This window comes from Acetobacter persici, assembly GCF_018256955.1.
Lineage (GTDB): Bacteria > Pseudomonadota > Alphaproteobacteria > Acetobacterales > Acetobacteraceae > Acetobacter > Acetobacter persici.
This window is the reverse complement of record NZ_JAERKU010000003.1, coordinates 1-115,343: the sequence shown is the minus strand read 5'-3', so window position 1 is coordinate 115,343 and position 115,343 is coordinate 1. Positions and strand designations below refer to the sequence as shown.

Below are 115,343 nucleotides of genomic sequence, written 5' to 3'. Positions count from 1 at the left end.
GGCCATTGAACTTGAGAAAATCGCGATCAACGATGAGTATTTTGTGCAGCGGAAACTCTACCCGAACGTCGATTTCTATTCAGGCATCATCCTGAAAGCCATGGGCATTCCTACCAGCATGTTCACCGTGCTGTTTGCCGTGGCCCGCACTACCGGCTGGGTCAGCCAGTGGAAGGAAATGATTGAGGAACCGGGCCAGCGTATCTGCCGCCCCCGCCAGCTCTATACTGGCTCCCCGCAGAGAGACTTTACAGGGTTTGACAAACGCTGAGGCTCTTCTGAACCTCCTCGTTTCAAAACACCCGACAGATTTTGCGCCCGCACTGCAATAGCATGCGGGCGTAAAACATTTCTACGCCGGGCTCTGCGTCACCGCACCGCACGATTTCACCGCATACGACTGAGAGTTGAGCGCATCATACGTCAGCAGACCTGTACAGAGGCAATGGCCCGACTGACAGATTTTGAAGCACGGCCTTCTACCTTGCCCCAAATAACAAAAAAGCCAGACCGGACTTGCCGATCTGACCTCTTTCAGACACCCACGTGCAGCCTTTCCGGCTGAGGGATTTAGTCGCAGTCACACCCTTTTGTCGGCGCTTTTGATTCACGCACAACATGATGGTCAATCCATTCTGACACCAGACGACGCGCTTCATTCAAAGACGCTTCAGGATGATGAATGCGATACAGGGTTGTGCAGGCATGGAACGCAGTCACATCCTCAGTGCCAACGTCCCGTAGCTCCTGATACGCCGTGACGACAGCTCGCTCGCATTTACGCGCGATCCGACTTAGTTCAACAGCCACAGCATTATCCTCAATTAATAATCACTCTCAACAACGAAGATTAAACGCCAATTCTTACTGATATGCAAGGTTGAATCCGTCTTTAGCGCCGTTCTTCTGATCACAAGTTTTTACATACCCGGCCAAAGGGGTTTTTACGCCCCTACAAGGCCCAGCGGCTTTTCAAAATGCCCGCCACGCGCCCGGCCTCATCCAGCACCTCACGCGGCCAGGGGGAAAGTGTATCGGTTAGGACGCGCACATGTCCGTCCTGTATCAGCCTCCGCGCCAGACGCCCGCGCACGCCCCGCAAATCCTGTTCCCGCTCCATCAGAAAAACCGGCAGATCGGCCACACAGGCCTCCACCAGCATGGCGCTTTCTCCCCCGCCAACCACCACACAATCCGAGCAGGCCATAAAACCCAGTAGCGGTTCTTCGTCCGGCTCTCCCTGCCGCCAGACGAGCAGAAACGTCTCGGAAAGCCCCATCATAAAGGCCTCTGTCAGGCCCGGCTTGCTGTCATCCCGCACCACGAGCAGTGCTGAGCCGCCCTGCCGGTTGATCAGCCCGGCCAGTTTTTTCCCCTGCAATAATGCCTCTTCCTGCGTGCGGAAGGCGTTTTCTCCCACCAGCACAGTCACACGCGGAAAAGGCAGATGCTCCAGCCGCTCCTGCCACGCCCTGCGCGCCCGGGCCAGCAAGGCGGGAGAAACAATGCTCATCGGCCCAAGTGTGGGACAGAATCTGGCCGTGGAGTCTGCCGGAGAAGGGGCCACCACAAGATCAAACGGCATGGAGCGCAGCATCGGCGCCGAGCGCCCTTCATGCCGCACACACCACACAACCGGGCACCCTGCCCTGCGGCCTGCCTTGAGTGCGGCATAACCGGACCGCCAGCCGGACGCGAGAATCAGCCCAGGCTCCCGCCGCTCTTCCAGAAACGAATCCAGTGCCAGCATTTCCATCCGCACCCGCCGGAACAGGCACCCAAGGCGGGACGCCAGCACGTAGGCAGGTCCGGGGTCTGGCCCCAAGGCGCTCTCCACCACCCAGACAGGCGCCAACTTTGTTACAGAGAAGGTCATTTTCTCATTCCGGCACGCAAGACTGAGATGAAGCATAGATTTTCACGCCGCCGGGGGCTATGCCAAAGCAAATTCCAACCGCCATAGCTAAGGAAGCGCTTCATGACGTCACCCGCCAACCTGGTCGCCCCCCACTCTGGCGAGACCAGCGACTGGGACCGCGATGCGGCCCTGTGCACGGCACGTCTGCTGCTGGAAATCAAAGCCATCAATTTTCGTCCGGAAGAGCCTTATACGCTGACCTCCGGCTGGAAGTCCCCGGTCTATATCGATTGCCGCCGCATCATCTTCTTCCCCCGCGCCCGCGCCAAAATCATGGAACTGGGCGTGGAGAAAATCGGCCGTCATGTGGGTTATGAAAGCATTGATGCCGTTGTCGGCGGGGAAACGGCAGGCATCCCCTTCGCCGCATGGATGGCGGACCGCATGATGCTGCCCATGGCGTATGTCCGCAAAAAGCCCAAAGGCTTTGGCCGCAACGCCCAGATTGAAGGCGATGTGCCGGAAAACATGCGCACCCTGCTGGTGGAAGATCTCACCACGGATGGGGCCTCCAAGGTCGCGTTTGCCAATGCCCTGCGCAATGCCGGTGCGCTGATCAATCATGCCTTTGTCATCTTCTATTACGGGGTCTTTCCGGGGGCGCACCAGTCTCTGACAAACATGAACATCTCCCTGCACGCGCTGTGCACCTGGTGGGATGTGCTGGAAGCCTGCTCAACCCGTCCTTACTTCTCGGAAGAGGCTGCGGCAGAAGTGCGGCGTTTTCTTGAAAATCCGGCTGCATGGTCCGCCCGCCACGGCGGCGTCGGCAGTCTGGAAGAAGCCGCTGCGTTCAAAGCGAACAAAGACAAGCCTGCCTGAGTTTAGCGTGTCATGACCCGTCCTGCTTTCTCCTCGCCCCGTCATATTCTGGCATTTGATTCCGGAATTGGGGGACTGGGGATTGTCAGGGCGATTCGAACGCTCTGCCCCGCCGTTTCTGTCAGCTATCTGGCGGATACGGCGGTTTTTCCTTACGGCGAGCAGGATGATGCCTTCCTGACAGACAGGATTGTCTCCCTGCTTTCCGCCGCTATTCGCAGGTTGCGTCCGCAGGCTGTGGTGGTCGCGTGTAACACCGCCAGCACGCTGGCGCTGGATGCCTTGCGCGCTTCCTGCCCGGAGATGCCGTTTATCGGCTGCGTACCCCCCATCCGCTGGGCCGCCCGCACCACCAGAACCCATGTCATCGGCCTGCTGGCCACCCGTGCCACCAGCACACGCCCTTATCTGAGCAGGCTACAGGCGCTGTATGCACCTGACTGCACTCTGATCGCCCATGCGGCGCCGGGCCTTGCCGCCTGTGCTGAGCAGGTGTTCCGGGGGCACCCCGTACCGGATGAAGTGATCCGCGCTGAAATCGATGGCTTGTTTACCCGAGACTGTTCCGCACAGCTTGATACGGTGGGTCTGGGCTGCACGCACTATACCTTCCTGCTGGACCAGCTCCGGGCGGTCTCACCCCCCGGCATGACATGGCTGGACCCGGCAGAGGCCGTCGCCCGCCATACGGCGACAGTTCTTGAAAGTCTGCCAGACAATGCCCCGGCTCCTGAACCGGCCCGTGCATGGTTTACCGCAGAGCCCCCTGAGAGTTCTGCGCTGGTCAGAGCTTTGCCTGCCTATGGCTTTGATACTATTGCTTTATGGGATGCAGAAAACGCCCCACATCCTGCCTGAAACCCGTCTTAAAAACAGACGACAATATTTCAGTGAAAGGATCAGAAGGCTTTTGGCCCGGCTTGTCCTACCGGACGGCGCATGACCACAAAAAAAGGCGGCCCGTAAGCCGCCTTTTTTACACAAACCGCTTAAATCGCTCTCAGCGTTCGCGGCTTGCCGAATAACTGGCTGTCTCAATCAGCAGAGACCGAATTTCACACTCCGGGAACAGCGCCAGTGCTTCGCGCGCTTTGGCAGCATATTCTTCCGCCTTGCGCAGCGTGACACCAATGGCATCTGTCCGGGCAATCCGGTCCAGAGCAGCCTCCAGATCTTCCGGCTGCTGCTCGGACTCTTCAATCACACGACGCCAGAAAACGCGGTCTTCCTCGCTTCCGGCTTCATAAGCCGCCAGAACCGGCAGAGTGACTTTCCCTTCCCGGAAGTCATCTCCCACTTCCTTGCCCAGCACAGCCTGATCCGCCGCGTAATCCAGCGCATCATCCACAAGCTGGAACGCCATGCCCAGATTAGCGCCATAGACCCGCAGAGCCTCACGCCATTCCGGTGAGGACTCACCAATCACGGCCCCGGCCTCACACGCGGCCGCAAACAGTGCCGCGGTTTTGCCATAGATCACCTGCAAATACTGATCGACCGAAGTGGAAAGATCATTCTGCGTGGTCATCTGCATGACCTCACCTTCCGCCAGCGTGGCAGACGCGGCAGACAGAATCGCCATCACATCAAGCGAGGCATCGGCCGTGAGAATCTGGAACGCCCGGGCAAACAGAAAATCGCCCACCAGCACGGACGCCTTGTTGCCAAAAATAGCATTGGCACTGGCAAGCCCACGGCGGAGCTGGCTTTCATCCACCACATCATCATGCAGCAATGTCGCGGTATGGATGAACTCAACACAGGCGGCAATTTCAACATGCCGCTGCTTGCCGTCCTGATTATCATATCCGCAGAGCCGCGCCGCAGCCAGCGTCAGCAACGGCCGCAGGCGCTTGCCCCCGGCGGCAACAAGATGCGCGGCCAGTTGCGGGATAAGCGCAACCGGGCTCTGCATCCGTGCAACAATCACCTGATTACAGACGCGCATATCCTGCGCGAGGTAATCGGCCAGGGCTTTTAAGCCCGCTTCTCCTGGCTTACTCACAGAAACACTAGATCCATCCTGGCTTGTGGCCCTGCCAGATTCTGGCAGGCTAACTGCAACACCCAAACGCTATATCCCCCAGCCATGGGATGAGTTGACGCCCAACCATATGCGGGGCACCAGAAAAACGGTCAAGCTTGAACCGCTTCAAGACTGCCAGACACTTTTTGTTAAGACGCGCTTATGGCCCATTCTTCAGACCTTTCTCATGACACTTTGCTGGGGGGGCGCATTGCCTATTCCCAGTTCCGCATTGGGTACAGAACCGGCCTGGAACCTGTGCTTATGGCCGCGGCCATCCCTGCCCGCGCCCCGCAGCGCGTGGCGGAAATCGGCTGCGGCGCGGGGGCAGGCCTCCTCTGCCTGAGCCAGCGCATAGCAGGGCTGAACGGTACCGGCGTGGAGCAGAACCCCGAGACAGCCGACCTCGCGCGCCAGAACCTGAGCGCCAACGCACGAGACGGTTTTACCATTCTCAACGCCCGCTTTCCGGATACGCTGCCGGACGGTCTGTTTGACCATTGTTTTGCGAATCCGCCCTGGCATGCGCCAGATGGTACTGCCTCCCCTACGGAGCGGCGGGATCTCGCCCGCCGGGCGGAACCCGATACCCTGAAACTGTGGATACGCGGCGCGACACGCCTGCTCCGCCACAAAGGCAGCCTGACGCTGGCGCTCCCCGTCAGCCTGATGGCTGCGGCCATTGCACAGTTGACAGAGAGCGGCTTTGGCGGCGTGACGACCTATCCCTTCTGGCCCAAAGCCGGACGGGAGGTGCGTATTCTGCTGCTTCAGGCCCGCTACGGCGTGCGCAGCCCTGCGCGCATGCTGCCCGGCATGATTTTACATGAAGAAGATGGGGGCTTTACCCCACAGGCACGCACCGTGCTGGAAGGCGGAGCCGCCCTGCCGGGCCTGTAAGACTTATTTACGCACAGGAGGATTTGCGTACAGGCTTAATGCCCCACAAAGGCTTCCCTGCTGGCCCTGCGGCTTCCTGCTTCTCTGTGCAGGCATAACGCCTCTCGCACCCTTCTACGGGCTACAATCAGCTTTCAGGAGCCGAGACCTCACAGCCCCGGCTCCCGTCGGGTGACTTACTCGAAAACAGACGCCTCAAAGGCTTCTTCCCACGTCCCCGTGGTGGACGCGCGGCTGTATTCCGTAGCCCGGTTTTCGAAGAAGTTGGTGTGTTCCACCGCGTTCAGCATGTCGTCCAGCCAGGGCAGCGGGTTGGTTGTGGTGTTGTAGAGCGGGTCCAGACCCAACTGGATCAGACGTCGGTCCGCAATGAAGTGGATGTAGGTTTTCACCTGCTCCGCATTCAGCCCTTCAACCGCACCCATTTCAAACGCGAGGTCAATAAAGGCCTCTTCATGCTCAACAATAGTCGCGCAGATTTCACGCAGTTCCTGCTGGAACGCATCCGTCCAGATTTCCGGGTTCTCATGCACAAACTCACGGAACAGACGGATAACAGACAGGCAGTGCAGCGTTTCATCCCGCACGGACCATGAGACAATCTGCCCCATCCCCTTCAGCTTGTTGAAGCGCGGGAAGTTCAGCAGGATAGCGAAGGACGCAAAGAGCTGAAGCCCTTCCGTAAACGCGCCGAAGGCTGCGAGCGTCTTGGCGATTTCATGCTTGCTGTCCACAGAGAACGCCTGCATGTAATCATATTTATCCTTCATTTCCTTATACTTAAGGAATGCAGAATATTCCGTTTCCGGCATGCCCAGCGTATCCAGCAGATAGCTGTAGGCCGCGATATGGATGGTCTCGATGTTGGAGAACGCTGAGAGCATCATCAGCACTTCAGTCGGTTTGAACACCCGGCTGTAATGCTTCATGTAGCAGTTGTTCACCTCAACGTCAGACTGGGTGAAAAACCGGAAAATCTGCGTCACAAGGTTCCGCTCGCTGTCATTCAGCACGCGGTGCCAGTCTTTCACGTCATCAGCCAGCGGCACTTCTTCCGGCAGCCAGTGCACGCGCTGCTGCGTCAGCCAGGCATCATAAGCCCAAGGGTAGCGAAAGGGCTTATACACGGGATTAGCGGTCAGCAGGTCAAAGTGCTGTTCCTGTTCGCCCGGTACGGCGGGTGTTTCGCTCATGAGACCATCCTTACAACGGAAAGTTTTAAAATCATCGGGTTACGAGAGGTTATGCCGCCTTACTGGCAGGCCAGACACTCATCATAATTGCTCCCGTTCGTCGCCGGTTCCTCTGCCGTCACACCGGCCCGCTGCGCGGCCTCGGCGGCCAGAACCCCTTCCTTCGTCAGCACATTACTCACCGTATCCGCACGCTGGATGGACAGGGAGCGGCAGTAATAGAGGGACTTCAGCCCCTTCTTCCATGCCATGTAATGGATCTGGTGCAGGTCACGCTTATGCACATTGGCCGGCAGGAACAGGTTGACCGACTGCGCCTGACACACATACGGCTGGCGGTCCGCTGCATGTTCCACAATCCAGCGCTGGTCCAGTTCAAAGGCTGTCTTGAAGACATCTTTTTCCTGCTGCGTCAGGAAGTCGAGGTCCTGCACGCTGCCTTTGTTCAGAGTGATGAAGGACCAGATTTCTTCCGTATCTTTCCCCTTCTCCCTCAGCAAAGTCTGGAGGTGGCGGTTACGCACGGTGAAGGAACCGGAAAGCGTTTTCTGCAGGAACACGTTCGCCGCAATGGGCTCAATCCCGGGGCTGGCATTGCCTGCAATAATGGAAATGGACGCCGTGGGCGCAATCGCCATTTTGTTGGAAAAGCGTTCCTGAATGCCGTATTCGGCTGCATCCGGGCAGGCTCCACGCACTTCGGCCAGCTTGCGGGAGGCTGCATCCGCCTGCTCCCGAATATGCTTGAACACCTTGCGGTTCCAGACTTTGGCCACAACGCCTTCAAACGGCACATTTCTGGCCTGCAGGAAGGAGTGGAAACCCATGACGCCAAGCCCAACTGAACGCTCACGGGAAGCCGCATAAGCCGCCTTCTTCATTTCCGGCGGTGCGCGGTCAATAAAGTCCTGCAACACGTTGTCCAGAAAGAGCATGACGTCTTCAATAAACTGCGGCTTGTCGTGCCACTGGTCCCACGTCTCAAGGTTGAGGGAGGACAGGCAGCACACAGCCGTCCGCTGCTTGCCGTGATGGTCGATTCCGGTCGGCAGCGTAATTTCCGAGCAAAGGTTTGAGGTCTTCACCTCAAGCCCGGCCAGCTTATGGTGCTCCGGTCGCGCATTGTTCACATGGTCGGAATAAACAATGTAGGGCTCACCCTGCTCCATCCGGGCCGTAAGGATACGAATCCACAGCGCACGGGCCGAGACTTTGCGGACAACGGAATTGTCACGCGGGGAAAGCAGACCCCATTCTTCATCCGCTTCCACAGCGCGCATAAACGCATCGGACACCAGCACACCGTGATGCAGGTTGAGCGCCTTACGGTTAGGGTCCCCGCCGGTCGGGCGGCGGATTTCCACAAACTCTTCAATTTCCGGATGCCAGACAGGCAGATACACCGCAGCGGACCCACGGCGCAGCGAACCCTGACTGATTGCCAGAGTCAGGCTATCCATCACGCGGATGAAGGGGATCACGCCGGACGTCTTGCCGTTACGGCCAACGTTTTCGCCAATGGAACGCAGATTGCCCCAGTAGGAGCCGATGCCGCCGCCCTTGCTGGCCAGCCAGACATTTTCGTTCCAGAGGCCGACAATGCCTTCCAGACTGTCATTCGCTTCATTCAGGAAGCAGGAAATCGGCAGGCCGCGCGTCGTGCCGCCATTGGACAGAACTGGCGTTGCGGGCATGAACCAGTGCTGGCTCATATAATCATAAATCCGCTGCGCATGTCCCGCATCCGCCCCGTAATAGGACGCCACGCGGCCAAAGAGATCCTGATAGCTCTCATCAGGCAGCAGATAGCGGTTATCCAGCGTCGCCTTACCAAACGGCGTCAGCAGAGCATCCCGCGTGCGGTCCACACGCACCTGATGGTGGCCCGGCAACTGCACCATGTCTTCCAGCTTGCCGGGTTCAAACAGGTCGGCTTCTTCCCCGGAGTCGGACATGGAACGACGGTTTTCATTTTCCTCAACGTCGATCAGACTCATGTGGCGTGCTCCGGTTTTTTGCATTTACGTGATCTGGGTCTGGAGACACAGCAGAGACGCAGGGCTTTGATCCGCGCTCTCGTGTCTCACCATATGTCGCGTTCATGCGACATATACGCCCCTATATCTAGTGATTTTTTTGCACTCAAACCGTCAAAAAAGTCTTGTGTTTGAAAAGATGAAGTTTTTGGCTGATCATAAATTGTTTCAGCCCTCAAAAGTTTTTTGGCCCGCTCGAATCAGGCCGGACATCTCCATCCGGCGGCGTGACTCCTCAATCCCGTCCGCCACCGCCAGAGCGGCCGCCAGCGCCCGCCGTCCGGCGCGCGCATCGACCTTGACGGCAGCTCCGTCCAGACAGGAGGCCACAAAGGCCTCATGCTCCGCAAACAGAGAATCATGATCTTTCCATGAAATGGCCTCCCGTCGGAATCCGCCTGTGCCGGGCAGCGGCAGACCTTTCTCCCGGCCAATCATGGTCAGTTCCCGCTTACCGAAGTCGGCTGACAGATAACCTTCTTCAGAAAACAGGCGCATCCGCCGCTCTGTCTTCAGGGAAATACGGCTGGCCGTGATGGTCGCCACACAACCGTTCTCAAAGCGGACGCGGGCATTGGCAATATCTTCATACTCCGAGCTGACTGCCGCCCCCAGCGCATCCACCTGCGCAATAGGGCTGTCCACAATGGCCAGCACCAGATCCAGATCATGAATCATCAGATCCAGAATCACGGACACATCCGTCCCACGCGGTTTGAAGGGCGCGATACGGGTGGCCTCAATATAAAGTGGCCGGGTGATTCGTTTTGTAATGGCCTCATGCTCTGCGGAGTAGCGCAGCAGATGCCCGACCTGACACACCAGCCCGCTCTGCTCCGCCAGCGTAATCAGGAGGTCCGCCTGCTCCAGCGTTGCGGCAACCGGCTTTTCCACCAGCACATGCTTTCCGGCCCGGAGCGCTTCTGTCGCCAGTTCAAAGTGATACTCGGCAGGTGCAGCCACCACCACGGCATCACACGCCGCCAGCAGTTCCTCTACTGACTCCATAACCGGGCAACCGGCCTCTTTCGCGACCTCAGCGGCCCGCTTTGTGTCGGGATCAAACAGGCCGATCAGTGTCTCTCGCCGGACGTCCTTAATTTTCAGAGCATGATAGCGTCCGAAATGCCCGGCCCCGATCACCCCAACCCGCAAAGTTTTGTCCATCTTTTCTGACCTTCCCGACCCTGTGCCACACAGCTTTCCGGTCAGCGGTAGCAGCCTCCTGCCGAAACCCCAAAATCAAGATAGTCCGGCAGAAAACAGACCTCCCGCCTGTTCTTATTACGTTCTTTTTTACAAATCGCTCTGAGCCAGCGCTGGCACACATCCCCGACGCAAAATGAACCATGCCTCCGTAATGAGAGCAGTCTGACGCCCGCAAAAAACCATAAATTTTTTCTTGCGCGCCGACTCCGCCCGTTCTGCACAGAACAGCGTCCAGCCGCGCCGCCAGCCGCGGTTCAGGCCTGTTTATCCGCGCGGAATGTGATGCAACCCCGCCACTCCCCCCTGCCGAATCCCCTGTGCAGGGCCAGCAAATGTCTGTGGAGTGTTGCATCACACGCAAGGGAGCGGCATGTTCCGGGCGACAAAAATCGATTGATCAGGTGAGAATGTATTACAGCCGCCTCAAACTGGCCTCGGTACTGGGTGTGTGCCTTTTAGGGCTGCTGCTCTGCCTGCCCAATGGTCTGCGCAACCCCTTCCCCTCCATGCCCTGGCGCCAGATTCATCTGGGGCTGGATCTGCGCGGCGGGTCTTATCTGCTGATGCAGGTGGACCTGAAAAGCCTGACGCATGACAGGTTGCAGACCCTTGCGGACAGCACGCGTGACACGCTGCTGAAATCCCAGCTTGGCTACCGCAACATCACCACCAATGCGGATACCAGCACGGTCTCCTTCATGCCGCGTGATGCGTCTGAAACAGAAGCCGACCTCGCGGCTCTCAGCAAGCTGCCCCGCGTGGTGCCGAACGAATTTACGGTCGCAAAGCAGGAGAATGGCAGCATTGTTCTCACCCTCTCGCCGGAAGCCCTGAAGGCCCGCGCGCGTGAGGCTGTGACGCAGTCCATCGAAATTGTTCGCCGCCGTATTGACGCCACCGGTGCGGTTGACCCGGAAATCACCCGTCAGGGTGATGACCGTATTGTGGTCGAACTGCCCGGCGTGAGCGACCCGGAACGCATCAAGACCCTGCTGGGCACCACGGCAAAAATGACGTTCCGTCTGGTGGACCCCAACCCCATGCACGCAACGGCAGCGCCTCCCGGCGTCAGCCTGCTGCCGATGGCAACCGCAGGGGATGGCCCGCCGCTGCCGGTGTATGACCATGTGGATGTGGACGGCACGGACCTGACCAACGCAGGCGCCGTCATTGATTCCCAGAGCGGCGAATGGGCGGTGACCTTCACCTTCGATTCCGTCGGCACCCATGCGTTCTCAACCGTCACGCAGGCCAATGTCGGCCGTCGCTTTGCGATCGTGCTGGATAACAAGGTGATTGAAGCCCCGGTTATCCGTTCCCCCATTACGGGCGGCAACGGTCAGATTACCGGCGGGTTTGATGCCCAGAAAGCGACAGACCTCGCCCTGATGCTGCGCGCGGGCGCCCTCCCGGCCCCGCTGAGCGTGATGGAACAGCGCACTATTGGCCCGTCTCTCGGGGCCGATTCCATCCGGGCAGGTATGCTCAGTCTGGCCGCAGGTTTTGTGTTTGTTATCCTGTTCATGGCGCTGTTCTATGGCCGCTTTGGCTGGTATGCGAACGTCGCCCTGCTGGCCAACCTTGTACTGATGGTCGCCATTCTCTCCCTGTTTGAAGCAACCCTAACACTGCCGGGTATGGCCGGGATGCTGCTCACGCTGGGCATGGCGGTGGACGCCAACATCCTGATCAATGAACGCATCCGGGAAGAAGTGGCCCGCGGGCGTACGCCTCTGGCCGCCATGCAGGCCGGGTTTGAACGCGCTACCTCCACTATTGTGGACAGTAACGCGACAGCGCTGCTGGCCCACGTCATGCTGTTTGTGTTCGGCACCGGGCCTGTGCGTGGCTTTGCGCTCACCATCACCATCGGGATCGTGACCACCCTGTTCACGACCCTCCTGCTTTCCCGACTGCTTATGGTCCGCTGGTATGCGCTTACGCGCCCGACCAGCCTGCCGGTCTGAGACGAGGCGCTTATGTTTGGACGTCCTCTCCTGCGTTTTGTGCGCAAGGATACCCACATCAACTTCATGCGCGGGCGCTATGCGGGGCTGATTGTCTCGGCTGCGCTGTCTCTGCTTTCCGTCGTGCTGTTCCTGCATCCGGGCCTGACACTGGGGCTGGACTTCCGGGGCGGCATTGTGGTGGAGGCCAAAACCTCCGGCCCGGCTGACTTCACCAAACTGCGGAATGCTCTGGCCGCCCACAATGTGACCCACGCCTCCATTCAGGCCTTTGGCGCACCGGATGATGTGCTGATCCGTCTTGATGCCGGGGATGAACAGCAGACCAATGCGATTGTGGACACCGTGCGTCATGCTGTTGCGGAAGCACAGCCGGGCACCACAGTCCTGCGGGCGGATGCTGTCGGGGCTTCAGTTTCTTCCGAACTATTCCGCAACGGGATGCTGGCCCTCGGGCTGAGCCTTGCAATGATCCTGGGCTATATCTGGTTCCGGTTTGAGTGGGAGTTCGCCCTCAGCGCCGTTATCACACTGGTGCTGGATCTGACCAAAACCATGGGTTTTCTGGTCATCACCGGTTTTGAGTTCGATCTGGTGATGGTTGCCGCCATTCTCACTATCCTCGGCTACTCCACAAACGACAAGGTGGTGGTGTATGACCGCGTGCGTGAAAATCTGCGCAAATACCGCACCATGCCGCTGCGGGAACTGATTGACCTGTCAATCAACGAGACCCTGAACCGCACACTGGGCACCTCCTGCACGGTCTTTCTAGCATCCCTGCCGCTGGCCCTGTTTGGCGGGTCCACCCTGTCCGGCTTTGCATGGACCATGCTGTTCGGGATTGTGGTGGGCACATCCTCTTCCATCTTCATCGCCGCCCCCCTCCTGCTCTTTATGGGCGAGGGTCGCCTGAAGCGGGATGCCAAACCCCCGGCCTCACACAAGAGCGCCTAAACGCAAAAAAGCGTTCCACACCGCAAGGTGGGAACGCTTTTTTATAGGGACTGTGTGAAACAAACCGCCGCAGGGTTTATCCCCGCGCCATGCTTCAGCGGCTACTATCCTGACAACACACCAGACAATACTGCCACCGTCTCTGCCCCGCTGCCTTGCCCGGCAGGTTTTTAACGGCGGACGACAGAAGGCGGCGTGGGGTCTGTCGGCTCAATCACCGCCAGAAAATTCTCCATTGCCTGCCCGGCATTTTTCAGCCCGGCTCCGGAGGGATTATATTCCGCATTAAGAATGGCGGTCAGGGCGGCGCGATCCGCATTGACAATCTGGACAAGCCGCTCACGCGAGACCTGACCGGACATGACCTGCCCGCGCGCCATGCCGCTGGCAATCACATAGCTGTAAATCAATGTGCGGGGGGTTGGTGTTATCTTCACCATACCGGTGGAAGACTGGCAGCCAGCCAGCACCGTAAGGCCAGCCACCCCGGCCAGCAGGCGAAAAAAAACCGGAAATCCAGAAATGGAGCGCGTCATGCGACGAGCCTACTCCATATCTGCCTTTCCGGTAAATCTCATCAGCGCCCCGCAGGGCGCTTCAGATCAGGCTGAAAAAGCCCTCAGACCTTGCGGGCTGCCAGTTCATCACGGATCTGCTCAAGCAGAACTTCCGTTTTGGTCGGAGCCGGGGGCTCAGCCGGTGCAGCAGCTTCCTGCCCGTGCAGGCGGGTCAGCACTTTAACAAACCAGAAAATGACCAGAGCCATAATCAGGAACTGGATCACGGCATTGGCAAACAGGCCGATATTCAGGGTGACCGCACCGGCTTTCTGGGCTTCCGCCAGCGTTGCAAGATGCGGGCCTTTCAGCGTGATGAAGAGGTTGGAGAAATCAATCCCGCCAATCACCAGACCCAGAAGCGGGTTGAAAATGTCTTTCACAAGGCTGTTCACAATCGCTGTGAACGCGGCACCGATGATGACACCAACGGCCAGATCAACAACATTGCCACGCATGATAAATGCGCGGAATTCGCCCACCCAGCCGGGGGTGTGCAGATGGGATTTCACATCAGCCATAAATTTCTTTGTCCTTAAAGAGCGTACTATACTGATGTCTGTATCCAGCATGACACCTTTTTAACAAGCCTAAACCGCTTCGATTCGCTGACTTTTCTTGTCAGACGTGGCTTTTACAGCAACACCGCGCTGTTTTCCGGCGCACAGCCCGCAAAAACCGGACAATAAGCGCGCATGAGTTGTTGATCCCACCTGCACAGACGGCTATACGCACTCGCACGCATAGCCCGGTCGGTATCGGGACAGCCTTTTGAACGGAAAGACGCAACACATGAAACCCGGCATTCACCCTGACTACCACGAAATCACCGTCATCATGACCGATGGCACCGAATACAAAACCCGCTCCTGCGCAGGCAAGGCTGGTGACACGCTCCGTCTGGACGTGGACACAAAGTCCCATCCGGCATGGACCGGCGTGCAGCGCATGATGGACACCGGGGGCCAGGTTGCGAAGTTCAACAAGCGCTTTGCTGGTATCGGTACGCGCTCCAAATCCTGATCTGCGCCGTCTTACGCAGACTGGTTGAAAAATCGGAAACCCCGCCTCTTGAATCAGGAGGCGGGGTTTTCCACGTTTAGCCCTGAGGACAATGCCCGAAAACGGGGTTCTCCTCTTGTTATCCCTGCCGCATTACGCCCGCCAGACAGGGGGCGCCCCTGCGGCAAGACCTTGCTGAACGAGGAGGTTTTTTAACCATGAGTTACGATTTTGCACCGCTTTTCCGCACTGCTATCGGGTTTGACCGCCTGGCACAGGTGATGGACACCGCAGCCCGTAGCGCTGCAACCCCCAGCTACCCCCCTTATGACATCGCCAAAACCGGGAATGACAGTTACGCGCTGACCATGGCCATTGCCGGGTTTGGCCCGGATGATATTGAGCTGGTTGTGCAGGACAACACCCTGATTGTCTCCGGTCGCGTGAGCGACCCGCAGAATGAAGGGGAAATTCTGCATCGCGGCATTGCCCGCCGCGCTTTTGAACGCCGCTTTGCACTGGCAGACCATGTGGAAGTCACCGGAGCAGACATGAATAATGGCCTACTGCGTATTTCCGTGCGCCAGATTGTGCCGGAAGCCCTCAAGCCGCGCCGTATTCCCGTGCAGTCCGGCGTGGCGTCTGAACTCGCGCCAAAAGCTGAGACATCCGCACCGGAGCAGCCCGGCCTGCACAGGCCGGTCACTGCGCCTCCGGCGGCTGCCGCAGCGTAATCACACCCGGTCAACACCGTAAAAAAGGGGGAACACTGGTTCCTCCTTTTTTATAAGAGCGCATTTGTCGCTTGACCTGTGAGGGACGCTCCCCCCATATCGTCGCCACAGATGCGCGCCGGCAGGCACGCGGGCCTTCGGAATGGTTTCCGGACCGTCAGTTTCTCCGGTGCCTGCGCAAGCGCCGCCCGACGACAGGATGGAAGCAATGACGACCTTACCGCTGATGCCCAAGGCCACCGCCGTGTGGCTGATTGAAAAAACCGCCCTGAGCTTTACTCAGATTGCTGAGTTCTGCGGGATGCACCCGCTTGAAGTGCAGGCTATTGCCGATGGTGAGGTTGCTCAGGGGATTGTCGGGTATGACCCCGTTGCCAACCACCAGCTTAAGCAGGAAGAAATCAGCCGCTGCGAGGCTGACCCTGACGCCCGGCTGAAAATTCTGCCCACCAATAATCCAGTCAAGCGCCGCTCAAAAGGCGCACGCTATACGCCGGTCGCCAAACGCCATGACCGTCCGGACGGGATTGCCTTCCTGCTGCGTAACTTCCCGCAGCTGAACGACCTGCAGATTGTCAAGCTGCTGGGCACCACGAAGGACACCATTGCCAAAGTGCGTGACAAGCAGCACTGGAACACGCCCAACATCAAGCCGCGTGACCCTGTGACCATCGGCCTGTGCAGCCAGATGGACCTGAATGCTGCTGTGAACGCCGCCACCACGCGCCTTGAGCGTGAAGGGCTGGAAATTCCGCAGCCGCCGCCAATGGATGTGATGGAACAGGAGAAGAGCGGAGAGTAATCTCTCCACGGCACTGGCGCACGCTGCGTCCGCCAGTGCCTTATTTTTTGCCAGTTTCTGGCAGGTTTCAGTCAGTCTCTCTGATTAAAAAGAGACGATTTAGTCCCAGCTGCCCGCCCATAGGGCCGGGAGACAGGGGGACTGGGCTCTGTCAGGCAGACAGGCGCTCAATTTCTTCCTTGAGCCGCAACTTCTGCAATTTGAGACACATCAAAACACGTTCATCCGGTCTGGGCCGCCCGCCTTCCGAGGAGATCTGTTTATCGATCCGTGAGTGGCGGGATTTAAGACTCTCAATCCTAGACTGGTAGGTCATTGACTGCCTCCATTCGGTTGATGACACCTCACGGTAACGCACTCTCCGCGTGTTTTTTCATGTTTTTTTCACACTTCAGGCATTTTCGGTATGCGATAATCGCATATCTAAATTTTCTTCTTTTGCCGCTGGTCTCCGCCTCGCGCATGCGCAAAACTAGACTTAGAAAACTCTGGCAGACTCTGAAAAACCCCGTTCACACAGAGTCCTCATGCCACGCAGGAGAGAGACTAAAATGCTGAAAGACCGCGATTCACTCCTCGGCCAGCTCCATGAACTCCGCAGTGAACATCGTGATCTTGATACCATCATCACCCGGCTGACCGACGGCACGATCCTGACAGACCAGTTGCATCTCCAGAGGCTGAAAAAACGCAAATTACTGCTCCGCGACCGGATAACATGGCTTGAAAGCGAACTGATCCCCGACGATATTGCGTGACCATTTTTTCCACAGACCGGATCGTGCATCATCGTGAGCGAAACTGCCCCCCTGCCAACCGCCCCATCTCAGGACGCCAGCCTTACCCCTAAGGTTGGCATTATCATGGGCAGTCAGTCGGACTGGGAGACCATGCGCCATGCGGATGCCATCCTGACAGAGATGGGTATCCCCCATGAAACTCTGATTGTCTCCGCCCACCGCACGCCGGACCGTCTGTCGGATTATGCCAAAACCGCCGCAGACCGTGGCCTGTCCGTTATTATTGCCGGTGCGGGGGGGGCTGCCCATCTGCCGGGCATGTGCGCCGCATGGACCCGCCTGCCCGTGCTGGGCGTGCCCGTAGAATCCCGTGCCCTGAAAGGCATGGACAGCCTGCTCTCCATTGTACAGATGCCCGGCGGCGTACCCGTTGGCACACTGGCTATCGGCGCGTCCGGCGCCAAAAATGCAGCACTTCTCGCCACCTCCATCCTCGCCCTGCAGGACCCGGAACTGGCTGCAAAACTGGATACATGGCGCGCTCTGCAAACCGCGTCCGTTGCCAATACCCCGATTTCTGAAAACGACTGATGCCTGCTTCTTCTTCCCGTTCGCCTTCCGCCGCCCCTCTTGCGCCCAACGCCGTGATCGGCATTGTTGGGGGGGGGCAACTGGGCCGCATGTCGGCTGTTGCTGCCGCCAAACTTGGCTTCCGCGCACATATTCTCACGCAGGACCCGCATGGCCCGGCAGCGCAGGTTGCGCATCAGGTCACACTCGGCGCGTATGATGATCACAAGGCGCTGGACGCCTTCGCCCGCGCGGTCGATGTGATCACGTTCGAGTTTGAAAATATCAGTGCCGATGCGCTGGACTGCCTCGCACAGCACTGCCCGGTTCGCCCCTCCGGTGCCATTCTGCGCACCAGTCAGGACCGTCTGGCAGAAAAAACCTTTTTGTCAGACGCGGATATCCCGCTAGCCCCGTGGATGGCTGTCACGGACCACGCCTCTCTGCATGCCGCAGCGGAAACGCTTGGCTTCCCGTTCATCCTGAAAACCACCCGCAACGGGTATGACGGGAAAGGGCAGGCCCGCGTGTATGAGGCCCCCCAGCTGGAAGCGGCCTTTGCTTCCCTCGCCCCGCATCCGCTGGTGGCGGAAGGTATGGTGGATTTCGCGTGTGAAATCAGCGTGATGGTTGTGCGCGGCACGGACGGCACAACACGCTGCTTTGCACCGGGCCTCAATTATCACCGGGATGGTATTCTGGACCTCACACTTGCCCCTGCCCCCGTGCAGGAAGAAACCGCACAGCGGGCTCAGGCCCTTGCCACTGCCATTGCCGAAAAACTGGACCTGATCGGTATTCTCGGCGTTGAGATGTTTATTGACCGGACAGGCACTCTGCTGGTGAATGAAATTGCCCCGCGCCCGCATAATTCCGGCCACTGGACCATGGATGCCTGCCCGGCGGACCAGTTTGACATGCATATCCGCGCCGTGGCTGGCCTGCCCCTGCCTCCGGCCCTGCGCCATTCTGACGCCGTGATGAAAAATCTTGTCGGCCCGGATGATATGGCGCTCTGGCCGGATATTCTCGCGACCCCCGGCCATATCCCGCATCTGTACGGCAAGGCGGAAGCCCGCGCGGGCCGCAAGATGGGGCATGTGAATATCCTGTTCCCCTATGGCAGCCTGCCCGGAGCTCTGGGAGTTCAGGACGCCCTTGGCCCTCTGGCAGACAAGCCGGAAACGGAAGACAACGACCACTAAGGCGCAAAGCCGCCGCCTCAAAACGGCGGCTTTAGAAAAATCCGTCTTCTTTCAGGCTGCACAGGCGACCACTGCCGATAATAATATGGTCCCAGACCGTCACGCCCAGAAGGCTGGCCGCCTGCGTAATCCGCTGCGTCATGAGGATATCATCCTGCGAGGGTGAAGGGTCCCCGCTGGGATGGTTATGGACCAGCACCAGAAGACGCGCTTCAAGTTCCAGCGCCCGCCGCATGACTTCTCTTGGGTAAATGGGGGTGTGGTCTACCGTGCCGCGCCCCAGCATTTCATCCGCCAGCAGGCGGTGCGCGGCATCCAGAAATAACACCCGCACCTGCTCAACACGCTCATGCGCCAGCACCGCACTCAGATACGCCCTGAGCTGCGCCCTGTCCGCCAGCACTCCGGCACGGCTAAGGCGCGCTTTGTGCAACCGCACCGCGGCTTCCTGCACAAGACGCAGCGTAACCCGGAGCGCCGGGGTCTGCCCAACGGCTGCAAGCATCGCCTGATCCGGCGCAGACAGGAGCGCCGCCAGAGACCCGAACTGACCCAGCAGAGACGTCGCCCACATGTCCGCAGACGGGTGTTTGGGCGCAGTCAGCGTAATAAGCTGCGTCAGAACTGTGTGATCATCCGGCAGAGCAGCCGAAACCTGTGAGTCCGAAAGCCCCGGAAAAAACGGCAGGTCAGGCAACGGTGGCCGCTCCGGCACCGTCTCGGCCTGAAGCCTGAACCCGGCAATATCCGCCAGTTCCGACCGGGACTGCCGCCCTTTGCTTTTAGGAAGCCGACTCACCATGCCTGCTGTTCCAGATGCCGGAAACTGCGCCACCGGCGGCCTTTCAGCACCACATGGTCATGCATGGTGACAGCCAGCAAAGGCGCTGCCTGCAACAAAGCCTGCACAAGGGCCCCATCATGCAAAAGCTGGCGGTCCGGCTGCACGTCGGCCCCGGCCAGCCTGACAGTAATCAGGGAACAGGCATGCAACGCCAGCGCGCGCTGCATAATGGCTGAGACAACCTGCGGTACCGGGAAGGTCTCACCCCCTTCCCCACGCATCGCCGGGCTCTCAGTCGGCAGTACTTCGTCGGCCAGCAAATGGTTCCGGCTATCCAGAAACAGAAGATGCAGAGACCCTGCCTCAGCCGTTGCCAGATGCGCGGCACAATAGGCCAGAAGCTTATCCCAGCTTCCAAGGTCAGAGCGCACCGGCTCCTCTGGCGCGCCAAGCCTGTCTGCCGCCAGCGGCACCAGCCCCAGCAGAGCAGCATTGTTGCGCGTTGCCCCGGCGGCTTTCAGAGCCTCGGCCGGGGCTTCCAGCACCGCCGCCAGAGACCCAAACTGATTGATCAGCGCCTTGGCCAAAGGTTTGGTATCCCGCCGGGGCACCCCCGGAAACAGAAGCATTTCCAGCAGTTCATAATCAGCCAGAGAGGCCGCACCGGCACTCAGCACCCGTACGCGCATCCGCTGCCGGTGCCCCGCAGGCCCGGTGGACGAAAAAGGGACACCCCCTTCCCCGCTTTCAAAACTGCTCGGTTTTTCTCCTCTTTCAGAGGATACCATGCCACTGCTCCGATTGGCCTCAGGCTTTCAAGACGATATAAGGGCAAAGTGAATATGTCCGAAAACCCTTCCTCCGCGCTTTTTTCATCATCATCAGGCCAAGGCGAGTCCTATCTCGCGCGCCTGAACCCCGAACAACGCGCGGCGATTGAGACCACTGACGGCCCACTGCTGGTTCTGGCCGGTGCAGGCACAGGCAAAACACGGGTGCTGACAACACGTTTTGCCCATATCCTGCTGACAGACCGGGCCAAACCCTGGCAGATTCTGGCCGTCACCTTCACCAATAAGGCCGCCAAGGAGATGCGGGAACGTGTCTCTCTCCTGCTCGGCAGCCCGGCGGAAGGGTTATGGCTGGGCACCTTTCATGCTCTGTGCGCACGCATGCTGCGCCGCCATGCGGATTATGTGGGGCTGACAAGCAGCTTCACCATTCTGGATACGGATGATCAGCTTCGCCTGCTCAAGCAGCTTATCGCGCCCTTCCAGATTGATACCAAACGCTGGCCCGCCCCCGGTATTCTGGGCGTTATCCAGCGCTGGAAAGACCGGGGACTGACACCGGAGCGCGTGACGGATTCCGAGGATTCCGATTTTGCGGACGGCCATTGCCGCGCCATTTACCGCGCCTATCAGGAGCGGCTGATCCAGCTGAACGCCTGTGACTTTGGGGACCTCATGCTCCATGTTACGGAAATCCTGCGCACGCGGCCTGATGTGCAGGCGCAGTACCAGCGCCTGTTCCGCTATATTCTCGTGGATGAATATCAGGACACCAACACGGTCCAGTATCTCTGGCTGCGTCTGCTCGCCCTGCGCCCCGGTGAGCCCGCCAATATCTGCTGCGTAGGGGATGATGACCAGTCCATCTATTCCTGGCGCGGGGCGCAGGTCGGCAACATTCTGCGGTTTGAAAAGGATTTCCCCGGCGCAGAGATTGTCCGGCTGGAACGCAATTACCGCTCTACCCGCCATATTCTGGGCGCAGCCGCCGGGCTGATTGCGCATAATGATGAACGGCTGGGCAAAACCCTGCGCTCAGGCCGGGAAGATTCTGACGGCGAAAAAGTCCTCGTCGTCGGGGTCGGCGATTCTGACCATGAAGCGCGGGATGTCTGCGCCATGGCCGAGAAAATGCAGCGTGACGGCCACTCTCTGGCGGAAATGGCCATTCTGGTCCGCGCCGGGTTCCAGACCCGCGCGTTTGAAGAAAAGCTGGTGCAGAGTGGCGTGCCCTACCGCATTGTCGGCGGTGTGCGCTTTTATGAACGCGCTGAAATCCGCGATGCACTGGCCTATATGCGCGTGCTGAACCAGCCTGCGGATGATCTGGCGTTTGAACGCATTCTCAACACCCCCAAACGCGGCATGGGGCCCGCCGGGGTGCAAAAGCTGCATGCCGCAGCCCGCAGCCGTCAGGTTCCTCTGACGGGAGCAACCAAAATCCTGCTGGCGGAAAAAGTGCTGAAGGGGAAAGTGGGCGATCAGGTTCAGGCTCTCATGACCGCACTGGACACCACGCGCGATATTCTGGCGCGGGAAGGCCATGTGGTGGCCATCGAGCACCTGCTGGAAGAAAGCGGTTATCTGGCCATGTGGCAGGCCGATACCTCGCCCGAAGCTCCCGGACGGCTGGAAAACCTGAAGGAACTGGTCCGTGCTCTGGCCGATTTCGGCACGCTGGGCGAGTTTCTGGAACATGTCGCGCTGGTCATGGAGCATGATGAAAACGCTGGAGATGCCCGCATCTCGCTCATGACCCTGCACGGCGCCAAAGGGCTGGAGTTTGATGTCGTTTTCCTGCCGGGCTGGGAAGAAGGGGTTTTCCCCTCCCAGCGCACGCTGGATGAAGGCGGCAATTCCGGGCTGGAGGAAGAACGGCGGCTTGCCTATGTGGGCATTACCCGCGCACGCAAACACGCCATGATTTTCCACGCGGCCCGGCGACGCATTTACGCCAACTGGCAGGATTCTATGCCCAGCCGCTTTCTGGATGAACTGCCGGACGACCATATTATCCGGCAGGAAGAGCGCGATGCCTCCCTCCGCGGGCTGCGGGCCACGGAGTCCGTCTTTGCAGGCGGCGCCCCTCTGGTAACCCGCAGACGCCGGGACCCGCTGGCCGGAAACACCCCTACGTTCCAGCTCGGTGAGCATGTGCGCCACCCCCGCTTTGGGGAGGGCATTATTGTCTCAGCCGATCACCATCATGTTGATGTCGCGTTTGAAGGCGTCGGTATCAAACACCTCCTCTCCTCCTTTTTAGAGAAACTTTAATGGCCGTTGCTCCCCGTCGTCACGCCACCGCTCTGGAAACGGTTGCGGTCACCGTTCCGGAACCTGCCGTAGAAGCGTTTGAAAACGCGATTGGCAGTGTCTGCACCACGGTTGGTATTTTTGAAGCCAACCCGGAAGGCACGCTGTGGCGTGTGGAAGGTGTGAAAGACGCCGGGCACCGTGAGGATGAACTGGCCGCCGCCCTCGTGCTGGCGCAACTGACCACCGGCGTGAACGCTGCGCTGGAGCGGGATGCGACAGAGGCCGAAGGCTGGCTGGCCCGCACCTATGAATCCTTCCCCGAGCAGGATGTCGGGCAGCGGTTTGTTATCCGCGGCACCCACCTGCCGGATGTTAAACACCCCACCCGCATCGCCCTGACGCTGGATGCCGGTGTGGCTTTTGGCTCTGGCGAACATGGGTCCACCCGTGGCTGCCTGCGCGCGCTGGAACGGATTGCCTACCGCAAACCCCGTAACATTCTGGACCTTGGCTGTGGCTCCGGCATTCTGGCCATGGCCGCCGCAGCCCTGCTGCACAAAAAGGTTCTGGCGGTTGATATTGAACCCTGGTCCGTGCGCGTGGCCGCGCAGAATGCGGAGCGCAACGGGCTGGGGCGTGCGCTCACCTGCCGTCTGGGCAACGGCTGGAAAACCCCGGAAATCCGCCACAATGCTCCGTATGATCTGGTGTTTGCCAACATTCTGGCCCGCCCGCTCTGCCTGATGGCCAAAGATCTGGCCCACAATCTGGCTCCCGGCGGTACGGTCATTCTGGCAGGGCTGCTCCGCACCCAAATCCGGATGGTGCTGGCCGCACACCGCAGGCTCGGACTGATACTGGAACACACCTTTACAGAGGGTGACTGGGCCACACTGGTCCTGCGTCGCCCTTATACCCCCAAGCCCTGAAAACCCGGCCTGCATGTCCTCATGCAGGCTTTTTTAGTCCGCATATTTTTTCCAAGATCGTCTTTAAAGGTCCGCCATGCCGTCCGCTTCCGCCTCCCGCCTCGCCGCTCTGCGCACCCTCCTGCAACAGCACGGGCTGGATGGGCTGATTATTCCCCATAGTGATGAATTTCTGGGAGAATATACCCCGCCCTGCGCTGAACGTCTGGAATGGCTGACGGGCTTCAGCGGCAGCGCAGGCATGGCCGTTGTTCTGGCGGACTCCGCAGCCGTATTCTCGGATGGCCGCTACATCACCCAGATGGATCAGCAGGTAGATGGCTCCTGCTGGGAACGCCAGCATATCTATCAGACACCGCCCAGCGCGTGGCTTGCCAGCAAGGCCCCGAAAGCCGCCCGTATCGGCTATGATGCGCGGATCATGAGCAGCGCGGAACTGCGGCCTTTCACGACGCTGGATGGCATCACCCTGGTCCCTACCGACGGCAATCTGACGGATGTCCTCTGGACAGATCGCCCCGCCTTCCCGGCAGACCCCGCCACCATTCACCCGCTGGTTTATGCGGGCGAATCCTCACAGGATAAACGGACCCGTCTGGGGCAGGCTCTGGCAGAATCCGGGCAGGCCGCCGCTGTGCTGAGCGATTCGGCCTCTGTCGCGTGGCTGCTGAACATCCGGGGAACGGACATCCCCTGCACTCCCGTTGTTCTGGCATTCGCCGTGCTGCATGCCGATGCCTCTGTGGACCTGTTCCTTCAGGCCAGTAAACTTCCGGCAGACGTAAAGGACTGGCTGGGGCCAGACGTACGCGTGCATGAACCCGAGACGCTGGACAGCGTACTGGCGACACTCAGCGGCAAGACCGTTGGCGTGGACCCGGCAAGCAATGCCGTCTGGTTCACCCAGACCCTGACCCGCCACGGCGCCACGGTGCAGGACAGCCCGGACCCGTGCCTGCTGCCCAAAGCCCGCAAAAACGCCACCGAACAGGCAGGCACCCGCAAGGCGCACCTGAAAGACGGCATTGCCCTGTGCCGCTTCCTGCACTGGCTGGATACGGAAGAGGCCCGCGGCACGACCGAGCTTCAGGCCGCCACCCGGCTGGATGCCTTCCGGGCAGAAGGCGCTGACTATCGCGGCGAATCCTTCCCCGCCATTTCCGGCGCGGGGCCGAATGGCGCGGTGATCCATTATCGCGTTACCCCGGAGAGTGACCGGGTTCTGAACGCCAATGAAGTCTATCTGATTGATAGCGGCGGCCAGTATCCGGAAGGCACGACGGATGTAACCCGCACCGTCTGGACCGGCCCGGATGCCGCCCCTGCCCGCCTGAAGGAAACCTTTACCCGCGTCCTGCGCGGCAATCTGCGCCTTGGCCGCGCCCGCTTCCCCGCTGGCACCACGGGCCATGCGCTGGATGCGCTGGCCCGGTATGATCTGTGGCAGGCCGGTCTGGATTATGACCACGGGACAGGCCACGGCGTAGGCAGCTTTCTCTCGGTGCATGAAGGTCCGGCGCGGATTTCCAAAAACCCGTCCGCCATCACGCTGCAGGACGGCATGATTCTGTCCAACGAGCCCGGCTATTATGAACCCGGCGCTTATGGCATCCGGCTGGAAACACTCGTGCTGGTGCATGAAAAGGACGGTGAGAACCGCCCCGGTTATGCGTTTGAGACGCTGACTCTGGCCCCGTTTGACCGCAGGCTGATCGATACGGCGGTTCTGGGCGAGGAAGACTGTCAGATTCTGGATGCCTACCATGCGCAAATCATGGAGCAGATCGGCCCTCACCTGCCGGAAGAGGCCAGAAACTGGCTGAAAACCGCCTGCGCGCCCCTCAAGAGGGCGTGAGAGGCAGGTTTTTTCGCAACTGGTCACGCAATTGGGAATCGCCTGCCGGACGGAAGAAGAGCAGAAAAGTTGCGAAGTGAAGGGAGCTTCCAGAATGACGACAGACAGCAAAACCATCCCCACTACTCTTATCGCCGGTGATGGGATCGGCCCTGAGATTGTTGACTCGGTTACCGAAATTCTTGATGCCGTTGGCGCCCCGTTCGAATGGGACCGCCAGCTTGCCGGCATGGCCGGTGTCGATGCGGTGAATGACCCGCTGCCCAAACAGACCATTGAGAGCATCCGCCGCACCGGCCTTGCTCTGAAAGGCCCGCTGACCACACCGGTTGGTGGCGGCTTCAAATCCATCAACGTCACGCTGCGTCAGGAATTCGGGCTGTTTGCCAACCTGCGCCCCACCAAGACGATTGTCCCCGGTGGCAAGTTCGACAAGATTGATCTGGTCCTGTTCCGTGAAAATCTTGAAGGCTACTACGCCGCCATGGAACACTACATTCCGGTTGGTGATGACCCGAAGGGCATTGCCCTGAGCAGCGGCTTCAACTCCCGCACGGAATGCCGCCGCATTGTAAAGTTTGCTTTTGAGTATGCGCTCAAAAACAACCGCAAGACGGTGACGATTGTCCACAAAGCCAACATCCTCAAACTGCTGACCGGCCTGTTCCTTGAAGAAGGGCGCAAGGTTGCTGAGGAATATAAAGGCCGCATTGCCTTTAATGAGCGGATTGTCGATGCCTGCGCCATGCAGCTTGTCATCAATCCCTGGCAGTTTGACGTGATTGTCACCACCAACCTGTTTGGTGATATCCTGTCTGACCTTACGGCTGGCCTTGTTGGCGGTCTGGGCATGGCTCCGGGCGCAAACATTGGTGAAAAAGCCGCTGTGTTTGAAGCCGTTCACGGCTCCGCACCGGATATCGCCGGACAGGGCATCGCCAACCCGCTGGCCCTGCTGCTGGCTGCCGTCATGATGCTCCAGCATGTGGGTCGTCAGGATCTGGCAGACCGGATTGACCTTGCGATCAAAAAGGTCATCACGGATGGCGGCCTCCGCACCAAGGATCTGGGCGGCAACGCAACGACGAAAGATCTCACCGCCGCTCTCAAACAGCAGCTGGTCTGAGTTCTTTCAGAAAACGGGAGTGCGGTTTGCGCCGCCTCCCGCTTTTTTGAGACATTTCTGCGTTTTCTCTCGTCGTTTCTTTACACAGGTCCCGCTGCGGCGCGTATCATAACGCTATGATACCAAGCTTTTCCGGCCAGTGGCCCCTGCTCCGGCTTTCTCCGTCCTGCATCATCTCGGTCACAGACCATGCGCCGCGTTACACGGCAGACGCAGAGGTTGAGATCACCCGCATCTGGGCAGCCGCCTGCCTGAAAACCCCGGCTCTTTTCAACGGCTGCGTTTTTTCCGCAGACCGCGTGACCCGTACAGAAATTTCCGGCCACTGGACAGAATACCGCGCTGTTCTGGCCCAGATGAAAAATCCGGCCTTATTCCCGCACCTGCGCCTGCAACCGCTTGCCGTGATCGGCCTGCTGGAAACACCGGAAGGCTTTGTGCTGGGCCGCCGCCATCCCTCCTCCTTATATCAGGGCAATTTCTGGCAGAGCCCGCCTGCTGGCAGTATTGAACGCCGGGGCGACAGCACAGACGTGCATCTGGGTGAGCAACTTCTGGCAGAAGCCGAGGAAGAACTCGGCCTGCCCACCGAGAGCCTGAGCGTTGGACCACCCTGCCTCATTGCCCGCCATCCCGGCACACGCATTCTGGATATTGGCATCCCCATGCGCACGGCTCTGTCGTTCAGCGCGGTCGAGGCGCGCTGGAAACAATCCGCCAATCAGGAATATGACCAGCTGGCGCTCGTACCGCGCCAGACTGTCAGAGAATGGCTTGACCGCCCCGACCTGCTACCGACCTCACGCGCCCTGCTGGCGGCAACCTGCTCATGACTTCCCGCCAGACCTCTTCACGCTCTCAAAGCTCAGACAGCCCTGAGCATATTGCTGGCCCCAGCCCTGCTCTGGTCCGGGTCATTGCCGCGGCCTGCGGGCTGATTGTTGCAAATCTTTATTACGCACAGCCTCTGGCCGGGCCGATCAGTGCCGCACTTGCCATGCCGGAAAGCCAGTCGGGCCTGATTGTCACCATCACCCAGATTGGCTACTGCCTCGGCCTGCTGCTGATTGTCCCTCTGGCCGACCTGCTGGAAAACCGCAGCCTGATTGTGTGGATGACGCGCCTTGTCATGCTGGCTCTTCTGGCGTTGCCTTTTTCACACCACCCGCTCCCCTTCCTGTTTGCCATTGGTCTGGTAGGCGTTCTGTCCGTCGCGGTGCAGATTCTGGTGCCTCTTGCCGCCAGTCTCGCCCCGGAGGCCATAAGAGGCCGCGTGGTTGGCAATGTCATGAGCGGGCTGATGCTCGGCATCATGCTGGCCCGGCCGGTTTCCAGTTTCGTGACGGAATTTTCCTCATGGCACACCATTTTCCTGATCTCCGCCGGGATCATGCTGGTGCTGTCCGTCCTGCTCCAGCGTGTGCTGCCTGAGCGCAAACCCGCCACACAGAGCCATTACGGCGCGTTGCTCAGTTCCATGCTTGCGCTGCTGCTCACCACAAAAGCCCTGCAACGCCGCGCCTTTTATCATGCCTGTCTGTTTGGGTCCTTCAGCCTTTTCTGGACAGTTACTCCTCTGCTGCTGGCCAGCCCGCCTTTCCAGTTTTCTCAGGGTCAGATTGCGCTATTTGCGTTTGTCGGTGTTGCGGGCGCTGTTGCCGCCCCCATCGCGGGGCGCATTGCCGATAAAGGCTGGACATGGCCCGCAAGCCTTGCCGCCATGGCGCTGGTGTCGGTCGCCTTTCTGGCAAGCCTTGCGGTGCCGCATGGTCTTTTTATCGGCGTGCTGACACTGGCCGGGATTCTGATCGACTTTGGGGCCACTGCCAATCTGGTGCTGGGGCAGCGCGTGCTGTTTGTGCTCCCCGCAGAAAACCGCGCCCGCCTCAACGGGCTTTATATGGCGATTTTCTTTATGGGCGGTGCCGCAGGTTCAGCCCTTGGAAGCTGGGCTTATGCGCACGGGGGCTGGCCACTGGCGGCAGCACTGGGAGCCGCTTTTCCCGCACTCGCTTTTATCGTCTGCCTGACGGAAAAGCGCTGAGAAGACCCGGCACCGGTCGCCCGGTGCCGTTATTCAACCCGGTTATTTAATCTCAAGCCCGATCTGCTTGATATCATGGAAGGTGATATCCGGGTTCTGCTCCTGCGTGCGGCGCATCATGAAGGCCGATGTTGCAAGGAACACCGGATCATCATCCAGATCGTCCGCCATGGCTGAGCGGTTTGCCATAGCAAAGGCCTCAATCTTCTCACGCGGGCCTGTCACCCAGCGCGCCAGAGAAAACTGTACGGCATCAAACCCGATTTCCACGCCATATTCCGCCTTCAGGCGCGCCTGAAGCACGTCAAGCTGGAGCGTACCCACCACACCGACAATCGGCTGTGCGCCATCCTGCGGTTTGAAGAGCTGCACGACCCCTTCCTCCGCAAGCTGCGTCAGCGCCTGTTTCAGCTTCTTGGCCTTCATGGCGTCATTCAGCCGAACGCGCCGCAGAATTTCCGGCGCAAAATGCGGCACGCCGGTAAATTTAAGATCTTCGTTTTCGGTCAGCGTGTCACCAATACGCAGCGTGCCGTGGTTCGGGATACCCACAACATCACCCGCAAAGGCTTCTTCCGCCAACTGACGGTCCCGCGCAAAAAAGAACTGCGGCGTATGCACGGCAAAATTCTTGCCCGTGCGGCTGTGGCGCAGACGCATCCCGCGCGTCAGCTTGCCCGAACAGATACGGGCAAAAGCAATACGATCCCGGTGGTTGGGGTCCATATTGGCCTGAATTTTGAAGACAAGCGCCGTCATTTCTTCTTCATCAGCCTTGACGGCGCGGCTTTCCGCCACCTGATCCCGCGGAGACGGCCCAAAGGCCACCAACGCGTTCAGAAGGTCGGTCACGCCAATTTCCTTCATCGCACTCCCGAAGAAAACCGGCGTCAGATGCCCGGCGTCAAAAGAGGCCCGGTCAAACGGCGGCAGGGCGGCTTCCGCCAGTTCCAGCTCTTCCGCAAGCTGCACCATACGCGGGTCGGACTGCGCCAGCTTTTCCTGCGTATGGACTTCCTGTGTCCGCAGGTCATACGTGCCCACAAATCCGGCGGCACGACCAATCGGCCATGTCGCGGGGGATGTATCCAGAGCAAGGGCAGACGCAATTTCATCCAGCAGGGCAAACGGGTCCTGCGCTTCACGGTCCATCTTGTTGATGAAGGTGACAATGGGGATATCGCGCAGACGGCAGATTTCAAACAGCTTGCGCGTCCGGTCTTCAATGCCTTTTGCGGCGTCAATCACCATTACGGCAGAGTCGACCGCCGTCAGGGTCCGGTAAGTATCTTCCGAGAAGTCTTCATGGCCCGGCGTATCCAGCAGATTGAAGATGCACCCGCCATATTCAAAGGTCATGACCGAGCTGACCACGGAAATACCGCGGTCCCGCTCGATGGACATCCAGTCAGACCGGGTGCGCCGCCGCTCACCCTTGGCCCGCACATTTCCGGCAAGCTGGATGGCCCCGCCTGCCCGCAGAATACGTTCCGTCAGCGTGGTTTTACCAGCATCCGGATGCGAGATGATCGCAAACGTACGGCGGCGGGTAATTTCCGTGCTGAGGTCAGTCGCGAGCGTTTCAGACATAACAGGCAATCCGGCTGGAAAAGAGACAGGTTAAAACGGCAAACGCCGGATGGAGAGGGGAACCCTCCACCCGGCGCTGCACAAATCGGGCCGAAGCGCCGATTAACGAGAGTAGTATTCGACCACCAGGTTCGGTTCCATCTGCACCGGATACGGCACATCAGCGAACTTCGGACCACGGACAAACGTGCCCTTCATCTGGCGGTGATCAACGTCCATGTATTCCGGAACGTCGCGTTCACCCGTCTGGGTGGAGTCCAGAACGATGGCAAGCTGCTTGGACTTTTCACGCACTTCAATCACGTCACCGTCCCGCACCAGGAATGAGGGGATGTTGACTTTACGGCCGTTGACCAGAATGTGGCCGTGGCTGATGAACTGACGCGCTGCGAACGGCGTAATGGCGAATTTCATGCGGTAGATCACCGCATCCAGACGACGCTCAAGCAGGTTGATCAGGTTTTCAGACGTATCGCCCTTACGACGCACGGCTTCCTGATAGTAGCGACGGAACTGCTTTTCGCTGATGTTACCGTAGTAACCCTTCAGCTTCTGCTTTGCCATCAGCTGAATGGAATAGTCAGAGGGCTTGCCTTTACGGCGCTGACCATGCTGACCCGGGCCGTATTCACGACGGTTAACCGGAGACTTCGCACGGCCCCACAGGTTAACGCCAAGGCGGCGGTTAATCTTGTATTTGCTCTCGAGGCGCTTGCTCATAAGGCGCTCTTCTCTTCTCTGTCTGCATGCAGCACAGTCAGCCTGTGCCGCATCATGGCGCCGGTAGTCTCCGTCCCTCGTGGATCAGAGCGGGCGCAGTCCGTATCACCGGCAGGCGGGAGCATCTGTCCACCTGCATCGGCCGTCCTGTCCACATTCCCGGCAATGGGTGCAGCCATTACGGAAAGAGCCGCCCTCTGTCAACTCAGTCCGGACGCCTGCTAGGGCAGAAAGCAGCAGACAGCCTCTCCCATGCAGGAAAAGAGCGCCTTTACCGATAGTATTTAGGCCCTCTCTGCCTTAGATTATTCCATGATTTTCAGAAACATGGTCAGGAGCAAGGAATAACCACCATGCCATCTTCTAAAAAATGGGCGCTTTTTATCGCTCTGGGCGCTGTGCTGATTGCGCTGGGCTTTATTGCCTGCGTGGATGCCATTTCCGTCACGCTGGCCAGCACAATTTTTATCGGAATCCTTCTGGTTATTGCAGGCGCCCTTCAGGTGGCCCACGCCTTTGCCGTGCGGGACTGGGGTGGCGTGCTGTTTTCCGTGCTGTTCGGCCTGCTTTATATTGTGGCGGGCGGTATGATTATTGAAGAACCGGCAACCGGCTCCGTCATGATCACCCTGTTTGCCGCAGCCTGCTTTATAGTCGTGGGCGTGATGCGCAGCATTATGGCCATCCAGTACCGCAGCCTGCCGGGCTGGGGCATTGTGCTGGCGGGCGGGCTGATCAGCCTGCTGGTGGGGCTGTGCCTGTATTTCACCCTGCCCTGGTCCGGCCTGTGGCTGATTGGTACCTTTGTCGGTGTGGAACTGATTACCAGCGGCATCGGCTGGCTCCAGTTTGGTCTGGCCCTGCGCCAGAACACGGTCCTGCCGCCTGCCAGCCGGCTATAAGCCCGGCAGGCCTTTCAAAGGCTGAAAAAGGCGTTCTGTCTGACGGCAGAGCGCCTTTTTATTGCCCTGTTAATTCAGCGCCCAGCAGCGTGACGTCGGAACATTCTGGTCAGACTGCGTGAAGGGGGCTGTCAGCACACACAGAATGGTTTTCCGGTCTTTTCTGAGGGTAAAAATCTCGCCTTTTGCAACATGGCTGGCCGTCGTGATGGCATATCCGTCCGTCAGAAGGTCGGATAAGGAGCGGCTTTCCGGCGCCAGCTTTGTCGGCACATCCAGAGGGCTATACGGGTTTTTAGAACCGGTTTCCGGCAATCCATCATCCGCAGCCTGCGCATGGGCAACAGCCGGAGCCATCAAAAGTGCCGAGATCGCAGCAAGCCTGCACAGTAGGGTCATCCGTTTACGCTCCCTTCAGTTGGTTGAACTCTGCGCCAGAGTCTGTCCGGCCAGACGGGCTATCCCGGCAAACGCCGCCCGAAACTGGTCTTCCGCCGGATGCCCGCCTCGTGTGTACACGCAAACAATGAGCGGCGTCCGGGATGAAGGCCACGCAACAGCACAGTCGCCTGCGGCGTCCTGACCATTAGTCCCGGTTTTATCACCCACCTCCCAACCAGCAGGAAAACCGGCGCGCAGGCGGTTCCTCCCGGTCTGGCACCCTTTCAGCCATTCCGTCAGTAACAGGCGGGAGGACGCCGACAACACCTCCCCGAACAGTAGATGCTCAAGAACGCCCGCCATAGCGGCAGGCGTTGTGGTATTGCGCACACTCCCCGGCGGAACCCTGTTGAGATCCGGCTCCCAGTCATCCAGCCGTGTGGCCTGATCCCCCAGAGACCGCCAGAAACGTGTCAGATTTTCCGGCCCACCCACGCGGGCCAGAAGCAGATTGGCGCACGCATTATCACTCTGCTCAATCGCAGCCTGACAAAGCGCGCGGACGGACATTTTACCGGCTTCAAGGCTGGCCTGCGCCACGGGGGCGTAAACCGCCCGCTCAATGTCGGCCCTGGTATAAGACACCGCCTCATCCAGCCTGTCTTTTCCCTGCTCCACGCGCTGAAGAACCAGCGCCACGAGGGAGACCTTGAACGTGCTGCACAGAGCAAACCGTTCATTTTCCCGCCATGTCAGGCGCTGCCGGGTTGCCAGATTGCAGGCATACACGCCGATACGCCCTCCGGTTGCCTTCTCATAGGCCGCAATAACCGACGGGGCTCCAGACGCGGCAAAGGCCGGGAACGCCGTAAACGCAGGCGCACATGCCAGAAATTTCCGCCTGAACATCATAAAAAACCGTCCTGCTCCCCAAAGGCTCTACACCCTAGCCAGCTCAGGTCAGCCCGGCAGAGTGTATGCCAGCTCTGTCATTGCCCCTTGCCCGCCGTGAACCTCGTGTTCAGGCAACGCCTAGCCTGAGGAAGAGGGCTGTTCCTGATCCACCGGCTTTTCATTTTCCTGAGGCTCAGCCGCAATGCTCTTTGGCATCTTACTTTCAAGCTTCAGTAACGCGGAGGCCGCCACACCGGGGCGCTCGCTTTCTTTTTCAGACGGGGTTGCGCCGGGCACCAGCTTGATGGCCCGTTCACCCGCTTCACGCTTGCGGCGCAGCTTCTCAATATTTTCCAGCACCAGCGGATATTCTTCCACCAGCCGCCGGAAGCGGGAGGCGCTGATCACCATGAAGTGCCCGAACTGCACGGCGCGGATATTGGCCGGGCACCGTTCATCATTGATCGCGGACAATGCGCCGATCAGGTCCCCGGCTCCATAGAGAATATCCCGCTCCGCCACATGCGATTCCGCCAGCCCCGCACTGATGAAGTAGATATTGCGGATCTTGCGCCCACGGCGGCAGATCAGTTCCTGCGGGGCCACAAACCGCAGGGACGTTGTTGTGGCCAGATCATGCAATTCCGCATTCGGCAGCCCCCGGAAGACAGCCGCATTTTTCAGGCGACTTTCAATCCCGCTGCGCAGGTCAAAGCTCAGGGGCTTATCCAGCCGATGGCGGCGGCGTTCCAGTTCTTTCAGAAGCTCGCGGTTCAGTTCATCACTGATCAGGGATTCCGCCAGCAGAGAGTCATATTCCTCCCCCTCCAGCCGCAGTACAATCTGACGGAAAATCCGGTTTTCCAATGCTTCCGAATAGCCATGATAATGCAGGCGCAGGGTTTCCAGCGCTTCATCCAGCAGTTTGCGCTGGCGCTGCAACACCTCGGCCACCACGTCTCCAATACGGCTGCCCAGCGTCGGCTCCAGCCGCTCACTCATAAAGCGTGTGAGCGAAATCGAGACAAAATGCGCCACCATGAGCATTTCAAACCGCTCCGCCATACAGAGCATCAGCGGGCGGTCGATGCGCAGGTTCTTATGAATCCATTGTGCAATTTTGAAGCGCAGGGACGGGCTCAGCCGCCGGCGCAGGGCACGCACATACCCCAGACGCCCTTCCAGCCGTGCACCGTCAATCGCGGCCTCGGAGGACCGCAGCAGCGTTTCCATCACACGTCGGGACAGACCCTGAATACGGAACAGGTCCAGCAGGACAGAGCGTTCCTGGCTCGCGATGGTAATCAGAGCAAGGTTCACACGCTGCGTATCCCCAAGGGCTGTATCAAAGGTATTGGCCCCCTGCTCCTCATGCGCGCGGCGGTCGACCTGCTCAATCACGGTGCCCGTCGCATCCGTGGAAAAGCCGAGTTCATCCGCCAGCTTCTCCGAGCGTTCCTTGACGTTTTCCAGCCCGATGCTCAGCACCTGATGCCGCATGGCTTCATCAATGGGTGAGAGCTTGTCCAGCTTGAGGAACAGCACCAGAGACCGCAGCGTCGTACCGTTCAGCAGCAGCGTAATCAGCACGAAGCCGGTGGCCAGAATACCAATAAAATGCGCAACGGGCGTGGAGACCCGCTCGTTTTCCGTTACCGCCAGCGCCAGAGCCAGTGTAATCGCGCCGCGCAGACCGCCCCAGACCATTGTGACCTTGAACGGTGTCGGCACAGGGGGCGCCAGCTTTGTCATGGCGAGGAAAGGCAGAAGACCAAACACCACCGCCCCGCGCGCCGCCAGACCCGCGACGCTGGCAATCAGGATCAGCACGCAGTCCCACCGGGTCATGCCCACCAGCAGATGCGGCACCAGCATGGAAGCGAGCACGAACACCAGAGACCCGGCCCAGAACACAAGCTGCTGCCACAACTGGTTAAGGAAGAGCCATGTCTGCGGTCGTACGGTTGACGGCCCGTAGACGGACAAAGTCAGCCCCGCCGCCGCCGTGGCCACCACCCCGGAGACCCCCAGAAATTCATCCGAGACAATATAGGCCACGTAAGGAAGGGCGACGGTCAGGGTAATTTCCGCAGCGGCGGACCCGCTGAGAGCCGTGATCATCATCAGCGTTAACTGGCCAAAAACCACGCCAACAATCAGCGCCCCGACAAAGGAAATCACGAACGAGATCACGGCCTCGCCCGGATGAATGGCATGATGGAGGGTGACTGAGGGCAGCAGGATGGAGAAGATGGAAATTGCCGCCGCGTCATTCAGCAGGGCTTCCCCTTCCACCAGACGCGTCAGGCGTGTTGCCGCCCCGATATCCCGGAAAATCCCGGCCACGGCGGACGGGTCCGTCGTCGCCACAATGGAACCCAGCAGCAGGCAGACAACCAGTGGCATCTGCGCAAAAGGCAGCAACGCCAGCCCGATGGCACCCGTGGACACCACCACCGCCACCACGGCGAGCAGCAGCACTGTTGCGGCCTCATGCGCCAGACGCCGCACATCAATGGCCAGCGCGCCCTGAAAAACCAGAACAGGGAGGAAGATCAGCAGGAACGCTTCACTGTTGATCGGGAAATCCAGCAGCGTTTCCGCAATGCCATTCAGGGCGGACGTATGCGTGGTCCGCAAGGCAAAGTCTGCCAAACTACCGATAATAATGCCGACAATAGCCAGAAGAACGGTTTCAGACAGTTCCAGCCTGCGGGCAATGGGCTGAACCGTGCTGACAATGACCAGAAGAAGCGCAATGGCAAGCAGTACCGCAGCCAGACCCGTTACCGCCATACCCTCTTTGCTCCTCCAGCCAGATTATTCCGCACTCAGATTCTTCTGTTGCATGACGATAAGGCACCAGAAAGGCAGACGTTCCGGAAAGTGAGCGTCTTTTAACACACTCCCGGCGCGAACAACCACCTCGTCAGTGCGTTTCCTGCTTTGCAGCGGGGCGCTTTGCCGGGGCCATGCCTCGCCTGAATGTGACTTTATTCTGACATGCGGCAGCAATGCCACACCCCATATTGAAAAAAGACCATCAGAGCGCCTCAGGCACCGGCACGAGGCGAGCATGACATCACCAGACACAATCGGGATGACTCTCATGACGACATCACCCACCATCACAGACTGTCCAGTTGGCCTGACGGCAACCGGCTTCCGCACAGAGACGGATTCACTGGGCGAAATTCAGGTCCCCGCCGACAAATACTGGGGAGCACAGACCCAGCGCAGCCTCGTACATTTCTCCATCGGGGAAGACCATATGCCCCTGCCCCTCTGCCATGCCTATGCGGTGGTGAAAAAGGCCGCGGCACTGGTCAACGCAGCCGATGGCCGGATGCCACACTGGAAAGCGGACCTGATTGCCCGCGTGGCGGATGAAATCTGCGCTGGCAAGCTGGACGCGCATTTCCCGCTTTTTGTCTGGCAGACAGGCTCCGGCACGCAGACCAACATGAATCTGAATGAGGTGATCGCCAACCGCGCCATTCAGCTTGCCGGAGGTGAGATCGGCTCCAAAAAGCCCGTACATCCGAATGATGATGTGAATATGGGGCAGTCGAGCAATGATTCCTTCCCTACCGCCATGCATATCGTCACGCTGCTGGAAATAGAAAACCGGCTCATTCCTGAAGTGGAAGCCCTCAGCGACAGTCTCCACACCAAAGCCGAGCAGTGGATGAATGTTGTCAAAATTGGCCGCACACATCTTCAGGACGCTGTGCCGCTGACGGTCGGGCAGGAATGGTCCGGCTGGGCCTGCATGCTGGAAGATGCTCTGTCCGCCCTCCGCACGGCGCGGGAAGGCCTTTTTGAACTCGCTGCCGGAGGTACTGCTGTTGGCACCGGGCTGAATGCCCCGGCGGGATTCAGCAAGGCCATCGCCAGCAAAATCGCTGAACTGACGGGCCGCCCGTTTGTCACCGCTCCAAACAAATTCGCGGCCCTCAGCGGGCTGGATGCCATGGCCAGAGCCTCTGCCGGGTTGCGCGGACTGGCTGTGCCTTTGCTCAAAATTGCCAATGATATGCGCCTTCTGGCCTCCGGCCCGCGCTGCGGACTTGGGGAGCTGCACCTGCCAGAGAATGAACCGGGCTCCTCCATCATGCCCGGCAAGGTCAACCCGACCCAGTGTGAAGCACTGGTGATGATTGCAACGCAGGTTCTGGGCAATGATGCCACCGTTGGCTTTGCCGCCAGTCAGGGCCAGCTCAACCTGAATGTCATGCGCCCGGTCATTCTCGCCAACTGTCTGCACAGCATCCGCATTCTGGCGGATGGATGCCACAATTTCAGAGTGTTCTCCGTGGAGGGAACAGAACTGAATGAGCCGCGTCTTGCACAGTATGTAAACGGCTCCGTCATGCTCGTGACCGCCCTCAGCCCCGCTATCGGGTATGATAAGGCGGCGGCCATTGCGCATCGGGCCACGGAACAGAACCTCAGTCTGCGGGAGGCTGCCGTGCAGTCAGGCTATCTGGACGGTAAGACGTTTGACAGGCTGGTTAACCCGCTGGATATGGTGGGCAACGGCGTGGTCGGTGCCTGATACACATCCCTTTCGCCCTATCTCAAATGCCGGTATGATTGCTTCATGAACCGTTTTTTCCTTTCTGCGCGGCTGGTAATCCCCGGCCTGTCTCTTCTGGGCCTGCTGGGCCTTACATCCTGCGCGGATGACCACGCGCACCATTATTATCACCCCAGAACCCACCATGGGGAGCGCGGGCCCAACTGGTATCGCCCGCCCTCCAACATGCCCACTCCGCAACGCTGAAGGACCGCAGACTCATGGAAGGCAAACTCTTGCGGCTGGGCATTGTTATTGTCACGCTCATGCTGGGTATTTTTCTGGTCAGTTCCATCTACCGGAATTTCTCACACCTGATGGACCAGCCTCCGGGCACGGCCGACCAGCAGCCCGCGGTTAACGGCGCACCTGCATCGCAGCCCTAAAGGGTAAAGGGAGAACAATGCGCGCCTTGAGCATGCTGAGGCACCGGGGCGTGTGGCGTTCTGTTTCCATAGTCCTGCTGGCGGGCCTGACGGTGGCAGGTGGTCTGGCCGCGACCAGCCCGCAGTCTGCCACCGCGCAGACTGCGGTTGACCCCACGCCAGAAACTCTGGCCGCGCATCGGGGCGGCACGCTCAGGCTGGTTTCGGCTGCATCCGGCGGCACATTGGACCCGCAGATCAATTATACCGCCAAATACATCAATCTGTATGCTGTGGTGTATGACGGGCTGACAACCTTCCGCAAAACCACTGGCCCCCGTGGGAACGAGGTTGTGGCGGATCTGGCCGAGACCCTTCCCACACCACAGGATGGCGGGCGCACCTACGTTTTTACGCTCAGGCCGGATATCCGCTTTTCCAACGGTCAGCCTTTGACCACAGCGGATGTGGTTGCGTCTTTCCGCCGTATTTTCCGTGTCGGCTCACCCACGGCAGGCTCCTTCTATTCCGCGATTACCGGAGCCGATGCCTGCCTGAACCACCCGGCGGACTGTAGCCTGAAAGACGGACTCTGGGATGATCCGGTGCGCCGCACCATCACCTTTCATCTGGCGCAGCCTGATACAGAATTCCTGCAAAAACTGGCCTTTACCCATGCCGTTATTCTGCCCGCCAACACCCCGGACCATGACATCGGCAACGAGCCCATTCCCGGCACTGGCCCGTATCGGGTCACGAGTTATGACCCGAACAAAATCCTGCGTCTGGACCGCAATCCCTATTTCCATGTGTGGGATGCGCAGGCCCAACCTGATGGCTACCCGGACGGCATAGACTATAGCTTCGGCATCCCGGATGAAGCCGCAGTAACGGCTGTTGAAAACGGCCAGTATGACTGGATGGCGGACACTGTTCCCATGGACAGGCTGGGGGAGCTGGGCAGCCGTTTTACCGCACAAACGCATGTGACACCGCATCCGGCGATGTATTTCATCCCGATGAACGTCAATCTGCCACCGTTCAACCAGATCAAGGCGCGGCAGGCCGTGAACTATGCGCTCAACCGCAAAGCCATGGTCATTCTGTACGGTGGCCCCGGCATTGCCCGGCCTCTGTGCGGTATGCTGCCCTCTTCATTGCCGGTTACGTCTGACCAGTGTTTTTATACGCGCGACGCCTCTCCCTCCGCCCCGGCTGCACGCTGGACTGCGCCGGATCTGGAAAAAGCCCGTGCGCTGGTGCGGGAAAGCGGCACAGGCGGGCAACACGTTACGCTGGTCACGGCCAATACCAGTATTGATTATGCCATGGGCACATGGCTGCGCGACATGCTGCAAAGCATTGGCTATGAGGCCACGCTCCGCCCGCTCAGTAGCTCCATGGCGTTCAACTACATGCAGAACTCAGGCAACCATGTACAGATTGCCCTTAAAGACTGGTCAGCAGATTATCCATCCCCATCTAATTTTTTAGATGATCTTCTGGGATGCGAGAATTTTCACCCCAATTCGGATAACTCCATCAACATCCCCGGCTTTTGTGACAAGCACATTCAGGCGATTATGGACCGCGCTAAAACCGATGTGTCTCTTACGCCGCAACAGACGGATGATCTCTGGCGGCAGGCTGACCGCCTGCTGATGGAACAGGCCCCCATCGCCCCGGTGATTGAGAAAGATGATGTGATCATCACCTCACAACGCCTGAAGAATTTCTTTTACACTCAGGTCAATAAACTGTTTTTCTCACAGGTCTGGCTGCAATAGCCTCAGCCGGGCCATACCCGTCATTCTACAACGCGCCCTGCTCTCTTCTCTGCTTTCTGTTTATCCACAGAATCTGTGGATGAAAGTCGGGACAACACCGGGATGAGCGCGGGATGACTGTGTTTTGCCGCCCGAAAATCGTGTCTGTCCTGACACATTCAGCGCCCCCGCCACATGCAGCGTGAATGTTTTGTTAAAGATTAACGCTGCCGCTTTTACCAGACTATTCCAGAAAATCAGACTTGCTACAGAACGTTCCTCCAGCCAGAGAGGACGCCCTTCATGAGTAGCAACACAGTTACCCTGAATTCTGACCAGACCTATTCAAACACGAAACAAATCAGCACTACAAAGACTACGGTCTCGGTTGATCTGGATTCCATCTCAACGCTTGATATTGAAAATAGCGGTACGCTTAAATCCACAGGCAAACGCGCGATTGACGCCACCGCCGGCGGAATTGCCGCAGCAATTTCCGGCGCCAGTCTGACGATCAACAATACCGGCACTCTCTCTGGCTCGGATGACGGCATCCGGATTGATGCGGATATGCCCTCCGCCACCATTGTACTGACTAATAGCGGGACGATTACATCCACCACCGATGGTCAGGCGATTGATTTCAATGCGCTGACGACCGCTTCCAGCATCACCATTACCAACGAAAAAGGTGGTGTGATCCAGTCCACCGATGCAGACGCCATCCGTCCAGGAGAAAACGCCGTCATCAACAACGCCGGCACCATTTATGCTGATGGCGCAAACGGCGCGACCAAGAATGACGGCATCGATTTTCAGGACTATTCCGGCACGGTTGACAATTCCGGCAGTATTTCCGGCGCACGCCACGGCATTACCAGCAGCACAGACGTTGTGGTGGTCAATGAAGCAGACGGTGAAATTACCGGGCGTGACGGCTCGGGCGTTGGCTCGGATGGAACCGGCAGCGTCACCAATTACGGCACAATTACCGGAGCCTATGACCAGTCCGGCACGGGCGACGGAGACGGCGTGGATATTGATGGCTACGCCACCATAGACAATTACGGCACCATTCAGGGCACCGGCGCCGGAGGAAGCGGGAGCGATGGCTTCACCAACACCAGTGAAGGGCTGGCACTGGGCGGTGGCAGCATTACCAACCATGCGGGAGCAACCATCAGCGGTGCACAAAACGGCATCCTGATTGATAACAGCAGTCAGGGTTACGCACCGTATGCCACCACGCTGGTCAATGACGGCATGATTAAAGGGCTGGACGGGTACGGCATCCGTATCAATGATGATAAAGATGACACGCTGACCAACTCCGGCACCATTTCCGGCACCACAGACGCCATTCTGCTGGGGGATGGAAATGACACGCTGAACATCCAGACCGGTTCTGTCATTATCGGGACGGTCGATGGCGGCGGTGGCACCAACACGGTCAATCTCTCCGGTTCAGGCACGTTTGACGGCGCACAGAACTTCCAGACCATGACCGTCGCGGGAGCGTGGACGCTCTCAGGCAACCAGTCTTATCAGAATATTACCATTACCAGTAGAGCCTCACTGGTGCTTGCAGGCACGGCGCCCGCCACAGAGACGATTACATTCAGCGATAATACCGGCAAACTCACCCTTCAGTCTGCCTCGTCATTCTCCGCCACTCTGGCCAACTTCACAACCGGCAACACGCTGACGCTCTCCACCCTGACAAATGATGGAAACGCGACACTCAGCATCCTTGGCAACACGGCCACTGTTACCGATAACCAGACCACCTACACTCTGACATTCAGCGCCTCCGACCTCTCCCACCTCACGCTGGGCAAAACGGATGAGGGCGCGGTCATGCTGGAAGCCGTGGTCTGCTTCCTGAACGGCACTCTTATAGAAACCGAGGCCGGTCTGACTCCTGTGGAAAATATCCGCATAGGCGATCAGGTCATGATCTATGATACAGGCCGGGCAGAAGGCCGCGCGGTTATCTGGGCAGGCAAACGCCCGGTCACGGTGCGGGCAGACCTGCCTGCGGATGAAGCTGGTTACCCGGTGCGCATCCTGAAAAATGCACTTGCGGACAATGTTCCGTTTGAGGATCTGCTCGTCACCCCTGAACACTGCCTTTATTTTGACGGGCAGTTCGTGCCGGTGCGCATGCTGGTTAATGGCGCCTCCATTGTTTATGACCGCAGCCTCCCCCAGTATGAATGTTTTCATATTGAAACAGCACAGCATGCCGTGATCCGTGCAAACGGCGCGCTGACAGAAAGCTATCTGGATACCGGAAACCGTCGCAGCTTTTCACAGCCCGGCACGCTGGCCCGCCTCCCATCCACTCCCAAAACGTGGGAGCAGGATAGCGCGGCCCCTCTGACTGTTGCCCGAACCGAGGTTGAACGCCTCTTCGACCTCCTGTTCTCCCGTGCGCAGACACTCGGTCTGCAGCCCCGCCAGACTCCCCGCAACGTCACGCATGACGCTGACCTGCATTTGCTCACGCCCCCCGGAACACGCCTGCGTGCCCTCCGCAAGGAACATGATCGCAGCTTTTTTCTCCTTCCGCCGGGTGTCACGACGGTTTCTCTGGTCTCCCGCTCAGCACGACCGGCTGACAGTATCGGTCCTTTTGTGGATGACCGCCGAACGCTCGGCGTGCTGGTCGGAACAATATGTTGCCGTGAAGACGGTCAATCACACGACATCACGTCTCACCTGACAGACAGCACCCTGTCAGGCTGGCATACTCAGGAAAATGAGTACGCTCGCTGGACAGATGGCTGTGCCACGCTGCCTCTCGCTCCCGCATCCGGAGCCACTGTAAGCCGCATACTCGCCATACAGATCCTCTCCGCCGGTCCGTACGTGCTGGACGCGGGGACATCTTCAGGACAGGGGAAAACTGTCTTCTCTCCACAAGCTGCCTGTGCCTGAACACCTCAGGCCAATACCGCTCTGCTTCGCCATGTAGTAGACAGGCTGCCGGACAGGCATCCTCGAACAAAAAAGGCGGACACATCACGTGTCCGCCCTTCTTACGTCGATATGGGAATCTTATGGCTGACAAAAGATGAAATACTCTCTGGCCCCCGCCGGAAAGTTATTTCCCAGCCGCCTTCTGCCCCTCAAGCTGATCCAGCAGCCCAAGCGCCATGGTTTTTACGCGCGCCGGAACCGGCACATAATCAAGCTGGCGGCTGGCGGCTTCACCATTGGTCAGCCCCCAGCGGAAAAATGTCCGGACAGCCAGACCATGTTCCGTGCCAGCCGAACGGCGGGGCACCAGAACATAGGTGGTGGTCACAATCGGCCACGCGCCGCTACCCTGCGTATCAGACAGCGCGGCGGTGAGTGTCTTTTCATCCCACACGGCAGACTCAGCCGCCTTAGCAAAACTGTCTGCCGAGGCCGTGACAAAATCTCCTGCCTTGTTCTGCAACTGGACCATCGGCAGATGGTTGCGCTCGGCATAGGCATATTCCACATAGCCTATGCTGCCTTCGGTATTCGCCACGTAGGCGGCAATCCCGTCATTGCCGCGTGTGCCGGAACCTGCGGGCCAGTCAACAGACGTGCCACGCCCGACGGATGTACCCCATGTCGGGGAGACCCGGCCTAGATAATCCGTGAAGACAAACGTTGTGCCGGACCCATCTGCCCTGTGCAGCGGGGCCACAGGCAGATCCGGCAGTTTCAGGTCAGGATTAAGCTCGGCTACGCGCTGATCATTCCATGAACTGATCGTGCCATCGTACAACCCCGCCAGCACCGGACCAGTAAGCCGCAAGGCTCCATCCGGCACACCGGGCACGTTTACAATAACAACAATGCCGCCAATACCCGTCGGGAACTGCATCAGATGCCCGGCATCCAGCTTTTCCGGGGCCATCGGCGCGTCAGACGCCCCGAAATCCACCGTTCCGGCCAGCACCATGTTCTGGCCAGCACCAGAGCCGATGGTCTGATAATTCACGCTCACACCTGTGCTGCTGGAAGAGGCAGCAGACCACGCCTGATAAAGGGGCGCCGCAAAGCTCGACCCCGCGCCGGTAATGTCTTCCGCCCGCAGGGTCTGTGTACCGCACGCCATCAGCACGGCAGAAAGCAGCCCCAGTCTGACTCCGTGTCTGAGGTGTATCATCCGGTGCGTCATTCCCGTTACTCTCCGCTTCCTGTCCTGCTGCCCGCCTAGCGCAGGGTGGCGCCTGTCGCTTTGGCGACTGCGGCAACAATACGCTCAGAAACAGCTTCCAGTTCCGCATCCGTCAGGCTTTTGTCCACCGGCTGCAACGTCACTTCAACGCCCATGGAACGGTGGCCTTCCGGCACATGCTCGCCTTCATACAGGTCAAACAGGCTGACATCAGAAACAAGAGCGCGATCTGCACCCTTCACAGCTTTCAGCAGTTTTTCCCCCGGCACATCGCGCGCCACCACAAAGGCAAAATCACGCCGGACCGGCTGGAAAGCCGAGAGTTTTGGCGCGCTCTTCTTGCGGCGCTTGGGTTCCGGCACGGCGTCCAGCAGGATTTCAAACCCTACCACCGGCACATCAATCCCTTCTACCTGCAACAGAGACGGATGCAGTTCCCCAAAATAACCCAGCACCATTTTCGGCCCCTGACGCAGCACGCCAGAGCGGCCCGGATGGTACCATGAGGGCGCATCCGGCGTTGCACTCACACCTTCAACCGCCACGCCCAGTTGTGTAAGCAGTTCAAGTGCGTCGGCTTTGGCCGCCCAGAGAGACACATTTGTGCTGGTCTGGCCCGGATAACGCGGCGTATGGCCCGTCCGCAAACCAGCGGCAATCTGCTGCTGCCCGTCTTCCGAGAACCCGGCCCCGATTTCAAACAGGCCCAGATCGGCCCAGCCGCGCGCGGCGTTACGCTGGCTGGCCGCAACCAGATTAACCATGGGGGTCGGCCGCATCTGGTCCAGATCAGACGCAATCGGGTTCAGCAGGCGCAGACTATCCGGCGCGCCACCAAACCGCAGCGCATCTTCATGCGAGACAAAGGAGAACCCGACCGTTTCCACCAGACCATGCGCCGCCAGCACACGGCGGGCACGGGCTGTACGGATCTGACGCGGCGTAAGCGCCACACCCGGCACCACGCTCACGGGCGGCAGCGGCACTGGGGGCACCGCATCCAGCCCTTTCAGGCGCAGGATTTCTTCCACCAGATCACTCTCGGCTTCAATCTGCTCAACGCCTTCGGCCGCACGGGCCGCCTGACCGGCTGGCAGATCGCGCCCCTGAGCCAGAACCGGCTTCTGCGCAATATCATTCCGCCAGGACGGCACGCTGGCCCGCACATGGGTTTCCGTTTTGTCCTGAACTTCAAAGCCCAGCTTTTCCAGCAGAGCGACGCTTTCCTCAGCAGGGACATCCAGCCCGCCCAGATCGCGCACGCGGCTGAAACGTAGCGTCGCCTCACGCTGCCATGCGGGCGGCGCACCGGCAGAGACAACCTCACTGGCCTCACCACCGCACAGATCAACAATCATGCGGGTTGCGGCTTCCATCGCTGCCACGGGCAGCGCCTGATCCACACCGCGCTCAAAGCGGTAGCTGGAGTCAGAAGACAGGCCCAGACGGCGGCAGCTCAGCGCGATATGCACCGGGTCAAACAGCGCACACTCAATAAAGACATCCGTTGTGCCCTCATCCGCACCAGAAGCTTCCCCGCCCATAATCCCCGCGACGGACTGCACGCCATTGGCATCCGTAATCACGCAATCATCCGGGGAGACAGTGTAATCCTGCCCGTCCAGCGCCTTGAAGGTTTCTCCGGCACCGTGGCAGAGCGTCAGGCGGTTGCCAGAAAGTTTTTTAACATCAAAGACATGCAGTGGGCGACCAAGATCAAAACAGAAGTAGTTGGTAATATCCACCAGCGTGGAAATAGACCGCAGGCCAATGCTTTCCAGCTTACGCCGCAGCCAGTCCGGGCTGGGGCCGTTCTTTACACCGCGCACTGCACGGCCCAGCACCCACGGGCAGGCTTCCGGATAAGCGTTTTCCCACACAACCGGGGACTCAAACGTCCCTTCCACCGCTTCAGCCAGCCAGGGCCGCAGCGTGCCCAGACCAGCCGCAGCAAGATCCCGCGCAATGCCGCGCACGCTCAGCGCATCACCCCGGTTGGGGGTAATGGCAATTTCAATCACCACATCATCCAGACCGGCAAAATCCGCGTAGGACTGGCCGGGGAAAGTCTCCTCCGGCAGTTCCGCAATACCGCCGCTCTCTTCGCCCAGACCCAGTTCACGCAGGGAGCACAGCATACCGCCGCTCGCTTCCCCACGGATCTTGCCTTCCTTAATGGTAATATCCAGCCCCGGCACATACGTCCCCGGCTTTGCAAAAATCACGGCAAGCCCGGCCCGGGCGTTTGGGGCCCCACACACAACCTGCACATCATTCATGCCCGGCCCGGCATCCACCCGGCAGACCTGAAGGCGGTCGGCGTTCGGATGCTGCGTGGCTTCCAGAATACGGGCGGTCAGGAACGGCTCAAGAGCCGCACCGGGATTTTCAACCCCTTCAACCTCAAGGCCGATCTGGTTCAGTTTGGCGCAGATTTCCTCAACCGTGGCTGAGGTTTCAAGATGGTCATACAGCCATGAAAGCGTAAATTTCATGTCTTACACCCCTTCGTGCAGCAGTGCGGGCGCAAGCGGGTCAGACCCGTAATGACGCAGCCAGCGGATATCACTCTCATAAAACGAACGCAGGTCCGGAATCCCGTTCTTCAGCATGGTCAGGCGCTCCACCCCCATCCCGAAGGCAAAGCCCTGCCATTCCCGCGGGTCCAGCCCACAGTTGGCCAGCACGCGGGCATGGATCATGCCGGAGCCCAGGACCTCCAGCCAGTCTTCCCCGCCCCCGATCTCACCCGTACGGCGGGACCAGCCAATATCCACTTCCATGGACGGCTCGGTAAACGGAAAGTAGGAGGAGCGGAAACGCACCGGCAGATCCGGCTTGTCAAAAAACACGCGCAGGAACTCAATCAGGCAGCCTTTCAGGTGCCCCAGCGTAATGCCCTGCCCGACCACCAGACCTTCGCACTGGTGGAACATGGGGGAATGGGTCGCATCATGGTCCGCACGATAGGTCCGGCCGGGGCAGATCACACGGATCGGCGGCTTCTGGCTCAGCATGGTACGGATCTGCACGCCGGAAGTCTGGGTGCGCAGCACGCGCGCCACATCCAGCCCCGGCACGGGCGGCAAATAAAACGTATCATGGTCGGTGCGGGCCGGGTGATGGTCCGGCGTGTTCAGGGCGGAAAAGTTATGCCAGTCCGTCTCGATATCCGGCCCTTCCGCCACGCTGAAGCCCATGGAGCCAAAAATGGCCGTCATTTCTTCCACAGCGCGGCTGATGGGGTGCAGAGCGCCCTGTGCCGTTCCGGGCGGCGGCAGGCTGATATCCACACGTTCCGCCACAAGACGCGCTTCCAGTGCTGCGGCTTCCAGTTCCTGCCCGCGGCTTTCAATCGCGCGTGTCAGGTCATCCCGCAGGCGGTTGAGGGCGCCGCCCCGGGCCTTGCGTTCATCCGGGGCCATTTTCCCCAGCGCCTTGAGCAGTGCCGTCAGGCGGCCCGATTTACCCAGCGTGCCCACACGCACGGCATCCCATGCCCGCATATCAGCCGCACCGGCCAGTTCCGACAGGACGTCCTGCCGGAGAATCTCAAGATCGTCGCTCATGAAACCTCACACGAGAGGGGAAAATGCTATGAGGCGGATAGCCGCTCAGCCGCGCGGAGAAAACCCCCAAGCCGGAAAAACAGCCGCCAGAACAGAAAAAGGCCGCCCTTGCGGGCGGCCTTTTTCAGAGCAAATCGGCCAGAAGCATCAGGCAGCCAGAGCAGCCTGAGCTTTCTTCACGATTTCCGCAAACGTTGCGGCGTCATCAAAAGCGATGGCGGCCAGAACTTTACGGTCGATTTCAATGCCAGCCTTGTCCAGACCGTTGATGAAACGGCTGTAGGTCAGGCCGTGCTCACGCACAGCAGCATTGATACGCTGGATCCACAGAGCGCGGAATTCGCGCTTTTTGTTCCGGCGGTCGCGGTATGCGTACTGGAGAGACTTTTCAAGCCGTTCCAGAGCAATACGGTAGTTTGTAGAAGACCGGCCACGGAAGCCCTTGGACATGTCCAGGACTTTTTTGTGACGGGCGTGGGTTGTTACACCGCGTTTTACACGTGCCATATCTCAGATGCTCCTCAAACCAGCCCGTAGGGTGCCCACTGCTTGACGGTACGACCGTCCTGCGGTGTCATCACCTGTGCGCCACGGTTGCTGCGCTTCATTTTCTGCGGACGCTTGATCATCCCGTGACGCTTACCGCACGGACCTGAGAGCACCTTGCCGGTCGCGGTGATTTTGAACCGCTTTTTGACCGACGATTTGGTCTTCATCTTGGGCATTTCTTTACTCCTGAAAGCTCGAACCGCGTCCCTCTGTTGCCAGAGCGACAAAACACGGCCGGGCATGCCCCACAAGCCCGGACGCGTGTAACGAAGCCACTCACATAACGGAAAGCGTTCAGAGTTTCAAGCGGCATCTGAGCGGGATTTTTCAGCAAGGATATGGTAGGCTCACTCATACGTCAGATCTTTCCTGCCCCCGGGCAAAGCCGTGCGGCCCCTGCCGCCCTACTCTGGAAAGACCGCGCGCAAGGCCGCGTTTCTGCATTCCGCAGGCAACCTGCCTCCGTCCCGCGCTTTACTCTGACCAACAGGGGCCTGTGTGCAGCACAGCGAGCCAGTGCGCTGTGGTTAAACGATTTTTCTTTCTGCACCAGACTGGCCCCACAACAGAATACTGGCCTTACAACAGAATGAGGTATGCCGATTTCCATGATTGCCCTTTCCAGCGCCACACTCCGCCAGCTTCCGCCGCAGGTTCTCACCCCCACCTATGACCGCAGCAAAACCACACCGGGCATCGCCCACCTGGCGGTCGGCAATTTTCACCGGGCACATCAGGCACTCTATGTTGATCGGGTTCTGGCGCGTCCCGGCCAGCAGGACTGGGCAATTGTCGGGGTAGGACTGCGTGACAACGCACGGGAAACCCGCCGCGCCGGCATCATGGCGGAACAGAACGGCCTTTATACCCTGACGGAATTTGCCCCGGACAACACACACACCATCCGCGTTCTGGGTGCCATTACAGAGTATGTGCAGGCCGCGAAGGACCGCGCCGCCGCCATCCGCCGCCTCGCAGACCCCACCATTAAGATTGTCAGCCTGACCATTACCGAGGGCGGCTATTATGTGGATGCGAGCGGGAAATTCATGCTGGATGACCCAGCCATTGCTGAAGATCTCAAACGCGCCGTGCCTGAAACCGCGTTTGGGCTGGTGACGGAAGCCCTGCGCCTGCGGCGCGATAATGGCACCGGCCCCTTTACCGTCATGACCTGTGACAACCTGCGGGACAACGGCACCGTCGCCCGCACCGCCTTCTGCACCTTTGCAGAAGCGCGGGACCCGGCTCTGGGCGCATGGATCAGGGAAAACGTCACTTTCCCTTCCACCATGGTGGACCGCATCACGCCGTCAGTCTCTGAGGCCGACGTGGCACGGCTGGATGCCCTGAGCGGCGTGGCCGACCAGATGCCGCTGTTTGCCGAGGACTTCACCCAGTGGGTGATTGAAGACAAATTCTGCGCGGGCCGCCCGGAACTGGAAGCCGTCGGGGTAGAGTTTACGGATGATGTCGGGCCGTATGAGCAGGTCAAACTGCGGATGCTCAACGCCTCCCACTCCATGCTCGCCCTGCCCGGCCTGCTGATGGATTATGATACCGTCCCGCACGCCATGGCGGATACGGGGCTTGTCACCCTGCTGGAGCAGTTTCTGGCGCAGGATGCCAGTCCATCCATCACCCCGCCAAAAGGCGTGTCTCTCAGCGACTATGCGCATCAGGTCCTGCACCGTTTCCGCAATCCGGCGGTTGGGGATCAGCTTCTGCGCATTGCCTCTGACAGCGCATCAAAACTGCCGGTTTTCTGGACTGACACCGTCAAAGGTGTGCTGAAAGCCGGTGCTGACCACCGGCGCATCGCGTTCGGGGTGGCCTGCTTCCTTGAATATCTGCGCGGTGAGACCGAAAGCCATAAAACCTACAAGCTCTCAGAACCCGGCCTGCCGGATGCCGCCAGAGCACTGGCGCTGGAGGACGATCTGGCAACAGGCCTGACCATGCCGGTTTTTGCGGGATGGACTCTGGAGCAGTATCCGGCTTTTGGGGAGGACGTTGTCAAACTGCGCCGTAGCATCCGCACACAGGGCGCGCGCGAGACACTTACGCAACTCGGACTATAATTCTTGTTATAACGGAAAGGGTCTGCTTTACTTTCATAAAACAGACCCTGCCTGCCTTATCTTGCGCCTTCACCTTGCGCACAGCAAAACAGCCCGCTCACTCTCTCACAGCCGTCTTTTTATTACGCTACAGACGCATGCCTTACATGCAAAACAGACGCTGTCCATATACACGTAAATATAGTCAAGAGAGAAACTGGCCGTTTTCCATAACATTCTCGTGTTTCAAATAAATCTTATTCAGGTTTTACCGCTTCACGCGGAAACCTATGCGTTTATTTGCGGACCAAATCCAGATAAGTTTTGTCCACTATTAAATAACAGACCTTCAGACGGCAGGTTCCCGGACCTCCCGAAGAGGGAGACTGGGCGTTTTCAGTCTTTCAGCTTCGGCTGGCTGTCGTATGCACAGGATTGGGGGTAGAGTGATTAAACGTCTCTTAGCAGGAGCTGTCGGGGCTGGTGTCCTGGGCGGGCTCGGGTTTCTGTATTATGCCTGGTATCCGCCGATTGCTACAATACAGCCGCCGGCTGCCAGCAGCTTTTCCGCCGAGCAGATTGACCGCGGCCGCATTGTCGCGGCTGAAGGCTATTGCGCGGAATGCCACACCCGCACAGATAATGGCGGCGGCCCTGAGCTTGCCGGTGACTACAAAATGGAAACCCCGTTCGGGGCAATCTATTCTTCCAACATCACCCCGGACCCAGAAATGGGGATTGGCGCATGGTCGGAAGAGGCGCTGCGCCGCTCCCTGCGTTACGGCGTCTCCCGTCAGGGTGTGCATCTGATCCCGGCTTTCCCGTACGATCACTTCACCAAAATGACGGATCAGGACATTTCTGATCTGTATGCCTATCTGATGACGCGCCCCGCCGTGCATATGGCCCGCCGTCCGAATGAGCTGCCCTTCCCGCTCAGCCTGCGTATTTTTCAGGCGGGCTGGAAGCTGATGTTCTTCACCCCCGGCGTCTACAAACCCGACCCCAGCCATGATGCGCTGTGGAACCGTGGTGCCTATCTGGCGGAAGGCAATGCCCATTGCGGCGCCTGCCATACGCCCCGTAACCTGATGGGGGCCGAAAAGAAGGGCTCCATGTATGATGGCGCTGTGGTGGATGCGTGGATTGCCCCCCCGCTGAACGACAAGAACCCGACACCCACCACATGGACGGAAGACGAGCTGTACCAGTATCTGCGCTTTGGCGTAGCCCCGCTGCACGGCCCGGCTGGCGGCCCCATGTCCCCCATCCCGCACCGCTTCCTCTCTCAGGTGCCCGATTATGATGTGCATGCCATTGCACATTACTATGCGGATGTGGACCACGCGGCAGAACGGCAGGGGCATGACAAGGCCGCCCTTGCCCGCGCCATGGAGCAGTCCAAAAAAGATCTGATCGGCCCGAATACGCTGGACCCGGATGCCCGCCTGTATCAGGGCGCCTGTGGGGCCTGCCATTATAACGCGGCCCCCATGCCCGTGCTTGGCCGCCCGGATCTGGCGCTGAACAATGCGCTGTGGCTGGATGAGCCGACCAACCTGTATCAGGTCATGCTGCACGGTCTGACTGCGGAAGAAGGTCAGTCCGGCGTTGCCATGCCCAGCTTCTATAACGCTCTGTCCGACGCAGATATGGCCCGTATCGCCGCCTACCTGCGCCGCACCCGCACCACGCTGCCGCCTTGGACAGACCTTGAGAAGAAAGCTGCGGAAATTCGCAAGACCGTTAAAACCCTTCCCGTCAATTCTTCTCACTAAGGCGGCACACGGAGCCACTCATGATTAAGTTCAAACTCAATGGCCGTGACGTTTCCGTCGATGTGCCGGAAGATACCCCCCTGCTCTGGGCCCTGCGTGACGAGCTGGACCAGACAGGCACCAAATTTGGCTGTGGCGTTGGCCAGTGCGGCGCCTGCACGGTGCATGTTGGCGGCCGCGCCACGCGCTCCTGCATCACGCCGGTCAGCTCCGTTGAAGGGGCTGAGATCACCACGATTGAAGGCCTGCACCCCGAGGGTGAGCACCCTGTGCAGGTGGCATGGCGGGACATTCAGGTTCCGCAGTGCGGTTACTGCCAGTCTGGCCAGATCATGCAGGCCGTCAGCCTGCTGAAGGACTATCCGGACCCGACGGATGAAGAAATTGACGGCGTAATGGGCGGCAGCCTGTGCCGCTGCATGACGTATGTCCGCATCCGCAAGGCCATCAAAAAAGCCGCCGCCGCCATGCGTGAGGAGAAGTCTAATGGGTAAACTGGAACGCATTGCAGCCCGGCAGGACCGTGCGGCCGGACGTGGCCCGACCCGCCGCGGCGTGCTGCTGACAGGCCTTGGCTCGGCGTTCATGTTCGGGTTTGCACGGGAGGCCTCCGCCGCCCAGACTTTCCCGCAGAACAGCAGCCTGCCCGGCAATGGCGCGTTTGAACCCACCGTCTGGTGCTCCATCGGCCCGGATGGCGTCGTCAACGTCAACATCATCCGTGCGGAAATGGGCCAGCATATCGGCACCGCCCTCGCCCGTATCATTGCGGATGAAATGGAAGCCGACTGGGATAAAGTCCGCATTACCTACGTGGATACAGACCCGAAATGGGGCCTGATGGTCACCGGCGGGTCATGGTCCGTGTGGATGACGTGGGATGTCTTCCGTCAGGCCGGTGCGGCCGCCCGCACCGTGCTGGTGGAAGAAGGCGCTAAACTGCTCGGCACCTCGGCCGCCAGTTGCGTCGCCCGTAATGGCCGGGTAGTTGCTGGCAACCGCTCCGTCTCCTTTGGGGACATTGTCAGCCATGCGCGCCCCACGCGGTCCTTCACACCGGATGAGATGGCCAAGCTGCCGCTCAAGCCGCACTCTGAACGCCGCCTGATTGGCAAGGAAGTCCGGGCGCTGGATATTCCGGCCAAAACGGATGGTACCGCCATTTACGGGATCGACGCCAAGCTGGACGGCATGGTGTATGCGCGGCCCAAACTGCCGCCCACGCGCTATGGCTCCAAAGTCGTTTCCGTGGATGATAGTGAAGCCAAAAAGATCAAAGGCTATATCCGCTACATCGTTCTGGAAGACCCGTCCGAAACGGTGCCCGGCTGGGTGGCTGTTATTGCCTCCACCTATCCCGCCGCCATCCGCGCAACCGATGCGCTGAAGGTCACGTGGACACCGGGCAAGACGGCCAATGTCTCGGAAAAAGACATTCTCGAACATGGCCGCAAGCAGATTGCCGAAAAAACCGGCGGCACCTGCGTGTTCAATGATGATGGCGTGGATGCCGCTTTTTCCTCCGCCAAACAGGTTTTTGAACGCACCTATACCTGCGCCTCCGTGCTGCATTACCAGCTTGAGCCGATGAATGCTCTGGCTCGCCTGCAGGATGGCAAATGGGAAATCCATTGCGGTAACCAGTGGCAGTCCCTGTTCCTGCCGGTAATTGCCAAGGCTCTTCAGGTGAAAGAGTCCGACGTTATCATGCGCAGCTATCTGCTGGGCGGTGGCTTTGGCCGACGCCTGAACGGGGATTACGCGGTTCCCGCTGCTCTGATTTCCAAGGCGCTGGACGGCAAGCCGGTCAAGCTGATCCTCACCCGCTCGGATGATATGCAGTTTGACTCCTTCCGCTCCCCGTCCATCCAGACGGTGCGCGTGGCGCTGGACGACCAGAAAAACCTCAAAGGCTGGCAGCACCATGCCTCCGCAGGCTGGCCGACCCGTGTTATGGCAGCCGCCTTCATGGAAAAGGGTGCTGACGGCAAACCGTATGATCAGTTCGCCATTGCAGGCGCTGACCACTGGTATGATGTCGGCCCGATGCGTGTCCGTGCGCTGGATAATGATCTGGCAGACGCCACGTTCCGCCCCGGCTGGCTGCGTTCCGTGAGCTCCGGCTGGACGCCATGGGCGCATGAAGCATTTCTGGATGAACTGGCGCATGACCTCGGCCATGACCCGGTTGAGTTCCGCCTCTCCCTGCTGACAGCCAAAGGTCGCAACGCGGGCAAGGCACCGGATTCCGTCGGTGGTGCGACCCGTCAGGCCAATGTGCTGAAGCGTCTGGTGGAAAAATGCGGCTATGGCAAAGCCCAGTTACCGCCTGATACCGCCATTGGCATTGCGACCACCTTCGGGCAGGAACGCGCGATGCCGACATGGACGGCGGGAGCTGTGCAGGTCCATGTGGACCGCAAAACCGGTGCTGTCACCTGCCAGAAAATCTGGCTGGTGCTGGATGCCGGAACCATTGTGGACCCGGATGGCGCTATGGCCCAGACGGAAGGTGGCGCTCTGTGGGGCCTGAGCATGGCGCTGTTTGAGAACACCGAAATTGAAAACGGCAACGTGCGGGACCGTAACCTGAACACCTACACCCCGCTCCGCATTACCGATATCCCGGAGATGGATATTGAATTTGTGGACAGCACAGAAAAGCCCATGGGTCTGGGCGAACCGGGTGTAACGACCATTGGTGCAGCCATTGCCAACGGTGTGTTTAATGCTGTGGGTGTCCGCCTGCGCCACCAGCCCATCCGCCCCGCGGATGTTCTGAAAGGCCTTTCTGAGAAAAAACCTGCGTAACGCAGACTTTTTTCGGAACGAATAAAACGGTTAAAAAAACCGGCGCGCTCTCCAGAGCCGCCGGTTTTTTTTGCTCTATCGACAGGGGCGTTGAAATCACTCCCTAAGACAAGCTTGTCATAATATTCTGAGCCTGATTAAGGCGGAGTATGACCCTTGTTAGCGAGGACCTTTACAGGCTGGAAGCTGCTTGGTCGTCAAACCTTCCACAGCAACACAGCGCCAGATGATCTTGTTCTGGTCAAGCAAGGACGGAATCAGCCGGATGCTCTTACCGCCAGAATTGATAACAAGCGTCATGTTTTGCTGATTGTAGAGCAGGCGATCTCCGTTGGGCAGGCCAGTCGGCACACCAAGACTTGCAAGGGAAGCTGGGGGTTGGCGGTTATTAAAATAGGCATTTGTCAGCGCATTGCGTGCAACTGCGGTCTCGTTCACCATCTTAATTGCCTCAAACCTTGCCGTTACATCCTTCAAAAAAGGCAATCCAAACGCAAAGGCGAAAAACAAAATATAGATATAAATTATAAGGGCAAACAGACCGCCGCTACGCCCTGCGTAAGGCACGCACAACGCAAGAAGGTAGGAAAATTTTGAGCGCGCAGGAATAAGGGCCTCTCGCAACGTGACACGGGCCACGCGCTTTGTCAGCCACGGATATCCTGCTGTCAGTTCATGCAAAGACATCCAGAAACCTGAGGTTTCACGCACCTGGAGGCAAAACTGCTCAAGATCAAGATCTCTCCAGCGCTTATGCCCGGCAGCCAACGCAGCCAGAGCCCGCCCGGCATTGTCCGGCGATGAGCAACAGGCGAGGCCATATCGGTCACATGAAGTTTCACGCGCACGAGAATACGCAGCGCCCAGCAGCGGAAGCCACAATGCTGGCCAGCGCAGAAACATTTTACCAAGGTGGCGCATGTGCAGGTGACCAATTTCATGCCCCAGATAAAAACGGACACCGTCCGGGTTAGCACTCATGGCATCGACAACATCGGAAAGGAGCACTACGTACTGAGCCCCCAAAAAACGCGTAGCAAATGCATTCATGGCACCGTTGCCATGCAGAATGTAAACCTCCGGCCACGGCTCCATCTTCAGTGTGGCGCAACATTCTGCAAACTGCTGGTGCAGGTCTGGGAATTGCCGTGATGTTAGCAGAACACCATTGCCCTTGATGTAAGAAATGAGAGCTGACTGTGCAAAAAGATAGAAAATATACCCCACAAGAAGAACAAGCAGGGCAACACCAAATGTACCAACAAGAAGAAGCAACCAGAAAATGATACCCAGAACGAGTGTTATTTTCTCTAATGTTCTTTCTTTAGGATAAATAAGAGACGACATTTTATAATTTTCTCGCTTTAAAAGACCATGGCCTGATCTGAAATTCTCAAAAAAAATACAAAATCTTGAAGGATAGATAAAATCCTTCAAAACAAGAGACGGCCATAACGATTTAAAGGCTACTGCATGAAGAAAATCATGAACAGATATTTTTAAGTTTCTTCATTCTCTTCATATATTTATAAAAACATACATTAAGAATAAAAATAATTGACACTCTAAAATAAATGAAAAATATCAATAAATAGTATTAAAAATACAATAGGGAGAAATGATAATAAAACAACGCAGTAATTATCCATATAATTACAAATTAAATATTCAATTTCGTCAAAGAAATGGCATTCCATGAAAAAGTCTTCTTGCAGATTTTTCCCGCAAGAAGACTTTTTTAGACTTAAACTTTTAAAGACGCCGCAGCCGACCGGATTGCCCGCGCCATGGCTTCCACGCCGTTACCACGGTTGGTGGACAAAGCCTGCACCAGCCCCAGATCCCGCAAAAACTGAGGATCTGTCTCCATAATTTCCTCACGTGGCCGCCCGGAATACACACGCAGCAGAAGCGCTACCAGACCGCAGACAATCGCAGCATCGGAAAGCCCGGCAAAGTAGAGCTTGCCATCTTCCTCCCGTGCTTCCAGCCAGACCTGACTCTGGCAACCGGGCACCCGATGATCATCATTGCACCACTCCGGCGGAAAGGGCGGCAGTTTGCGGCCCATTTCAATGATGTACTGGTAGCGTTCCATCCAGTCGTCAAAGACGTCGAGTTCATCACGGATAGCGTCAATCGCTTCGGAGGCTGTGTCTTCCTCCGGCAAAACAAAAGGTGCGTTCATTACAGAATAAACCGGCTGAGATCACCCTTGCGGGCCAGAGGAGCAACTTTTTCCTGAACCAGAGAGGCTTCAACATGAATGGCCTCCCCTTTTCTGTCAGACGCCGTGAAGGAGATTTCCTCCAGCAGCTTTTCCAGCACCGTGGCCAGACGGCGTGCGCCAATATTTTCCACGCGCTCGTTAATGTCCGCAGCCAGCTCAGCCAGTGCGTCCACCGCGCCGTCCGAGAATGTCAGCGTCACATCTTCCGTGCTGAGCAGTGCCGTATATTGTTTCAGCAAAGAATGTTCAGGGTCCGTCAGAATGCGGCGCAGATCCTCACGGGTCAGCGGCTGAAGTTCCACACGGATGGGCAGACGCCCCTGCAATTCCGGCAGCAGGTCAGACGGTTTGGCAAGATGGAACGCACCGGAGGCAATAAACAGGATATGGTCCGTTTTCACCGGGCCATATTTGGTGGAAACCGTCGTGCCTTCAATCAGCGGCAGCAGGTCCCGCTGCACGCCCTCACGCGAGACATCGCCACTCCGGCCGCCACCATCGGCGGCACGCCCACAGACCTTGTCAATTTCATCCAGAAAGACAATGCCGTTTTCCTGTGCGTGGGCCACGGCTTCGCGCGTCAGGGCTTCCGTATCCAGCATCTTGTCCGCTTCTTCACGCTCCAGATACTCCCGCGCAGCCGCCACTTTCAGGCGGCGCTGCTGGGGCGTCTTGCTCATGAAGTTTTTCATCATCTCGCTAAAGTTGATGACCTGACCGGGGACCATCCCCGGCATCTCGCCACCGCCTGACGGAGCAGCCTCTACAACCGCGATATCGACTTCTTTATCTTCAAGCTGGCCATCCCGCAGCATGGCGCGGAATTTGTTCTTGGTCTCGGCCGAGGCCGTTGCCCCGACCAGCGCTTCAACCAGCCGGTCTTCCGCCGCCTGCGCTGCACGGACCGAGACATCCCTGCGTCTGACGTCCCGCAGCATGGTGATGGAGGCTTCGACCAGATCCCGCACAATGCTTTCCACATCGCGCCCCACATAGCCGACTTCCGTAAACTTGGTGGCCTCAACTTTTAAAAACGGGGCCTGCGCAAGTTTTGCCAGCCTGCGGGCAATCTCGGTTTTCCCGCAGCCTGTCGGGCCGATCATCAGGATGTTTTTGGGCACAACTTCTTCGCGCAGCCCTTCGGCCAGTTGCGCACGCCGCCAGCGGTTGCGCAACGCAATGGCCACAGCCCGCTTGGCGTCACCCTGCCCGACAATAAAACGATCAAGCTCCGAGACAATTTCCCTCGGAGAAAAGGTCGGTGCATCCATCAGGAAGAAACCTTATCTGTTGAAGGAGAGGCCGTCAGCGTTTCCACCCTGACAGAATGATTCGTATAAACGCAGATATCCCCGGCCACTTTCATGGACCGCCGCACAATATCCTCGGCGTCCAGCCCTTCAACCGTCAGCAGCGCCCGAGCGGCAGAGAGGGCAAAATTCCCCCCGGACCCAATGGCGATAATGCCGTCTTCCGGCTCCAGAACGTCGCCATTGCCTGTCAGGGTATAAGAATGTTCAGCATCGGCCACGGCCATCATGGCTTCCAGCCGCCGCAGGTACCGGTCTGTCCGCCAGTCTTTTGCCAGTTCAACACAGGCGCGTTCAAGCTGATTGGGGTAGCGCTCCAGCTTGGCTTCCAGCCGCTCAAGCAGCGTAAAGGCATCCGCCGTGGCACCAGCAAATCCGGCCAGAATGGAACCGGAAGGGCCAATCCGCCGCACTTTACGGGCGTTCCCTTTAATCACGGTCTGACCGAGTGTGACCTGTCCATCCCCGGCCATAGCCACAGTGGGGCCACGCCGGACACAGAGGATTGTTGTCCCGTGCCATCCGACGGGATCATGCGAGGAGGAGGCTGTGTGAAAGCTTTGCATAGTAGCAAGAGATAAGCTTTCCTGCCGCCAGCACAAGAGGCCTGCGGGCAGGAAAGCACCGCTTATGCGGCCAGCATGGCCCTGACATCCCCCAGCAGGGCGTCCCGCGTGTAGGGTTTATGCAGAACCGTAACCCCTTCCGGCAGGGACGCAAGATCTGCATAGCCGGTGACAAACAGCACAGGCAGTTCCGGCCGCACGGTATGCAGGCGGCGGGCGACTTCATCCCCGTTCATGCCGGGCATCATCACATCCATCACGACCAGCGCGATATCCGGTTTATCGGCAATCACCCCCAGCGCCTCAGCACCGCTGGCGGATTCCAGAACCGCATATCCGGCGCGGCGCAGGAAACCGGCTGTTACAGCCCGCACTCCCGGTTCATCATCCACCACAAGGATAGTTTCGCCCTGCTGGACGGGCGGCAATTTCTGCGGAGAGGCAGCCTGCACACGTGCGGTCGCAATAGACGGAACCGCCGGGCGTTCTTCCGCCATGGCCGGCAGCCAGAGTTCAATGGACGTGCCGCCACCCGGCACACTTTCCACCCGCACTTCCCCCCCGCAATGGCTGATGAAGCCATAGATCATGGACAGACCAAGCCCAGTGCCCTGCCCGATCCCTTTGGTGGTGAAGAACGGATCAAAAATACGGGCCTGCATTTCTTCCGTCATGCCCACGCCGCGATCCATCACCTGAACCACAACCCAGGCTTCCCCATTATGCGTATTGCTCACAAGCCCGAGCGGACGCGCCGCCTGCCGCACAGAAACGGTCGTCGCACCGCCTTCCGGCTGCGCATCCAGCGCGTTCACGCACAGATTGAAGACCGCCAGTTCCAGTTGTGTTGCGTCCGTCCAGACCACAGGCAAGGGCGCATCAGGCAGTTCAAACTGCACAGTGCTGATGCGGCTGCTGGAATAGCCGCCCTCCGGCCCCAGCACTGCCTGAATTTCATCCGGCACTTTGCCCTGAGACATAAAACTTTGCAGGGACGCCATCAGTTTTCGCAAATCAACCTGCTGGCAGGCCAGATGGCGTGGACGACTGAAATCCAGAAGCTTTTGCGTCAGCGCTCCGCCGCGTCGTGCGGCTTCCAGCGCATTATGGAACAGCCGCGCCACACCGGGCTCCTTCGGCGGCTCCAGATCCATCACCAGTTCCAGTGAGCCGAGAATAGCCGTCAGAAGATTGTTAAAGTCATGAGCAATCCCGCCCGCCAGCGTGCCAATGGCCTGCATTTTTTCGGCCTGACGCAGACGCTGCTCCATGGCCAGAAGATCTGTCACATCCCGGTCAATCAGGATGGAATAGTTTTTCAGGCCCGCAGCCCCGCCGGACACAGTCACTCCCGGCTCACCGTCCAGCCGCACGCGCGTCAGGTCATGCCAGCGGGCCTGCCCGTCCGGCCCAGCCAGTTGCAAAATCTGCTGATCCCGGCCAGAGGAATCCAGAACTCTCTGCGCTTCTTTCAGGCTATCCAGACGGGTGGCATCCACCAGTTCTTCTTCCGTCTGCCCAACGCAGGCCTCTATGCTCCGGCCGAACTGGTCCGCCATCTGGCGGTTGAGGCGAATAAAGCGCCCGGTCTCTTCCTTGAACGCCAGACCAAACGGCAGGTTATCCAGCAGCCCGCGCAGCAAAAGCTGTTCGCATTGCAGCTCTTTTTCCAGACGGTAGCGGGACGCCGCCTGCCCCACCATGGAGAGCAGGGTTTCATCATCCCAAGGCTTATAGGCAAAAAAGGAAATCTGCCCCTGATTCAACGCGGCTTCCACCGCGGTGATATCCGCATAGCCCGTCAGCAGAATAGCTCCGGCGGAGGACAACAGTCTGGCCCGGGCCAGAAACACATCCCCCGTCATGCCCGGCATCCGCTGGTCGGACACAATCACCGCTACGTCAGACCGTTGCTTCAGCAGCGCAAGCCCCTGCTCGCCCGAGGATGCGGAAAGCACGTCATACGCGTCTTCCAGCAGGTCTGTCAGAGCAATCAGTATTTCCGGCTCGTCGTCCACAATAAGGACAACGGGCCTTTTGTCAGGTTCAGGCAGCATGGGTGCGCCTTTCCTCTTCAGCCCGATAGGGCACACGCAACGTAAAGCAGGCTCCGCCGTTCTCCCGAGCATCGGTCACAACAATACTCCCGTCATGGGCCTGCACAACGCCATACGCGGTCGCCAGCCCGAGCCCTGTTCCTGAGCCTACAGGTTTTGTTGTGAAAAACGGTTCAAAAACGCGTTCCTGAAGATCTTTCGGCACACCCGGTCCGGTATCACTAATCCGGATAACGTAATCTTGTCCGGTATGGGTGGTGGCAGGCTCCAGAGAGGACGTAATTTCAATCCGGTCCTCCTCGCCCGCGGCAAGGCCCGCAGCCTCCTGCTCACGCTGCTTTTCCGTAATGGCATCGGCAGCGTTGCTGACAATATTCATGACAACCTGATTGACCAGCGCGGCCTGACAGAACAGGTCCGGCGGGGCGTCCAGCGCACAGATCACACGAATATTCTGGCCCAGCTTGGGAGCCAGCAGCGTCAGAACCATATCAATGGCTTCCGGCACATCCAGACGGCTGAACTCCCCTTCCTCCAGCCGTGAGAACCGCCGCAGACTCACCACCAGATCCCGCATCCGGGAGAGGCCGATGAGGGAGGCCGCCAGACGCTCACTGCTTTTTGCCAGCGCCTGCTCCGCCGCCAGCGTATCGCCTTCCCGCACGGCGCTGAGGGCGCGGGAAATACTGCGATTAACAGTATTTTCATGCGCCAGAACAAAGGCGAGCGGGTTGTTGAATTCATGCGCAATCCCGGCAGCCAGTTCCCCGAGAGACGCCATTTTGGCGGACTGTACCAGCTTGGCCTGCGCCTCAATCAGCTTGCGGTTGGCTGAGGCCAGATCCGCATTCACCCGCCGCAGCGCATCCGCCAGCGCCATACGGGCGCGGGCACTTTCAATATGTGCTTCTTCCCGGCGGGTTTCATCCTGCACCATTTTACGCCGCACAAGGCTGCTGATGCGCGCCACCAGCAGATCCGGCGCGATATCCGCATCCACCAGATCATCCACGCCAGCGCTAAAGGCCATGCTGGCCATCTGGCCGGAAAGCTGACCGCCTTCCACCATACCCAGCACGCGCATGCACTGCCGGGTCCGGCGGCGCATGGCTACAACCGTATGGGCAAAGGCCAGACCATCAAAGGACGGACAGGCCAGATCCACGACCAGACAATCCGGCTGGTCCTTGCCCACAGGGCAGTTTGCCAGATTGAAATCAGCCGGATCGTCAATCAGAGAGACCGTGGCTCCATGCCGCCGCAGCAAATCCTGCAAGACCGGCGGCGCATCCCGCCCACCGCCCCGCCAGGACCACAACAACCCTCCCGGCGCCGTCGCAATAGCAACGCTGGGCTGGCGGAATGTTCCCCCGGCGCGGGAGAGCGGGTCTTCATCATTTTCCCGGAGCAGACCACAGACGCGGAACATCAGAAAAGCCGGATCAGCCTGACGGCTCAGGCAGGCATCCGCCCCCTGTTCCAGCACCAGCCGTTCCTGCTCGGCATCGGGTGCCTCCAGCAGAACCAGAACAGGAATACTGCGGGTCACGGCATTCACCCGCAGCCGCTGGCACAGCCGCGCCACGGACATATCCGGCAGGGTGCCCGCCACCACCAGCAAATCCGGCAACTGGCTTTCAAACCCCGCAAAGGCCTGACATCCCGTGGAGACAGACTGAACCTGCAAGCCGCGCTGGGTCAGCAGCGAGGAAAAAGCGCCCTCACCCACGGGGTCCAGCCCCACCAGCAAAACGGTACCCGAACCAACTGTCATCTCAATCCCGCATCCCGCACCTGTTGTTCCGGAGCGCACATCACGTTGTTCAGGTGTCCTGCTTTCTTCCGCTATTTTTTTCTACATCATGCCCTTGCCTGACGGCCACAGAGGCCGCGCATTCATGAGCGTGAATCGCTCTATCTAACCAAATCCCGGCGGTCCCGTCTGTTCGCGAATGCGTTACCAGAGGGAGAATTCAGCCTTTCACCCAGACGCCCCTTACGGCGTGTTATAGCAGGAAAGCCACAGCAACCACCTTTTAGGTCATGCGTCTGTGCCCTCCCGCCTCTCTTGTGTATAATCGTGGCAATTCTGTGCGCGCCTGCCGGTTTCTTGAGCGCGGCACACCCTGCTTTTACTGGCCGAGGAAACACCAGCCCCATGGACCCCACCCCCAACCGTGCTGATGCTCATCGGCCGTTTTCTTTTGTCTCAGACGCATCAGGCAGCAGTTCTCCCGCCCTCAGGCTGGCCCGCGCCGGGCTCTGGGCCGTCTGCTATTTTTTCTTCTATTTCATTCAGCAGCTGGCTGAACTGTTTGCCCCGCTCCTGCTGATTGCCGGTGTTGCGTGGAAAGCGCTGCCGGTGCTGATTGGCGCCGTCTCACACGTCAGCGCCTCTGCGGACCCTCAGGCGCGGGATGCCATTGCCAACGTCGCCTCCGCCATTCCGGCACAGATCACAGTCGCAGGCCACACGCTGACAGCCAGCGGCATGGTCTGGGATGGTATTCTGCTCATGGGTCTGGCAGCCGCCGGTGCCACTCTGGCCACGCTGGCTGGCCGTAATATGTAATCTGGCTGACTGTCATCTGGCGGCCAAGACGCTGCAAACTTCCCCCACCCTGCACCGGGTGGGGTGAGACCTCACCCCGGCAGATACAGACGGGCGGCAGCGGGCCAGACCCGCACAATATCATCCCACCACTCATAACAGGCCACGCCTGCCAGCATGGCCACAATAAGGCTGATGCACCACGCCCATCGCCAGAAAGCGTCCGTCAGCATCCAATCCCGCACACTCTGCACCTGCCCCTCCGACTCTGCTCCCTTATTCTGCGCATAAGCCGTGAACTGAAAAGGGCGACTGTGCATACTCCGCTCTTCCGGTGCCGCAGGACGCCTCCAGGGAACCTACCCAAAGCCGCACCCCGTAACGGCCCCCAAACATGCTGCACGTCCTCTCCCGGCCGTTGCGCTTCAGACGCTGAGAGAACCGCAACCCTGAACGGACCTGCACCAGAAATCGAATCGACAGCACCGCCTTCCCTCCGTTACACTGGCTTCATGCGTAACCCCCGCCCTTCCTGCCTGCCACTGGCTGGCAGACCCGTGCTTTCACCATGATTCGTCTCAGCAACGTCTCGTGGCGCAGGGAGCGCAAAGCAAGTACACCGGTGCTCTCCAACCTGTCCTTCTCGGTGCCTCAGGGGGGCTTTCGCTGGCTGCTCGGACCGTCCGGTGCGGGCAAGACAAGTCTGCTCAGCCTGCTGCATGTGGAAAACCTGCCCTCCGATGGGACACTCTGCCTGCTGGATAAGGATGTTACCGCGCACACGCCCCGCGCTGTTCTGGTCCGCCTGCGGCAAAGAATCGGAATGGTACATCAGGATTTCCGGCTGATGCCGGACCTTTCCGTGGCCGATAACGTGGCTCTTCCCTTACGCCTGCAACACAGGCCGGAAGACGAGATTACGGACGAGGTGCACGCCATTCTGAAATGGGTAGGGCTTGGGAACCAGTTGAACGTCCGCGCCTCCCGCCTGTCTGGCGGGGAACAGCAGAGGACGGCCATTGCGCGCGCCATCGTGCACCGCCCCGGCCTGATTCTGGCCGATGAACCCACCAATGCGCTGGAAGAACCGCAGGCCCATAAATTGCTGGATATGTTCAGTGAACTGAGCAGCATGGGCACCACAGTTATTGTCGCCACCCATAATGAGGCACTGGTCCGCCGCCTGCCCCGCCCGGCGCTGACACTGGAACGCGGCCGCCTTGTACAGGATGGAGCCTGAGCCATGGCCCTTCCCTTTTCCGGCCGGAAAGACGGTCTCTCCCTTTCAGAAGCGCTGCCGGACAGAAGCCTGTTCATTCTGGTCGCGATGATGAGTTTTCTCGCCGCCCTGACGCTGACGGGTGCCACCGGCGCCCGCACCCTCTCCACCCGATGGGCTGGCGGTGCCGCGCAACTGCTTACCATTCAGGTCTCAGAACCTGATCAACCTCTGAGCGGGGCCGGCAAGACCGACAAAACCGCCCGCCAGAGCCGGGCCGAGACCGTGCTGGCGGACCTCTCCACCCTTCCGGCAGGCACGCAGGTCCATCGGCTGACGCAGGAGGAACTGGCCCGTCTGCTCACCCCATGGCTCGGCGATGCGGGTAAAACGGCTCTGCCGCTCCCGGCCGTGATTGAGGTGCGTCTGGCTGAAGGGCATGAAGCCCCGGCGGATCTGGAACAGACGCTCAATGCGCATGTGCCCGGCACCGTGGTGGAACATAATGCTGAATGGAGCAGCCGCCTGCGCGCACTGGCCGAGAGCCTGATGGCCTGCGCGGCCCTCGCGCTCGTCACCGTGGGCGGCATTGCGACCATGATTACCGCGCTGGCCACAAGAGCAGGCCTGTCAACCCGGCGCGATATTATTGAAATCCTGCACGGGCTTGGAGCAACTGACAGCTATATTGCCGGGCGCTTTGCCAGCCGCACCGGCGGCCTCGCCCTTGGCGGCGGCCTGCTGGGCACGCTGCTGGCTATGGCCCCGCTCCTGCTGCTTTTCCGCATGGCCGCCCCGTTTGCCGCCTCCACACTTCAGGCGGCCACACCTGCCATGCCAGACTGGCGCACCCTGCCTGACCTGCTGCCGGGTGATATGCTGGCGGGCCTTGCCGCTCTGCCATTTGTGGCTGCTTTTATTGGCTGGACGACCACGCAGATCATGGTGCGCATCTGGCTGCGACGGATGCCATGAGGCGCGAGGCCAGCCGCCACCGCCCCTCCCGCCTGTCCCGCTTTATCCTGTGGTGGCTTAAAATGGGGCTGCTTGTCTGTCTGGCGCTCTGCGGCGCCTTTGGGTGGTTTGTGTATGACGCGCTGCGCCCCGCCCCGGACAACATGCCGCACACCGATGGCATTGTCGCCCTCACTGGCGGCCAGGGCCGGGTAGACACATCCCTGCGCCTGCTGATGCAAAACCGGGGAGATAAACTGCTGATTTCCGGAGTGGACCCGCAGGCCACCCAGCAAGACCTTCTACCGCCCCACCTGCCGGACAGCGTGAAAGACCGGGTAACGCTGGGTTATCTGGCCCGCTCCACCATTGAAAACGCCAGTGAGACCGCCGCATGGGTGGTGGATAACCATATCCATACCCTGACGGTTGTGACCGCAGGTTACCACATGCGCCGGGCGCTGGTGGAACTGCGCCGCACCCTGCCGGGTGTGACGCTCTACCCTTACCCCGTCATCCCGCCTGCGCTGGAACACCCTTTTGAACGCTCAACCCTGCACCTCCTCCTGCGGGAGTTTGCAAAATGGCTTGGTGCGCTTGCGGGTTTTGTGCATCCACCAACCCACGTCGCAGACTGAGTGTATCAGATCCGCTGATAGCCCTGCCATAACGCCTTTGCAGGCTCACCCTCCGGCTGGGGCGTAAGGTGGATGTGAAAACCATCAATCTGTTCCAGAGGAATACAGTCATCGACTTCCATAAAATTGTCTCTGTGCAGATGCGCATAGCCAGACATTAAGGTCTTTTTCGCTTTAGCTTTGGCCTCGTCTGCTGTTTCAGCGACAAGAAATGTAAATTCGTGCTCTTCCTTCAGCGCACCCGCCGCATAACCGCCCATATTCACAAAATATAGTTTCTTGTGAGACACTGATTTTTCCGGAAATACCGTCACCGCAAAACCATCAGCCCAGTCCACCACGCCATATGCGTCGACATGAAGCGAATTGCGCGTTCCAAACCACCGTTTAGCAAGCGCCGGATAAACAGTTTCCGGTTTTTCTGCGACGCCAAACTGAACATCATGCACTTCAATATTCGCGCCGGGAGCCGCACCACCAAGATAAAATACGAATAACTGCAAGCTGCCCGGTGATATTTTCTGATTTGCTTTCACGCTTGTCACACCCCACCCAGCACCGCCGCGTGATGCCGGATGTGGTCTGCGGCAAAGCTCTGCACAAACCAGTAGGAATGGTCATATCCGGCGTGTCTGCGGATGCGCAGGGCCTGTCCGGCTTTTTGCGCGGCCTCTTCCAGCAGGTCCGGCTTCAGTTCGCGTTCCAGAAACTGATCGGCCTCACCCTGATCAATCAGAATATCCGTCGGGTGGCGGTATCCGTCTTCCAGCAGGCACACCGCATCCTGCGCGCGCCATGTCTGGCGGTCCGGTCCTAAATAGCCGGTAAAGGCCTTCTTGCCCCACGGCACGACGGAAGGGTGCACAATAGGCGCAAAAGCCGAGACGGATTTCCAGAAGTCCGGCGCGCGCAGCGCATGTACCAGCGCACCATGCCCGCCCATGGAATGGCCCATAATCCCGCGCCGTGTGCCATCCAGCGGGAAAAGCTGTTCTGTCAGGGCAGGCAATTCCTGCGCAATGTAGCTGCCCATGCGGTAATGGCGGCTCCACGGTTCCTGCGTTGCATCCAGATAGAACCCGGCTCCGGTACCAAAATCCCAGCTGTCTTCCTCACCCGGAACGTGCGCGCCACGGGGCGAGGTATCCGTCGCGACAAGTGCCACGCCCAGCCGCGCCGCTTCCGCCAGCGCATGTGCTTTGATGAAGAAGGTTTCCTCCGTGCAGGTCAGGCCCGCCAGCACATGCACCACCGGCGCAGGTCGCGCCGCAGTCGCCCCCGGTGGCACAAACACCGCAAAGCGGGCATCCAGCCCCAGCGCAGCAGAGGCATGGCTGTAAAACCCGACACGCCCTCCGTGGCAGAGATGTTCTGATCTGGTTTGCAGCACGTTGCTGGACGTCATCAGCCTGACCTTTCCTGTGGTCCAAAACTCCGGATACCGGGCGTTAAAAAGCCATCAGGCATCCTGCTTGTCACGATAAGCCCCTTTCCCACCGGCAGGCCAGAGTGCAGGCCTCTGCCGGGACAAAAAGCAAATCATAATATTTTTTTTAAAAAGCACACCCGGCTCGCGTCACATCCCCACAAGAGCGTGCTATCATCGCACTCAACGCATTACAGCATTGCGCGCAAGGAAACTCTGCGGGCCACAGACTGTTAAGCACACTTGTCTTTTACGGTCCGGCGTTAAGCCTGACACCAGAGAAAACGGAGAGTGAATGGATGATCGTTGACCAGCGGATCGGCCTGCGTATCATCAGTAAAGAAATTCTCGGTGTCATCCTGCTGATGACAGCATGGGATTTCGTCGTGGTTATCCTGTTTCAGGTCTTCCATCAGGAATGGATGGAACAGCCAAGCCTGCCAACCTCCCTTATTGGTTCAGCGCTGGCCCTGTTCATGGGCTTCCGCAGCAACAGCGCCTATGCCCGCTGGTGGGAGGCCCGCACATTGTGGGGAGCCATTACCAACAACAGCCGCTCCTTCGGGCGGCAGGTCGGCACTTTGCTCAAGGACCGGCCTGACCTGATGCTGGGCATGGCAGCCTATCCGCACGCTCTGCGCGGCGCGCTGGGCAATGTGGATGTCTCTGCGGATGTCAACCGCCTGCTGCCGCCGGAGATGGCGCGCGCCATTGCCGGCTGGCGCAACCAGCCTAACGCCATTCTCTACCAGCTCGGGCTGGGAGTGACGGATGAAGTCACCAAAAAAGGCATTGATGGCGCAGTGCACGGCCAGATTGACCGTATTCTGTCAGACCTCGCCAATGCGCAGGGCGGGCTTGAGCGGATCCGGAACACCCCGCTGCCCATGCAGTTTTCTGCCCTGCCCCGCGCGCTGGTCAATGTCTTCTGTATCGTTCTGCCGCTCTCCATGGTCCAGACGCTGGAATGGATCACGCCGCTCGGCTCCTCACTGGTCGGCATCCTGTTTCTGGTGCTGGATAAGAGCGCGAGTGACCTTCAGGAACCGTTCTCCGGCACACCGCATGCGCTGCCCATGGCCACCATGGCCCGCACCATTGAGATTGATGTGGTGCAGCCTACAGGCCTGCCGCTGGCGCCGCCCATTACGGCAACAGATGGCATTCAGCCCTGAGATACAGCACTGCCTGCCATACGGGCCAGACTGCCGTTTTGGAAGACAGACCACGGAATTTGTGGTATAAGGTTTGGTTATGAGCACATTCAGAACAACTCCGAAAGGCGGCGTGACAGACGCAATGGCACGCACTGCCGCCGCAACAACCGCAGCGCAGGCCAAAACCAAAATTAAAGATGACGACCCCTTCCAGGAAGGAGACGCTATTGTCTACGCCGCCCACGGTGTAGGCCGTGTGGACCGCATCGGTGTTGACGAAATTGCCGGCACCAAGCTGGAAGTGATTCAGATCTCCTTCCCCGGCAACCAGATGACTCTGCGCATCCCGCTTACCAAGGCCCGCAAGGCTGGCCTCCGCAAAATCGTCTCGCGCGAGATTGTGGATAAAGCCATGGCCATTATCAAGGGCAAGCCGCATGTCAGCAAAGGCATGTGGGCACGCCGGGCCGTGGCGTATCAGGAAAAAATCAACTCGGGTGATCTGGTCCAGATTGCCGAAGTGCTGCGCGACCTGCGCCGCAATGTTGATAGTCTGGACGGCAGCTTTAGTGAACGGAAGCTGTTTGAGGCGGCTCAGGAACGTTTTGTGGCGGAAGTCGCCGTTCTTGAGAAAAAAGACCCTGCGGAAGTTCTGGACTCCCTCACGGCTGTGATGAAAGCAGCCTGAGCCTCCGGCCTCTGATCTGACGCAAAAACCCGGTCTGGCCCTGTGCCTGGCCGGGTTTTTTCATACGTCACGCTGTTTTCCTTTCCACAGCGGCGGGAGGGCAGTAAATATAACGCCATGACGCGCAAAGCCTCCTCTCCCGCGCCCTCCGTGGCTCCTGACCCTGCCATTCTGCGCCGGGCGCTGAGTGAAATTAAAGCCGGGCATTTTGAAAATACCCTCACCGCTCTCTCCCACTCTGCTGACAGCGCGGATAACGGGGTGGAAATCCTGCGCGCCTTTTGTCTGGCAGGCACCGGCAAGCCGAAACAGGCTGCGGAAATTCTGTGCCGTATCGCACAGGAAAACCCGACAGCCGTGCATCCGTTGCAGGACCTCAGCACCATCATGGCGGAACTGGACCGCAGGCCAGATGCGGCCGCCGCCTGCCGTATAGCCCTGAAAATCACGCCTCAGGATGCCCGCATCCATGACGTTCTGGGCGGCGTGCTGACCCAGATGGGGCTGTTTGAAGAGGCCGTCGAGACGCTGCGCACATCCATCAGTCTGCGCCCCAACGCCACCTATTCCTACAACATGCTGGCAATGGCGCTGACAGAAAGCGGGAAGATGGCCGAAGCCCTGCGCGTGCTGGAAGATGTGCTGGAAGAAAACCCGGAGCACGCGGGCACGCTGTCCAACATCGGCTGTATTCTGGCGGGAGAAGGCCGGTTTGAAGAGGCGCTGACCGCTTACCGCCGCGCGATTACCCAGCGCCCGGCCGATGCGCAGATCCGCCTGAACCACTCCATCACCCTGCTCAAGGCCGGACGCTATGCGCAGGGCTGGGCCGAGCATGAATGGCGGCTGAAATTACCGGGGCACAGCACCCTGCCGCAGGACCGTCTGCTCCCCTCCCTTGGTCCGGACACGGATCTGACCGGCCAGCGCGTGCTGGTCACGCAGGAGGAAGGTCTGGGCGATACGCTGATGTATCTGCGCTATGTGGAACCTCTGGCCCGCCGGGGCGCGCATGTTCACCTCTGGGTGCCAGATACGCTGGAAGATCTGTGCCATCGGCTTGAAGGCGTTGGCACCGTACAGGTGGGCGGAGAACTGCAACCTTACGACTGGCATTGCCCATTTATCAGCCTGCCGCGCGTATTTGCCGCCACACCGGATGCTATGGGCGCGCCCGTCCCATACCTGAAGGCCGATCCGGAAAAAGTGAAGACTTTTGCCGAACTGCTACCTGACAACCATAAGTTGAATGTCGGCCTGATCTGGGGAGGTGCGCCACGCCCGACACTGATTGGCCCGAATATGGTGGACCGCAGGCGCTCCATGAGCCTGCATACACTGGAACCGCTCAGCACCATTCCCGGCATCAATCTTATCAGCCTGCAAAAAGGCCCCTATGCGGACCAGATGCTGGACCCGCCGCGTGACATGATTTTGTATGACCCGACGGATGAACTCCACACCATGGATGATACAGCCTCGCTCATGATGTCACTGGATGTGATTGTCTCGGTCGATACATCGTCCGTGCATCTGGCGGGCGGGCTGGGCAAGCCCGTTATCATGATGGACCGGTATGATAATTGCTGGCGATGGCTGCACGGGCAGGATACCAGCCCGTGGTACCCGGCCATGCATATTATACGCCAGACCACCCCGCGCAGATGGGATGATGTGGTGCAGAAGGTCGCGCAGCGGCTCCGCACAATGGGGGCTTACCGCGCGTAAGCCGCCTGACAGGCTTTACCAGCCGTTCGCGTAATACCCCATTCCCGGGTCCCAGTTGCCCCATGCCGGGTTCCAGCCCGTCCAGCCGGGGCCCATCATGCCCCAGCCGCCCCAGTTCCAGGACGCATCCTGATAATCCTGAGCCGCTTCCTGCTGCTCATCCGCAATAGCCTGCTGCTGCCGGTACTGCTGATACGCGCCATAGGCTTTCTGGTCGCCCACATACAGACAGTCGCAGATTGTCGGGTCTGCGTAGACGTAGAAAACCTGATCCCCATGCACGCGGCGCACAAAGCGATGCGGCGGCAGCTTGTTGAGCATCGCCTGCCGCTGGGGCGTATCCGCCGGACGAAATGCAAACCCCGCAGCCGCCAGATGGTCTTCCTTATTCGCAATGCGCTCGGCAGGGCTCACACAACCGCTTAACAGCACAATGGCTGAGAACGCGGCAATTCTGCCTGACCGGCCAGAGAAAATGGAAAACATCGCAGCACACCTTTTCAGCCCTGATTTCAGGAAAAGCTTACAAGGCCCGGGGGCGATGTCAAAACACGTATGGCGGACTGCCGCGCACATCAGCGCAGGACGTCAGCACGCAACCCTTGTCAGCGCGCGCCTGACGCCAGTATACGTCAGGCGAGGCAGGTGCTTCCCATCCGGAAAGACGCTGCCTCGCGGTGGCGTTTAGCCAGAAACAGAGGTTTTGGTTGTGGCGGGCACCAGCAGCTTTGCGCCGCCCCCATTCCCCAGAACTTCAAACACGCCCAGCGCACGGCGGGTGCGGCCATCCGGCAGCAGCGTAAACTGACCATCCACCCCGGCAAACCCTTCCTGACGGGTGAGCGCGCTGACCGGATACCCCCGGGATGTCGTCCGGGCCACTGTGGTGGCAACGGTCGCGGCATCATAGGACAGATCCGCCAGCGGACGGGGCATATGGTGGTTCCGCGCCATAAAGCGCGTCACAAAGCTCTGGCGGGAAGACGGATCAGGCGCGGCATACCATGCACCCTTGAGTGCCCCCAGCTTGCTGGCAAATGCGGCCCACAGGCCCGGCCCCATAATCCGCACGGAGGAGGACGAGACCTGACTATCCGCCAGCGCACCAATCACGTTTTTCAGGCCAAGCCCCGTATCCCCCAGAAGCAGCGCATCAAACGGCGGGGGGGCGAGTTTGGGAGCAGCAGGCTGCGCCGTGCCATCCGTGGAGACAGAGGCTGAGCCAGCCCCGCCGTTAAGAGCCGCCGCCAGATCAGACGGGAGAGTCTTGTCCGGTGCGGTGGCGTCCGCCGTCTGGGCTGGCGCGCTGCCGTCCGGCTGCGCATCCGCCTTGCGGGTATCGTAAGCTGAGAGTTCCCGCATCATTTGCGTGATGCTGGCCGCAGAGCCGGTGTGATAGACGATGGTCGGGGTCGTCAGTCCCTGATCCCGGCAGGAGGCCAGCAGACCGTTGCCGAGGGCGTGCCCCAGCGGGTTATCCGGCAGGAAGGCCGCAAAATGCTGCCGCCCTTCCTTCCGGGCTGTTGCAACAAGCCGTTCAACCTGATCTTCCGGCGTGATGCCCATCACCCAGACGCCATCGCGCGCCTGATTGACGTCACTGGTAAAGGCCAGAACCGGCAGGCTGGCGGACTGCGCGGCAGGCGCGGCCGCAGCGGTATCCACCGCCGTCAGCGGGCCAAGAATAATGCCATCCCCTGCCTCAACAGCGGCGGTTACAGCAGCGGAGGCACCGCCTGCGGCAGCCGTATCATGCACGTCCATTTGCAGAGCGCCGCTGCGCCCCTGTGCCTGCGCTTGTGCCTGTGATGGACCCTGCGCCGTGGCTGCGCCGCTTTCCGCAAGGGCAAGCTGCGCCCCGGCCAGCAGTTCATGCCCCAGCGCTGCGTTCGGCCCCGTTAGCGGCAGAAGCACGCCAATTTTGTGGCTGGTGGCCGCTTTGGGTTCCTGCGGAGCGGGAAGCGTGCCCGTGCCGGACTGGTCCGCACATCCGGCCATTGCAAGCCCGACTGCACCTAAAACCACCATTCCGGTCTTGCGTCCTGCGCCATTTCCAGCCAGACCTCGCGTGGAGGCCTTTGACAGGAAAGAATATGTGCGCGTCATCATCCAGATCGTCCTCCGCAAACAACCGGCCTGATGAAGCTTATGACCGGACGTCCACACTCCATAGCGAAGGAAAGACGTCACGTCATGCCTTCTCTTCCGGGGACGCATCCTTCGCTGCCTCTTCCAGCGGCGCATCCGGCCTCACTCTGGTGGCCACACCCATAGGAAATCTGGGGGATTTCAGCCTGCGGGGCGCGCAGGCTCTGGCCGAAGCCGACCTGATTCTGTGTGAAGATACCCGCATGACGGCGCGTCTGCTGTCAGACCGCAACATCTCCACCCGCACGGAAGCCCTGCACGAGCACAATGAACGCCAGCGCGTTCCGGCCCTGATTGAGCGGATGCAGAACGGCACCCGCATGGCTCTGGTGTCCGACGCCGGGATGCCCCTGATGTCCGACCCCGGATTCCGTCTGGTGCAGGCCGTGATTGAGGCGGACCTGCCCCTGACCGTCGTCCCCGGCCCCAATGCCGCGCTGACGGCTCTGGTGCTGTCCGGCCTGCCGCCGCTCCCGTTCATGTTTATCGGCTTTCCTCCTCCGCGCTCCGCCGCACGCAAGGAAGCATTTGCAAAACTTCGCGCGGCGGAACGGGCGGGTCTGAGCGCCACCCTGATCTGGCATGAAGCCCCGCACCGCCTGGCTGAAACACTGGCCGACATGACGGAAGTTTTTGGTGCGGAGCGCGCCTGCGCCGTCGCGCGGGAACTCACAAAGCGGTTTGAGGAAGTCAGACGCGGGTCCGTCGGCGCGCTCGCCGCGTTTTATGCCGAAACTCCGCCACGGGGAGAAATCACCCTCCTGCTCGGCCCACCGGACGCAGAAGAAAGCAGCGAGGATGATCTGGACACCACCCTCCGCAGCCTGCTCAGCACCCATTCCGTCAAAGATGCCGCAGCCCTCGCCGCGACAGCCATCGGCCTGCCCCGCCGCACGGTGTATGCCCGCGCGCTGGAACTGGCGGCAGAACTGAAAAACAGTGCAGATTAAGCAGGTTTTCAGAAAAACACAGACCGGGGAGCAACGGCTGGAGCCCCTTGCCTGCCAGCAAACACCGGGCCGGGAGTCCGCAACCGGATTTTACGGACGATAAGAAAGCGGCCAACACCCAAAACCTGTCAGGTGGCGGCGCTCTTTGCCAGCGCCGTGCCTGCCGCATGGCCGCTGGCCCATGCCCAGTGGAAGTTATAGCCCCCCAGCCAGCCGGTTACATCCACAGCCTCACCAATCACATACAGGTTTGGCACTGTCTGCGCTTCCATGGTTTTGGAAGACAGTTTGCGCGTATCCACCCCGCCGCGCGTGACTTCCGCCTTGGCAAAGCCTTCCGTGCCGGTGGGGTGCAGGTCCAGCCGGTGAATACGGTCCGCCAGTGCCCGCAGTGTGCGGTCGGGCCATTCCACCACCGGGCGTTCTTCAGGCGCACTCTGCCGGGCCAGTTCCTGCGCAAGCCGGTGCGGCAGCCAGCGGCTTAATGCGGCAGGGCCTTTCATCTGGCTTTTAGCTTTTTTCAGTCCGGCCAGCAGCGCGTTCATATCCTGCCCCGGCAGCAGATCGATCCGCACTGGTTCCCCTGCGTCCCAGTACGATGAAATCTGCAACAAAGCCGGGCCAGACAGGCCGCGATGCGTAAACAGCAGCGATTCCTCAAACCCGGTCTTGCCACAGGATGCCCGCACGGGGAGAGAAACCCCGGCCAGAGACTGCACCCAGCTTTCCTCCGGCTGCCCGAACACCAGCGGCACCAGAGCAGGCTCTGGCGAGATAACCGGCAGGCCGAAAGAGCGCGCAATATTATAGCTGAAGCTGGTTGCACCCAGTTTGGGAATGGAAAGCCCGCCCGTGGCCAGCACCAGCGCCTTGCTGGTGAAGGTTCCGGCAGACGTCTGCACCCGGAAATCCTGTGGTTTTGTGACGTCCGTAATCCGCACATCCGTCAGGATCGTCACATGGGCTGCGGCACATTCCGCCAGCAGCATCTGCACAATATCCCGCGCGGAATTATCACAAAATAACTGGCCCAGCTTTTTCTCGTGCCAGGGGATTTTATGGGCTGCCAGAAGTTCCAGAAACTGCGCAGGCCTATACCGGCTAAGGGCCGAGCGGGCAAAATGCCTGTTCTGGGAAATAAAGCGTTCCGCCCGCATATCCGTATTGGTAAAATTGCAGCGGCCACCACCGGAAATCAGGATTTTCCGACCCACTTCCGGCGCGTGGTCCAGCACCACAACGCGCCGACCACGCCGGGCTGCCGTAAACGCTGCCATCAGTCCGGCAGCGCCAGCACCAATAATCAGCACATCGGGCGCGTGGCGTGATGCGCCCCCGTTATGAAAGGTCACGCGCGTCAGAAATCCAGATTGGCGTAATAATCCGGCGGCGTAATACCGGACACACGGTCACCCAGCAGCGGGCGGAAGCAGGGGCGAGACTTCATGCGGGCGTACCAGTCCCGTACCGCCGGAGCCTTGGACCAGTCGATATCCCCGATAAAATCGAGGCTGGAGAGATGCGCTGCTGCCGTAAAATCCGCAAGAGACAGGAAATTACCGGCCAGCCAGTTCCGGTTTTCCGCCAGAAAATTGATGTATTTCAGGTGCGGTTTCATGGCCGCATAGCCTTCCCGCAGCACGGTGCCGTCCGGATTGCCACGGCCACTGATGCGCTTCATCACTCGTTCACCAATAAAGCGGCGGGACACATCGCGCGCAAAACGCTGGTCAAACCACGCCACCAGACGGCGCACTTCCACGCGCTCGGCCAGTGTGCGGCCCAGCAGCGGCGTATCGGAATAGGCTTCTTCCAGATACTCGCAGATAACGGAGGAATCCGGCACCACCAGCCCGTTATCTTCCACCAGCACGGGCACTTCACCTGCCGGGTTCATGGCGTAGAATTCCGGGCGTTCTTCCCACACCCGTTCCACAACAGATTCAAACGGCAGACGTTTTTCACCCAGCACAAGCCGGATTTTCCGGCAGTAGGGGGAAAGGGGGAGGTGATACAGGGTACGCATGCAAAATATTTATGACATTGTTTGCCAACACGCCAGAGGGTAATCGGGCCGGGATGCATCTAAATCTCGCACACATCCCCTGCGGGGTCTGCACAGATGCTCGACAGACAACCCTTCCAGCGTGTACCAGTGCTGGGTCTTTCCAGTTCCGATCCTACGTTAGCGAGATCTCACGTCCTTGTCCGCCACGACATCCCCCTCGACATCCCCCCTGCCCCGCATCCGGATTTCAGGCAGGTCCTTTCTGGCGCTCACGCTCACGCCGGAAGCCCCGCTGGAAGACTGGCTGAGCGCGCTGGACCACCAGATTGCCCGCTCCGCCGGTTTTTTTGCCGGTAAGCCCATCATTCTGGATCTGGGCATGCTGGATGCAGAGGCCGAGCATCTGGCTGGTCTTCTGCCTGCCCTGAAGAACCGCGGCATCCGCGTGATCGGGATTGAAGGCGGAGACCGCGCATGGCCTGCGCTGGCAGACTGGGACTGGCCGGAAAACTTTGCCGGTGGCCGTGCCTCAGCCGAAATCGCGATCCCGGAAGACAGCGCGCCTGAAGCGCCTGCCCCCCGCACCCTGATTCTGGAAACCCCCGTCCGCTCAGGCCAACAGGTTGTCTGGCCGGACGGGGATGTGGTGATCCTCGGCTCCGTGGCGTCCGGGGCCGAAGTCTCGGCTGGCGGGTCCATCCATGTCTATGGCCCCCTGCGCGGCCGGGCCATTGCGGGCATTGGCGGCAATAGTGACGCGCGTATTTTTACCCGTGCGCTGGAAGCCGAACTGGTGGCGATTGACGGGTTTTACGCAACAGCGGAAGAAATGGACCCCGAGCAGACAAGTAAACCCGCTCAGGTTGCGCTTTCCGGGGAAACACTCACGTTTTTTCCTCTCACGTAAGACTTTTGCGCAAAAGAATTCGTTCTGAGCGAATATTCTGCGTTCCATTTTTGATGACAGATTGTAAGGTTGTTTGCATACAGAGCTGTCAAACATACGCTGACGGCAAAGCAGCCTTTAAGACCAAAGAGGAATAACACGGATGTCAAAGGTTCTGGTCGTCACGTCCGGCAAGGGTGGCGTGGGCAAGACCACCACCACCGCGGCCTTAGGCGCAGCACTGGCCCAGAATGGCCAGAGTGTTGTGCTGGTTGATTTCGATGTCGGCCTGCGGAACCTTGATCTGGTGATGGGTGCGGAACGCCGTGTGGTGTTTGACCTGATCAACGTCATTCAGGGCGATGCCAATCTGGCGCAGGCGCTCATCAAGGATAAGCGCGTCCCCTCCCTCTCCCTGCTGCCCGCCTCCCAGACACGGGACAAGGATGCCCTCACCGCCGAAGGCGTTGCCAAGGTCATTGAGGAACTGCGCAAGAAGTTTGACTGGGTCATTTGTGACAGCCCGGCCGGGATTGAGCGTGGCGCACAGATGGCCATGTACCACGCCGATATGGCCGTGATTGTCACCAACCCGGAAGTCTCTTCCGTGCGTGACAGTGACCGCATTATCGGCATGCTGGACAGCACGACCGAGAAAGCCAAAAAAGGTGAGAAAATGGAGAAGCATCTCCTCCTCACCCGCTACGACCCACAGCGCGCCTCCCGCGGGGACATGCTGGGGACGGACGACGTGCTGGAAATTCTCTCCATTCCGCTTCTGGGCATCATCCCGGAAAGCGGCGACGTACTGCGGGCCTCAAACGTGGGAGCCCCGGTTACGATAGCTGAGCCTGAAAGTGCCGCAGCCCGCGCCTATAATGACGCAGCGCGGCGTCTGGCAGGCGAGAAGCTGGAAGTCACCATTCCCACGGAACGTAAAGGCCTGTTTGACTGGCTGTTTAAACGGAGAGTCTCATGACCTTCCTCTCCAACATCTTCAAGCGCCGCTCCTCCGCACCTGTCGCGCGCGACCGTTTGCAGATTCTGCTTGCCCACGAACGGATTTCCGGCGGGGACGGCAAGGATGATCTGCTGGCTCAGCTACATCGTGAGATCATGGAAGTGATCAAACGGCATGTTGTGGTGGATCAGGACAAGGTGCAGATCAAGCTGGATCGCGGGGCGCATTGCTCCACGCTGGAAATTGACGTGGAAGTACCGGGTCTGACGGATGTCAAACCGGGTGAAAAACCTACCATTCAGGCGGCTGCCGCACCTGCGGATGCCAAAAAGGCCTGACGCCTAACTGCATTATAAGTAATCCGGCATAAAAAACCCGGTCCGCCATCCGTGCGGGCCGGGTTTTTCTTTGGCCTGATTGCTCTGGCTGGTTCAGGCAGGCAGAAGCGGCTCCAGCCAGGAGCGCGCCTGCTCAAAATCCTGACGGATCGCCGCGACGGCAGCCTCCGCGTCATGCCGCCGGAAGGCTTCCAGCAGCAACATATGCGGGTGATTGGCCTCAACAGGGCTGGCGGGCGGCAAACCATTGGTACCGGCATAAAACGGCCCGATCCGCGCCCAGAGCCGCTGCATGATGCCCGCTGTAATGCTCATGCTGGAAAATCCTGCAATAGCACTGTGGAAAGCGGCATTCCCTACAGCGGACTGATGCGGGTCTCCTGCCAGATAGCCCTCAATAAAAGACTGGTGACAGCCCTCCAGCACCGCAATCTGCTCCGGGGTAATCTGCCCGGCAACATTGCGCGTCAGCCGTTCTTCCAGATCAGCGCGCAGCGGATGCACTTCCTGAAACACCTCACGGGAGAGAGCCGGAACACAGGCGGTATTGCGGTCATCCAGTTCCAGAGCCTGTTCGGAGACAAGCCGCAGAAGTGCCTCCCGCACCGGAGTGGGGCTTAACTCAAGAGATGCCGCCAGCGGGCGCAGCACCAGACGCTCCCCGCCCTTATACGCGCTGAAGATCAGACGTTCCCTGATCTGCTGGTAGGCGTAGGCGGCAAGAGCCCCTTTGGCTGCCGCCGGACGATCAGTGTCCAGAGCGGGCGCATCGTCATGCAACATCATTCGAATGGGTCACCTGCTGGTTCAGAAAGTTTTTATACGGGCCGTCCTGCTGCTCAAGCAGGGTGGGAGAACCATCTTCCACAATCCTGCCGTCCTGCATCACAACAATTCTATCAAAGTTCCGCAAAGTGGAAAGCCGGTGCGCCACGGCAATCACGGTGCGGCCTACCATTAGCCGCTCCAGCGCCTTTTGCACATGCGCTTCGCTTTCCGTATCCAGCGCGCTGGTTGCCTCGTCCAGAATCAGGATGGGCGCATTGCGCAAAAAGGCCCGGGCAATTGCAATCCGCTGCCGCTGCCCGCCGGACAGCTTGACGCCACGGTCGCCCACCAGTGTCTCAAATCCTTCCGGCATCGCCTCGATAAAGTCTGCGCAGCCTGCCGCAGCGGCCGCCGCCTTAACGGCATCATCCGCCGCGTCCGGCCGCCCGTAGCGGATATTTTCCATCACGGTGCGATGCAGCAGGGAGACATCCTGCGGCACAATGGAGAGACAGGCGCGCAACCCATCATCCGTCAGGCTGCGAATATCCTGCCCGTCTATCAGGATACGGCCCGCCTGCACAAAGCGCAGACGCTGCAAAAGAGCCAGAACCGTGCTCTTGCCGGACCCGGACCGCCCGACCAGCCCCACACGGGTGCCCGCGGCAATATGGAGGTTAAACCCGTCCAGCACGTTTGCCGCGCCCGGATAGGCGAAACCGACCTCTTCAAACACAATCTCGCCCCGTACCGGGCCGGGATGCTGCACGGCATCCTCACGGTCGGGCATGTCGTGCGGCACGAGCAGAGCAGACAACACTTCAGACAGGCGCGCGTTATATTGCACGGTTTCAACCAGAGCCAGCGCCAGATCCCGCGTGCCATACAGGATCGCGAAGCCGAGGGTGATGACCATCACCACCTCCCCCACGCTTGCCGTCCCGTGCTGCCAGAGCATAACGGTCCAGAACAGGAGGCCCACGGTGAGCAGCGCCGTCAGCGCACCGTGCAGCATCCGTAGTTTTTCCATGTAGCGCTGTGAGCGCAGCCGCTGGCCCATTTCCTTCCCGGCGAGGGAGTTGAAGCGCATCAACTCCTGCCTGCGCATGCCAAACGCCCGCACCAGAGCAATATTGCCCATCACGTCCAGCGTCTCGCCCTCAAGCCCCGCTGCCGCAGCGGCGTATTCCCCATGCAACTTGCGCCCGCGCACGGCCAGACGGAACATCAGCAGGCACAGAGCCGCGGCCAGAACCACCGTGACGCCGCCCATCAGCCAGCTTACGGAAAGCATCAGCGTAATGGAGAGCAGCACGTTGAGCGCGGGCGGCAAAACACTCCATGCCAGCAGATTTTCAAGCGTGAAGCAGACATTCCCCGCCGTGGCGATCCGGGCCGCGAGAGAGGTTGGCATCCGCTCGGAAAAATAGGCCGGGGAATGGCCTGTCAGAAACCGGAACAGGTCCCGCCGGATATCGCCCGTCATTTCAATAAACGTGCGGGAGGCAAACCAGCCCGCAATGCGCCAGCCCAGATTATCCATGGCAATCAGCGCCGCCAGAATAGCCACACTCTGCCAGACCGCCTGCACGGCACCGTCATGCGGGGTGGCCGTCATCACATCCACCAGATGCCGGATGGCGTAAGAGGCCAGAACCGCACAGCCAATCGCCAGCCCGACCGAGCCAAACACCATGACATGCGCCACGCCCCGGTTGCGCATGTAACGCAGCAGAAAGGCCACAGGCCGCCCGGCATAGGCATGCAGCTCCCGGTCCGGCACCACAATGGTCTGATCGTCCTGCACAAAACCTCCGCGTCCGTTCTGTGTGCCGGGTTGCGTCACAGTTCCCGCCATTCTGCTTCCTCGTTCCGATGGAGCCTGCACTCCACCCTTTTTGTGTCCTGTCTCTCGGGAAGACGGCGCCATCATGGCAGCACGCCACAGAAACGCAGAAAGATTAAAAAAGCTTTTTTTAAAGGCCCGATGCCCGCGAACGCTTGCGTCCTGCGCGCAAGCCTGCTTGCTGTAAGGGGTTATGCAGTCTTCTTCTGAAAAAACCAGCTGGTTCCCTGTCATGCTTCGTCTCGACGAGGCCCGTGTCCTTGTGATTGGCGGCGGAAATATTGCCGCCAACAAGGTCCGCCTGCTGGTGCCCACTGGCGCGCGTATAGAACTTCTCTCCCCCACACTCTGCCCGGAATTGCAGCGCCTGGCGGATGATGGCGTTCTGACGCATGTGCCTGGTCTGGTGTCTGAAGAGGATGTACGCGCCCGCCTGCCCGGCTGCCGTCTTGTCTATATCGCCACCAATGATACTGCGCTCAACCGCACGCTGTCCGCTCTGTGCCAGCAGCAGAACGTGCCCGTCTGCGCGGTGGATGATCCCGGCAATTCCAGCTTTATCACCCCGGCCCTCAGCACCCGCGGCGCCGTTCAGGTGGCTGTCTCCACGGGGGGCGCGGCCCCGGTCCTCGCCCGCCGCCTGCGCGCGAAAATTGAAGAAATTCTCCCTGCCGGGCTGCATCTGCTGGCAGACTTCATGCAGAGCGCACGCCTGCCTTTGCGCGAACGCCTGCCCGACCCGTCCGACCGGCGGCAGGTCTGGGAACGGTTTCTGGATGGCGCGGGCGGTCACCTCGCCATGAGCGGCCAGACAGAGGCCGCCAGCCACGAACTGAACAGCCTGCTGGACGGCCATACCCGGCAGGGCGAAGTCTGGCTGGTCGGCGCTGGCCCCGGAGACCCGAACCTGCTGACCCTCGCCGCCCTGCGTCTGATGCAGGATGCGGATACGGTTTTGTATGACAACCTGATTGGCCCGGACATCCTCAACTATGTCCGGCGTGATGCCGAGCTGATTTTTGTCGGCAAACAACGCAACCGGCACACCCTCCCGCAGGAGGGCATTAATGCTGAACTGGTGCGCCGCGCCAAAGCCGGGGAGCGCGTGCTGCGCCTGAAAGGCGGGGACCCGTTTATTTTTGGCCGTGGCGGGGAAGAAATTGAAACGCTGACACAGGCTGGCGTCCCTTTCCGCATTATTCCGGGCATTTCCGCCGCCAATGGCTGCGCGGCCTATGCCGGTATTCCGCTTACCCACCGGGATTGCGCACAGGCCTGCCTGTTTATCACAGGCCACGCCAAAACCGATGGCACGCTGGATCTGGCATGGGAAACCATCGCCCTGCGCAGCCAGACCGTGGTGATTTACATGGGCCTGACCATGCTGCCGCAGCTTTGCGCACAACTGACAACACACGGCCTGCCCGCTGACTGGCCCGCAGCACTTGTGGAACGCGGCACGACGCCCCGGCAGCGCGTTATTACCGGCACGCTCACAACCCTGCCCGAACAGGCTGTTACTGAAAAAGTGACCAGCCCGGCGCTGATCATTATTGGCGAAGTTGTGCGGCACCGGGTCTGCCCGACGCCCACAGAGCCATAACAACTGCGTGACTTCGGAACTATTCTTTCAGGATTTTCCGTTATAACAAAAGGACATTTCCGCCCTCTGGAGGGCGGACAAGCCTTATTCCCACATAGCTCCATTCCGCCAGAAGCAGACAGAAGGCAGCGCCTTACAGATTTTGTTTCGGTCTGAGTTTGTTATCACAGCCGGAACATTATGTCATAAAGCACTGACAACAAACAAGAATCCCGGAAATTAACAAATTCCGGTCCGCTTGCAGCGCATAAGAGCCCCTCGCAATGCTCAGAGCTACAGCCCCTGCTCCCCGATGACGCATGCTTTATCCCCTGCCCGTTTCAGAGCCGTTCCGACCTGCCGGGCGAAAAAATACCGCCTTTGCCGGGTGTTGACGGAGGGAAGGCCAATCTCTCAGAGATAACAAACGACGTGAGGGAGCAGACTTTTATGGCATCGAGAAAACGGGCACTTCTTTTACCTGTTATGGCAACATCCGTTGCCTGTGCGCCATTCATGACCGCGCCCTCCGCTCTGGCTGATGATTATAGCGACCTGCTGGATATCCTTCAGCTTAAAGGCAGCCTGACCAAGCACGAGCACGATACGCTTCTGGCCAAACATCTGAGCCACACAGCCGCCGCCTCACACGCGGAGCCTGCACGGGCGGCATCCCGCCCGGTGCGGACAGCCAGCGCCACCGCGGCGCACCATGCAGCAAAAGGCGCGCACGGCGTCAGCTCAGGGTATGAAGACGGGATCCGGTTTGATCCGGGCGCGCCGGATGCAGCTACCAGCCGTGCGGAACTGGCCGCCAACCGGGCCGAGGCCAGCGCCCGCTCCGCGCAGGAAGCCATGCGCTCCACCAATGAGGCCCTGAACAGCAACAGCATTGTGCGCGTTGCCAAATACGTGCCGGGCAAAGGCCTGACCTTTAAAGCCGGGCCGATCGATATCAATTTCTCCGGCTTCGTGAACGGCTTTTACACCTATAACAGCCCGGCCGGGGGCCGCCCGGTGGCGGGCGGTGTCTCGACCGGCTCCAGCGGGTTTGACTCCTCCTCCGTGCGTAACGGCCTGCTGCCTGCTGGCTTTATCCTCAAACTCAGCACCACGCAGTCGGGCATCGATATGTCGGCCGTGCTGGGTATGTATCCGGGCGTGAATAACGCCAAAAACGGGGCCTTCAACGCCAATACCGGCGGTAGTCCGGTCGGGCTGGGCACCGCTGGCATCGATCTGCGTCAGGTTTACGTGACCGTCGGGACGAAAGAGGTCGGGACGTTCAAGTTCGGGCGAGACCTCGCGATTTTCGGCAGCGATGCCATCCTGAACGATGCCACCCTGCTTAGCGTTGGGTCCACCGGCAGCAACGCCGCACCGGGCAATACGTCACTGGGCCGCATCGGCGTGGGGTATGTCTATGCGGACTGGATTCCGCAGATTTCCTACCTCTCCCCCAAATATCATGGGCTGCAAGGTTCTGTGGGCGTCTTCCAGCCGCTGGATGAATTCAATTTTGCCGGTGGGGATCTCTCGGCCTCCTCCACCCAGCATTCCTCTCCTATGGTGCAGGGCAAAGGCACGTATGACTTCACGATCGGGGGCGTGCAGACCCGGATCTGGGCCAGCTTCCTCGTGCAGCATCAGCAGGCCCTTACCAGCCCCGATCTCGAAGCAGGCAGCCGCCGTGGCGCTATGGTAGAAGCCGGGGAAATTGGCACCAAAATCACCTATAAAGGCTTTCAGGGCGTCGCTTACTACTACCGGGGCAGTGGTCTGGGCACCACCGGCCTGTTCTTTGACGGCATTGCCAACAATGGCCGCAAGCGTGCGTCAGAAGGGTACTACGTGCAGGCCATGTATAACTTCACCAAGAAGTTCAAGCTGGTCGGCAGTTATGGTGTGAGTAACCTCTATCAGGCACCGGGGGAAAACAGTTCTTTGCTGGTCCGCCGCAACCAGTCTGAAGTCGGCGCGGCCTTTTACAGCCTGACCGACTGGCTGAACCTTGTGGCAGAGTACGCGCATACGGAATCCGCCGCGCACGGGCCGAATAAGGAAAGTGATAACTCAGCTTCTGGCGGTGTCATCCTCCTGTTCTGAGGCCGGAAGAGTTCTGGTCCGGGCTGGTTTTTCTGAACCATCCGGCGACCGGGGCGTTGAAACAGAAGGTAACACTCTGCCAGCGGAGTTTCCTCACGCGCTGGCAGGGCGTGTTTCTGACTTTCAGACAAGACTTCCAAGGATTGCATCCCCATGCCCTCAGCTCCCCTTTTCACTCTGAATGACGGCCACAAAATTCCTGCTCTGGGATTTGGCACGTACCCCATGAATGATCAGGAGGTGGAAACTGCCGTGCAGGCTGCCCTGCTGACCGGCTATCGCCTGATTGATACCGCCGCCAGCTATGGCAACGAGACAGGGGTAGGACATGCCCTGCAAGAGTCTGATGTTGAACGAAAAGACATCTTCCTCACCACCAAGCTGCGCGGGGCCGATCAGGGATATGACGCCGCTCTCAAAGGGCTGGATGGCAGCCTGCAACGGCTGAATGTGGACTATGTGGACCTCTACCTCATTCACTGGCCGCTCCCCGGTAAAGGTTTGTATGTAGAAAGCTGGAAGGCGATGATTGCCGCCCAGAAAGACGGCAAGATCCGCTCCATTGGGGTCTCCAACTTCAAACCCGAACATCTGGACCGCATCATTCAGGAAACAGGCGTGGTGCCTGCCATTAACCAGATCGAAATCCATGCAGATTTCCAGCAGGCCAATATGCGCCGCGTTAATTCGCAGCATGGTATTCTGACAGAAGGCTGGAGCCCGTTTGGCAAAGGGCTGATGGACAATCCGGTCATTGTCAGACTGGCGGAAAAGCATAACCGCACCCCCGCCCAGATCATGCTGCGCTGGTTCACCCAGAACGACATCATTCCCATCCCGAAATCCAGCAATCCGGACCGGATGCGCGCCAATCTTGAAATCTTCAACTTCACGCTGGATCAGGACGATCTCTCAGCCATCACGGGGCTGGAAGCAGGCAACCGTCTGGGGGGTGACCCGGACACCCACGTCGAAGAATAATTTTTTATACTTTTCCGGCTGGCCCCGTTTTTGTCAGCCGGAAAGAGATAATCCGGCCTGCGGCGGGCCTCTCCGCCATCAGAAAGCCTTACGCCGGATGCACTCTCCCCTCGCCTCCTCATTATTCTGTCTCAGAGGGGTGTTGCTCTCAGAGAGGGAGGGGGTAGATAAGCAGGTATGATCGTCCGTTCTCTCCCATCCTGGCTGAAGGCACGTGTCTCCACACTGGACCGCTACGTGTTTCACCAGCTTCTGGTCGCCCTGCTGGCCTCCACCGGGGGGCTGGCGGCCCTGATCTGGCTGATGCAATCCCTGCGTTTTGTCTCGCTGGTGGTGGATCGCGGGCTGTCTCTGCGGGTCTTTATTGAGCTGACAAGCCTGCTCATTCCCTCCTTTGTGGCCGTCGTGCTGCCTATCACCACGTTTGTGGTGAGCCTGTTTGTCTATCAGCGGCTGGCGGGGGACCGGGAACTGACGGTGATGCGCGCAGCGGGGCTTTCCCCCATTGCGCTGGCCCGCCCCGGCCTGACCTGCGCCATGATGGCAACCCTTATCGGTTTTTTGCTGAACCTGTGGGTTGTGCCGGTCTCCTACCATCATTTCCGGCAGTTTGAATTCCAGATCAGGAACAAGATGGCGGCCTTCATGCTTCAGGAGGGCGTCTTTACCAAAGTGTCTGACGTGATGACGGTCTATATCCGGGAACGCAGCCATGATGGCACGCTGCACGGCATTGTGGTGGAGGATGACCGCCAGCCCAACAGCCGCGCCACCATTCTGGCCAACCGCGGCACCATGATGATTGTGGGCGATACGCCGCGCGTCATCCTGTATGACGGCTCCCGTCAGGTGATCGACCATAAAACGGGGCGTCTGGACATGCTGGTTTTCCAGCAGGATTCCATGGACCTCTCCTCCACACATCAGGAAGATTCCCGCTTCCGCGATGCCGCGGAAATGTCCCTGCATGAACTGCTGAACCCCGACCCCAGGGAAGTCGCCCCGCGTGACACCGGCAAGTTCAAGGTGGAAGGCTGGCGCAGGCTGACCTCACCGCTCACCTGCTTCTCCTTCGCCATGGTGGGGCTGTTTGCCGTGCTGCGCGGTGTGTTCTCACGCCATGGCAACATCAAACGGCCTCTGGCGGCGGTTCTCAGCGTGGTGGGCCTGCTGGCCATCAACCTGCTGCTGCAAAACCTTGCCAGCCGGAATATGGGGCTTATTCCGCTCATTCCGCTGGTGGCTCTGCTGCCCGGTCTGGTGTGTGCGGGCATCCTGTTTGTGCCGGAACTGCGCCTGCGGGCCAGCACCCGCAGCACGGTCTGAGGAAGAACGCGCCCCCTATGGTTGTCTCCGTTACCCTCTCGCTCTACATCGCGCGCCAGTTCGTCTTTTCGGTGCTGGCCATGATCGCGTCCCTGACGGGCATCGTCTGCCTGTTTGACTTTATCGATCTGCTGCGGCGTGTCGCGACCCGGCCTGACGTTTCCACCAATGTAGTGACGGAAATCGCGGGGCTGCACGTTCCCTATTTTGCTATGGAAATTCTGCCGTTCGGTATTCTGCTGGGCGGCATCATCTGTTTCTGGCGGCTCACCCGCTCTTCGGAACTGATTGTGGCCCGTGCCGCCGGGATTTCCGCATGGCAGTTTCTGGCGGGTCCGCTGGCCTGCGCCATGCTGATCGGCGGCGTTGCGACCACACTGGTCTCCCCCCTATCTTCCTCCATGTATCGCCGGGCGGAAGAGCTGGATCAGCAATATCTGCGCACGGGGGGCGGGCCGCTCAGCCTGTCCAGTGGCTCGCTCTGGCTCCGGCAGGCGGACAGCCAGTATGACCCGAAAGGGGTCGCTATCCTGCATGCCCGTGGGGTCCAGCTTCAGGCGGGTGTGCTCCATATTCATGATGTGAGCGTGTTCCGGCTGGACCATGAAGCCAGGCTGATTATGCGAATCGAATCGCCCGACGGCATTCTGGGAGACCGGATCTGGGAGCTTAAAGACGCGCAGACCGTCCGTCCGAATGAAATTCTTCACCCCATCGGGCAAATGAACCTCCCGACGGATCTGACGGTCGCGCGCGTGCAGGAAAGTTTTTCCTCGCCGGAAACACTCTCGGTCTGGGCGCTGCCCAGCTTTATTGCGCTGCTCGACCGCTCCGGATTTTCTTCCATCCGACACCGGATTCACTTCCAGTCTCTGCTCGCACTCCCTATGCTTGCGGGAACAATGGCTCTGGTAGCAGCAGGTTTTTCCATGCGCCCGACACGGCGCGGCGGCGTGGCCCAGATGATCGGGTCTGGCGTTGCAGCGGGATTTCTGCTTTTCACAGTATCAAAAGTTGCGGAGCAGTTTGGTAATTCCGGTGCCCTCCCCCCCGTTCTGGCGGCATGGGCACCCACAGTTGCCGGGCTTTGCCTCGCTATTTCTCTGCTTCTTCATCTGGAGGATGGCTGATTGACCGTGGCCTCTCGGCCTTCCCGCTTCCGGCGTCTGTACCGCCGGCGCACGCTTGCCGCCGCTACGGCGCTGGGAGGCATGACCGCGTGCATTATGGTAGCGCTGCCCAAACAGGCCCATGCCCAGTTCAGGCCGCAGCCCATGCATCTGAACACCGGCAGCAAAACCTCCTCCGATGAACCGGCAACCTTTCAGGCTGACAGCGTGGACTATGATGACCACGCCAATACCGTCACATGGACCGGCAACGTGCAGGTCTGGCAGGGGGACCACGTCCTGCGGGCCGACAAGATTGTGTATGACCGGGATACCGGCATCGTTGCCGCGCGTGGCAACGTCGCCACCATCCAGCCGGACGGCTCCGTCATGTACGCCAATTATGCGGAACTGACGGGCAACATGCGGGACGGCATCATGCTGCACGTCAATGCCCGCCTGCCGGAAAACGCCAAACTGGCTGCCAACGGCCTGCGGCGCACTGGCGGTAAGGTCAACGTCATGAGTCGCGCGGTCTACACCGCCTGTGAAATCTGTGAAAAAGACAAGACGCGCGCACCGTTCTGGCAGTTCCGCGCCTATGACGCCACGCAGGATCTGGAGCACGAGCGGATCGATTTCCGGGATACGTTTATCGATATCTTCGGGATTCCGGTCCTGTATCTGCCCTATTTCTCCATGACAGACCCGTCCTCCAAACGGCACAGCGGCTTCCTGATGCCCGGCGTGACCCCGCATGACCGTTATCTTGGCACCTACTTCACCATCCCCTATTACTGGGTGCTGGATGATAGTTCTGACGTCACCGTGCAGGCCCTGTTCTCCACCAAGACAGGCCCGCAGCTCAGCGCGCAGTACAGAAAGCTCTTCAACTTCGGCATGCTGAATGTTCAGGGCGGGATCGCTTACGATACCCACCGTTCCAGCAGCTACACCAACAACTTTGGTGAACCCGTGGGCCGCGGCAACGGCCACGGCATGCAGGGCTATATTTTTGCCAACGGCCAGTTCTCCATCAACAAATACTGGCGCGCCGGAGCCAATGTTAATCTGGCCACATCTGCTGACTACATGCGCGATTACCGTGTACAGGGCTATGGGTCAGACACCCTGAACTCCAATGCCTATCTGGAAGGCTTTGGCACAGGCGCATACAGCCGGGTGGACGCCCAGTATTATCAGGGGCTGAACCAGGGTGTTATCCGCAACTCGGACCTGCCGTTCGTGCTGCCGCGCTATACTTACAGCTTCCTCAGCCAGCCTGATGCATGGGGTGGCCGGTTTGGCATGTCCACGACCGACTTTAACGTCCGGCGTGAAAACGGAACGTCCGACATGCGCGGCCAGCTTGCGCTGAACTGGGACCGCCCCTTTACCAACCGTCTGGGCCAGAAATTCCTGCTGACGCTGCATCTGGATTCCATGGTCTACCGGGCCAAAAAGCTCTATCAGCAGCCCAATTTCTATAAAACCGGGGCCACTGCCGTCAGCGGTCAGGTGTTACCGACCATCGCGCTGAAGACCAACTGGCCGTTTATCCGTACGTTTGAGCATGGCCACGGCACGCAGATCCTTGAGCCCATTGTGCAGGCCATTTACGCGCCCAACACCGGGGCGGGCACAAACGACAATATCCCGAACGAAGACAGTCTGGCGTATGAGTTTACGGACTCCACCCTGTTCTCACTCAATCGCTATCAGGGCACGGACAGGCTTGATGGCGGCCTGCGCGGCAATGTGGGCGTGCATGCCAACTGGACGTGGGACGGGCATGAAATTGACCTTCTGGGCGGCGCCAGCTTCCAGGAACATATTACCCACGACCGCCTGCCCTATTCCGGGCTGGATCATCATGTGTCGGACATCGTTGCCCGTGCCCGCGTAGCGCCCAACCAGTATTTTGACTTCACGGCCCGCATGCGGCTCAACCCCTACACCTCCAAGTTTGACTTTGGGGATGCGCTGTTCAGCGCCGGGGTGCCGCATTTCCGTATCCGTGGCGGATATATCTATGAGCCGGTAACACCGTATTACTACTACGCGACCGATTACCGTTCCTCCGGCCCGACCCAGCTTTACTACGCCCGCACGAGCGAGCTGAGCGGCGGCTTCTCGACCGACTGGGCCAACTGGCACCTGTCCGGCTTTGCCCGCCGCAGCCTCTCCCGCAAGGAATTTGTCTCTCTGGGCGGGGATATCGGCTATAGCAATGACTGCTTCGGCCTTGATTTCATGTATCTCAAACAATACACCTCAATTGGTGGTCAGCAGCGTAACTCGACCTATCTGTTCACTGTCAGCTTCAAAACGCTGGGAGCGTTTGGTCTCAAATGATCGCGGCTTCAAAAAACCCGGCCTCTCCGGTATTTACTCTTCTTCCTGTTCTCCGGCGGAAAGCTGAAAGACTGTCCTGCATGCGTCTGCGCTCTCTTACTCTGGCCTGCTCCCTTGCGGCTCTGACACTGGCCTCCGTTGCTCATGCAGCCCCCCATGCCGGGCAGAAAGACGCCGCCGCGCAGTCTGCCGCTGCTGCCAAGCCGCCGCACCCGGACGATTCAATTATCGCCGTCGTCAACGGTATTCCGCTGACCACGCGGGATGTGGAAAATCGCGGCAAGCTGTTCGCGCTTTCAACGGGTCTGTCCGTCAATGCCGAACTGATGGACCGGCTGCGTCCGCAGATTATCCGCCAGCTGATTGATGAACGGCTGCGCACGCAGGAAATTCTCTCGCGCCACATCAACACACCGCCGGAACAGATTGCCGCCGCCATTGCCGGGATCGAACGCCGCAACGGCATGCCGCAGAACGCCCTGCGGGACCGTCTGGCGCAGGACGGTGTCTCGCTGACAACCCTGATCGACCAGATTCGGGTGCAGATTGGCTGGGTGCAGGTGCTGCGGCAGGAACTGGGGGCACGCGGCCGCGTCTCCGCCAAGGAAATCGCCCAGCGTGAAGAGGCCCTGAAGCGGCAGGATGGCCGGACGGAATATAACCTGAGCGAAATTTTCGTGAAGGTGGAAGACCCCCGCCACTCGGAAGAAGAACTGGCCTTTACCAACACCGTTATTCAGGAACTGCGCAAAGGCGCGCCCTTCCCCATTGTGGCGGCCCAGTTCTCGCAGAGTCAGACAGCGCTGGATGGCGGCTCCATGGGCTGGGTGCAGGAAGATGAACTGGACCCGGCTGTAATCAGCATGGTCAAACAGATGCCGGTCGGGGCCGGGGCAATCTCCAACCCCATCAAGGTGCCGGGCGGGTTTGTGATCATCACGGTCAATGGCAAGCGGGTGATCGGCCATCAGCCGGGCCACGTTATTACCATCCGGCAGGCTTTCCTGCCGTTTGACGCGCCCCTCAACCCGGAACACGTGACACCCCAGCAGCAGCAGACGCTGCAAAAAGCCGTCAAAATTGCGCAGACGGTCAGCTCCTGTGATGCCATTGCGTCCATCAACCAGCAGAATGGTGAAAAGCGGCCGACCGACCCCGGTGAGCTTCAGCTTGAACGCATGAACCCGCAGATGCGCTCCCTGCTGGAAACTCTCCCGCTGAACAAGGTCTCCCGCCCGCTGGTGTCCACCGATGGCATTGACCTGATCATGGTCTGCTCCAAAAAAGATAAGAACTTTGCCGATCGCTCTCCGAGTGAAATTGCTGACCAGCTGATGAACGAGCGCGTGGAACAGACCGCCCGTCAGCTGGACAGTGACCTGCACCGTAAGGCGATGATCGACATGCGTATCAAGCTGAAGGGCGTATGACGTCTCCCGCCGGTCTGGAAAGCCTCCGGGACGTTATCAGCCGCCACGGGCTGGATGCCCGGAAGGCCCTTGGTCAGCATTTTCTTCTTGATCCTGACATCACCAACCGCATCGCCTCTCTGGCGGGCACGCTGGACGGTCGGCATGTGGTGGAAGTCGGTCCCGGCCCCGGCGGTCTGACGCGCTCCCTCCTGAATACAAAAGCGGCGTCCGTCACGGCGGTGGAGGTTGACCCGCGTGCCGCTGAGATTATCCGGGAACTGAGTGCTTTTTACCCGGACCGCCTGAAACTGGTGGAAGCCGACGCACTGAAAGAGGATCTAACGACCCTGTGCCCCGCCCCCCGGCACATTGTCGCGAACCTGCCTTACAATGTGGCCACACCATTGCTGGTCGGCTGGCTGCGTCAGGGAACGGCGTGGGAACGGCTGACCCTCATGTTTCAGCTTGAGGTTGTCGAGCGGATCTGCGCACAGCCGGGTTCCTCCCATTACGGACGGCTGGGTGTTCTGGCCCAGTGGTGCGCCCAGTGCGCTATTGTCATGAAGCTGCCGCCGGGAGCCTTTTCTCCCCCGCCTGCCGTCTGGTCCGCGGTGGTGAGCATTACCCCGCATGCTGACCAGCCTGAACCAGCTTTGTTCAAGGCCATGGAACGGGTGACAGCCGCCGCCTTCGGGCAGCGGCGCAAGATGCTCCGTGGCTCCCTGAAAGGCCTACACGGAGAACATCTGCTGTCTGAAACCGGTATTGACGGCACACGCCGCGCAGAGACCCTCAGCATTGCCGAGTTTGACAGCCTCGCACGCGCGCATCTGGCTCTTTCCGGCAAAAGCTGATCTGGCTGCACTCAGCTTCCGGGTGACGCCACCAACTTTCCGAAAGCGTGCAGTCTCTAAACCACATCCTCTTTCAGCCTGTGCAGCGCACGCTTTACGCCCTTCCAGACCTGTATTACTCACTAAGGCAGGGAAATAGCCTGATAAGATGGGACAGATGCTGCTCAGCGGACTGAAAGCTTTCAGACGGACCTTTCTGAACAAGGTCTCGCGCCTTTCCGAAAAGCATGCGACGACGGACGCAACTGCACCCTCGACCTCGACGCCCGAAGCCCCGCCACTCCCGCCGTCAACAGGCTTTATCGACCAGATCAGTACGCGGCATGTGCAGGGCTGGACAATCGCCCCTGAAAGCCCCGCTCAACGGCTCAATGTGGAAGCCTTTTTGCCCGAAACAGGAGAAAAACTGGGGCACGGCACAGCCGATCAGTTTCATTACGGATTATCCGGCATTGGAGACGGAAGCCGCCGATACGGGTTCTGGTTCCACCTGACGCGCGAGATTACCCCCGCCGAGCGTGAGACCCTGCGCGTCCGCGTTCCCGGTCAGGGAGACCTTGCGCGCTCCCCCAACCTGAGTTCGTGGCAACCGCTCCTGCACGTCGCCATGGATATTGTCGACAACTGCAATCTGCGCTGTCCTTTCTGCCTTTACGATTACAGCGCCGTACGCCGCACCCATGTTATGACGCGCGATACGCTGGAAGCCGCACTCCGGCTCCTGCCATACACCAAGGATGGTGAATTCTGGTTCTCCTGCCTGCATGAGCCTTCTCTGCACCCGGAGTTTGCGTCTTTTCTGGACGCTATCCCGCCAGCGTTCCGCAAAAAGGTATTTTTCACCACCAATCTGGCGCGCCGGATGCCGGAAAGCTATTTCCGGACTCTCGCCCAAAGCAGCATCGACCACATCAATATTTCCATGGAATCCCGGACGCCCGAACTCTACGAACGGATGAGAAAAGGGGCACGTTTTCCAATTTTTATGGAAAACTGGGACAGGCTTCTGGCAGCTTTTCGGGACGCTGGGTCAACGGTTGCCCTGCGCTATGTCATTATGGCTTACAAATCCAACCTGCATGAACTGCCGGAACTGAGCCGCTATTTGCTGAGTGAAGGCCGGGCTGCGCAGGTTGAAATTCGCTATACTTATGATGTGCCCTTTATTGACGCTGCTTTCCGCCAGCAGGAATTTCTGGAGGAAGCCGAGTGGGACTGGCTTCAGGCCAATCTTCCCGTAGCCGAACCGGGACAGATCCTGCTGGCACGGCCGCCTGCCCCCCAAAACTCCGCCCCGGCTGACGCTCAAACCGAAACTAAGGCAGAGGCAGAGGCAGAGGCAGAGGCAGAGGCAGAGGCAGAGGCAGAGGCAGAAACCGCATCAGCCTCTGCGCTCACCATCAAGCCTGAAGAGACGCCGCAGACCGTAAAAAAACCCGAGCCTCGATTTATACCGGGGCACTATCTGGCACAGCTTTCATGGGATGGAACGCTGGAACTGAAAGGCATCAGTCAGGCCAGTTCCGGCGCGGCTCTGATAGAAGTGCCTGTCGTGACAAAAAATATCCGCGATATCCCGAATATCGACAGCTTTCTGTATGAACTGGACTGCAAAAGCATCCAGACGTCAGAGGCATCCTGAGCAGACAACCCGTCCGGCCCGATATGGCCAGCCCATGATTATAGCCGGCAACCGGACCATCCGCAGGCAGGCTCCGGCGTGTCTCCGCACACCAGAGCCGCCATATTCCGTGCCTGTTATCGGGCTTCCGCCTCAGCCATGTAATCGCGCGTTAGCGGCACGGCATCAATGGAGCGGGTAATCTGCAACTGGAAGTTCATGTGACCCTGCACACGGAACGACAGTTCCGCCGCATCCAGATAGAACTCAAACATCCGCGCAAACCGCTCATCATACAGCGCTACAGCTTTGGCCCGGTTGGCGGCAAACCGCTCCCGCCAGATGGCAATGGTCTTGGCGTAGTGCAGCCGCAGAATTTCACAGTCCGTTACCCACAGGCCAGACCGCTCCACAGCGGCAAAGGCTTCACTCAGCGAGGGTGAATAGCCACCGGGGAAGATATATTTGTTAATCCACGGGTTGGTGGTGCCCGGCCCGTCATTCCGCCCGATGGAATGGAGCAGAGCCACGCCATCTTCTGTCAGGCTATTTTTAAGGATTTCAAAAAACTGATGGTAATGATGCACGCCCACATGCTCGAACATGCCGACTGAGACAATCCGGTCAAACCGTCGCTGAAGGTTACGGTAATCGAGCATTTCAAAGCGGACCCGGCCTTCCAGCCCTTCCTCTTTCGCCCGGCGGCGCGCAATCGTCAGCTGTTCTTCGGAGAGCGTAATGCCCGTCACAACCGCTCCGTAATCCCGTGCCAGTGTCAGCGCCATACCGCCCCACCCGCAGCCAATATCCAGCACTTCCAGCCCGGGTTTGTTCAGCAGCAGCTTGGCAGCGATATGCTTTTTCTTGGCCTCCTGCGCCTCATCCAGAGTTTCATCCCCTCTGCGGAAGTAGGCACAGGAATATTGCCGGTCCTTATCCAGAAACAGGTCATACAGACGGCTGTCCAGATCATAATGATGCGCCACATTCTGCCGGGAGCGCTTGATGGGGTTGAACTGGATCCAGCTCCGGCAGGCATAGCGGAACGTGCTGGCAATCTGCTCGGGCAAGTGGCCAGGAGACATGGCGTTGAGCATCAGCAGATCCAGCAACTGATACAGCGTGCAGTCCTTCGGCCGGATGCCGCCATTCATGTAGCCTTCACCAAAGCCCAGACCGGGGTTCATGGCCAGCGCGCGGGCACTGGCATTGTCCACCAGCGTCATGCCTGCTTCCGGCCCCGGCTTGCTGCCGCTGTAGTGCGTCAGACTTCCATCGGGCCAGGCAACATGCAGCCGCCCCGAGGAAATAAAGTGCCGTAATATCCGGTCCAGAATGCGGTTCATGCACTTACTCCGTCATGCCCATGAAAACGCCTGATAGTAAAACACAAAAAAGGGCCCGGAAATACTTCCGGACCCCTTTTGAAGGCATAGCAGAAAAAAGACGACGCTCAGGCGTCGGCTTTGTTTTCTTCTGCTGCCGGTGCTTCCGCGTCGTCAGCGACAATCTCGCCTTCGATCACGGCATCATCACCAGCAATTTCCGCTTCTTCTTCAACGCTCAGCGCTTCACCGCGTGCCTGACGCTCAGCTTCTTCAGCAGAACGGGCCACGTTGACGATAACCGGCACAACAACTTCCGGATGCAGAGCAACCTTGACTTCATACAGACCAAGAGACTTGATCGGATGAGACAGGAAGACCTGCTGACGGGAGATGGTGAAGCCAGCTTCGGTCACGATCTGAGCAATGTCGCGGGTGGACACGGAGCCGTACAGGCTGCCGCTGTCACCAGCCTGACGGATCAGCACAACAGCCAGACCGTCCATGCGCTCGGAGAGACGCTCGGCTTCTTCACGACGTTTGATGTTCTGTGCCTCAAGCTGGGCGCGTTCACGGTCGAAGCGTGAACGGTTGGCTTCGTTTGCACGAATAGCCTTGCCCTGCGGCAGCAGGAAGTTACGGGCATAACCCGGACGAACCTTCACCACATCGCCCATCTGACCCAGATGTTCAACGCGCTGAAGCAGGATCACTTCTGTAGCAGCCATGATCGCCCTCTCAGCTCATCACGTAGGGAAGCAGAGCAAGGAAGCGGGCGCGCTTGATAGCCTGCGCCAGCTCACGCTGCTTCTTTGCGGAAACCGCCGTAATACGGCTCGGCACGATCTTGCCACGTTCGGACAGGAAACGGCTCAGCAGACGTACGTCCTTATAGTCGATCTTCGGCGCATTGGGGCCGGAGAACGGGCAGGATTTACGACGACGGTAGAACGGACGACGGGCACCAACTGCGGGGCGACGTGCGGCGGGATTGATTTCGGTCGTTTCAGACATGCTGCTCACTCCCCTTCGGCGCCAGCGGCTTCAGCCGGCTTTTCATCACGGGCGCGATATTCTTCACGATCTTCGGAAGAACGACGGCCGCCACGGCCGCTTTCAAAGCGTCCGGCAGGCTTCGGGCCACGGAAACCACGTTCGCCGCGGTCATCACCCTTGCGGGACAGCGGCGGGGACGGAGCTTCATCAATTTCATCAACGCGCAGCGCCAGCAGACGCAGAACGTCTTCATTGATGGCGAGCTGACGCTCGATTTCCTTGAGCATCTCGGCCTTCATTTCAAGACCCAGCAGGACGTAGTGGCCCTTGCGGTTTTTCTTGATACGGTAAGCCAGAGTGCGCAGGCCCCAGTATTCACGCTTTTTGACGGAACCGCCATCAGCTTCAACCTGAGCAATCACACCATCAATGATGGCATCAACCTGCTGCTGCGAAATATCATTACGTGCGATAAGCACGGTCTCGTAAAGTGGCATGGGTACTCCCTTCGGATCGTATCAACCCGACTGCGCCAGACCGTTCCGGCAAACAGCGCCCTGCTGAGGCAGAGCAAACGGGTATAGCCGGAGCGATGCCGCGCACCCGGCAGGGAAGATGGCGTGTCAACCACATTTCTGCCCGGAACGCAAGAGTTCAGACCAGAAATTTCTCTGGAATGACAAGCCCGAGCCTGTCCGGCACATCCCACACTTCTTCCATTGTGCTGACAGGCTCGAACCCCATCTGCCGGTAAAGCGGTAAAGCGCGGGGGTGGTCTGCCGTGCAGGTATTAACCCGCACACAGAGCGGCCCCAGTGACCAGGCATGACGCACCGCCTGATCCAGAAAGGCACGCCCGACCCCATGCCCGATCGCTTCCGGGAACAGCCCGAAATAGGACAGGTTGATATCCTGCGGATTGGACAGACTGAGTTCGTAAAAACCACGAATGGCCTGCCCATGCTTCAGCACGGCAATGCTGATCGAGGCCTGTTCCAGCAAATGCGCAAGGTCACGGTCAGACGCCGCCTGCCGCATCCACCAGCAGTAAGGGCGGCCAACCTTGTCCTGCAACAGGCGATAGCCTGCCACATCCGGCCGGACATTCGTCTCAACCGTCCAGCCTTCCGGCAATCTCAGGGCTTCCCCCGCAGGGGCGCGCAGCATCCGCATGAAGGTGACGTCCACCTTCATGCGCGTGGCAGGCTCAGCCTGCCGGATGCAGACCTCAGTTATCATCCAGGAAGGACCGGAGCTTACGGCTGCGGCTGGGGTGCTTGAGCTTACGCAGAGCCTTGGCTTCAATCTGACGGATACGTTCACGGGTCACGTTAAACTGCTGGCCAACTTCTTCCAGCGTGTGGTCCGTGTTCATGCCAATCCCAAAGCGCATCCGCAGCACGCGCTCTTCACGCGGCGTCAGAGACGCCAGAACGCGGGTTGTGGCTTCACGCAGGTTGGTCTGAATGGCGGCATCCAGCGGAATGATGGCCGTCTTATCCTCAATGAAATCACCCAGATGGCTGTCTTCCTCATCCCCGATCGGGGTTTCCAGAGAAATCGGCTCTTTGGCGATCTTGAGCACTTTCCGCACTTTTTCCAGCGGCATGCCCAGCTTTTCAGCCAGTTCTTCCGGTGCCGGTTCCCGCCCGATCTCATGCAACATCTGGCGGGAGGTCCGCACCAGCTTGTTGATGGTCTCGATCATATGGACCGGGATACGGATCGTCCGCGCCTGATCCGCAATGGAGCGGGTAATCGCCTGCCTGATCCACCATGTCGCATAGGTGGAGAACTTATAGCCACGGCGGTATTCAAACTTATCCACGGCCTTCATCAGGCCGATATTGCCTTCCTGAATCAGGTCAAGGAATTGCAGGCCGCGGTTGGTGTATTTCTTGGCAATGGAAATCACCAGACGCAGGTTGGCCTCAATCATTTCCTTCTTGGCGCGCGCGGAATCCCGCTCGCCACGGGCCACCGTCGCGTACACACGGCGGAACTCGCCAATCGGCAGACCTGTATCCTGTGCAAGCTGCGCAACCTGATTCCGCAGGTCAATCACAGTCTCGGAATGTTTGGCGACAAAGTTTTTCCACGATTTACCCGGCAGCGCGGAGACCATGTCCATCCATGCCGGGTCCAGCTCACGCCCGCGATATTTCAGCAGGAAGTCCTCGCGCGAGACGCGGCAGCTTTCCGCCAGACGCAGCATACGGCCTTCCAGCACGTTCAGTGTGCGGAACAGTTCCTTGAGCTGGATCACCAGATCTTCAATCCGGTTGTTGTGCAGATGCACCTGCTCAACCTTGCCAACCAGCTCATCCCGCAGAGCGGCATAAATCTGCTCGGACCGGTCCTGCACTTCCTCGCCGGTGGTCAGCACATCAATGCGCCGGACCTGAAGTTTGCGCAGTTTTTCGTACAGCGGCTCGATATCTTCAAAATGCGCGAGGATTTCCGGCTTCAGCTTTTCTTCCAGCGCGGAAAGAGACAGGCCGCTGCCTTCCCCCTCAACTTCGCCTTCAGCTTCGTTTTCCGGCTCGTCCGCGTCTTCGCTCTCACCCTCGGTATTCTCAAACGCGTCACCGGTGCCCTCTTCCCCCATGGGGTTCGTGGCCGCCTGCATGGCTTCCAGATCCACAATGTCACGCAGCAGCATTTCATTGTTACGGATCTTCTCGTGCCAGGAGATAATGGCGCGGAATGTCAGCGGGCTTTCGCACAGGCCGCCAATCATTTCATCACGGCCAGCCTCAATGCGCTTGGCAATGGCAATCTCACCCTCGCGGGAGAGCAGTTCCACCGTGCCCATCTCGCGCAGATACATGCGCACCGGGTCATCCGTGCGGCCGAGATTTTCTGCGTTGACGTTCCCGGAGGCGGTTTCGGTCTCCGCTTCCTCGGCGTCGTCCTCGGCCTCTTCATCCTCGGCTTTTTCGGACTTCTGGGAGTCGGAGTCGTCACTTTCCTCGTTCTCGACGACCTGAATTCCCATTTCGGACAACATCGCCATGATGTCCTCAATCTGCTCGGAGGACATTTTGTCCTGAGGCAGCACGGCGTTCAGCTCGTCAAACGTGATGTGCCCACGCTCACGCCCCTTCGCGATCAGTTTTTTGACCGCGGCAGACTGCGTATCCAGAGTGGTGGTGTCACCATCCTGCTCAGCTGAGTGCGCTCCGTTACCCGATGCTGTCTTTGTTGCCATGCCTGACCTGCTCCTCCCCCGCCCTCATTCTGACAAGATGCAGAACGACCAGCTCAACACAAATTGTTCAGTTTTCCGAGGCGGGCAGGACGTGGGATATACTGCCCGCGAAGTCAAGAGGAACGCGGGCCGAACATTCCCCGCGCCTCTGAAAAACTACTCGTCTATCTCCCCACGCCGCAGCGCAGCCAGAGCTTCCAGCCTTGGCTGTAACCGCTTCCATTCTGCCATATCTGCCCCATCCTGTGCGAAGCGCGCAACCTCCTGCTCCACTTCTTTTCGAAACTGACTAAAATTCAGCAGTCCGTAAAAATGCCACCACTGTGTTCTTATCGCCACAGCCAGTGAGGTGTCTTTTTCTTCCAGATTCAAAGGCAAAGGCCCTTCTGTGAGCACAGCCCGCACCAGAGCTTCCTCCTCTCGGCCGCTCAGTTCCTCCAGCAGAACCTTTCCATCCTCTGGCAACAGTCCTTCTGCGGACATATCCAGCAGCATGGCCCGCAGGTCGGAATAATCTTCTGGCAGGCTCAGGCGGCAGAGGGCTTCCTCCACCTCCGTCACCAGTTCCGGGTAGCGCAGCAGGAGAGCCAGCAGAATACGCTGCCGCTCCCGCACAGGGTCCACGCGGGAGGGCTGAATATCCTGCGGCACGCGGCTACTACTCCCGCCACCGGAAGACTTTGGTCCGCCAAACGCCCCACCACCTTTTTTCCGCCGGAAGGTCTCAAAAAACCGGTCCAGCAGCGTGGAGCGATACTCAGAAGCCAGCGTTTTTTCAGGGATCAGCGCCGCAGCTTCCACCAGCTTGCGCCGCAGGGCAGCGCGTTCTTCCGGTCCGGGGTTACTCACCCCGCCTGCCAGCAGATCAAACAGCACGTCAGAGAGCGGGCTGGCCGACGCAAACAGGTCTCCCACAGCCTGCGCCCCACGGGAGCGCACCAGACTGTCCGGGTCTTCTCCGTCCGGCAGCAGGCACAGACGCAGGGTGTGATCCCCTTTTAACAGCGGCAGGGCTGTTTCCGCAGCACGTGCTGCTGCACGACGGCCCGCGGCATCGCCGTCAAAACACAGCACCGGCGCACGATCAACCTGCCACAGAACTTCAAGCTGCTCCGGCGTCAGAGCCGTACCAAGGGGAGCTACTGCGCCGCCAAATCCGGCCTGATGCAGGGCAATGACATCCATATACCCTTCCACCACAACCAGATCCGTCGCGGGGGCACCTTTGGGGCGCGGGCCACGCACAGCCGCCCGCGCCCGGTCCAGCCCGAACAGCAGTCGGCGCTTGGAAAACAGGGCAGTTTCCGGGCCATTCAGATATTTAGGCTGGCCATCACCCAGAATACGGCCGCCAAAGGAGACCAGCCGCCCTTTCCGGTCACGAATAGGGAATGTCACACGCCCCCAGAACAGCTCCCCTTTGGGCTGCCCGTCTTCATCCAGCCGCATCAGCCCGGCTTCCGCCATCATGCGGGGCGTGACACCTTTGGCCCCCAGCGCGGCCGTCAGGCTCCCGCGCCCGTCTCCAGCCCAGCCCAGCCCGAAGGTTTTAATGGTCTCCCGTGTCAGGCCGCGCCCCAGCAGATAGTCCAGTCCGGCCCGGCCCGCAGGTGTATACAGGGCAGCGGACCAGATATCCTGCACCAGATCCAGCACATCCCCTAAAGACCGGGTATGTGCCACCTCTTCCTGAGAGCGCCGGTTATCTTTAGGGACATCCAGCCCCGCCGCGGACGCCAGTTCTTCTACAGCTTCCGGAAAGCTTTTGCCTTCCATCTGCATGACGAAGGAAATGACATCCCCATGCACACCGCAGCCAAAGCAATGGAAGTGATCATCATACACGTAGAAAGACGGCGTTTTCTCCCCGTGGAAGGGGCAGCAGCCTTTCCAGTTCCTGCCGGAACGCGCGAGCTTGACCCGCCGCCCCACCACTGAAGACAGCGGTGTGCGGGCACGCAGCTCATCCAGAAACCCTGCCTCAATTGCCATACCGGCCTGATATCATTTTGTGTGTTTTCTGTCTTAGTCCTGCGGCGCTGAATTATCGCTGCGGGCAGACTTACCCACACGATACAGTGAACGACACTCAGATTTTTTGCTGATGGTGTGGGCAGACTTCGGTAGCCCCACCCCCGCCCGATGCAGAGAAATATTTTTCAGAGCCGTCTTGTTCGCATCGGGAAAACGGACGGATAGCGGGAGACCCGCGAACCCTCCGCCAGCCTCCGCGACCAGAGCTCTGGCACGGTGCACGCAGAACCACACCCCACCAGATACTCTCACCGCACATGACCAGCTCCCTTTCAGCTCAAAGCCTGGGCCGCCGATCATGCCTCATACAGTGATCAGCTCAGGCTTGCCTTCACCACCGCATTGGCGCGGCCCATATCCAGCCCTGCGCCAAATTTGGCTTTCAGCGCACCCATCACCTTACCCATGTCTTTCATGGTTTCAGCACCCGTCGCAGCCACGGCGTCTTTCACAGCGGCGTCCAGCGCGGCATCGTCCATTTCAGCGGGCAGGTAGGCGCGGATCACGTCAATTTCCGCTTCTTCCTTTTCAGCCAGTTCCGGCCGACCGGCATCCCGATACATCGTGGCCGATTCGGTACGGGTCTTGACCATGCCGCGCAGCGCGGAAATAGCCTCATCCTCACTCACACCCTCGCCACCTTTAGCGCGGCCCGCAATTTCAACGTCCTTGAGTTTGGCCGTAATCATGCGGATCGTGCCCACACGCGCACTTTCTCCGGCTTTCATTGCCGTCTTGAGATCAGCCATCAGGCGTTCACGCAGGGACATAACCTGTCATACTCCATATCATGTCTATCAGAGGCCACACGGCAGAGGCGTGGCATAAAATCATCAGGTGGGAAGAAATTTCCCATCGCCCGTTAAAACCAGCATAACCCGGTGGGAAATTTCTTCCCACCCGCTCCGCAGACTGCTAAACCATGCAGCACGGGAGGCACAGTCTACCTCATGCCCATTTCAATCGATACCATCATTGCCCGACTTGGCGGGCCGGACGCAACAGCACGCCTGACCGGCGTTGGCACGGAAGCCATCCGCAAATGGCGGCAGGCTCAGGCCATTCCGTCCCGCCACTGGCCCGTCATCGCCCGGGCCACAGGTCTTTCACTGACAGATCTGGACCCCGCAAGCCCCACATCCCCTGACCCATCCCCCCTTGCACCCTCCTCTTCGGTGCCGGGAGGCAGTACAACAGGAATACCCATGCCAGACGCCCGCCCGGACGGCGCAACCGCCGCCCTTGTTCTTGCAGACGGAACCATTCTGTGGGGGAAAGGCTTTGGTGCCTTCACGCAGAAGCCTGCCCTTGGAGAAATCTGCTTTTCCACCGGCATGTCCGGCTATCAGGAAACGCTGACGGATCCGTCCTTTGCTGGCCAGATCATCACCTTCACCTTCCCGCATATCGGGAATGTGGGCACCACCCCGGAAGATGATGAAGCCTCACGCATTGCCGCCCTCGGCCTTGTCACGAAGGAAGACCTGACGGAACCGGCCAACTGGCGCGCCACGGAAAGTCTGGACGCATGGCTGAAGGCGCAGGATGTGCCGGGCATTGCCGGGATTGATACCCGCTCCCTCACCCTGAAAATCCGTGACCACGGTGCCCAGACGGCTGCGCTGTACTTCCCGGAAAACGGGCAGTTTGATCTGGCCGACCTGCAGGAAGCCACACGCGCATGGCCGGGGCTGGAAGGCATGGATCTGGCAAAAACCGTGACCTGCAAAGCGCCTTACACATGGAGCGAAAGCGTGTGGGAATGGCCGAAAGGCACCCGCCCCGCGCCGGAAAACCGCCGCAAGGTCGTGGCTGTGGATTACGGCGCGAAACGCAACATCCTGCGGTGTCTGGTTGCTGCTGGCTGTGATGTTACGGTTGTGCCCGCCACCACCACGGCGGAAGAAATTCTGGCCCTTAAACCCGCTGGCGTCTTCCTCTCCAACGGCCCCGGAGACCCGGCCGCCACGGCAGAGTATGCCGTGCCCGCCATTCAGGGTGTGCTGAACGCAGGGCTGCCGCTGTTTGGCATCTGCCTTGGGCATCAGCTTCTGGCCCGCGCGCTGGGCGGGAAGACCTACAAGCTCGCCCGCGGGCATCGTGGCGCAAACCAGCCCGTGAAGGATCTGGAGACCGGCCGCGTGGAAATCACCAGCCAGAACCACGGTTTTGCGGTGGATGCGGACAGCCTCCCGGCGGATGCGCACGTTACGCATGTCAGCCTGTTTGATGGCTCAAACGAAGGTCTGGCGTCTGACCGCTTCCCGGCGTTCTCCGTCCAGTATCACCCGGAAGCCAGCCCCGGCCCGTCTGACAGCTTCTATCTCTTTGAACGGTTTGTCGCGCTGATTGATGCGCACGGCAGCAAGGACTAACGCATCATGCCAAAACGGACAGATATCCGCTCCATCCTCATTATTGGCGCTGGTCCCATTGTCATCGGGCAGGCCTGCGAGTTCGACTATTCCGGCGCACAGGCCTGTAAGGCCCTGCGGGAAGAAGGCTACCGGGTTATTCTGGTGAACTCCAACCCCGCCACCATCATGACGGACCCCGGCCTTGCGGACGCCACCTATGTGGAGCCCATTACGCCGGACTGCGTTGAACGCATTATCCTGAAGGAAAAGCCCGACGCCATTCTGCCCACTATGGGCGGCCAGACGGCGCTGAACACCGCCATGGCGCTGGATGCCTCCGGCTTCCTGCAAAAGCATGGTGTGGAGCTGATTGGTGCCAAGGCCGACGTGATTGACCGCGCGGAAGACCGTCAGAAGTTCCGGGAAGCCATGGATGCCATCGGCATTGAAAGCCCCCGCAGCTTTATTGCGCATACAATGGAAGAAGCGCGGGAAGCCTTCAAGAAAATCGGCTTCCCCACCATCATCCGCCCCTCCTTCACCATGGGTGGGTCCGGCGGCGGCATTGCGTATAACCGGGAAGAGTTTGAGCAGATTGTCACGTCCGGTCTGGACGCCTCCCCCACCACGGAAGTGCTGATTGAAGAATCTCTGCTGGGGTGGAAAGAGTATGAAATGGAAGTTGTGCGCGACAAAGCGGACAACTGCATCATCGTCTGCTCCATTGAAAACATCGACCCGATGGGCGTGCATACCGGGGATTCCATCACGGTAGCGCCCTCCCTGACGCTGACGGACAAAGAATTCCAGCGGATGCGGGACGCCTCCATTGCCTGCCTGCGCGCCATTGGCGTGGAAACGGGCGGCTCGAACGTGCAGTTCGGCGTAAACCCGGCTGACGGGCGCATGGTGGTGATTGAAATGAACCCCCGTGTCTCCCGCTCCTCAGCGCTGGCCTCCAAGGCAACCGGCTTCCCGATTGCCAAGATCGCCGCCAAGCTGGCTGTGGGCTACACGCTGGATGAACTGAAGAACGACATTACCGGCTCAACCCCTGCGTCCTTCGAGCCGACCATCGACTATGTCGTCGTCAAGATCCCGCGCTTTACGTTTGAAAAATTCCCCGGCGCGCCTGCCCTGCTCTCCACCTCCATGAAATCCGTTGGCGAGGCGATGGCCATTGGCCGCTCCTTTACGGAAGCCCTGCAAAAGGGTCTGCGCTCCATGGAAACCGGCCTGCACGGGCTGGACCCGGTAGAAGTGCCCGGAGATGGCGGAGAAGATGCGTTCCGCGCAGCCCTCTCCCAGCCGCGCCCGGAACGGATCCTGATGGCCGCACAGGCGCTCCGCGCTGGTCTGTCCGTGGAAGATGTGAACGAAGCCTGCCGGTTTGAGCCGTGGTTCCTGCGGGAGCTGGAAAAAATCGTTCACGCAGAACGCGCCATCCAGAACCACGGCCTGCCGCGTGATGCGCAGGGCCTGCGCCGCCTGAAAGCCATGGGCTTTTCCGATATCCAGCTCGCCCGCCTGTCCGGCCTGCAGGAAGAAGAAGTGTCTGCCCTGCGCAACGAGGCTGGCGTGAATGCGGTTTATAAGCGCATTGACACCTGCGCGGGTGAGTTCGCGTCCAGCACGCCCTATATGTATTCCACGTATGAAGGGGTATTCGCCCCTCCGGCCTGTGAGTCCGAACCGACGGACCGTGAGAAAATCATCATTCTCGGCGGTGGCCCGAACCGGATTGGTCAGGGTATTGAGTTCGATTACTGCTGTGTCCATGCCGCCTACGCACTGCGGGAGGCCGGGTTTGAGACCATTATGGTCAACTGCAACCCGGAGACGGTCTCTACCGACTATGACACCTCGGACCGTCTGTATTTTGAACCGCTGACGGCAGAAGATGTTGTCGCGCTGATCCGCAAGGAACAGCAGAACGGCACCGTCAAAGGCTGCATTGTGCAGTATGGTGGCCAGACGCCGCTCAAACTGTCTCATGCTCTGGAAAAAGCGGGCATCCCACTGCTGGGTACCCCGGCGGACGCCATTGACTGCGCGGAAGACCGGGAACGCTTTCAGGCGCTCCTGCACAAGCTTGGCCTGCGCCAGCCTGCCAACGGCATTGCCCGCTCCCCAGCGGAAGCCGAGGATATTGCAGAACGCATTGGCTACCCGGTTGTGGTGCGTCCGTCCTACGTTCTGGGCGGCCGGGCGATGGAAATCGTGTATGACCGCGCGGGCCTCCAGCGCTATATGCGCGGTGCGCTTCAGCTTGCCGGGCATGACATTGCCTCCGGCCCGGTGCTGATTGACCATTACCTGAACGAAGCCATTGAAGCCGACGTGGACTGCATTGCAGACGGCACGGACGTCTATGTGGCCGGTGTGATGGAACATATTGAGGAAGCAGGCATCCATTCGGGTGACAGCGCCTGCGCCCTGCCGCCCTACACCCTCTCCCCCGCCATTGTGACGGAGCTGAAAGCCCAGACCGAAGCCATGGCGCGTGAACTGGGCATTGTGGGGCTGATGAACGTGCAGTACGCCATCAAGGATCAGGAAATCTTTGTCCTTGAGGTCAACCCGCGCGCCTCCCGCACCGTGCCGTTCGTGGCGAAAGCCACGGGTGTTCCGGTCGCCAAGATCGGCGCGCGTGTTATGGCCGGGGCCAAGCTCTCCAGCTTCAATCTGGATGACAGCGCCGTTGTGCCGCATGTTGCGGTGAAGGAAGCCGTCTTCCCCTTCAACCGCTTTGCGGAAGTGGACATCATTCTGGGGCCGGAAATGCGCTCCACGGGTGAGGTCATGGGGCTGGATACATCCTTTGAACGCGCGTTTGCCAAGTCCCAGCTGGGCGCAGGTGTGCGCCTGCCCACCTCCGGCACGGTCTTTCTGTCCGTGCGGGAGAGTGACAAGGCGCATCTCCCCGCCCTTGGCCGTCAGCTTGCCAGCATGGGTCTGAAAATTCTGGCCACACGCGGCACAGCCAAAAAGCTGCGCGATGCCGGGATTGAGGTGGATGTGGTGAACAAGGTGCTGGAAGGCCGCCCGCATTGCGTGGACGCCATCCGCTCGGGTGAGGTGCAGATGGTTATCAACACCGCCCGTGGCCCGCAGTCTGTAGCGGACAGCTTTGATATCCGCCGCTCTGCCCTTGTTCTGGGCATTCCGCACTACACCACCATGGCGGGCGCACGCGCTGCAACCTATGCAATTGCGGCAATGCGTGAAGGACCGCTTGAAGTTGCGCCACTTCAGTCATACTTTAGTGGATCGTTCTGAACAGAGCGGGCGGGCCTTACGGCCTGCCTGCTGCGTTCCGCGGGGCAAGCGGCGTGCCAGAGGCATGGCCGCCTGTACCCGTGTTTTTTTGTAACTTCCATGCCGGTCTGATCGTCCGGCAGTTTTATTCTGGGGACATGTCTTGCAGAAAACTCCGATGACGGAAAAAGGTTTACGGCGGCTCGAAGACGAACTGCGTAATCTGAAATCTGTAGAACGTCCGGCCATCATCCGCGCCATTGCGGAAGCCCGCAGCCACGGCGATCTTTCCGAAAACGCGGAATACCACGCAGCGCGTGAGCGGCAGTCCTTTACCGAAGGCCGCGTTCTTGAACTGGAAAGCATCATCTCCACCGCTGAGGTGATCGACCCCACCACCCTGTCCGGGGATCAGGTCAAGTTCGGTGCCACCGTCACCGTTGTTGATGAAGATACCGACAAGGAAGCGACGTACCAGATTGTTGGCATGCATGAAGCCGACATCAAGCAGAACCTGCTGTCCATCTCTTCCCCGCTCGCTAAATCCCTGATTGGCAAGCATGAAGGTGACACCGTTTCCGTTCCCGCCCCCGGCGGTGACCGGACCTATGAGATCCTGTCTGTGAAATTTATCTGAGATGCTGAAGTTTGAGGATATCACCGCCGCAGCCGCGCGGATCAGCGGGAGTGTCCTCCGCACCCCCACGATTTCCTCTCACTCACTGTCCAAGGCGACCGGCGCAGACATTACCCTGAAGCTGGAAAATCTTCAGGCGGTTGGCTCCTTCAAGGAACGCGGAGCAGCCAACAAGCTTGCCCTGCTCTCTGAGGATGAACGCAGGCGCGGTGTGATCGCGGTCTCGGCTGGCAACCATGCGCAAGGCGTGGCCCGCCATGCCAGCCTGCTGGGCATTGATGCCGTTATCGTCATGCCAAAATTCACCCCTGCGGCCAAAGTAGTCCGCACCCGCAACTGGGGGGCGCGCGTCATTCTGGAAGGCGAGAGCTTTGCGGAAGCGCTGCTGTTTGCGCATGATCTTCAGGCGCGGGAAGGCCGGACCTTTATCCATCCGTATGATGACCCTGCCGTCATGGCCGGTCAGGGCACCTGCGCGCTGGAACTGTTTACGGACGCAGGACCGCTGGACATGCTGGTGGCCCCCATTGGCGGCGGCGGCCTGCTGGGCGGCTGCGCCGTGGCTGCCAAAGCCATGCGCCCGGAGGTCGAACTGATTGGCGTGCAGGTGCAGAATTATAACTCGCTCTCCGCCTTCCCCGGCGCGGCGACGCACCCCTCCGGTGGTTCCACCATTGCCGAAGGCATTGCCGTGATGCAGATCGGCCAGCGCCCGGATGAGGTTATCCGTAAGCTGGTCTCCCGCGTGCTGGTGGTGCCGGAATGTGCGGTGGAAACCGCCATTACCCTGCTGGCCGAAGGGGCAAAGCAGGTGACGGAAGGCGCTGGCGCGGTGGGGCTTGCCGCCGTCATGACCTACCCGGAACTGTTCCGGGATAAAAAGGTGGCGCTGCCCATTTCCGGCGGCAATATCGACAGCCGTATTCTGGCCAACACCCTGCTGCGCGCCATGCTGCGCGATGGCCGCATCCTGCGCCTGATTATGGAAATCCCCGACCGCCCCGGCGTTCTGGCTGATATTTCCAGAACAATCGGGGAAGCGGGCGGCAATATCATTGAAGTGTCCCATCAGCGCCTGTTTGCCGCACCCTCCGTACAGGCGGCGGAACTTGAAGTGATGATTGAAGCACGTGACCCGGAACACGCGGCCCTGATTACCAAAGCCCTTGGCGAACACTACATCGTTCGTCGCGCCTGACGCATCAGAACCATGCCTGCCGGGCACTTGTGCCCTGCTGTTTTAGTGGCATAGTGACGCCTTAAAACAATAAGAAGGCATGGTTCTATGAGTGCAGCAGCACCCTCCCAGACAAAACGCCCCGTTATGCTGGTTATTCTTGATGGCTTCGGCTGGCGGGAAGACTCTTCAGATAACGCTGTCCAGCAGGCGCATACGCCGGTTTTTGACGCTTTGTGGAAAAATGGCCCGCGCAGCTTCCTGCGCACCTGTGGTGAGGATGTTGGCCTGCCGGAAGGCCAGATGGGCAATTCTGAAGTCGGCCACCTGAATATCGGCGCAGGCCGCGTTGTGATGCAGGAACTCCCGCGCATTACCACCGCCATCCGGGATGGCAGCGTTGCCCGCAGCACCGCCATGACCAGCTTTATCGCCACCCTGAAGAAAACCGGCGGCACCTGCCATCTGCTGGGCCTTGTCTCGCCCGGTGGCGTCCATGCGCATCAGGACCACGCTGCCGCCCTCGCCCGGATGGTGGCAGAAGCCGGGGTTCCGGTAGCGTTCCATGTGTTTACAGACGGACGCGATACGCCGCCCCGCTCCGCACAGGGCTATCTGGACACGCTGCGCGCGGCCCTGCCGGAGAGTGTGAAAATTGCCACGGTCTCCGGCCGCTACTACGCCATGGACCGTGACAAACGCTGGGAGCGCGTGGAAAAAGCCTATGACGTGATGGTCAGTGCGGAAGGCCCGAAAGCGGCCACCGCGCAGGATGTTGTGACACAGGCCTATCAGGCCGATATTTCCGACGAATTTATCGAGCCCACCGTGCTGGATGGCTATACCGGCATGAAGGATGGAGACGGCCTGCTCTCCTTCAACTTCCGGGCTGACCGCATCCGCCAGCTTCTGGACGCCATGCTGGAACCGGCTTTTGACGGGTTTGCCCGCAAGAAAGTGGTCAAATTCTCCACCGTTCTGGGCATGACGCACTATAGCGACACACTGGCGGAACGCCTGACGGTGCTGTTCCCGCCGGACTCGCTGGAGAATATTCTGGGCGAAGTTGTGGCCCGCGCCGGCCGCACCCAGTTGCGTATGGCCGAGACGGAAAAATATCCGCACGTCACCTACTTCCTGAATGGCGGGCGGGAAAAGCTGTTTGAGGGTGAAGACCGTATTCTGGTCCCCTCCCCCAAAGTCGCGACCTATGACCTCCAGCCGGAAATGTCCGCGCCGGAACTGACGGACAAAGCCGTCGCCGCGATTGAAAGCGGACAGTATGACCTGATTGTGCTGAACTTCGCCAACCCGGACATGGTCGGTCATACAGGCATCCTCAAAGCGGCTATCAAAGCGGTTGAAACCGTGGATGCGGGCACAGGCCGCATTATGGAAGCCCTTAAAAAACAGAACGGTTCCCTGCTGGTTACGGCAGATCACGGCAACTGTGAGACCATGAAAGACCCGGAGACAGGCGTGCCACATACCGCGCATACGCTAAATGTGGTGCCTCTGGTGGCTTTTGGCGTGGGCAGCAAAAAGCTGAAAGATGGCCGACTGGCTGATCTGGCCCCCACCCTGCTGGATATGATGGGCCTGCCCAAACCTGATGACATGACAGGGACTTCCCTGCTAACGGACTGAATGCTTTTCGCCCAGCCTCCCGCCCCGGCTCCCCATCCCCTTCCTGCCTTGTGCAGGCAGGGAAAACCGGCCCGTGGGAGGCAGGTTTTCAGAACCCTGCCCATCGGGATTTTCGCCGTGCTCGCCTGCCTGCCGCAGGCCGAGGCCGGAACATCTAAGAAAAGTCCTGCACACACGCACCACAGCACTGCAAAAAGCACGCTCCACCGGTCAGCCGTGCAATCCGGGAGTGCCCACCACACGTCCTCCGGGAAGCACGCCGCAGCGTCGCCTTCTTCCCATACCGCCATGACCCGTGCGGAGGCGGACGCCGAGCGCTCAGTCCGGCAGGCACAGGCCGCACTGGCTGCCACACAGGCGGAACGGGCCGCCATGGATAAGCAGAAAGCCGCGCAGGCCGCTGCCGTCACCACATCCCGTGCGAAAAATGAGGCCGCTCAGGCCATTGCCGTGCAGAGTGCGGCCAAAGCCTCAGCCCTCTCCGCCGCGACGGTCTCCGCCACGGCCCAGCTCCAGACAACAGAGCAGCAGGTTGCGGATCTCGATTCCCGTATTGCGGATCTCCGCAAGGAACAGGCCAGTCTGAAAGACGCCCTGCGGGAAGATGCAAAAGCCCTTGCGCCGGTTCTGCCGCTGGCAGAACGCCTCTCCCTGTATCCGTCCGATACGCTGCTGGCCGCCCCGGTTCCGCAGGGCGAGGCAGTTACGGGGTTTCTGGTACTGCGTGGCCTGTCCCGCGGGCTGGAACGTCAGGCGGAAGACATGCGCGCCCGGCAGGAAAAACTGACGGCGCTGGATACGGACCTGACCGCCAAACTGGCCAGACTGGGCCAGTTACAGGAAACACAGAGCCACCAGCGGGATCAGGTGCGGCAGCAGGCCTTAAAAGCCCGCGCCGCCCAGCAGCAGGCCAATGTCGCTGCCCGTGCCGCGGCCGCACAGTTGCAGAATGCCACCCAACGCGCCTCCAGCCTTCAGGATGCTGTCTCCCGGCTGGAAGCTTTGCAGTCCGGGGCCGAGGCTGCCCTGCAAAAAGAAATTGCCTCGGCTGAAAAAGCGCATCAGGCCGCGCGGGATGAAGCCGCCCGCCGCCGCGCGCAGGAACGGGCGGACGCCGCCCGGAGAAAAATGGCGGCCATGGCCACCGCCGCTGGCCCCGGCCTGTCAGACCACCCGCCCGCAGGCGGCGGCACACGTCCGGTGGTGGGCAGCCTGATCAGCACCTGGGGGTCAGCCACCGAATCTGGCCCCGCCACGGGCATGACCTACCGCACAGCCCCCGGTGCCTCCGTCCGCACGCCCTGCTCGGGCCGCGTTGATTTTGCAGGGCCGTTCCGCACCTACGGGCAGATGGTGATTCTCAACTGTGGGCAGCATTACCGCTTTGTTATGGCAGGGTTTTCTGCGCTGGACGTCGCGACCGGGCAGGCCTTATCCAAAGGCGCGCCTGTGGGGCATATGAGCAGCGCAGGCAGTTCCGGCACGCTGTTTATCCAGTTGCGGCACGGGCAAAAACCCGTCAATCCGGCGCCTTTCCTGTAAGGAAAAACCCAGAGACAGTTTGCCAGCCCGGCGGAAGCGGCTAATCTCGCCCAACTGCATGGCGGACACAGGCCGCACTTTGCGCTACAACGCAAAACTAAGCCATACGCTGTAACATTCGACAGGACACGACCGCACGGGTGGTGCACCCGGCGACAGGAGACGAGATCGCATGAAGTTCCGCACAGGTCTGATGCTTGGCGCCACTTTTCTGGCAGGCCTTGCCGTGGCCTCCCACCCCGGAGCGCTGCCGGGCGCAGGCATGCTCGCCTCCCCCGCCATGGCGGAAAAGGCACCGGACGCCTCTCCCACCAGCAACCATGCCGAAACCTATCGCCTGCTCACCCTGTTCGGCACCGTGCTGGACCTTGTGCGCGCCGATTATGTCGAGCCGGTTTCTGATAAAGACCTGATCACCAATGCGCTGAACGGCATGCTGACCGGCCTTGACCCCCACAGCTCCTACATGACCGAAAAACAGTACGCGGACATGATGGTGCAGATGAAGGGCGAATTCGGCGGCCTTGGTCTGGAACTACAACAGCAGGACGGGCACATCCGCGTTGTCTCCCCGGTTGATGGCACGCCGGGCTTCCGCGCCGGGATCAAGCCGGGGGATTACATTATTGCCGTGGACGGCCACCCCGTGGACGGCACCCCGCTGGATGAAGCCGTGAAGAAGATGCGCGGCAAGCCGAACACCAAAATCACGCTCACGCTGGTGCGGGAGAAAACCCCCAAGCCGATTATCCTGACGCTGACGCGTGAGAACATCCATATCGAAGTCATTAAGTCCGCGCTGTATGACCGGATTGGCTACATCCGCATTGCGCAGTTTAATGAGGAAACGGAAAAAGGTCTGCTCAAGGCCTACAACCAGCTGAAACAGCAGGCCGGTGGCAAACTGGCTGGGCTGGTGCTGGACCTGCGGAATGACCCGGGCGGCCTGCTGAATCAGGCCATTGATGTGTCCTCCAGCTTTATCCGCTCGGGCGAGATTGTTTCCACCCGCGCCCGCCACCCGAAAGACAGCCAGCGCTGGGATGCCCACGGCACAGACATTACCGATGGCCTGCCGATTGTCGTGCTGATCAACGGCGGGTCTGCTTCCGCGTCTGAAATTGTCTCCGGCGCGTTGCAGGACCACCATCGCGCCGTGCTGCTGGGCACAAAGTCTTTTGGGAAGGGCTCGGTGCAGTCCATCATGCCCATTCCGGGCAATGGCGCGATCCGGCTGACAACCGCACGGTATTACACCCCTTCCGGCCGCTCCATTCAGGGGCTGGGCATCACGCCCGATATCGCTGTGAAGGAAACCCGGGAAGACCCCGGCTTCAGCCTGCATGAAGCTGACCTTGAACATATCCTGAAAAATCAGGGCGGGAACCAGACCAAGGCTGTGCCGCGCACGGACCTGCCGGCCATTGCAAAGGATATTGCCGGTGAGCCGCCGGCCAACTGGCCGGAATTTGACTACACAAAACCCGCAACCGACTTCCAGCTCCAGCAGGGGCTGCGGGTTGTCCGTTCCATGGCCGGACTGCCTGCGCCGGACCCGTCAGCCTCTCTGCCCGCGGCCAAGCCCCCCGCCGGGAAAGACGCGGATAAAGAGAAAACGGACAAAGACGCCAAAGCCCACCACTAACAGCAGCGCGAGGCCCGTCCGCCATGTCCAGTTCATCTTCTGGCACGCCTGAGGAGCCACGCAAGGCTTCTCTGTGGCAGCAGATGCCTGCGTCTGGACGGGCCTTCCTGTCTTTCTGGGGCGGCTGCACAGCGCTGGCGGGTGTTGTCGCCCTGACCCTGCAGATCATGGGGCCACCCTATGCGGAGGTCAGCGGGCAGGACATTGACGTAGGCACCGCCACCCCCACGGTCCTCGCGACCCTCGCGCATAAAACAGATATTCCCGCCCCGATGGGGGATCTGCTGACAGATGACATCGGCCCCGGCGGGTTTGCCCTCCCCAAAAAAGGCCCGGATGGGCTCATGCCCCGGCAGGTTTATGCCGCGCCCGTCGTGCCGGTGGCCGCCGGCAACGCACAGGTCGCCCTGCTGATTGACGGCATTGGTCAGGCGGATGATGAACTGAGCAATCAGGCGATTGATACCCTGCCCGGCCCGGTTTCTCTGGCCGTCTCGCCTTATGCGTCAGACCCCGGTAGCCTCATGGAGCGGGCCAGATCCCACAACCATGAAACGCTGCTTTCCCTGCCCATAGAGGGCACGCCCGCAGGTCGTGCGGCAGCCGGGGAAGATGCCGGACCCACGACATTACGGCCCGCTCTGAGCGTTGAAAAAAACCGCGCGATCCTGACGGACATTCTCTCCCATCTGGCGGGCTATGCGGGTGTGACAAATGCGTATTCCGGCCAGACTGGCGGAGACTATGCGCAGTCTCCGGCGTTCGCCCCTCTTGTGGCTGCTCTGACGCAACGCGGTCTGTTTTACCTGAACGTCCCGCCCGGCACATCCCCAGACAGCAAATCCCCAAACGGCACAGCACCGGACAAGTCGGCCTCAGCCTCTCCCCGCGCAGACAGGGCGGCAACAGGCACAGCGGCATCCGGAACGGCCGCTGCCACCGCACCGTTTGCGGACCGGCCCGGTGTGGCTGGCACGGCGGATGTTGTGATCAATACCGATGCGGATATCGTCACAATTGATATCCTTCTGCTCAAACTCCAGCAGCTTGCCCGCAGGAACGGACACGCCATTGGCGTTATGGGGCCGCTGCGCCCGGTGGCTCTCTCCTGCCTCAGAGCATGGCGAAGGGGAGGCCTAGCTCTTCATGCACTTCCCGGAATACGGCTGCTTCCGGCTCTTCCCCGTCATCAA

101 protein-coding genes and 1 pseudogene (1 of these 102 running past the window's edge) are annotated in these 115,343 nt (G+C 59.6%); 56 read left to right on the top strand and 46 right to left on the bottom strand.

Annotated elements, in window-relative coordinates; all coding sequences use genetic code 11:
- Positions 1-271, top strand: partial view of a citrate synthase gene (gene gltA, locus JK199_RS04935; RefSeq protein WP_025828158.1) — the 3' end only. Its footprint begins 1,040 nt before the window's first position; the window shows 271 of its 1,311 coding nt (coding positions 1,041-1,311); its start codon lies beyond the left edge, outside the window; its stop codon occupies positions 269-271.
- A 299-nt stretch (positions 272-570) separates the two neighbouring features.
- On the opposite strand, the gene JK199_RS04930 is transcribed toward gltA, so the two are convergent.
- Together JK199_RS04930 and JK199_RS04925 are read right to left on the bottom strand one after the other, a co-directional pair.
- Positions 571-810, bottom strand: a complete 240-nt coding sequence (locus tag JK199_RS04930) for a hypothetical protein (RefSeq protein WP_025828157.1) — start codon at positions 808-810, stop codon at positions 571-573.
- Between the two features lie 142 nt (positions 811-952).
- Positions 953-1,876 (bottom strand): ELM1/GtrOC1 family putative glycosyltransferase, encoded by a 924-nt coding sequence (locus tag JK199_RS04925; RefSeq protein WP_212374237.1) that lies wholly within the window; start codon positions 1,874-1,876, stop codon positions 953-955.
- 102 nt (positions 1,877-1,978) lie between these two features.
- Here JK199_RS04925 and JK199_RS04920 point away from each other — a divergent pair, with 102 nt between their 5' ends.
- Both JK199_RS04920 and JK199_RS04915 read left to right on the top strand, forming a co-directional pair.
- Complete coding sequence (locus tag JK199_RS04920; protein ID WP_025828154.1) at positions 1,979-2,740, top strand: orotate phosphoribosyltransferase; 762 nt, start codon at positions 1,979-1,981, stop codon at positions 2,738-2,740.
- 12 nt (positions 2,741-2,752) lie between these two features.
- Positions 2,753-3,598, top strand: a complete 846-nt coding sequence (locus JK199_RS04915) for a glutamate racemase (protein WP_212374235.1) — start codon at positions 2,753-2,755, stop codon at positions 3,596-3,598.
- 142 nt (positions 3,599-3,740) lie between these two features.
- On the opposite strand, the gene JK199_RS04910 is transcribed toward JK199_RS04915, so the two are convergent.
- Entirely contained in the window at positions 3,741-4,811 is a 1,071-nt protein-coding gene (locus JK199_RS04910; RefSeq protein ID WP_212374233.1) for a polyprenyl synthetase family protein, read from the bottom strand.
- A gap of 117 nt (positions 4,812-4,928) precedes the next feature.
- Here JK199_RS04910 and JK199_RS04905 point away from each other — a divergent pair, with 117 nt between their 5' ends.
- A complete protein-coding gene (locus JK199_RS04905; protein WP_212374231.1) occupies positions 4,929-5,666 on the top strand; it encodes a tRNA1(Val) (adenine(37)-N6)-methyltransferase in 738 nt (245 codons plus the stop codon).
- A 176-nt stretch (positions 5,667-5,842) separates the two neighbouring features.
- On the opposite strand, the gene JK199_RS04900 is transcribed toward JK199_RS04905, so the two are convergent.
- From JK199_RS04900 to JK199_RS04890, 3 genes are all read right to left on the bottom strand, one after another.
- Positions 5,843-6,859 (bottom strand): ribonucleotide-diphosphate reductase subunit beta, encoded by a 1,017-nt coding sequence (locus JK199_RS04900; RefSeq protein ID WP_077930040.1) that lies wholly within the window; start codon positions 6,857-6,859, stop codon positions 5,843-5,845.
- A gap of 59 nt (positions 6,860-6,918) precedes the next feature.
- Positions 6,919-8,856, bottom strand: a complete 1,938-nt coding sequence (locus JK199_RS04895; protein WP_212374229.1) for a ribonucleoside-diphosphate reductase subunit alpha — start codon at positions 8,854-8,856, stop codon at positions 6,919-6,921.
- Positions 8,857-9,063: 207 nt separating this feature from the next.
- A complete protein-coding gene (locus JK199_RS04890) occupies positions 9,064-10,062 on the bottom strand; it encodes a Gfo/Idh/MocA family protein (protein ID WP_086655310.1) in 999 nt (332 codons plus the stop codon).
- 443 nt (positions 10,063-10,505) lie between these two features.
- Here JK199_RS04890 and secD point away from each other — a divergent pair, with 443 nt between their 5' ends.
- The gene (gene secD, locus JK199_RS04885) at positions 10,506-12,071 is read left to right on the top strand and encodes a protein translocase subunit SecD (protein ID WP_212374672.1); all 1,566 of its coding nucleotides are present in this window, start codon (positions 10,506-10,508) and stop codon (positions 12,069-12,071) included.
- A gap of 12 nt (positions 12,072-12,083) precedes the next feature.
- A complete protein-coding gene (gene secF / locus JK199_RS04880) occupies positions 12,084-13,028 on the top strand; it encodes a protein translocase subunit SecF (protein ID WP_025828146.1) in 945 nt (314 codons plus the stop codon).
- Between the two features lie 170 nt (positions 13,029-13,198).
- On the opposite strand, the gene JK199_RS04875 is transcribed toward secF, so the two are convergent.
- Together JK199_RS04875 and mscL are read right to left on the bottom strand one after the other, a co-directional pair.
- Positions 13,199-13,564, bottom strand: coding sequence for a hypothetical protein (locus tag JK199_RS04875; RefSeq protein WP_212374227.1), 366 nt, complete (start codon positions 13,562-13,564; stop codon positions 13,199-13,201).
- Between the two features lie 83 nt (positions 13,565-13,647).
- Positions 13,648-14,106, bottom strand: a complete 459-nt coding sequence (mscL, locus tag JK199_RS04870; protein WP_025828144.1) for a large conductance mechanosensitive channel protein MscL — start codon at positions 14,104-14,106, stop codon at positions 13,648-13,650.
- 271 nt (positions 14,107-14,377) lie between these two features.
- Here mscL and rpmE point away from each other — a divergent pair, with 271 nt between their 5' ends.
- The 3 genes from rpmE (at position 14,378) to JK199_RS04855 (ending at position 16,123) form a co-directional block, all read left to right on the top strand.
- Entirely contained in the window at positions 14,378-14,608 is a 231-nt protein-coding gene (rpmE, locus tag JK199_RS04865; protein ID WP_025828142.1) for a 50S ribosomal protein L31, read from the top strand.
- 197 nt (positions 14,609-14,805) lie between these two features.
- A complete protein-coding gene (locus JK199_RS04860) occupies positions 14,806-15,321 on the top strand; it encodes an Hsp20 family protein (protein WP_244984916.1) in 516 nt (171 codons plus the stop codon).
- A gap of 208 nt (positions 15,322-15,529) precedes the next feature.
- Positions 15,530-16,123 carry a DUF1013 domain-containing protein gene (locus JK199_RS04855; RefSeq protein ID WP_212374225.1) on the top strand — a complete coding sequence of 198 codons (594 nt, stop codon included), beginning with the start codon at positions 15,530-15,532 and terminating at the stop codon, positions 16,121-16,123.
- A gap of 151 nt (positions 16,124-16,274) precedes the next feature.
- Here the strand turns inward: JK199_RS04855 and JK199_RS04850 are convergent, their stop codons facing one another.
- Positions 16,275-16,439, bottom strand: coding sequence for a YdcH family protein (locus JK199_RS04850; RefSeq protein ID WP_077930046.1), 165 nt, complete (start codon positions 16,437-16,439; stop codon positions 16,275-16,277).
- Positions 16,440-16,674: 235 nt separating this feature from the next.
- Here JK199_RS04850 and JK199_RS04845 point away from each other — a divergent pair, with 235 nt between their 5' ends.
- Genes JK199_RS04845 through JK199_RS04835 form a run of 3 tightly spaced genes read left to right on the top strand, consistent with a single transcriptional unit; the run spans position 16,675 to position 18,638 of the window.
- The gene (locus JK199_RS04845) at positions 16,675-16,881 is read left to right on the top strand and encodes a YdcH family protein (RefSeq protein WP_025828137.1); all 207 of its coding nucleotides are present in this window, start codon (positions 16,675-16,677) and stop codon (positions 16,879-16,881) included.
- A 33-nt stretch (positions 16,882-16,914) separates the two neighbouring features.
- Positions 16,915-17,454, top strand: coding sequence for a 5-(carboxyamino)imidazole ribonucleotide mutase (gene purE, locus JK199_RS04840; protein ID WP_212374223.1), 540 nt, complete (start codon positions 16,915-16,917; stop codon positions 17,452-17,454).
- Complete coding sequence (locus JK199_RS04835) at positions 17,454-18,638, top strand: 5-(carboxyamino)imidazole ribonucleotide synthase (RefSeq protein WP_212374221.1); 1,185 nt, start codon at positions 17,454-17,456, stop codon at positions 18,636-18,638. The genes purE and JK199_RS04835 overlap by 1 nt, the downstream gene beginning before the upstream one ends.
- 31 nt (positions 18,639-18,669) lie before the next feature.
- On the opposite strand, the gene JK199_RS04830 is transcribed toward JK199_RS04835, so the two are convergent.
- Positions 18,670-19,440 (bottom strand): JAB domain-containing protein, encoded by a 771-nt coding sequence (locus JK199_RS04830; RefSeq protein WP_212374219.1) that lies wholly within the window; start codon positions 19,438-19,440, stop codon positions 18,670-18,672.
- Positions 19,434-20,210 carry a JAB domain-containing protein gene (locus tag JK199_RS04825; protein WP_212374217.1) on the bottom strand — a complete coding sequence of 259 codons (777 nt, stop codon included), beginning with the start codon at positions 20,208-20,210 and terminating at the stop codon, positions 19,434-19,436. The genes JK199_RS04830 and JK199_RS04825 overlap by 7 nt, the downstream gene beginning before the upstream one ends.
- A 54-nt stretch (positions 20,211-20,264) precedes the next feature.
- Here JK199_RS04825 and JK199_RS04820 point away from each other — a divergent pair, with 54 nt between their 5' ends.
- From JK199_RS04820 to JK199_RS04795, 6 genes are all read left to right on the top strand, one after another.
- The gene (locus JK199_RS04820; RefSeq protein ID WP_212374215.1) at positions 20,265-22,487 is read left to right on the top strand and encodes an ATP-dependent helicase; all 2,223 of its coding nucleotides are present in this window, start codon (positions 20,265-20,267) and stop codon (positions 22,485-22,487) included.
- Positions 22,487-23,398: a 50S ribosomal protein L11 methyltransferase gene (locus tag JK199_RS04815; protein ID WP_212374213.1), complete on the top strand. Its 912-nt coding sequence runs from the start codon at positions 22,487-22,489 to the stop codon at positions 23,396-23,398. Before JK199_RS04820 ends, JK199_RS04815 begins: the two co-directional genes overlap by 1 nt.
- A gap of 76 nt (positions 23,399-23,474) precedes the next feature.
- On the top strand, positions 23,475-25,253 hold the full coding sequence (locus JK199_RS04810) for an aminopeptidase P family protein (protein WP_212374211.1): 1,779 nt from the start codon (positions 23,475-23,477) through the stop codon (positions 25,251-25,253).
- A gap of 94 nt (positions 25,254-25,347) precedes the next feature.
- On the top strand, positions 25,348-26,379 hold the full coding sequence (locus tag JK199_RS04805) for an isocitrate/isopropylmalate dehydrogenase family protein (RefSeq protein ID WP_212374209.1): 1,032 nt from the start codon (positions 25,348-25,350) through the stop codon (positions 26,377-26,379).
- A gap of 116 nt (positions 26,380-26,495) precedes the next feature.
- Positions 26,496-27,212: an NUDIX hydrolase gene (locus JK199_RS04800; protein WP_212374207.1), complete on the top strand. Its 717-nt coding sequence runs from the start codon at positions 26,496-26,498 to the stop codon at positions 27,210-27,212.
- Positions 27,209-28,423: an MFS transporter gene (locus JK199_RS04795; protein ID WP_212374205.1), complete on the top strand. Its 1,215-nt coding sequence runs from the start codon at positions 27,209-27,211 to the stop codon at positions 28,421-28,423. The genes JK199_RS04800 and JK199_RS04795 overlap by 4 nt, the downstream gene beginning before the upstream one ends.
- Before the next feature lie 42 nt (positions 28,424-28,465).
- On the opposite strand, the gene JK199_RS04790 is transcribed toward JK199_RS04795, so the two are convergent.
- The 3 genes from JK199_RS04790 to JK199_RS04780 all read right to left on the bottom strand — a co-directional run bounded on the left by JK199_RS04790 (position 28,466) and on the right by JK199_RS04780 (position 30,912).
- Complete coding sequence (locus tag JK199_RS04790) at positions 28,466-30,013, bottom strand: peptide chain release factor 3 (protein ID WP_212374203.1); 1,548 nt, start codon at positions 30,011-30,013, stop codon at positions 28,466-28,468.
- A 102-nt stretch (positions 30,014-30,115) separates the two neighbouring features.
- Complete coding sequence (gene rpsD / locus JK199_RS04785; RefSeq protein WP_025825471.1) at positions 30,116-30,733, bottom strand: 30S ribosomal protein S4; 618 nt, start codon at positions 30,731-30,733, stop codon at positions 30,116-30,118.
- A complete protein-coding gene (locus JK199_RS04780) occupies positions 30,730-30,912 on the bottom strand; it encodes a hypothetical protein (RefSeq protein ID WP_025825472.1) in 183 nt (60 codons plus the stop codon). Before JK199_RS04780 ends, rpsD begins: the two co-directional genes overlap by 4 nt.
- Positions 30,913-31,086: 174 nt before the next feature.
- Here JK199_RS04780 and JK199_RS04775 point away from each other — a divergent pair, with 174 nt between their 5' ends.
- Positions 31,087-31,635 carry an HdeD family acid-resistance protein gene (locus tag JK199_RS04775; protein WP_077930058.1) on the top strand — a complete coding sequence of 183 codons (549 nt, stop codon included), beginning with the start codon at positions 31,087-31,089 and terminating at the stop codon, positions 31,633-31,635.
- Between the two features lie 69 nt (positions 31,636-31,704).
- Here JK199_RS04775 and JK199_RS04770 read toward each other — a convergent pair whose 3' ends face one another.
- The 3 genes from JK199_RS04770 to JK199_RS04760 all read right to left on the bottom strand — a co-directional run bounded on the left by JK199_RS04770 (position 31,705) and on the right by JK199_RS04760 (position 35,706).
- Entirely contained in the window at positions 31,705-32,034 is a 330-nt protein-coding gene (locus JK199_RS04770) for a hypothetical protein (protein ID WP_212353705.1), read from the bottom strand.
- 15 nt (positions 32,035-32,049) lie between these two features.
- Positions 32,050-32,928 carry a class A beta-lactamase gene (gene bla / locus JK199_RS04765; protein ID WP_244984915.1) on the bottom strand — a complete coding sequence of 293 codons (879 nt, stop codon included), beginning with the start codon at positions 32,926-32,928 and terminating at the stop codon, positions 32,050-32,052.
- A gap of 120 nt (positions 32,929-33,048) precedes the next feature.
- Positions 33,049-35,706, bottom strand: coding sequence for a cation:proton antiporter (locus tag JK199_RS04760; RefSeq protein WP_212374201.1), 2,658 nt, complete (start codon positions 35,704-35,706; stop codon positions 33,049-33,051).
- 313 nt (positions 35,707-36,019) lie between these two features.
- Between JK199_RS04760 and fumC the strand changes: the two genes are divergently transcribed.
- From fumC to JK199_RS04735, 5 genes are all read left to right on the top strand, one after another.
- The gene (gene fumC / locus JK199_RS04755) at positions 36,020-37,468 is read left to right on the top strand and encodes a class II fumarate hydratase (RefSeq protein ID WP_212374199.1); all 1,449 of its coding nucleotides are present in this window, start codon (positions 36,020-36,022) and stop codon (positions 37,466-37,468) included.
- Positions 37,469-37,513: 45 nt separating this feature from the next.
- Entirely contained in the window at positions 37,514-37,696 is a 183-nt protein-coding gene (locus tag JK199_RS04750; RefSeq protein WP_086655325.1) for a hypothetical protein, read from the top strand.
- A 14-nt stretch (positions 37,697-37,710) separates the two neighbouring features.
- The gene (locus JK199_RS04745) at positions 37,711-37,875 is read left to right on the top strand and encodes a hypothetical protein (protein ID WP_179194553.1); all 165 of its coding nucleotides are present in this window, start codon (positions 37,711-37,713) and stop codon (positions 37,873-37,875) included.
- A gap of 17 nt (positions 37,876-37,892) precedes the next feature.
- Complete coding sequence (locus JK199_RS04740; RefSeq protein WP_408742329.1) at positions 37,893-39,641, top strand: ABC transporter substrate-binding protein; 1,749 nt, start codon at positions 37,893-37,895, stop codon at positions 39,639-39,641.
- A 282-nt stretch (positions 39,642-39,923) separates the two neighbouring features.
- On the top strand, positions 39,924-42,560 hold the full coding sequence (locus JK199_RS04735; RefSeq protein WP_212374197.1) for a Hint domain-containing protein: 2,637 nt from the start codon (positions 39,924-39,926) through the stop codon (positions 42,558-42,560).
- A gap of 166 nt (positions 42,561-42,726) precedes the next feature.
- On the opposite strand, the gene pstS is transcribed toward JK199_RS04735, so the two are convergent.
- From pstS to rpmI, 5 genes are all read right to left on the bottom strand, one after another.
- Positions 42,727-43,716 (bottom strand): phosphate ABC transporter substrate-binding protein PstS, encoded by a 990-nt coding sequence (gene pstS, locus JK199_RS04730; RefSeq protein ID WP_244984930.1) that lies wholly within the window; start codon positions 43,714-43,716, stop codon positions 42,727-42,729.
- 98 nt (positions 43,717-43,814) lie between these two features.
- Positions 43,815-46,274, bottom strand: a complete 2,460-nt coding sequence (gene pheT / locus JK199_RS04725) for a phenylalanine--tRNA ligase subunit beta (RefSeq protein WP_212374193.1) — start codon at positions 46,272-46,274, stop codon at positions 43,815-43,817.
- Positions 46,275-46,277: 3 nt separating this feature from the next.
- On the bottom strand, positions 46,278-47,348 hold the full coding sequence (pheS, locus tag JK199_RS04720) for a phenylalanine--tRNA ligase subunit alpha (RefSeq protein WP_086655328.1): 1,071 nt from the start codon (positions 47,346-47,348) through the stop codon (positions 46,278-46,280).
- Between the two features lie 147 nt (positions 47,349-47,495).
- Complete coding sequence (rplT, locus tag JK199_RS04715) at positions 47,496-47,855, bottom strand: 50S ribosomal protein L20 (RefSeq protein ID WP_025825489.1); 360 nt, start codon at positions 47,853-47,855, stop codon at positions 47,496-47,498.
- A 14-nt stretch (positions 47,856-47,869) separates the two neighbouring features.
- Complete coding sequence (gene rpmI / locus JK199_RS04710) at positions 47,870-48,073, bottom strand: 50S ribosomal protein L35 (protein ID WP_077930063.1); 204 nt, start codon at positions 48,071-48,073, stop codon at positions 47,870-47,872.
- A 432-nt stretch (positions 48,074-48,505) separates the two neighbouring features.
- On the opposite strand from rpmI, the gene JK199_RS04705 reads away from it, so the two are divergent.
- From JK199_RS04705 to JK199_RS04690, 4 genes are all read left to right on the top strand, one after another.
- Positions 48,506-49,978, top strand: coding sequence for a mannitol dehydrogenase family protein (locus tag JK199_RS04705; RefSeq protein ID WP_212374665.1), 1,473 nt, complete (start codon positions 48,506-48,508; stop codon positions 49,976-49,978).
- Between the two features lie 425 nt (positions 49,979-50,403).
- Positions 50,404-51,735, top strand: coding sequence for a cytochrome c (locus JK199_RS04700; protein ID WP_202205662.1), 1,332 nt, complete (start codon positions 50,404-50,406; stop codon positions 51,733-51,735).
- A 20-nt stretch (positions 51,736-51,755) separates the two neighbouring features.
- Positions 51,756-52,229, top strand: coding sequence for a (2Fe-2S)-binding protein (locus JK199_RS04695; RefSeq protein WP_025825495.1), 474 nt, complete (start codon positions 51,756-51,758; stop codon positions 52,227-52,229).
- A complete protein-coding gene (locus JK199_RS04690; RefSeq protein WP_212374191.1) occupies positions 52,222-54,546 on the top strand; it encodes a xanthine dehydrogenase family protein molybdopterin-binding subunit in 2,325 nt (774 codons plus the stop codon). The genes JK199_RS04695 and JK199_RS04690 overlap by 8 nt, the downstream gene beginning before the upstream one ends.
- A 159-nt stretch (positions 54,547-54,705) precedes the next feature.
- On the opposite strand, the gene JK199_RS04685 is transcribed toward JK199_RS04690, so the two are convergent.
- The 6 genes from JK199_RS04685 to JK199_RS04660 all read right to left on the bottom strand — a co-directional run bounded on the left by JK199_RS04685 (position 54,706) and on the right by JK199_RS04660 (position 62,483).
- Positions 54,706-55,983, bottom strand: coding sequence for a M48 family metallopeptidase (locus tag JK199_RS04685; RefSeq protein ID WP_212374189.1), 1,278 nt, complete (start codon positions 55,981-55,983; stop codon positions 54,706-54,708).
- Positions 55,984-56,290: 307 nt separating this feature from the next.
- On the bottom strand, positions 56,291-56,734 hold the full coding sequence (locus JK199_RS04680; RefSeq protein WP_077930066.1) for a SufE family protein: 444 nt from the start codon (positions 56,732-56,734) through the stop codon (positions 56,291-56,293).
- Entirely contained in the window at positions 56,734-58,047 is a 1,314-nt protein-coding gene (gene hslU / locus JK199_RS04675) for an ATP-dependent protease ATPase subunit HslU (protein WP_212374187.1), read from the bottom strand. Before hslU ends, JK199_RS04680 begins: the two co-directional genes overlap by 1 nt.
- Complete coding sequence (hslV, locus tag JK199_RS04670) at positions 58,047-58,652, bottom strand: ATP-dependent protease subunit HslV (RefSeq protein WP_025825502.1); 606 nt, start codon at positions 58,650-58,652, stop codon at positions 58,047-58,049. The genes hslU and hslV overlap by 1 nt, the downstream gene beginning before the upstream one ends.
- Before the next feature lie 62 nt (positions 58,653-58,714).
- Positions 58,715-60,709: a response regulator gene (locus JK199_RS04665; RefSeq protein ID WP_212374185.1), complete on the bottom strand. Its 1,995-nt coding sequence runs from the start codon at positions 60,707-60,709 to the stop codon at positions 58,715-58,717.
- Complete coding sequence (locus JK199_RS04660) at positions 60,699-62,483, bottom strand: ATP-binding protein (RefSeq protein WP_212353734.1); 1,785 nt, start codon at positions 62,481-62,483, stop codon at positions 60,699-60,701. The genes JK199_RS04665 and JK199_RS04660 overlap by 11 nt, the downstream gene beginning before the upstream one ends.
- Before the next feature lie 384 nt (positions 62,484-62,867).
- Here JK199_RS04660 and JK199_RS04655 point away from each other — a divergent pair, with 384 nt between their 5' ends.
- The gene (locus JK199_RS04655) at positions 62,868-63,281 is read left to right on the top strand and encodes a hypothetical protein (RefSeq protein ID WP_077930070.1); all 414 of its coding nucleotides are present in this window, start codon (positions 62,868-62,870) and stop codon (positions 63,279-63,281) included.
- Between the two features lie 71 nt (positions 63,282-63,352).
- Here JK199_RS04655 and JK199_RS04650 read toward each other — a convergent pair whose 3' ends face one another.
- The gene (locus tag JK199_RS04650) at positions 63,353-63,580 is read right to left on the bottom strand and encodes a hypothetical protein (protein WP_212374183.1); all 228 of its coding nucleotides are present in this window, start codon (positions 63,578-63,580) and stop codon (positions 63,353-63,355) included.
- 248 nt (positions 63,581-63,828) lie between these two features.
- On the opposite strand from JK199_RS04650, the gene JK199_RS04645 reads away from it, so the two are divergent.
- The 3 genes from JK199_RS04645 (at position 63,829) to JK199_RS04635 (ending at position 66,071) form a co-directional block, all read left to right on the top strand.
- A complete protein-coding gene (locus JK199_RS04645; RefSeq protein ID WP_212353736.1) occupies positions 63,829-64,500 on the top strand; it encodes a cell division ATP-binding protein FtsE in 672 nt (223 codons plus the stop codon).
- Positions 64,501-64,503: 3 nt separating this feature from the next.
- Positions 64,504-65,454, top strand: coding sequence for a cell division protein FtsX (locus tag JK199_RS04640; protein ID WP_212374181.1), 951 nt, complete (start codon positions 64,504-64,506; stop codon positions 65,452-65,454).
- Between the two features lie 62 nt (positions 65,455-65,516).
- Positions 65,517-66,071: a YdcF family protein gene (locus JK199_RS04635; protein ID WP_342356295.1), complete on the top strand. Its 555-nt coding sequence runs from the start codon at positions 65,517-65,519 to the stop codon at positions 66,069-66,071.
- Positions 66,072-66,076: 5 nt separating this feature from the next.
- Here the strand turns inward: JK199_RS04635 and JK199_RS04630 are convergent, their stop codons facing one another.
- Together JK199_RS04630 and fghA are read right to left on the bottom strand one after the other, a co-directional pair.
- Entirely contained in the window at positions 66,077-66,607 is a 531-nt protein-coding gene (locus JK199_RS04630; RefSeq protein ID WP_342356288.1) for a DUF1543 domain-containing protein, read from the bottom strand.
- A 5-nt stretch (positions 66,608-66,612) separates the two neighbouring features.
- Complete coding sequence (gene fghA / locus JK199_RS04625) at positions 66,613-67,476, bottom strand: S-formylglutathione hydrolase (RefSeq protein WP_212374177.1); 864 nt, start codon at positions 67,474-67,476, stop codon at positions 66,613-66,615.
- A gap of 320 nt (positions 67,477-67,796) precedes the next feature.
- Between fghA and JK199_RS04620 the strand changes: the two genes are divergently transcribed.
- The 3 genes from JK199_RS04620 (at position 67,797) to JK199_RS04610 (ending at position 71,070) form a co-directional block, all read left to right on the top strand.
- Positions 67,797-68,672 (top strand): bestrophin family protein, encoded by an 876-nt coding sequence (locus tag JK199_RS04620; protein ID WP_077930078.1) that lies wholly within the window; start codon positions 67,797-67,799, stop codon positions 68,670-68,672.
- 79 nt (positions 68,673-68,751) lie between these two features.
- The gene (locus JK199_RS04615) at positions 68,752-69,342 is read left to right on the top strand and encodes a CarD family transcriptional regulator (RefSeq protein WP_025825521.1); all 591 of its coding nucleotides are present in this window, start codon (positions 68,752-68,754) and stop codon (positions 69,340-69,342) included.
- 117 nt (positions 69,343-69,459) lie between these two features.
- The gene (locus JK199_RS04610) at positions 69,460-71,070 is read left to right on the top strand and encodes a tetratricopeptide repeat protein (protein ID WP_212374174.1); all 1,611 of its coding nucleotides are present in this window, start codon (positions 69,460-69,462) and stop codon (positions 71,068-71,070) included.
- A 15-nt stretch (positions 71,071-71,085) separates the two neighbouring features.
- On the opposite strand, the gene JK199_RS04605 is transcribed toward JK199_RS04610, so the two are convergent.
- Positions 71,086-71,556, bottom strand: coding sequence for a hypothetical protein (locus tag JK199_RS04605; protein WP_212374172.1), 471 nt, complete (start codon positions 71,554-71,556; stop codon positions 71,086-71,088).
- 198 nt (positions 71,557-71,754) lie between these two features.
- Complete coding sequence (locus tag JK199_RS04600) at positions 71,755-73,176, bottom strand: ABC transporter substrate-binding protein (protein WP_212374662.1); 1,422 nt, start codon at positions 73,174-73,176, stop codon at positions 71,755-71,757.
- Here JK199_RS04600 and rsmI point away from each other — a divergent pair.
- Positions 73,164-74,168 carry a 16S rRNA (cytidine(1402)-2'-O)-methyltransferase gene (gene rsmI / locus JK199_RS04595; protein ID WP_212374170.1) on the top strand — a complete coding sequence of 335 codons (1,005 nt, stop codon included), beginning with the start codon at positions 73,164-73,166 and terminating at the stop codon, positions 74,166-74,168. The genes JK199_RS04600 and rsmI overlap by 13 nt on opposite strands.
- Positions 74,169-74,296: 128 nt before the next feature.
- Here the strand turns inward: rsmI and JK199_RS04590 are convergent, their stop codons facing one another.
- Both JK199_RS04590 and JK199_RS04585 read right to left on the bottom strand, forming a co-directional pair.
- Entirely contained in the window at positions 74,297-75,520 is a 1,224-nt protein-coding gene (locus JK199_RS04590) for a BaiN/RdsA family NAD(P)/FAD-dependent oxidoreductase (RefSeq protein ID WP_212374168.1), read from the bottom strand.
- A gap of 5 nt (positions 75,521-75,525) precedes the next feature.
- The gene (locus JK199_RS04585) at positions 75,526-76,194 is read right to left on the bottom strand and encodes a glutathione S-transferase family protein (RefSeq protein ID WP_077930082.1); all 669 of its coding nucleotides are present in this window, start codon (positions 76,192-76,194) and stop codon (positions 75,526-75,528) included.
- A gap of 178 nt (positions 76,195-76,372) precedes the next feature.
- Between JK199_RS04585 and minC the strand changes: the two genes are divergently transcribed.
- From minC to minE, 3 genes are all read left to right on the top strand, one after another.
- Positions 76,373-77,083: a septum site-determining protein MinC gene (gene minC / locus JK199_RS04580; RefSeq protein WP_212374166.1), complete on the top strand. Its 711-nt coding sequence runs from the start codon at positions 76,373-76,375 to the stop codon at positions 77,081-77,083.
- 142 nt (positions 77,084-77,225) lie between these two features.
- Complete coding sequence (gene minD / locus JK199_RS04575) at positions 77,226-78,041, top strand: septum site-determining protein MinD (RefSeq protein ID WP_025825533.1); 816 nt, start codon at positions 77,226-77,228, stop codon at positions 78,039-78,041.
- Positions 78,038-78,361 (top strand): cell division topological specificity factor MinE, encoded by a 324-nt coding sequence (gene minE, locus JK199_RS04570; protein WP_086655343.1) that lies wholly within the window; start codon positions 78,038-78,040, stop codon positions 78,359-78,361. The genes minD and minE overlap by 4 nt, the downstream gene beginning before the upstream one ends.
- Positions 78,362-78,454: 93 nt before the next feature.
- On the opposite strand, the gene JK199_RS04565 is transcribed toward minE, so the two are convergent.
- Together JK199_RS04565 and JK199_RS04560 are read right to left on the bottom strand one after the other, a co-directional pair.
- A complete protein-coding gene (locus JK199_RS04565) occupies positions 78,455-79,147 on the bottom strand; it encodes a GntR family transcriptional regulator (RefSeq protein WP_099050331.1) in 693 nt (230 codons plus the stop codon).
- Positions 79,134-80,987, bottom strand: coding sequence for an ABC transporter ATP-binding protein (locus JK199_RS04560; RefSeq protein ID WP_212374163.1), 1,854 nt, complete (start codon positions 80,985-80,987; stop codon positions 79,134-79,136). The genes JK199_RS04565 and JK199_RS04560 overlap by 14 nt, the downstream gene beginning before the upstream one ends.
- A gap of 181 nt (positions 80,988-81,168) precedes the next feature.
- On the opposite strand from JK199_RS04560, the gene cysG reads away from it, so the two are divergent.
- The 9 genes from cysG (at position 81,169) to JK199_RS04515 (ending at position 94,342) form a co-directional block, all read left to right on the top strand.
- Positions 81,169-82,578, top strand: coding sequence for a siroheme synthase CysG (gene cysG, locus JK199_RS04555; protein WP_212374161.1), 1,410 nt, complete (start codon positions 81,169-81,171; stop codon positions 82,576-82,578).
- Between the two features lie 429 nt (positions 82,579-83,007).
- Entirely contained in the window at positions 83,008-84,663 is a 1,656-nt protein-coding gene (locus tag JK199_RS04550) for a porin (RefSeq protein ID WP_212374158.1), read from the top strand.
- A 153-nt stretch (positions 84,664-84,816) separates the two neighbouring features.
- The gene (locus tag JK199_RS04545) at positions 84,817-85,644 is read left to right on the top strand and encodes an aldo/keto reductase (RefSeq protein WP_212374156.1); all 828 of its coding nucleotides are present in this window, start codon (positions 84,817-84,819) and stop codon (positions 85,642-85,644) included.
- A 177-nt stretch (positions 85,645-85,821) separates the two neighbouring features.
- The gene (gene lptF / locus JK199_RS04540; RefSeq protein ID WP_077930089.1) at positions 85,822-86,970 is read left to right on the top strand and encodes an LPS export ABC transporter permease LptF; all 1,149 of its coding nucleotides are present in this window, start codon (positions 85,822-85,824) and stop codon (positions 86,968-86,970) included.
- A 17-nt stretch (positions 86,971-86,987) separates the two neighbouring features.
- Positions 86,988-88,100 carry an LPS export ABC transporter permease LptG gene (lptG, locus tag JK199_RS04535; protein ID WP_025828013.1) on the top strand — a complete coding sequence of 371 codons (1,113 nt, stop codon included), beginning with the start codon at positions 86,988-86,990 and terminating at the stop codon, positions 88,098-88,100.
- A gap of 6 nt (positions 88,101-88,106) precedes the next feature.
- Positions 88,107-90,434: an LPS-assembly protein LptD gene (locus tag JK199_RS04530; RefSeq protein ID WP_212374660.1), complete on the top strand. Its 2,328-nt coding sequence runs from the start codon at positions 88,107-88,109 to the stop codon at positions 90,432-90,434.
- A gap of 80 nt (positions 90,435-90,514) precedes the next feature.
- Entirely contained in the window at positions 90,515-91,864 is a 1,350-nt protein-coding gene (locus JK199_RS04525; RefSeq protein ID WP_077931627.1) for a peptidylprolyl isomerase, read from the top strand.
- Complete coding sequence (rsmA, locus tag JK199_RS04520; protein ID WP_212374154.1) at positions 91,861-92,700, top strand: 16S rRNA (adenine(1518)-N(6)/adenine(1519)-N(6))-dimethyltransferase RsmA; 840 nt, start codon at positions 91,861-91,863, stop codon at positions 92,698-92,700. The genes JK199_RS04525 and rsmA overlap by 4 nt, the downstream gene beginning before the upstream one ends.
- Positions 92,701-92,848: 148 nt before the next feature.
- Complete coding sequence (locus JK199_RS04515) at positions 92,849-94,342, top strand: radical SAM protein (protein WP_212374151.1); 1,494 nt, start codon at positions 92,849-92,851, stop codon at positions 94,340-94,342.
- A 116-nt stretch (positions 94,343-94,458) separates the two neighbouring features.
- Here JK199_RS04515 and JK199_RS04510 read toward each other — a convergent pair whose 3' ends face one another.
- The 8 genes from JK199_RS04510 to JK199_RS04475 all read right to left on the bottom strand — a co-directional run bounded on the left by JK199_RS04510 (position 94,459) and on the right by JK199_RS04475 (position 102,657).
- Entirely contained in the window at positions 94,459-95,667 is a 1,209-nt protein-coding gene (locus JK199_RS04510; RefSeq protein ID WP_212374149.1) for an SAM-dependent methyltransferase, read from the bottom strand.
- 107 nt (positions 95,668-95,774) lie between these two features.
- The gene (rplI, locus tag JK199_RS04505; RefSeq protein ID WP_025827995.1) at positions 95,775-96,374 is read right to left on the bottom strand and encodes a 50S ribosomal protein L9; all 600 of its coding nucleotides are present in this window, start codon (positions 96,372-96,374) and stop codon (positions 95,775-95,777) included.
- A gap of 10 nt (positions 96,375-96,384) precedes the next feature.
- Positions 96,385-96,660 carry a 30S ribosomal protein S18 gene (gene rpsR / locus JK199_RS04500; protein WP_025827993.1) on the bottom strand — a complete coding sequence of 92 codons (276 nt, stop codon included), beginning with the start codon at positions 96,658-96,660 and terminating at the stop codon, positions 96,385-96,387.
- A gap of 5 nt (positions 96,661-96,665) precedes the next feature.
- Positions 96,666-97,139 carry a 30S ribosomal protein S6 gene (gene rpsF / locus JK199_RS04495; RefSeq protein WP_025827992.1) on the bottom strand — a complete coding sequence of 158 codons (474 nt, stop codon included), beginning with the start codon at positions 97,137-97,139 and terminating at the stop codon, positions 96,666-96,668.
- Positions 97,140-97,296: 157 nt separating this feature from the next.
- Positions 97,297-97,881 carry a GNAT family N-acetyltransferase gene (locus JK199_RS04490; protein ID WP_212374147.1) on the bottom strand — a complete coding sequence of 195 codons (585 nt, stop codon included), beginning with the start codon at positions 97,879-97,881 and terminating at the stop codon, positions 97,297-97,299.
- Positions 97,871-99,853 (bottom strand): RNA polymerase sigma factor RpoD, encoded by a 1,983-nt coding sequence (gene rpoD / locus JK199_RS04485; protein ID WP_086655355.1) that lies wholly within the window; start codon positions 99,851-99,853, stop codon positions 97,871-97,873. Before rpoD ends, JK199_RS04490 begins: the two co-directional genes overlap by 11 nt.
- A gap of 156 nt (positions 99,854-100,009) precedes the next feature.
- Entirely contained in the window at positions 100,010-101,845 is a 1,836-nt protein-coding gene (dnaG, locus tag JK199_RS04480) for a DNA primase (RefSeq protein WP_212374145.1), read from the bottom strand.
- Between the two features lie 356 nt (positions 101,846-102,201).
- Positions 102,202-102,657 (bottom strand): GatB/YqeY domain-containing protein, encoded by a 456-nt coding sequence (locus JK199_RS04475; protein ID WP_212374143.1) that lies wholly within the window; start codon positions 102,655-102,657, stop codon positions 102,202-102,204.
- Between the two features lie 180 nt (positions 102,658-102,837).
- On the opposite strand from JK199_RS04475, the gene carA reads away from it, so the two are divergent.
- The 8 genes and pseudogenes from carA to JK199_RS04435 all read left to right on the top strand — a co-directional run.
- Positions 102,838-104,262: a glutamine-hydrolyzing carbamoyl-phosphate synthase small subunit gene (carA, locus tag JK199_RS04470; protein WP_212374141.1), complete on the top strand. Its 1,425-nt coding sequence runs from the start codon at positions 102,838-102,840 to the stop codon at positions 104,260-104,262.
- A 6-nt stretch (positions 104,263-104,268) separates the two neighbouring features.
- Positions 104,269-107,523, top strand: coding sequence for a carbamoyl-phosphate synthase large subunit (carB, locus tag JK199_RS04465; RefSeq protein ID WP_212374138.1), 3,255 nt, complete (start codon positions 104,269-104,271; stop codon positions 107,521-107,523).
- Positions 107,524-107,665: 142 nt separating this feature from the next.
- Positions 107,666-108,139, top strand: coding sequence for a transcription elongation factor GreA (gene greA, locus JK199_RS04460; protein WP_025827984.1), 474 nt, complete (start codon positions 107,666-107,668; stop codon positions 108,137-108,139).
- 1 nt (position 108,140) lies between these two features.
- A complete protein-coding gene (locus JK199_RS04455) occupies positions 108,141-109,337 on the top strand; it encodes a threonine ammonia-lyase (protein ID WP_077930098.1) in 1,197 nt (398 codons plus the stop codon).
- 87 nt (positions 109,338-109,424) lie between these two features.
- Complete coding sequence (gpmI, locus tag JK199_RS04450; RefSeq protein WP_212374136.1) at positions 109,425-110,963, top strand: 2,3-bisphosphoglycerate-independent phosphoglycerate mutase; 1,539 nt, start codon at positions 109,425-109,427, stop codon at positions 110,961-110,963.
- Positions 110,964-112,505, top strand: a complete 1,542-nt coding sequence (locus tag JK199_RS04445; RefSeq protein WP_212374135.1) for a murein hydrolase activator EnvC family protein — start codon at positions 110,964-110,966, stop codon at positions 112,503-112,505. It abuts the gene before it with no gap.
- A 172-nt stretch (positions 112,506-112,677) separates the two neighbouring features.
- The gene (locus JK199_RS04440) at positions 112,678-114,150 is read left to right on the top strand and encodes a S41 family peptidase (protein WP_212374132.1); all 1,473 of its coding nucleotides are present in this window, start codon (positions 112,678-112,680) and stop codon (positions 114,148-114,150) included.
- Positions 114,151-114,173: 23 nt separating this feature from the next.
- A pseudogene (locus JK199_RS04435) lies at positions 114,174-114,983 on the top strand (divergent polysaccharide deacetylase family protein); the annotation flags it as partial.
- Between the two features lie 280 nt (positions 114,984-115,263).
- Here the strand turns inward: JK199_RS04435 and JK199_RS16040 are convergent.
- Positions 115,264-115,343: NUDIX domain-containing protein (locus JK199_RS16040; RefSeq protein ID WP_408742340.1), on the bottom strand; the 80-nt coding region annotated here is incomplete at its 5' end.

Coding starts and splice junctions, on each gene's coding strand:
- carA (WP_212374141.1), top strand. CDS start 102,838: ATGCCCATTTCAATCGATACCATCATTGCCCGACTTGGCGGGCCGGAC.
- dnaG (WP_212374145.1), bottom strand. CDS start 101,845: ATGGCAATTGAGGCAGGGTTTCTGGATGAGCTGCGTGCCCGCACACCG.
- JK199_RS04735 (WP_212374197.1), top strand. CDS start 39,924: ATGAGTAGCAACACAGTTACCCTGAATTCTGACCAGACCTATTCAAAC.
- JK199_RS04515 (WP_212374151.1), top strand. CDS start 92,849: ATGGGACAGATGCTGCTCAGCGGACTGAAAGCTTTCAGACGGACCTTT.
- JK199_RS04600 (WP_212374662.1), bottom strand. CDS start 73,176: ATGACGCGCACATATTCTTTCCTGTCAAAGGCCTCCACGCGAGGTCTG.
- rpmI (WP_077930063.1), bottom strand. CDS start 48,073: ATGCCCAAGATGAAGACCAAATCGTCGGTCAAAAAGCGGTTCAAAATC.
- cysG (WP_212374161.1), top strand. CDS start 81,169: ATGCAGTCTTCTTCTGAAAAAACCAGCTGGTTCCCTGTCATGCTTCGT.
- JK199_RS04665 (WP_212374185.1), bottom strand. CDS start 60,709: ATGCTGCCTGAACCTGACAAAAGGCCCGTTGTCCTTATTGTGGACGAC.
- JK199_RS04545 (WP_212374156.1), top strand. CDS start 84,817: ATGCCCTCAGCTCCCCTTTTCACTCTGAATGACGGCCACAAAATTCCT.
- JK199_RS04860 (WP_244984916.1), top strand. CDS start 14,806: ATGAGTTACGATTTTGCACCGCTTTTCCGCACTGCTATCGGGTTTGAC.
- JK199_RS04525 (WP_077931627.1), top strand. CDS start 90,515: ATGCGTCTGCGCTCTCTTACTCTGGCCTGCTCCCTTGCGGCTCTGACA.
- carB (WP_212374138.1), top strand. CDS start 104,269: ATGCCAAAACGGACAGATATCCGCTCCATCCTCATTATTGGCGCTGGT.
- JK199_RS04740 (WP_408742329.1), top strand. CDS start 37,893: ATGCGCGCCTTGAGCATGCTGAGGCACCGGGGCGTGTGGCGTTCTGTT.
- JK199_RS04640 (WP_212374181.1), top strand. CDS start 64,504: ATGGCCCTTCCCTTTTCCGGCCGGAAAGACGGTCTCTCCCTTTCAGAA.
- JK199_RS04835 (WP_212374221.1), top strand. CDS start 17,454: ATGCCTGCTTCTTCTTCCCGTTCGCCTTCCGCCGCCCCTCTTGCGCCC.
- JK199_RS04780 (WP_025825472.1), bottom strand. CDS start 30,912: ATGGCTGCACCCATTGCCGGGAATGTGGACAGGACGGCCGATGCAGGT.
- lptF (WP_077930089.1), top strand. CDS start 85,822: ATGATCGTCCGTTCTCTCCCATCCTGGCTGAAGGCACGTGTCTCCACA.
- minD (WP_025825533.1), top strand. CDS start 77,226: ATGTCAAAGGTTCTGGTCGTCACGTCCGGCAAGGGTGGCGTGGGCAAG.
- JK199_RS04895 (WP_212374229.1), bottom strand. CDS start 8,856: ATGAGTCTGATCGACGTTGAGGAAAATGAAAACCGTCGTTCCATGTCC.
- rsmA (WP_212374154.1), top strand. CDS start 91,861: ATGACGTCTCCCGCCGGTCTGGAAAGCCTCCGGGACGTTATCAGCCGC.
- JK199_RS04550 (WP_212374158.1), top strand. CDS start 83,008: ATGGCATCGAGAAAACGGGCACTTCTTTTACCTGTTATGGCAACATCC.
- JK199_RS04690 (WP_212374191.1), top strand. CDS start 52,222: ATGGGTAAACTGGAACGCATTGCAGCCCGGCAGGACCGTGCGGCCGGA.
- JK199_RS04680 (WP_077930066.1), bottom strand. CDS start 56,734: ATGAACGCACCTTTTGTTTTGCCGGAGGAAGACACAGCCTCCGAAGCG.
- rsmI (WP_212374170.1), top strand. CDS start 73,164: ATGTGCGCGTCATCATCCAGATCGTCCTCCGCAAACAACCGGCCTGAT.
- JK199_RS04565 (WP_099050331.1), bottom strand. CDS start 79,147: ATGATGTTGCATGACGATGCGCCCGCTCTGGACACTGATCGTCCGGCG.
- pheS (WP_086655328.1), bottom strand. CDS start 47,348: ATGAGCGACGATCTTGAGATTCTCCGGCAGGACGTCCTGTCGGAACTG.
- JK199_RS04605 (WP_212374172.1), bottom strand. CDS start 71,556: ATGTTTTCCATTTTCTCTGGCCGGTCAGGCAGAATTGCCGCGTTCTCA.
- JK199_RS04705 (WP_212374665.1), top strand. CDS start 48,506: ATGATTGCCCTTTCCAGCGCCACACTCCGCCAGCTTCCGCCGCAGGTT.
- pstS (WP_244984930.1), bottom strand. CDS start 43,716: ATGGCGTGCGGTACACAGACCCTGCGGGCGGAAGACATTACCGGCGCG.
- JK199_RS04585 (WP_077930082.1), bottom strand. CDS start 76,194: ATGCGTACCCTGTATCACCTCCCCCTTTCCCCCTACTGCCGGAAAATC.
- JK199_RS04920 (WP_025828154.1), top strand. CDS start 1,979: ATGACGTCACCCGCCAACCTGGTCGCCCCCCACTCTGGCGAGACCAGC.
- JK199_RS04455 (WP_077930098.1), top strand. CDS start 108,141: ATGCTGAAGTTTGAGGATATCACCGCCGCAGCCGCGCGGATCAGCGGG.
- JK199_RS04820 (WP_212374215.1), top strand. CDS start 20,265: ATGTCCGAAAACCCTTCCTCCGCGCTTTTTTCATCATCATCAGGCCAA.
- JK199_RS04560 (WP_212374163.1), bottom strand. CDS start 80,987: ATGGCGGGAACTGTGACGCAACCCGGCACACAGAACGGACGCGGAGGT.
- fumC (WP_212374199.1), top strand. CDS start 36,020: ATGACGACATCACCCACCATCACAGACTGTCCAGTTGGCCTGACGGCA.
- lptG (WP_025828013.1), top strand. CDS start 86,988: ATGGTTGTCTCCGTTACCCTCTCGCTCTACATCGCGCGCCAGTTCGTC.
- JK199_RS04440 (WP_212374132.1), top strand. CDS start 112,678: ATGAAGTTCCGCACAGGTCTGATGCTTGGCGCCACTTTTCTGGCAGGC.
- JK199_RS04615 (WP_025825521.1), top strand. CDS start 68,752: ATGAGCACATTCAGAACAACTCCGAAAGGCGGCGTGACAGACGCAATG.
- JK199_RS04810 (WP_212374211.1), top strand. CDS start 23,475: ATGCCGTCCGCTTCCGCCTCCCGCCTCGCCGCTCTGCGCACCCTCCTG.
- rpsF (WP_025827992.1), bottom strand. CDS start 97,139: ATGCCACTTTACGAGACCGTGCTTATCGCACGTAATGATATTTCGCAG.
- JK199_RS04915 (WP_212374235.1), top strand. CDS start 2,753: ATGACCCGTCCTGCTTTCTCCTCGCCCCGTCATATTCTGGCATTTGAT.
- JK199_RS04855 (WP_212374225.1), top strand. CDS start 15,530: ATGACGACCTTACCGCTGATGCCCAAGGCCACCGCCGTGTGGCTGATT.
- JK199_RS04650 (WP_212374183.1), bottom strand. CDS start 63,580: ATGCACAGTCGCCCTTTTCAGTTCACGGCTTATGCGCAGAATAAGGGA.
- hslU (WP_212374187.1), bottom strand. CDS start 58,047: ATGGATGCACCGACCTTTTCTCCGAGGGAAATTGTCTCGGAGCTTGAT.
- hslV (WP_025825502.1), bottom strand. CDS start 58,652: ATGCAAAGCTTTCACACAGCCTCCTCCTCGCATGATCCCGTCGGATGG.
- JK199_RS04760 (WP_212374201.1), bottom strand. CDS start 35,706: ATGGCGGTAACGGGTCTGGCTGCGGTACTGCTTGCCATTGCGCTTCTT.
- JK199_RS04790 (WP_212374203.1), bottom strand. CDS start 30,013: ATGTCTGAAACGCTCGCGACTGACCTCAGCACGGAAATTACCCGCCGC.
- rplI (WP_025827995.1), bottom strand. CDS start 96,374: ATGGCTGCTACAGAAGTGATCCTGCTTCAGCGCGTTGAACATCTGGGT.
- pheT (WP_212374193.1), bottom strand. CDS start 46,274: ATGAAATTTACGCTTTCATGGCTGTATGACCATCTTGAAACCTCAGCC.
- JK199_RS04905 (WP_212374231.1), top strand. CDS start 4,929: ATGGCCCATTCTTCAGACCTTTCTCATGACACTTTGCTGGGGGGGCGC.
- JK199_RS04750 (WP_086655325.1), top strand. CDS start 37,514: ATGAACCGTTTTTTCCTTTCTGCGCGGCTGGTAATCCCCGGCCTGTCT.
- mscL (WP_025828144.1), bottom strand. CDS start 14,106: ATGGCTGATGTGAAATCCCATCTGCACACCCCCGGCTGGGTGGGCGAA.
- rpsR (WP_025827993.1), bottom strand. CDS start 96,660: ATGTCTGAAACGACCGAAATCAATCCCGCCGCACGTCGCCCCGCAGTT.
- JK199_RS04745 (WP_179194553.1), top strand. CDS start 37,711: ATGGAAGGCAAACTCTTGCGGCTGGGCATTGTTATTGTCACGCTCATG.
- JK199_RS04610 (WP_212374174.1), top strand. CDS start 69,460: ATGACGCGCAAAGCCTCCTCTCCCGCGCCCTCCGTGGCTCCTGACCCT.
- JK199_RS04655 (WP_077930070.1), top strand. CDS start 62,868: ATGGACCCCACCCCCAACCGTGCTGATGCTCATCGGCCGTTTTCTTTT.
- JK199_RS04890 (WP_086655310.1), bottom strand. CDS start 10,062: ATGGACAAAACTTTGCGGGTTGGGGTGATCGGGGCCGGGCATTTCGGA.
- JK199_RS04445 (WP_212374135.1), top strand. CDS start 110,964: ATGCTTTTCGCCCAGCCTCCCGCCCCGGCTCCCCATCCCCTTCCTGCC.
- JK199_RS04660 (WP_212353734.1), bottom strand. CDS start 62,483: ATGACAGTTGGTTCGGGTACCGTTTTGCTGGTGGGGCTGGACCCCGTG.
- JK199_RS04875 (WP_212374227.1), bottom strand. CDS start 13,564: ATGACGCGCTCCATTTCTGGATTTCCGGTTTTTTTTCGCCTGCTGGCC.
- JK199_RS04815 (WP_212374213.1), top strand. CDS start 22,487: ATGGCCGTTGCTCCCCGTCGTCACGCCACCGCTCTGGAAACGGTTGCG.
- rpoD (WP_086655355.1), bottom strand. CDS start 99,853: ATGGCAACAAAGACAGCATCGGGTAACGGAGCGCACTCAGCTGAGCAG.
- JK199_RS04490 (WP_212374147.1), bottom strand. CDS start 97,881: ATGATAACTGAGGTCTGCATCCGGCAGGCTGAGCCTGCCACGCGCATG.
- fghA (WP_212374177.1), bottom strand. CDS start 67,476: ATGACGTCCAGCAACGTGCTGCAAACCAGATCAGAACATCTCTGCCAC.
- rplT (WP_025825489.1), bottom strand. CDS start 47,855: ATGGCACGTGTAAAACGCGGTGTAACAACCCACGCCCGTCACAAAAAA.
- gpmI (WP_212374136.1), top strand. CDS start 109,425: ATGAGTGCAGCAGCACCCTCCCAGACAAAACGCCCCGTTATGCTGGTT.
- JK199_RS04850 (WP_077930046.1), bottom strand. CDS start 16,439: ATGACCTACCAGTCTAGGATTGAGAGTCTTAAATCCCGCCACTCACGG.
- JK199_RS04475 (WP_212374143.1), bottom strand. CDS start 102,657: ATGTCCCTGCGTGAACGCCTGATGGCTGATCTCAAGACGGCAATGAAA.
- JK199_RS04925 (WP_212374237.1), bottom strand. CDS start 1,876: ATGACCTTCTCTGTAACAAAGTTGGCGCCTGTCTGGGTGGTGGAGAGC.
- JK199_RS04635 (WP_342356295.1), top strand. CDS start 65,517: ATGGGGCTGCTTGTCTGTCTGGCGCTCTGCGGCGCCTTTGGGTGGTTT.
- rpsD (WP_025825471.1), bottom strand. CDS start 30,733: ATGAGCAAGCGCCTCGAGAGCAAATACAAGATTAACCGCCGCCTTGGC.
- secF (WP_025828146.1), top strand. CDS start 12,084: ATGTTTGGACGTCCTCTCCTGCGTTTTGTGCGCAAGGATACCCACATC.
- JK199_RS04795 (WP_212374205.1), top strand. CDS start 27,209: ATGACTTCCCGCCAGACCTCTTCACGCTCTCAAAGCTCAGACAGCCCT.
- rpmE (WP_025828142.1), top strand. CDS start 14,378: ATGAAACCCGGCATTCACCCTGACTACCACGAAATCACCGTCATCATG.
- JK199_RS04770 (WP_212353705.1), bottom strand. CDS start 32,034: ATGACCCTACTGTGCAGGCTTGCTGCGATCTCGGCACTTTTGATGGCT.
- JK199_RS04845 (WP_025828137.1), top strand. CDS start 16,675: ATGCTGAAAGACCGCGATTCACTCCTCGGCCAGCTCCATGAACTCCGC.
- JK199_RS04510 (WP_212374149.1), bottom strand. CDS start 95,667: ATGAACCGCATTCTGGACCGGATATTACGGCACTTTATTTCCTCGGGG.
- JK199_RS04695 (WP_025825495.1), top strand. CDS start 51,756: ATGATTAAGTTCAAACTCAATGGCCGTGACGTTTCCGTCGATGTGCCG.
- bla (WP_244984915.1), bottom strand. CDS start 32,928: ATGATGTTCAGGCGGAAATTTCTGGCATGTGCGCCTGCGTTTACGGCG.
- JK199_RS04620 (WP_077930078.1), top strand. CDS start 67,797: ATGATCGTTGACCAGCGGATCGGCCTGCGTATCATCAGTAAAGAAATT.
- JK199_RS04825 (WP_212374217.1), bottom strand. CDS start 20,210: ATGGTATCCTCTGAAAGAGGAGAAAAACCGAGCAGTTTTGAAAGCGGG.
- JK199_RS04900 (WP_077930040.1), bottom strand. CDS start 6,859: ATGAGCGAAACACCCGCCGTACCGGGCGAACAGGAACAGCACTTTGAC.
- JK199_RS04645 (WP_212353736.1), top strand. CDS start 63,829: ATGATTCGTCTCAGCAACGTCTCGTGGCGCAGGGAGCGCAAAGCAAGT.
- JK199_RS04830 (WP_212374219.1), bottom strand. CDS start 19,440: ATGGTGAGTCGGCTTCCTAAAAGCAAAGGGCGGCAGTCCCGGTCGGAA.
- JK199_RS04800 (WP_212374207.1), top strand. CDS start 26,496: ATGATACCAAGCTTTTCCGGCCAGTGGCCCCTGCTCCGGCTTTCTCCG.
- minE (WP_086655343.1), top strand. CDS start 78,038: ATGACCTTCCTCTCCAACATCTTCAAGCGCCGCTCCTCCGCACCTGTC.
- JK199_RS04775 (WP_077930058.1), top strand. CDS start 31,087: ATGCCATCTTCTAAAAAATGGGCGCTTTTTATCGCTCTGGGCGCTGTG.
- JK199_RS04805 (WP_212374209.1), top strand. CDS start 25,348: ATGACGACAGACAGCAAAACCATCCCCACTACTCTTATCGCCGGTGAT.